Below are 115,343 nucleotides of genomic sequence, written 5' to 3'. Positions count from 1 at the left end.
GCTGGGTACGGCCTTACGATGGGACACATGACTGCAACGCCTGCCCGTCGTGTCCTGCTCGCCGCACCCCGTGGCTACTGCGCGGGCGTGGACCGCGCCGTGATCGCCGTCGAGAAGGCCCTGGAGCAGTACGGGGCCCCGATCTACGTCCGCCACGAGATCGTGCACAACAAGTACGTCGTGCAGACCCTGGAGAAGAAGGGTGCGATCTTCGTGGACGTCACCGCGGAGGTCCCCGAGGGCTCCATCGTGATGTTCTCCGCGCACGGAGTCGCGCCCACCGTCCACGCGGAGGCCGCCGAGCGCAAGCTCGCGACCATCGACGCGACCTGCCCGCTGGTCACCAAGGTCCACAAGGAAGCCGTCCGGTACGCCAAGGACGACTACGACATCCTCCTGATCGGCCACGAGGGCCACGAGGAGGTCATCGGCACCTCCGGCGAGGCCCCCGACCACATCCAGTTGGTCGACGGCCCCGAGGACGTGGCGAACATCGAGGTCCGCGACGAGTCGAAGGTCGTCTGGCTCTCCCAGACCACCCTCTCCGTCGACGAGACGATGGAGACGGTGGGCGCGCTCAAGTCGAAGTTCCCGAACCTCCTCTCGCCGCCCAGCGACGACATCTGCTACGCCACGCAGAACCGCCAGGTCGCGGTGAAGAAGCTGGCCGAGGACGCCGAGCTGGTCATCGTGGTCGGCTCCAAGAACTCCTCGAACTCCATCCGCATGGTCGAGGTCGCCCTCGACGCCGGAGCCGACGCCGCGTACCTGGTCGACTTCGCGAGCGAGATCGACGAGGCGTGGCTGGAGGGCGTGTCCACGGTCGGCCTGACCTCCGGCGCCTCGGTCCCGGACGTCCTGGTCGACGGCGTCCTGGAGTGGCTCGCGGAGCGGGGTTACGAGGACGTGGAGACGGTCAAGACGGCCGACGAGTCGATCACCTTCTCCCTCCCGAAGGAGCTCCGCCGGGACCTGCGCGCCGAGGCGGCGGCCCTTTCCGCCGAGTAGCGGGGCACGGGGCCCGGCCTGCCCGTACGGTGTTGCCATGGAGATCTTCGGCGTGGACATCGGCGGTTCAGGGATCAAGGGCGCTCCCGTGGACCTGGACCGGGGCGACCTGGCGCAGGAGCGTCACAAAGTGCTGACACCGCATCCGGCCACGCCCGACCGCGTGGCCGACTGCGTGGCCGAGGTCGTCGGCCACTTCGACTGGTCGGGCCCCATCGGGGTCACGTTCCCGGGCGTGGTCACGGACGGGGTCACGCGCACGGCGGCCAATGTCGACAAGGGCTGGATCGACACGGACGCCGCCGCTCTGCTCGGCGAGCGGGTGGGCCAGCCGGTGACGATCCTGAACGACGCGGACGCGGCCGGGGTCGCGGAGATGACGTTCGGCGCGGGCCGGGGCCGTAAGGGCACGGTCATCATGCTGACCCTGGGCACGGGCATCGGCAGCGCGCTCTTCGTCGACGGCCGCCTGGTCCCCAACACCGAGCTGGGCCACCTGGAGCTGCACGGTCACGACGCGGAGAAGCGCGCCTCCACGAAGGCCAAGGAGGACGAGGACCTGAGCTGGCAGCACTGGGCGCACCGGGTGCAGAAGTACCTGCTGCACGTGGAGATGCTGTTCTCGCCCGAGCTGTTCATCATCGGCGGCGGGGTGAGCCGCAAGGCGGAGAAGTTCCTGCCGCTGATCGAGAAGGTCCGCGCGGAGATGGTCCCGGCGGAGCTGCAGAACAACGCGGGGATCGTGGGCGCGGCGATGGCGGCGGCGGGAAAGTAGAAGGAGAGACGGGAGGCTACCGGCCGGGGCGGCGCGTCCGGCCGGGACCTGCCACCTGCCGGACGCGCCACAGGCCGGGGGCGTTACCGGCTGCCGCGGCGCTACCGGCTGGCGCGGGGGCGCTCGGCCCGCCCGGCCGGTGCGCCCGCCCCGGCGACCTTCTTCTTCGGCGCCCGGGGAGCGGGCCGCGGGGCCTTCTCCGCTCCCCCCGTACGCCCCTGGGCCAGCAGATACCGCTGCCGGGCCCGCATGTGCAGAACCTTCCGTACGGAGGCGATGAGCCCGGCGACCAGCGTCCCGCCGTACAGCCACCCGGCGTGCACGGCGAGGGCGGTGACCAGGCCCATGACCTGCCCGCCGAAGCCTTCGGACCCCCCGGAGATGGGGAACACCCCCACGGCGAAGGCGATCGGCACACTGATCGGCGCGGTGACGAGGTCGGCGGGCCGGACCCAGAGCGCGGTGAGCGCGCTGACCGGCAGGAACAGCAGCCCGTAGACGAGTTCGGAACTGTCGAACAGCAGCCGGTCCAGACAGGCGAGCACGAACATGGTCAGCGCGGCGAACAGCCCGGCCCCGATCCCGGTGAGCCGGGGATTGGGGAACCGCCGCAGGGCGAGCAGCACGGGCGGCACGGCGCGCACCCGCCCACCGGCGCGTCCCGCCGCCCGGTAGACGGTGGCGGACTCACCGAAGACACCCGGCACGGGCGCGACGGGAGGGACGGGCGCGGCCTGCGGGGCCGGCCTGCGCTGCGGGGGACGTGTCCTGGGCTGCTCCACGGGGACAACGTAGGTCGCGGGGCGGGAGGAATCAGGCGTTGGACACGCGCTTTGGCCGACCTTGGCGTTGCGTTCGATGGAGTCCGGCCGAAACGAACCTGTTCGGCGGTGTACATACGGCTGCGCGTACGGCTGCGCGTACGGCCTGCGGCGGACCCGTGCGGGCCCGCGCGCCCCCGCCCGTAAACTGGAGAATCGGTCCACTCCGTGACCCGGCCCGAACAGCTGAGCCGGCCCCGGACGCCCCTGACCCCCTCCTCACTCCAGGAAGTCGCCAAAGTGTCGCTCACGATCGGAATCGTCGGTCTGCCGAATGTCGGCAAGTCGACCCTGTTCAACGCCCTGACCAAGAACGACGTGCTGGCGGCCAACTACCCGTTCGCCACGATCGAGCCGAACGTCGGCGTGGTCGGTGTCCCGGACCCGCGCCTGGACAAGCTCGCGGAGATCTTCAACTCGCAGAAGCTCCTGCCGGCCACGGTGGACTTCGTCGACATCGCCGGCATCGTCCGGGGCGCGTCGGAGGGTGAGGGCCTGGGCAACAAGTTCCTCGCGAACATCCGGGAGTCCGACGCGATCTGCCAGGTCATCCGCGCCTTCAAGGACGAGAACGTCGTCCACGTCGACGGCAAGGTCTCGCCGAAGGACGACATCGAGACGATCAACACCGAGCTGATCCTCGCCGACCTCCAGTCCGTCGAGAAGGCCGTCCCGCGCCTGACGAAGGAGTCCCGCCTCCAGAAGGACAAGATCGCGGTGCTCGCCGCGGTCGAGGACGCGCAGAAGATCCTGGAGTCCGGCCAGACCCTCTTCTCGGCCGGCATCACGGCCGCCACGGAGAAGGGCAAGCTCCTCCACGAACTGCACCTCCTGACGGTCAAGCCCTTCCTCTACGTCTTCAACGTCGACGAGGACGAACTGGTCGACGAGGACTTCAAGAACGAGCAGCGCGCCCTGGTCGCCCCCGCCGAGGCGATCTTCCTCAACGCCAAGATCGAGTCCGAGCTCATCGAACTCGACGACGACGAGGCCCTGGAGCTCCTCCAGTCCATGGGCCAGGAAGAGCCCGGCCTCGCCACCCTCGGCCGCGTCGGCTTCGACACCCTGGGCCTCCAGACCTACCTCACGGCCGGCCCGAAGGAAGCCCGTGCCTGGACCATCAAGAAGGGCGCCACGGCCCCGGAGGCGGCCGGTGTGATCCACACCGACTTCCAGAAGGGCTTCATCAAGGCGGAGATCATCTCCTTCGACGACCTGGTCGAAACAGGCTCGGTCGCCGAGGCCCGCGCCAAGGGCAAGGCGCGCATGGAGGGCAAGGAGTACGTGATGCAGGACGGGGACGTCGTGGAATTCCGCTTCAACGTGTAGCCGTGTGCATACCAAGCGTTAACTGCTGAGTTGAACGCGCAGGACAGAAGGGGTCGGACTCCGTTGAGTCCGACCCCTTCGTCGTCACCGTGCTGGATGGGTGCTGGATGTTCTGGCGCAAGGTCAGCGGCAAACGCAAGGTCAGCGGCAATCAGCTCTCGTAAACCGTGGACCGGTGTCCCACGTGAACAACCCAGACCACCAGTTCTCCGTTGTCGATCGTGTAGACGACGCGGTAGTCGCCGACGCGCAAGCGGCGACGTTCGGGCTGGGACACGAGCGCAGTGGTGTTGAAGCCGAGAGGGTCGGTCTCCAACTCGGTCAGCCTGGCCAGGACGCGCAGCGCCATGTCGCGAGGGATCTTCCGCAGTTCGGCCTGCGCCTCGGGGCGGAAGACGGTTCGGTACTCACTCACTGCGCGCCAGAGTCTCCCTCATGATGTCCTCGATCGGGATTCCGGGCGCCGGGCTGGCCATGCGCTCGTCGATGATGCGATTGATCTCGCGCTCTTCCCACTCCTGGTACTTGCGCAGCACCTCGATGGAGACGACAGCGGCGACTTCCTTGCCGCGGCGCGTGATCACAGTGGGCACGTCATCGCGGTCGGCGCGCTCCACGACCTCGGCGAGGTGTGCGCGCACGTCTCGGATGGACTCTATGGGCAGAGGCTGCGTCATGCGCTCAAGGGTACCGAGTGTCGCAAGTGTACACAATGTGTCGCGGGCCACGGGCGTTCCTCGCGCTCGTACGCCCTGGATGTGCTGGATGAGCTCGTGCCGTGCTGGATTCCTTGCTCTGCGCGTGACCGCGGGGTTTATGCTGCGGTCGAAGCGGATGTGCGGGGGGAGGGGCTCCGAGGGGCCATCCGCCTGTCGGATCGGCTCCCCTCCTCCTCGTCATCGTCGTGTGGGCGGGATGCGGCGGGCCGGCATGGGGTTGGTGGGGTGCCCCAGAGGTGCGGGGGCGCCGAGTCGTCCTGGCTCGTCTCGTACCAGGCCGACTTCCGTGCGCTCGCGCCGCTCTCCGCCGCCACCGGCGCGGCGACCAAGGCGCTGTGGTGTCCCCCTTGTCCGAAAGGCCATCGTTCGGCTCCTCGTCCCCGGCCTCCGCGTCGAAGTGGCGAACCTGGGGGATGCCTGGGAGAAGTGACCGGCCGTCGGAACCTCTTGTCCGTGTGGCCCTGACGCGGGCGCTGTCCCGACTCCCGGTGGTTCGCCGACCGCTCGGCCGCTGCGGGTGGCGGATCGCCGACGCCGTCCTGAGTCATCTCGTATCTCCACCGTGAATCCCGGTGTCGGGGAGGTGCTGATATTGCCGCACATTTCGGTCACGCGAGGGGCCGCGGAGAACTCCGCCGACTTTGTGAACTCCGCCACACCGACAGGCTCTTGACTGTCCGGCAAGGGTGCTCCAGTTCCGTCGTGCCGTACGCTGCCGGGCCGAGATCACGGCTCTGTGTCGGCCGCGTTTTGCGTGTCGGTGTCGTTACTTTCTGCCACCATCTACCTGGTGTGGTCCTCGCCATTCATCGCGTCTCGTCCTGAAGTGGGAAAAGCCTGGATGTCACATGTGCGTAACCGAGGTGTGAACTCGCCGACGGCGTCGTTCGGGCAGGTCGGGGGCGGAGATGAGAGGGTTCTGCGGGGGTCCCGATGGGCGTGCTCGACCGCGGTCCTGGGGGACTCCGGCCCCTGCCCTCGGTTTGGGGCGCGCGTGACCCCGTACGCTATGCTCCGATAACCGTCTCACCTGGCGCTGGCAGGCCTCGAAGCCGTCGCGCACGCCTCGTTACGAAGGCACGACGGATCACGAATGGAAGGACGACGATGGCGCGTTGCTCAATTGCGGCCATATCCTGGGAGCGCGTGCATCTCACTCTCAATGTGGCGGTCTCCGACTTCACTGGAGATCCTAGTGCTCTGCGCTTCCTGATAGTTGACAACGGGCGCGAATTCCCGGTGAACTCTCAGCAAATCGACGCCGAACACCACCGCTTGGACATCAACGTCACCAACTTCCGGGAACGGCGCCAGGTGCCCAACGGTACGTGGCGGATCGTCCCGGTGATCGACGACGAGCGACTGCCTGAGGCGACCTTCGACCTCAAGACCGCGGACCGGCTCGACTCCGACTCCCGTACCTTCCTCTACGACCAGAACCGGTCCGTGTACGTGATCGCGTTCGGGATCTCGGACAACGAGGACCACCCCGCGTTCCTCATGCGGACGTACCAGCTGTTCCGCGGTGGCGGGGCGAAGAAGCCGGCGAAGAAGAAGCCGATCGGCAAGCGAATAGCGCTCAAGGTGGTCCCTCGGGCCCGGCGCCGGAAGCTGGCCAACAAGTTCTACCGGACGGCCCGTCGGCTGAACCCGCCGAAGGGGAACCGGATCCTGTTCGCCTCGGAGATGCGCACCGGTCTCGGTGGCAACCTGGCACGTGTCCACGACCGGATGATCGAGCGCGGCCTCGACAAGAAGCACACGTTCAACTACTCGTTCCGCGTGCCGGCGACGGCGAACAAGTGGAGCACGCTCCGCCTGATCTACCGGCTGGCGACGTCGGACACCGTCCTGATGGACGACTACTTCGGCCTTCTCGCGAACCTCAGCATTTCGCCGGACACCAAGATCATTCAGCTCTGGCACGCCGGCAGTGGCTTCAAGGCCGTCGGGTACAGCCGGTTCGGCAAGTACGGTTCGCCGAAGCTGTCCAACGCCCACCGCAAGTACACCTACGTCATCACCGGGTCCAAGCACCTGGTGCCGGTGTACGCCGAGGCGTTCGGTATCGAGGAGTCGGCGGTCGTCCCGACGGGTCTGCCCCGTATCGACACCTTCCTGAACGAGGACCACTCGCGGAAGGTCAAGGACGACTTCTTCGCCTCCTACCCGCACCTCAAGGGCAAGAAGATCGTGCTGTTCGCGCCGACCTTCCGCGGGAAGAGCATCGGGGACGCGCACTACGACTACGACCGCATCGACTTCGAGAAGCTCCACGAGGTCTGCGGCGACAAGTACGTCGTCCTCTTCCGGATGCACCACTTCATCTCGGAGGAGCCGCCGATCCCGGCCGAGTACGCGGACCGGCTGATCAACTTCGCGCAGTTCCCCGACACGAACGACCTGCTGCACGTCACCGACGTACTGGTCACGGACTACTCGTCGGTCATCTACGAGTACACGCTGCTCGACAAGCCGATCCTGTTCTACGCGTACGACAAGGACACGTATTCGGTGGTCCGCGGATTCCACCGCGATTACGACTCCGTCGCCCCCGGCAAGGTGTGCGTGACCTTCGATGAACTGCTGAAGTCCCTGCAGGACGAGGACTTCGACCTTTCCAAGGTCGAGGAATTCCGGCGGGACAACTTCGACTACGTCGACACCAATTCGGCGGACCGCGTGATCGACTGGCTGGTCGTCGGAGATCACGGTAATGAGACCGGCGGATTCCAGCCGTGGCTCGCACCCGTCCCGGACGATACCGCGGTGGGAGACCAGCCGCTCAGTGACCAGTCGGAGGAGTAAAACATGAACGTCGCCCTGCTTTTCGCCGGAGGCATCGGCTCCCGGATGAACAGCCGTGCCCTTCCCAAGCAGTTCCTGGAAGTCCACGGCAAGCCCGTCATCATCCACACCCTTCAGCACTTCGAAGCGCACCCCGAGATAGACGCGATAGCCATCGCGATCCTCCCGGAGTACCGCGAGCACATGATGAAGCTGCTCACGCGCTACGAGATCCAGAAGGTCAAGTGGGTCATCGACGGCGGCAAGACCGGTCAGGAGTCGCGGCACAACGCGCTGCGGACCGTCGCCGCCGAGTGCCCCGAGGACACCGTCGTGCTCGTCCACGACGGCGTGCGGCCGCTGATCGACGCCAAGCTGATCAGCTCCAACATCGCGACGGTGCTGGAGCACGGCTCGGCCATCACCTGCACCAAGTTCAACGAGACCGTGGTGTCGAGTGAGCACGACCACATCGACGACGTGATCCCGCGCGACCACATCTACGCCGCCCAGGCCCCGCAGAGCTTCAAGCTCGGCGAGATCCTCTCGCTGTACGACCGGGCGGTCGAGGAGGGCGAGCACGACAGCATCGACTCGTGCTCCCTGATGCACCGGTACGGCCGCAAGATCTACCGCGTCGTCGGCCCCCGCTCGAACATCAAGATCACGACGGCCGAGGACTTCTACCTCTGCCGGACGTACTTCGAGATCCTCGAGAACCAGCAGATCGTAGGGCTGTGAGCTCCATGACCACCGTTTCCAGCCCGGTCGTGGCGCGCGACCTCGAAGAGATCCTCGACCGGGACCTGCCGTGGGGTGAGCTGTCCGGCTCCACCGTGCTCGTCACCGGTGCGAGCGGCATGCTGCCGTCGTACGTCGTCTACACCCTGCTCGCACTGAACGACCGGCACGGCGCGGGCATCACCGTGCACGGCCTGGTGCGGAACGAGGAGAAGGCCCGGCGGCTGCTCGCGGACGTGCTCGACCGCCCGGACTTCCACCTGGTGGTCCAGGACGTGTCGGCTCCGCTGGAGCTGCCCGGCCCCGTCGACTACGTGATCCACGGGGCGAGCGCCGCACGGCCCGCCCTGCACGGCAGCCAGCCGGTCCTGACGATCAAGGCGAACCTGCTCGGCACGTTCAACCTGCTCGACCTCTGTGTGGAGAAGGCCAGCCGCGGCTTCCTGCTGATGTCCTCGGCCGAGGTCTACGGTGCCCAGGCGCCGGAGACCGAGCTCATCGACGAGCAGAGCTACGGCGGGTTCGACATCCTCAACCCGCGGGCCTGCTACGCCGAGGGGAAGCGTGCCGCGGAGACGATCGGCGCGACCTACCAGGCGCAGTACGGCATCCGCAGCCATGTCGTCCGGTTCGGCCACGTCTACGGGCCGGGCATGGCGCTCGACGACGGCCGGGTGCAGGCCGACTTCGCGGCGAACGTGGTGGCCGGCAAGGACATCGTCCTCAACAGCGACGGTTCCGGCGTCCGGACCTACACCTACGTGGCCGACGCCATCGCCGGACTGTTCTACGCGCTGCTCCGCGGTGACGAGACGGCCTACAACGTCGCGGACCCGGCCGGTCTGGTCTCGATCCGCCGGCTGGCCGAGCTCTTCACCGAGGTGCGCCCGGAGCGCGGGCAGCAGCTCCGGTTCACCAACGAGGCCGACGCGCGCGCGTACAGCATGAGCAAGAAGCAGGGCCTGGACAGCGCCCGGCTCGCGGCGCTCGGCTGGAGCGCGGTGGTCGACCTGCCGACCGGTCTGGACCGGATGGTGACCCACCTGGAGTCGACGGTCGCCGGCGACGCCTAGAGCGTGTCCCAGCACTGAACATGGCCTCGGGCCCGGACGGAAGTCCGGGCCCGAGGCCATGTTCATGGGTGCTGCCGATGAGCCGCCGGAGGTGGGCGGTTCAGGAGGAGCGGAGCTTCCTCGCCAGTCGCCTCACCGGAGCCGGAGCGTACGAGGCGAGCCGCCGCTTCTTCGACTGCGGCCGCACGACCACCTTCTCCTGGACACCACTGCCACCGTCGTCGTCGGTGAGGTTCCAGTACTGCTCGGACTTCTCACCCTTGCGCGGGAACTCCTCGCCGGGCAGGCGGGTGACCACCTCGGGACGCTCCCAGGCGATGTGCCGCTTGACCACCTTCGCCGGTGCTCCCACCGCGACGCAGTTGTTGGGGATGGCCTTGGTGACGATGGAACGGAAGCCGATCACCGAGCCGTTGCCGATGGTGGCGCCGCCCATCACGACCGCGTGCTTCGCGATCCAGACGTGCTCGCCCACGACGATCGACTGGGACACGTTCGCGCGCTTCCCGCTGCGTACGTCGAAGATCGGGTGGGTGTCGTCGCCGCGCACCTCGATGTTCTTGGCGAACATCACGTCGGCGCCGATCGTCACCGAGACGCCCTCGACGGCGGATATGAAGGTACGTCCGGCACAACCGACGTTCTCACCGATCCGGATCGTGGACTCGTGCCCGCAGCGCAGTTCGAAGCGCAGACCCGCACGCCGCTTGGTGGTGCGCCCGATATCGATCTGCCCGTTGTTCCCGGTGAAGATGACGAGCAGGTCCTTGATGTCCGCTTCAGGGCTGATGACGAGCTTGTTGTTCGCCCCCTTGAACCGGATATCGATCTTTTCCTCGCGGACCTCGCCGTCGTAGACGATCTCGTTTCCTTGATCGTCCTTGTAGCGCTCCAGCTTGCGCACTTGCAGCATCGCGATCTGAGGGGTGGTCTCGACCTCGACCTTGACCGGTCAGGGGTCGGGCCTGCCCCTCGTACCTCCGTTCCGGCATGGGATTCCGGCTCAATTTATCAGACGAGACTATTGCCGAATTGGCGTGATCGAACGAGGGCAGACGGTTCCCGTCGGCGTCTGAAGGGTAGATTTGATGGAAGAAGTCCCCTTAGGGAGGCTGATCCGATGCCGTGGCTCGCCTGGTTGCTCGCCGCCGCGGCGCTTGGCGTCGCGGAGTTCTTCACCCTGACGCTGGTCTTCGGGCTGCTGGCCGGCGCCGCGCTGGTCGCCGCCGTGGTGGCCGGTGTGGGGATCGGCCTGCTCGGTCAGCTCGTGGCGCTCGCCCTGACGGCGGTTGCCGGACTCGTTCTCGTACGCCCGGTCGCCCTGCGGGCCATGGACCGCTCACCCATCACCCTTGAGGGCAGCGACGCGCTGATCGGCAAGCGGGCCGAGGTCATGCAGGAGGTGACCGCCACCCACGGCCTGGTCAAGGTCTCCGGTGAGGAATGGTCCGCCCGGGCTCTCGACGAGACCCATGTGATCCCGGTGGGAGCGCTGGTGGACGTCATGGAGATCGAGGGCGCCACAGCCGTCGTGTACCCGCGCGAGCTTCTTCCATGAACGTGAACGGCTGAACACGCAGCGCATCCAGCGAGGGAGGACGCGTGGATCCGGTGGTCATCCCGATTCTTGTGGCGGCGATCGTCGCCGTCTTTCTCATGGCCGCCACCGTGCGGATCGTTCCGCAGGCGCGCCGCTACAACATCGAGCGGTTCGGCCGGTACCGCCGGACCCTTCAGCCAGGCCTGAACTTCGTCCTGCCGGTGGCGGACCGGGTCAACACCAAACTCGACGTACGTGAGCAGGTGTACTCCTCCGATCCCAAGCCGGTGATCACCGAGGACAACCTCGTGGTCAACATCGACACCGTGCTCTACTACCAGATCACCGACCCGCGGGCGGCGGCCTACGAGGTCGCCGACTACCTGCAGGCGATCGATCAGCTCACCGTGACCACGCTGCGTAACGTCATCGGCTCCATGGACCTGGAGGGGACGCTCACCTCGCGTGAGGAGATCAACGCCCGGCTCCGGGCCGTCCTCGACGACGCGACCGGCAAGTGGGGTATCCGCGTCAACCGGGTCGAGATCAAGGCCATCGATCCGCCGAACACCATCAAAGAGGCAATGGAGAAGCAGATGCGCGCCGAGCGCGACAAGCGCGCGGCCATCCTGCACGCCGAAGGGGAGCGGCAGGCCAAGATCCTCACCGCGGAGGGTACGAAGCAGAAGGACATCCTGGAGGCGCAGGGCACGCAGCAGGCCATGATCCTGCGGGCGGACGGCGAGTCCAAGGCGGTGGAGCTGGTCTTCCAGTCCGTCCACCGCAACAACGCCGACGCGAAGGTCCTGGCCTACAAGTACCTGGAGACCCTCCCGCATCTGGCGCAGAGCGAGAACAACACGTTCTGGGTGATCCCGGGCGAGCTGACCGAGGCGGTCCGCGCCGTCACCAGCGCGTTCGGCGACCGGTCGGCGATGGGGGCTCCCGTGACCGCCGAGCGTGAGGAAGCGGCCGATGACGACGGTACGCGGGATGACGGCGGGGCCCCGGAGATCGAGAGGGACCCGACGCTCGCGCTGGACGCCGCCGCGGCCGCCGACGAGGCCGCGAAGCAGGCCGCCGTCGCGGTGAGCGACGCGAAGGCCGAGGCGGAAGCGGCGGGGGAGGTCCAGCGGCCGGGGCGGGGGCAGGTGTAGGCGCACGCGCGTCCACGGGCGGGCTGCGGTCGAGGGTGGGGGCGGACCGTTGTCCTACCGCCCCGCCTCCACCCTCAGCTCCGCCACGCCCGCCGGCTTCTCCGGGTCCTCGGACCGCACCGTCACCCGCACCTTCCGGGCTGTGTCGCCCGCCAGGTACGGGCGCCAGAAGTGGCCGTCGACGGAGGTCTCCAACGTGTGGGACGCCGGTGGTACGTCGCTCCAGCGCGGGGTCACCGAGGTGACGCGCAGGGGGTGCGGCCCCAGGTCCACCGTCAGGGCCCCCGTCGCCCCGTCCGGGGACCAGGACGTCGTCGGGGAGCCGTCCACCGCCGCCTCCGCGTAGAGACCGGGGGCTTCCGAGGTCGCCGTCACCGGGCGGCAGCGCGCCGCGTCGGCCGTCGGGGTCAGGTCGGGGCGGCGGGTGGGGAGGGTCAGGGCAGCGGTGAGGCGGAGCGGGCCGGACGCCGTGTGGACCGTGAACGGCGTGCCCGACGTCAGGCGGACCGTGCTCGTCCGGGCGCCGATCTCGACCTCGTACGTCGCATCCCGGTACCGCAGCCCCGTCAGCCGCACGCCCGCACTCAGCTGGGGCGGCAGCAGCGGGTCCAGGCGCACGCCGTCCTCGCGCAGGCGCAGGCCCGTCAGACCGTGCGTGAACACCTGGAGGAAGCCGCCCTTCCCGGTCAGGAAGTCCTCGGCCGGGAAGCCGGAGAGTGGGTCCTCGGCGCCGGACTTCTCGCCCTTCGCCTCGGAGAACAGGTCGTAGGGTCCGCGCAGATACGGCCGCACCGCGCGCTGGAGATACGTGTACGTCGAGCAGCCCGGCTCCCCGATCGCCGCGGCGTCGATCGCGTGCACCGAGTCGGTCATCGCCGGGCCGTCCGGGTCGGTGCGGGCCGCGTAGTAGTCGAGGGTGGCGGCCGCGGCACCCGGTTCCATCGGCCACTCCAGCGGGTACATCAGCAGGACCGTGTCGGCCTGCTTGATCGTGGAGCCGTGGTAACCCGCGTACTGGAGGAAGACCTTCCGCGCGGAGTCGTACGGGATGCGGAGGCCGTCCGCCACGCGGTTCCAGCCGGTCGGCGGGCGGTGGCCGAGGAGTCCGGCCGCGCGGGTCGCGTTGCGCAGGGCGGTGGCCGCGACCGCGTTGGTGAAGACGCCGTCGTCGACGCCGTTGCTGTACTCGTCGGGCCCGGCCACGTTCTTGATGGAGTAGCTGCCGTCCGGGTTCGCCGTGGCGCGGGACTGCCAGAAGTCCGCGATCCCGCGAAGGAGCGGCCAGCCCCGCGCCGCCAGCCAGTCGCGGTCTCCGGTGGAGAGGTAGTACTGCCAGACGGCGAGCGACACATCGCCCTGGAGGTGGTTCTGGGTCAGGCAGTGCGGCGGGTCCCAGCTCTGGCACTCGGAGTCGATACGGCCCCGGCTCGCGCTGGTCCACGGGTAGAACAGGCCCCGGTGGCCGTACTTCTCGGCGTTCGCGCGGGCCGCGTCCCGGGTGCGGTAGCGGTACTCGACCACCGAGCGGGCCAGTTCCGGGCGGGTCGCGAGCAGCCCGGGGAACATCCACGTCTCCGCGTCCCAGAAGATCATGCCCGCGTAGTTGTCGCTGGTCAGGCCCGCTGGGGCGATGCTGTCGGAGGAGCCGCGCCGGGTGTTGGCGAGCAGCCCGTACTGGGTCGAGCGCAGCCACCCCTGGAGCCGGCGGTCGCCCGGGACCAGCACATCCGCCGACCACGCCTCGCGCCAGGCCGCCTCGTTCGCCGCGAAGACCCGGTCCCAGCCGCGCCGGGCCGCCCGGTGCGCCGCCTCGCGGGCGTCCTCGGCGGGGGCGGGCGAGGTGAGGGCGGTGTCGACGCCGACGTACTTCTCGAAGGTGTACGTCCGCCCCTCGCGGACCGGCGTCGGCCTCGGGGCCGTACGCGACTCGGGGCTCAGCGTCTCCACGACGCCCGAGCCCCGGCGCATCGTCTGCGCCACCGCGCCTTCCACGCCGGTGCCGAGCGTCCTGAACGTGCCGTCCTCGCGCAGCGTGATCCGGCGTGCGCCCCGGTCGTCCAGCCGGCCGGTGACCGTCGCCGTACCACTCCAGCGCGGGGTCATCCGCAGGCGTACGGCGCCGGTGTGCACGTCGGACCGGTCGGCCAGGACGTCGTACGTCAGGTCCGTGGCGCGGCCGTCCGCCGTCGTCCACCGCAGCGAGGTGCGGACGAGGCCGCAGCTGAGGAAGACCGTCTGCCGGTAGTGCGAGATCCGGCCGGCCGGGGTGTCCGTGCCGAACTTCTCGGTGCCGACCCCCACCTCGATCGTCGTCCAGCTCGGCAGCGCGGCGATCACCTCGCGGCCTTCGGAGACCGCCTTGTCCCGGGCGTACAGGCCGGAGACGAACGCGCCGTCGTAGCGGGGGGTGTAGAGCGGCCACCCCGTCTTCTGGCCGGTGGCCGCGTAGCCGGTGCCGGTGGCGGGGATCCGGTGGCCCAGGTAGCCGTTGCCCACGTACGGGTCGTAGCCCTCCGACTCCCCGAAGCGGGTGGAGGACAGGGCCCAGGTGGGGTCCTGACCCTCCGTCCGGCCGCAGGCGGGGACGGCCGGGGACGGCGGCGGCGCCGGGGTGGCGGCGGCTGCGGGGGTGGTTGCGGCCGGCGGGGTGGCTGCGGCTGCCGGGGAGAGGGGTGGCAGCGGCGCGATCAGGGCGGCCGCGACCAGGGGTGCGAGGACGGAGATACGCGAGAGGCTCACGGTACGAAGGTAGGGAGGCGGCGGCGGGGGCGCGCGGAACGGCACGCCCGGCCCCCGGAACGTGGCGTGAGCACGCCCGCCGGATGGCCCTGCCCCGGCCCTGCCCGGCCCTGCCCCGGTGCTTGTCTCCCCTCCCGGCTTCAGCTCTGCGTGAGGTCCTTGACGAAGACCAGGCCGTCCGTCTCCGCGAGGTGCGCAGGGTCGAGGCCGAAGTAGCCGAACCAGGGGGAGACGCGGGGCGCGGGGAGCGCGTCGCCCAGCGCGGCGGCCAACGCGCGGGGGTCGACCAGGAAGCGGTCCTCCGGGAGTGCGTACAGCAGGCCCTCCACGGTGTCCGGCGGCGGCGCTTCCACGCCCTGGTGCCGGATCGTGCCGAGGGCCGTGGCGAGGAAGCCGTACTCCGCTCCCAGCCGCGCGCTCACGATCGAGCCTGCGCCCCACCACTCCAGCCGCTCACCGCCCATCCGCATCGAACTCCTCTCCCGCTGGAGATGGCTGTTGTGGGCGAAGGCCAGGACCGGGCCGCGTGCGGCGAGGGCGAGCAGGTTCTCGGCCATCATCCGGTCCCGCACACCGAGCAGCCGGGTCAGCCGGGCGGGCGAGGAGTCGGCCATCCAGAAGTGGTAGCGCAGCAGGCCGGTGGCGGCCCGCCCGTGGAGGCGGGCGCGGTCCCACGCCTCCCGCCCGGCCGCCGCGATCAGGTGCGGGGCCCGCTCGTCGAGCAGGGAGACCAAGTCGGCGGCGAGGAGGTGGAGTTCGGCCGCCTCGGGGGAGCGGCCGAAGGACCGGGAGGGGTCCGTCATCGCGGCCGGTTCGGTCCACCGGTCGTCGGGGCCGAGGAGGTGGTCGAGCGTGGCGGCGGTGCAGGGGAGCAGGCCGTCCGCGTCCAGCCATGCGGTGAGGAAGGTGTGCAGCGCGGTGAGGGCCTGTCGGGGGCTCGCGGCGCCGGTGATCTCCAGCGGGCCGTCGAAGCCGGTGAGGTGGAGCCGGTCGGAGGTCGGGCGGTTCACGTTGAACTCCCTTGCCCAGCGCACCAGTTCACGGTTGGCGGCGGAAGCTCCGAGACCGTGGCTGAATCCGTGTGCCATGGCCTCGTCGAGCGTGCCGGTGCCGGAGGTCACGTACGCGTCCACGCGCAGGCCCGCCAGGCAGTCGCTCTCGATCGCGATCGTCCGGTAACCCTCCTGCTCGACGAGGTGCCGGAAGAGTTCGTTGCGTACGTCGAGCAACGTGTCCTCGCCGTGGGTGGGCTCGCCCAGCGCGAGGAGGCGAGGGCGGGACGGGAACAGTTCCAGGACGGCGGAGGCGTCGAGGGCATGCGTGAGGTGCGCGATACGCGCGGTGTCAGGGGCCATGCGTTCAACGGTATCGTTGAACCCTCGGTGGAGACTTTTGCGTGCCAGAGCTTGGAGAAGGGGGTTCTTGTGGAGAGAGACCCTCAAAGCCGGGTACGCCTCCGGCCGGTCGACCTGGCCCGTCCGCACGGTCTCTCCACCCAGGCCGTACGGAACTACGAGGAGGCGGGCGCCCTCCCGGCCGCCGAGCGCACGGAGAGCGGCTACCGCACCTACACCCCGCTCCACGCACGCGCTCTGGCCGCCTTCCTCGCCCTCCTGCCCGGCCACGGTCACCGGACGGCGACCGGCATCATGCGGGCCGTGAACCGGGGCGCGGCCGACGAGGCGTGCCTGCTCATCGACGAGAGCCACGCCCAGCTCCTGGAGGACCGGCGGACGCTGCGCGCGGTGGAGAGCGCGCTGCGTGATCTGGGGTCCGAGGCGGGGGAGCCCGGGCAGCCCGAGCCGCCCGGAAGTTCCCCCGCCACCTTCATCGGGCCGCTGGCGGACCAGCTCGGCCTCCGGCCCGCCACCCTGCGCGCGTGGGAGGCGGCCGGGCTGGTCCGCCCGCGCCGCGACCCGCTGACCGGGTACCGCGTGTACGGCGAGGCCGATGTGCGGGACGCCCGGCTCGTCCACCAGCTCCGGCGCGGCGGCTACCTGCTGGAGCAGATCGCCCCGCTGCTCGACCAGGTCCGGGCGGCCGGCGGCCTCGCCCCTCTGGAAGCCGCCCTCACCGACTGGCACTCCCGGCTCGCCGCCCGAGGCCGCGCGCTGCTGACGGGGGCCGCGGAGCTGGACGCGTACCTGCGCGGCCGGGAAGAGGAAGAGCAGCAGGCCTCCTAACCCGCCATCCCCGTCTTCACCCCCGCGCCGCACAAGGGCACCACCACGCTCCCCGGCGGCCGGTGCGCCGCGTCGCCCCGTACCGCCGCCCAGCACGCCACCCCCGTCGTCTCGACGTAGAACCCGCGCGCCGCCAGGTCCCTCTGGGCGTCCCGGATCTCGTCCTCCGCCACCGTCAGGAACATGCCGCCCGACGCCCGTACCGCCGCCAGGATCTGCCGGGCGCGCGGCGGCCGCGGGATCGCGATGCCCTCCGCGAGCGTCGGTGCCACCGGGACCACCGGCCCCGCCGACCCCAGACCCGCCGCCACCAGATCCTCCGCCACCAGGTCATCCGCCCCCGGCCCCGCCGACCCCAGACCCGCCGCCCCCGGGCCCGCCGCCACCGGGCCCACCGACCCCAGACCCGCCGCCACCAGGTCATCCGCCCCCGCCCGGAACGCCTCCGCCAGTGGCGACACCGCCTCCGCCTGTACGGCCACCAGCCGCGGCCGGTCCGCGATCAGGCCCAGGGCGTGCAGCTCGGCGGTGGCGAGGGCCGCGCCGAGGAGCAGCGTGCCGTTGCCGACCGGGACCACCAGGGTGTCCGGGAGGCGGCCGCCCAGGTCCTCCCAGAGCTCGTACACGTACGTCTTCGTGCCGTGCAGGAAGTACGGGTTGAAGACATGCGACGCGTAGAAGACGCCCGGCTCGTCCGCCGCGGCGCGGGCCGCAAGCGCCGTCGCCTCCCGGCCGCCGGGTACGGTCACCAGCACCGCCCCGTGGGCCCGGATCTGTTCGGTCTTCTTGGGCGATGTGCCCTCGGGGACGTACACCGTGCAGGGCAGTGCCGCCCGTGCGCAGTACGCGGCGATCGACGTGCCCGCGTTGCCGCTGCTGTCGGCCACCACCCGGTCCGGGTTCAGCCGCCGGGCCAGCTCCGCGAGCATCACCGCGCCCCGGTCCTTGAAGGAGAGCGTCGGCATCAGGTAGTCGAGCTTGGCCGAGACGGTCTCCGTGAGCGGGACCAGCGGGGTGCGGCCCTCGCCGAGGGAGGTCGCGGGAGTGGCGAGCGGCAAGATCTCTTCGTAACGCCAGAGTGAATTGGCACGTCCGGGAAGCACATGCGGGGCGAGCCCGGCGGTCGGTCGGAAGTCCAGGTCCCACGGGCCTCGGCAGACCGGACAGCACCAGGTCAGGGCGGAAGTGGGGGAGCGGGTTCCGTCCTGGGGGCAGTGATAGGTGGTCATGGTCGCCAGGATGTCAGGCATATGGCAGGTGAATGGCGTGCGTATGGCGTGGCTCAAGGCACCCTTGTGGGTTTGCCATGGATCGGTCAATCTTTCGCTGGCAGCAGGGCATGCCGGTCACGGACGACGCAGAAAACGGGGCGTTCGGACGGCTGATTTGTCATGCCCCTGTCGGGAGTCTCGCGCGGCTCCGGAACCACCCCCCACCAGCGCACCGCCTATGAGGAGGACCCCTCACATGTCAGTGATGCGTCACACCCCCCACGCACGTCGAAGACTCGCCGCGGCGACCGTCATAGCCACCGCAGCCGCCGTCGCCCTCGCCACCGCCGGCACCCTCCCGGCGACCGCGGCCGAGAGCGCACCCGAAGGCGTGATCCTGAACGCGGGCGCCCAGGGCACCATCAGCGACAGCTACATCGTCACGCTGAAGGACTCGGCCGCCCGGTCGGACTCCGCCCAGGGCAAGGCCCTCGCGAAGAAGTACGGCGCGTCCATCGAACGGACCTACCGCTCGGCCCTCAACGGCTACGCGGTCGAGGCCACCGCCGCGGAGGCGAAGAAGTTCGCCGCGGACCCGGCCGTCGCGTCCGTCTCGCAGAACCGCACCTTCACGGTCTCCGCCACCCAGAACAACCCGCCCTCCTGGGGTCTCGACCGCATCGACCAGCGGGCCCTCCCGCTGGACCAGCGCTACACCTACCCCGACAAGGCCGGTGAGGGCGTCACCGCCTACGTCATCGACACCGGGGTACGGATCAGCCACAGCGACTTCGGCGGCCGGGCCGTCAACGGCTACGACGCCATCGACAACGACAACGTCGCGCAGGACGGCCACGGCCACGGCACGCACGTGGCGGGCACCGTCGGCGGCACCGCCTACGGCGTAGCCAAGAAGGCGAAGATCGTCGGCGTCCGGGTGCTCAACAACCAGGGCTCCGGCACCACCGCGCAGGTCGTCGCGGGCATCGACTGGGTGACGGCCAACGCCGTCAAGCCCGCCGTCGCCAACATGAGCCTCGGCGGCGGCGCGGACGCGGTCCTCGACGCGGCCGTGCAGCGGTCCATCGCCTCCGGCATCACCTACGCCGTCGCGGCGGGCAACGAGTCGACCAACGCGAACACCAAGTCCCCGGCGCGCGTCGCCGAGGCCATCACGGTCGGCTCGACGACCAACACCGACGCCCGCTCCAGCTTCTCCAACTTCGGCGCGGTCGTGGACATCTTCGCGCCCGGTTCCTCCATCGCCTCGGCGTGGAACACCAGCGACACCGCCACGAACACCATCTCCGGTACGTCGATGGCCAGCCCGCACGTCGCCGGCGCGGCCGCCATCTACCTCGCCGACAACCCGGGCTCGACCCCCGCCCAGGTCTCCGCCGGTCTCGTCGCGGCCTCCACGCCGAACGTCGTCGGCAACCCGGGCACCGGCTCGCCGAACCGCCTCCTCTACGTGGGCGCGGGCAGCACCAACCCGCCGGAGCCGGGCAAGAAGTTCGAGAACACCACCGGCTACCCGATCAACGACAACTCCACCGTGGAGTCGCCGGTCACCGTCACCGGGATCACCGGCAACGCCCCGGCCGCACTCCAGGTCCCGGTCAACATCTCGCACACCTACATCGGTGACCTGAAGATCGACCTGGTCGCGCCCAACGGCACGGTCTTCAACCTGAAGGCGTTCGGCTCCGGCGGCAGCAGCGACAACGTGGTCACCACGTACACGGTCAACGCCTCCTCCGTCGTGGCCAACGGCACCTGGAAGCTCCGGGTCGCCGACAACTACGCGGCCGACACCGGCCGGATCAACAGCTGGGCCCTGCAGTTCTGAGCCTGGTGAAGCGGCAGTGAACCGATGACATGACGTTGGGGCGGTCGCATCACGCGACCGCCCCAACCCTTTGTCTCGCTAGCGGCGGTTGAGGCCGCGGTCCACGGTGGTCACCAGCTCACCGTCGTCCGTGTCCCCGTCCAGCGACCAGAACATCGCGCCACCCAGGCCCTTGTCCCGGATGTACGAGGTCTTGGCGCGCAGCACCTGCGGGTCGTCGTACGTCCACAGCGTGGTCCCGTCGAAGAGCCAGGCGTGGCCGTTCTTCGTGTCCCGGTGGACCTTGAACGTGCCCGAGGCGGCCAGCTTCTTCAGGACCTTGTAGTCCTCGTAACCGTTCGCCCAGGTCGCCGGAGCCGGGCCGGTGGCCGGCTGGCCGAGGCCCTTGCCGCCGCCGCTCACGCCGGTCCAGCCCTGCCCGTACGTCGGCATGCCGACCACGAGCTTGTGCTTGGGGGCGCCGCGCCTGACCCAGTCCCGTACGGTCTGGTCGACGCTGAAGTCGTTCTTCGCGTACAGCGCCGACTGCTGCGCCGTCTTCTTCTCGCCCGACACGTGGTAGTCGTAGCCCTGAAGGTTGACGAAGTCGAAGTCCTTCATGAGGCGCTTCACGTCGAAGCCCGCGTCGATCGCCTTCGGGTTGGCCGGGACGTACGCCGACAGGTCGTAGTGCTTGGGCTTCGGCTTGTGGTGCCCGTGGCCCTTGCCGTTCGCGGACTTCGCCCGGCTCTTCGCGTACGCGTCGAGCTGGGTGCGGAACTCGCTGATCAGGGCGGTGAAGTTCTTCTTGTCCTCCGGGCGGAAGACCGTGCCCTCGTTGGCCGCCGAGCCGGGCCACTCCCAGTCGACGTCGATGCCGTCGAAGACGCCGGCCGCCGCGCCCTGGCCGCCGCGCACCCCGTCCTGGGGCAGGTTGCCCTTGATGTACAGGTCGATGCAGGAGGCGACGAGCGCCTTGCGGGAGGCCGCCGTGCGCACCGAGTCGGAGAAGTGGGTGGACCAGCTCCAGCCGCCGAGCGAGATCATGACCTTGAGGCCGGGGTTCTTGGCCTTCAGCTTGCGGAGCTGGTTGAAGTTGCCCGCGAGCGGCTGGGTGTCGGTGTCGGCGACGCCGTCCACCGAGTTCGCCGCGTCGAGCGGGCGGGCGTAGTCCGCCCAGGCGTCGGCCTGGCCGGCGATGTTGCCGGTGAAGCACTTGCCCTCGGCGCTGACGTTGCCGAAGGCGTAGTTGATGTGGGTCAGCTTGGCCGCGGAGCCGCTGGTCTGCAGGTCGGCGACCTGGAAGTCGCGTCCGTAGACGCCCCACTGGGTGAAGTAGCCGATGTTCTTGTACGCGGGCCGGTGGTGGCCCTTGGAGCGGTCACCGCTGCTCTGGCCGCGGTCCGGGCCGGCCACGGCGGCCGGCGCGGCACTCGCCAGCAGGGCGAGGGTGACGCCCGCGATGGTCAGTCGGGACAGGTTTCTTCGGGGCATGAGGCTCGTTCCTGTGCGTGATCCGGTGGGGAGGGACATGCGGAGCCGTGCTGTGCACAGGAAGGTATTGGTCTGGACCAAAAACGGTCAAGGGGCGGGGAGTTGCGGGTCCCGGTCGTTGTGTCGATCGGTGGGATTCGGGGCAGATCCGGGGCGGGTGCGAGGCGGCTCCGGTCCGGGGAAATGTCCGGGAAGCGCTCTGGCGCCCGCGGCCGATCCATGCATGATCCGTCGCACTGTCATCACATTGAGTGAAACTCTGGCCCATGCTTGCGGTGTACAACCCACGGTTGTCAGGCTGTTGCAGACTGTCAACCTGTTGGGAGTGGCCTGTGACTTTCGGTGAGCAGCCCGCCTATCTGCGCGTGGCGAGCGATCTGCGGGAGAAGATCGTGAACGGCGCGCTGCCGCCCCATACCCGCCTGCCGTCGCAGGCCCGCATCCGGGAGGAGTACGGGGTCTCGGACACCGTCGCCCTGGAGGCGCGCAAGGTCCTGATGGCCGAGGGGCTGGTCGAGGGCCGCTCGGGCTCCGGCACGTACGTGCGCGAGCGCCCCGTCCCCCGCATGATCGCCCGCTCCGGGTACCGGCCGGAGAAGGGTGCCAGCCCCTTCCGCCAGGAGCAGACCGCCGACGGGGTGCGCGGCACCTGGGAGTCCCGCAGCGAGCAGGAGGGGGCGAGCGCCGAGGTCGCCGAGCGGCTCGGCATCGAGCCGGGCGACCGGGTCATGCGGACGCATTACGTGTTCCGCGAGGCCGGCGAACCGATCATGCTCTCCACGTCGTGGGAGCCCCTCTCTGTCACCGGGCGTACGCCGGTGATGCTCCCCGAGGAGGGTCCGCTGGGCGGCTGCGGCGTGGTCGACCGGATGGCGGCGATCGACATCGTCGTGGACAACGTGGCCGAGGAGGTCGGCGCGCGCCCGGGGCTCGCGGAGGAGCTGCTGGCGCTCGGCGGGGTGCCGGGCCATGTGGTCATCGTGATCGGGCGTACGTACTACGCCTCGGGGCGTGCGGTGGAGACCGCCGACGTGGTGGTGCCCGCCGACCGGTATCGGATCGCTTATCACTTGCCGGTCAGATGAGTTGACGCCCCGTCGGGCCCCGCCGCTCCTTCGCGAGCAGGGACGACAGGGCAGCGAAGGGGGCGCATCCGGCGGATGCGCCCCCTTCGTCATGGCCGGATGTGTATCTCTTTGTGCAAAGGCGCCTGCGCTGAGTGAAGGTCAGGCGTACGCTCGGGCATATGCGCACTGCGGTTTCCTGGGGATCCTTAGAGACGTGCACGCCGGTGGGGAGAACGCCGGTGGAGAGAGAGGCGACATGCGGGGGAGCGACACGATGAGCGACAGCGGTGCCGTGCTCCCGTGGCTGGTGATACGGCAGGACGACGGCGGCAACCGCTACCGGATCGGCAGATACGCCACACAGGCCGAGGCGCAGAAGGTCGCCGACGGCCTCGACGACCGCAAGCACCGCCAGGTGTACCGGGTGGAGCGGGCCGGTCAGGGCGGCGGCAGGCCCTGAGGTGCTGAAGTGCCCCGGCAGGCGCGCCCCGGGGGTCCGAAGCGCCCTCGTCGCCTTCCGGGGGTATTGAAGCGCCCTCGTGGCGTTCCGGCGGCCCGCTGCCGGGTTCCGGGACCCTACTGCGCACGCGGTAGGGTCCCGCCCGTCCGGTATGAGCGTCCCGGACGCGGCGAGCGAGGGCGGAGCGGTGATGTCGGTGCTGATCGACACGGTGGCTTGGGTGCGGATCGAGGACGGCAGGATTCTCTGCGCCCGCCCCAAGGGCAAGGACGTCTTCTACATCCCGGGCGGCAAGCGCGAGGGCGCCGAGACCGATCTGGAGACCCTCCTCCGGGAGATCGAGGAGGAGCTGACGGTCGGCCTGCTCCCGGAGACCGTCGTCCACGCCGGTACGTACGAGGCGCACGCCCATGACGGGCCGGGCGCCCCCCTCGTCACGATGAGCTGCTACTACGCCGACTATCGCGGGACTCTGGCCGCGAGCAGCGAGATCGAGGAGGTGGCGTGGTTCTCCTACGCCGACCGTCCCCTCGTGCCCCCGGTCGACCAGCTCCTCTTCGACGACCTCGCGGCGGCGGGCGAACTGCGCTGATCCGCGGTGCCGGGGACGGGCGGGGCCGGTACGGCCGTCTGCACCAAACCCGAGGGTGTGCGGTAGTAAGCGATAAATGGTGGGTATGGGCTGTTTAGTCCCCATTTCTCTGTGGGGTGAGCCCGTGGCCGGCCCTGGGAAGTGATCGGCGTGATCGATACCGAAGGCGACTGTGCCGAGTGGAGCTTCCCGGCCGAACCGGGTTCCGTGCGCAGCGCCCGGCACGCCGTCCGCGACGCACTGGACTGCTGGGGCCTGGACGTTGCGGTCGGTGACCTGACCGTTCTGCTGGTCAGCGAGCTGGTCACCAACTCCCTCCGGTACGCCTCCGGCCCCATCGGCGTACGCCTGGAACGCTCGCAGCCGGACACCGGGAGCAACGGGTCCGGCGAGCTGACCGGAGACTTCTCCACCGCCCTCCGGCTGGACGCCGACCGCCCTCCCGCCACCCCGGGACTGCTGGTGGAAGTCTCCGATCCGCTTCCGGATCCCCCCACCGAACGCCGTGCGGGACCCGACGACGAGGGCGGCCGCGGACTGCAGCTCGTGGCTTGTTCCGCACGCCGCTGGGGGACTCGTCGCGGAAAAAGCGGCAAGACGGTGTGGTTCGAGCTCGCTCTCCCTGGTTAGGAGTGGAGAGGGACGCACAGCGATCACCAGAGGTCGGGCAGGACCTGGCTGAAAGGGACTGAGACCTTGCTGTGATCGTGAACGCCGTGTCGGTCGGGGCCGTAGTGCTGAATACTGCGGGCAGGACCGGTCCGGTGTGTGAGCTGGAGGGGACGGTCGCGTGAGCGAAATACCTGGGACAACGGGCGACGTCGTGTGGCAGAGCAGTCCGCCCGGCTCGATCTACGACTACATCAGGGTCGCCTCCTTCTCGATCGGCCCCGACGGCCTGATCGAGCAGTGGAGCCGCCGGGCCGCCGGCCTCTTCGGCATGGCCGCCGACGAGGCGATAGGCCGTGACCCGGTCGACGCCTTCATGCCCGCCGAGCTGCGCTCGGACGGCCACCGGCGGGTCGGCGAGATCCTGGACGGCAAGGAGTGGACGGGCCTCGTCCCGTTCCGGATGCCGGGCGAGGGCGGAGCGCACGGGCTCGCCGAGGTCTATGTGATGCCCAGTGAGACGGCGGACGGTGAGCGGGCCGCGCTCTGCATCGTCGTGGACGTCCGGGCGTTGCGGAGGATCGAGACGGACCTCGCCGCCTCGCAGGCCATATTCGGCCAATCTCCCTTCGGCTTCGTGCTGTTTGGTACGGACTTCACCGTCGTCCGCGCCAACCAGCGCTTCGCCACGGTCTTCGGCGGGGCCGCCGACGACCACCGGGGCCGCACGGTCGACGACTACCTCCCGGGCCCGGAGGCGGAGCGGCTGGGCGCCACGCTGAAACGCGTCATGGAGACCGGCGAGTCCGTCACCGACCTCCAACTGGTCGGCCCCACACCCGGCGGCACCGGCCGCCGCCACTGGTCCATGAACCTCTACCGGGTGCACAGCGGAGCCGGCCGCCCCGTCGGCGTCGCGGGCCTCGCCACCGATGTCACCCGCCGCCACATCGCCGCCCGCGAGGCCGCCAGCGCCCGCCGCAACCTGGCCCTCCTCAACGAGGCCAGCGCCCGCATCGGCAACTCCCTCGACCTGGAGACCACCGCCCGCGAACTCCTCGACGTGGCCGTCCCGGGCTTCTGCGACCTGGCCACCGTCGACCTCTACCAGGGCCTCCTCACCGGCGAGGAGGCCGCGCCCGGCTCCTGGGCGCCCGCCCACCGCGAGTCCGCCGGCGGATCGGCGGAGCTGCGCCGGGTCGCCCACGCCAGCGCCGTCGCCGACGCCCTGCCCACCGCTGTGGCGGGCAGCGGCGCACCGGGCCCCGGCGACCTGCCGCCCGCGCTCGGCTCCGTCCACCGCTTCCCGTTCGGCTCGCCCTGCGCGACCGCCCTGCGCTCGGGCCAGGTCGAGGCGGTGCCCGGCGACGACATGGGGTTCGTGCAGTCGACGCTCGCCGTGCCGATGGTCGCCCACGACACCGTCGTCGGCCTCGTCCAGTTCTCCCGTACGAAGGGGAGCGAGCCCTTCGGGGAGCGGGACCGGGTGCTCGCCACCGAGCTGGCCGCCCGCGCCGCCGTCTGCATCGACAACGCCCGCCTCTACCGCCGCGAGCACGAACGCGCCCTGATCCTCCAGCGCAGCCTGCTGCCCCCGGGCGACCCCGAGGCCGCCGGGCTCGACATCGCCTGCCGCTACCTCCCCGGCAACACCGCCACCGAGGTCGGCGGCGACTGGTTCGACGTCATCGAACTGCCCGGACACCGCACCGCCCTGGTCGTCGGCGACGTCATGGGCCGGGGCCTGCGGGCCGCCGTCGCCATGGGCGAACTCCGCACCGCAGTCCGGACGCTGGCCCTCCTCGACCTGGAGCCCGCCGAGGTGCTCTCCGCCCTGGACGAGGTCGCGCGCGGCCTCGGCTCCCCGGGCGGCGGTGAGCGCAGCGAGGGGCTCGGCGGCAGCGGCGGCGCCCAGTGGCCCTCCCGCGCCGCCCAGAAGTCGCGGGAGGCGGACCTCTCCGAGGTGTACCTCGCCACCTGTGTGTACGCGGTCTACGACGCGGTCACCCGGCGCTGTACGTTCGCCAACGCCGGGCACCTCCCCCCGGCCGTGGTCGAGCCCGGCCGGCCCGCCCGGCTCATCGACGTACCGCCGGGGATGCCGCTGGGCGTCGGCGGTGAGCCGTTCGAGGAGGTGGAGGTGGAGCTGGCCGAGAACGCCCTGCTCACCCTCTACACCGACGGGCTCGTGGAATCCCGCGACCAGCCGCTGGACGAGGGCCTGGACGCGCTGCGCTCGGTGCTGACCGGGCCGCAGATGGCGCTGGAGGACGCCTGCGACTTCGTCCTCTCCACGCTCGACACCCGGCACGGCGAGGACGACATCGCCCTGCTGATGGCCCGCATCCGGGGCCTGCCGGAGGAGGCCGTCGGCGACTGGCGGCTGCCGCGCGAGCCCCGCTCGGTGGGCCGCGCCCGCGAACTGGCCCGCTCCCAGCTCATGGCCTGGGACCTGGACGACCTGGTCGACACCGCCGAACTCCTCGTCAGCGAGCTGGTCACCAACGCCCTGCGCTACGGCGAGGGCGAGATCCGGCTGCGGCTGCTGCGCGACCGCACCCTGGTCTGCGAGGTGTGGGACGCCGGACTCGTCCAGCCCCGCCGCCGCCGGGCCCGCGACACCGACGAGGGCGGGCGCGGGCTCCAGCTCGTCGGCCTGCTCAGCGCGGCGTGGGGCTCGCGCCGCACCCCGCGCGGCAAGACCGTCTGGTTCGAACTGGCCCTGCCGACCGGGGCGCCGGCCGCCGAACTCTCCGTGGAGCAACTGCTGAGCATGTACTGAACCGGCTACGAGGCGGCTGCCCGGTCCGGGATGCCACGGCGGTCTACGCCCCCGCCTTCAGGGCCGCCAGCCGGGCCTCCACCTCCGCGCTGGCGCCCAGGCTGTCCAGTTGCTCGAACTGCGCGTCCAGCGAGGAGGCGGCCAGCTCCTGCTTGCCCAGCGCCCGGGCCTCCTCGCGCCGCACCTTGTCCTCGAAGCGGCTCAGCTCGCTCGTCGGGTCCAGGACGTCGATGTTCTTCACGGCGTCCATCATCTGGTTCTGCGCCTGCGCCGACTTGGCGCGCGCCACCAGCTCGTCGCGCTTGGCCTTCAGCTCGGAGAGCTTGGCCTTCATCTGGTCCAGCCCCGTCCTGAGCTTGTCCACCACCTCGCTCTGCGAGGCGATCGTCGGCATGGCCGTCTTCGCCTCCTGCTCGGACTGGAGCTGACGGCCCAGCGCCACCTTGGCCAGGTTGTCGAACGTGTCGGCCTCCGCGCCCGACCCGGCCCCACGCAGCTCGTCGGCCTTCCGGCTGGCCGCCAGCGCCTTGGAGCCCCACTCGGCGGCCGCCTCCACGTCCTCCTTGTGGTCCTGCTCCATCAGCCGCAGGTTGCCGATGGTCGCGGCCACCGCCTGCTCGGCCTCGGCGATGTTGCTGGTGTAGTCGCGGATCAGTTGGTCCAGCATCTTCTGCGGGTCCTCCGCCTGGTCCAGCAGGGCGTTGATGTTGGCCTTCGCCAGTTGGGTGACGCGGCCGAGGATGGTCTGCTTGGTCATGGCACGGCTCCTTGGGTATCGAGGTCGTTCGTACGGGTGAGGGGACAAGGACCAGGTCGTTCAGAAGCGGCCGCCACCGCCCCGGCGCCCCCGTGTGCCGCCCCCGCCGAAACTGCCGGGGCCGCCGCCGAACCCTCCGGAGTGCCCGCCTCCGCCCCCGAACCCCCCGCCGAAGCCGCCGCCCGGTCCGCCCCGGCCGCCCCCGCCCCCGAACAGCCCGCCGAGGATGATCCCGCCGAGGACCGCCCCGCCCATGCCCCCGCCGCCCCGCGTTCCGCCGCCCCCGCCGAAGCCTCCCGGGCCGCCCGGCCCCTGGAAGCCCCGTACGTCCTGCTCGGCCAGGCTCCGTGCCTGCCGGGCCAGTGCGTCCGCCTGCTGGGCCTCGGCCAGGGCGGCCTGCGGATCGCGTTCGGCCGACTGCCCGGCCTGCTCCCACCGCCGCTGGGCCTCCGCCAGGCGGGTGCGGGCCGGGGCGCCGACCGCTCCCCGGTGGGTGGTGATGTAGTCGGCCGCCGCCGCGATCGCGGAGCGGGCGGTGAGCACCGCCTGGTCGAGGAGCGAGCGGGCCCGCCGGCCGCCCGCCTCCTGCTCCCGGGCCCCGGCGAGCGCCTCGTCCAGGGCCGCGTCGGCCTCCTCCACCCGGCGCAGCGCGTCGACCGGGTCGTACGGGCCTGCCGCCATCGCCTCCCGTACGTCGGTGAGTACGGCCTCCGCGCGGGCGATCCGGCCCCGGAGGTCGGCGGTGGAGGTGGCGGGCGCGGTGCCTTCGAGGAGGCCGCGCGCGTCGGCGAGGTCGGTGTCCGTCTCGGTGAGGGCCGTGGGCAGCTTCCCGGCCGCCTCGGCCACCTCGGCCGCGCGCCGGTCCACCGCGTCGATCAGCGTGCCCGCCTGGCCGACCGCGCCCTCGGCGGCCCGGATGTGGACGGCGGCCCGCGCGTGGTCGGCGGTCTCCACCGCCTGCCGGGCCTGGTCCAGGGCGGAGCCGGCGAAGGCGAGCCGGTCCTTCGCCTGGTCGAGGTCGCCCGCGACGGGGGCGGCGGCCCCGTCCCCGTACCGCTCGCGCATCCCCGCGACCGTCGCCTCCGCCCCCGAGACGCGTCCGGTGAGCGTGGCGAACGTGGGCTCCAGGGTGGCCAGGGCCTCCGGAGCGTCGCGTTCCAGGGCGCGCAGCCGGTCGAAGTCCTCCGCCACCGCGTCGAGCCCCTCGTCGGCGGCCGTGCACCGGGTGAGAATCTCCTCCAGCATCCGGCGGCGGGTCGCGTCGTCCTCGGGGAAGGCGTCGTCGAGCTGCTGGCGCAATCGGAACGACCGGGTCAGCTCGTCCTTGGCCCGTGCGAGCGCCTTGGTGAATGGTTTCGCCGCCTCCTCGCCGAACTGGGCCGTCGCGAAGCCGAGTTCCTCCTCGCTGGTGCGGACCGCGTCGTCGGTGTCCACCAGCACCTGCTTCGTCCGCGCGTCCAGTTCCTCCAGCGGCACCGGCGCACTTCCCGCCTCCGCCGGCCGCCCCCAGCCGGTCGCGGCCGGGGTGAAGCGGGTCGTGGAGCGCCGCTTGCGCCGGGTGAACGCGAACACGGCGAGCGCCCCCGCGCCCCCGACGACCACCACCGGCAGGAGGAAGTCACCCGCACCGGAGGAGGGGCCCGAGGCGCCGGAGCCGGGGTCGGCCGGGCCCGGGGTGATGGCCGGAGCGGTCACCGGGCGCCCGTCCAGGACGGAGACGTACCCGTCCGCCGCCCCGATCGCCGCCCCCGCCCAGTCGTGTCCCCGCAGCGCGGGCTCGATGGCGGTGGACGCCACCTCGCGCAGTTGCTGGTCGGTGAGCTCGGAGCCGGCGTCCACGGAGTAGGCGTACTGCCGGTCGTGGGTGGCGACGGAGAGCAGCACGTCGTCCTGGCCGAGGCCGTTGCGGTCGGCGGTCTCGTCGCTCCAGGTCTGCCCGGAGCGCCCGGAGAAATCGCGTACGTACACCACGAAGAGCTGGAGGCGCCGCTCCGCGTAGAGCCGGTCGAGGGCGTCCTCCACCGCGTCCGCCCGGTCCTGGAGCGCGCCGACCCGGTCGGTGATCTGGCCGTCCCGGGAGAGCTCCACCGGGTCCTCCGCGCGGGCGTCCACCGCCGCGGGCCCGGCGAGCCAGCCCACGGCGACGAGCGTGGCGAACAGGCCGTTGAGTAGGCCGTTGAGCAGGCCGGTGAGCTGGGCCCTGCCGGGTGCGGAGCTCCGGATACGGTCCACGGATGGCGTCACGTTCGTGAGGCTATGTCCGGCTTCCGGGCCACGCGACCGGAGCTTCGACGGCCCCGGCGGCGGCCTCGGCGACGGCCTCAGCGGCGGTCCCGGCGACGGCCCCGGCGGCGGCCTCAGCGGCGGTCCCGGCGGCGGCCCTCGGGCGGTCTGCGCTGTTCGGATGAAAGGGCGGGGCGGCCCGCGCGTCCGGACCGGGAAGGCCTGGTCTCCCTCGCCGTATGGGCAAATCTAGAGAAAAGCGTACAAAAAGCGCCCATGTATTGCAGGTGGCCGGCCGCCGAAGCGAAGTCCGGAGGATCCCCATGAACGGCCTTCAGCTCTCCGTCGTCGTGCCGTGCTTCAACGAGGCCGAGGTGCTCGACACCTTCCACGCCGCCCTGCTCGCCGTCCTCGAATCCACCGGCACCCCCTTCGAGATCTGCTACGTGGACGACGGCAGCGGCGACGCCACCCGCCGGCTCCTCGCCGCCCTCGCCCTGCGCGACGAGCGCGTCCACTACACCGCCTTCAGCCGCAACTTCGGCAAGGAGGCCGCGATGCTCGCCGGTCTGCGCATGTCGCGCGGCGCGGCGGTGGTCATCATGGACGCCGACCTCCAGCACCCGCCCGAGCTGATCCCCCGCATGCTGGAGCTGCACCGGCACGGCTACGACCAGGTCATCCCGCGCCGCGACCGGGCGGGCGAGGGCGTGGTGCGCTCGACGCTCAGCCACACGTACTACGCCCTGGTGCGGCGGTGCATGGACGTCGAGCTGATCGACGGCTCGGGCGACTTCCGGCTGCTGTCGCGGCGGGCGGTGGAGAGCGTCCTGTCGCTACCCGAGAGCAACCGCTTCTCCAAGGGGATCTTCTCCTGGATCGGCTTCGACACCGTCAGCTTCCGCTACCGCAACAGCGAGCGGGTGGCCGGCCGGTCGAAGTGGGGGAGCAGGCGGCTGCTGAACTACGGCATCGACGGGCTCCTCTCCTTCAACAACCGTCCCCTCCGCCTCGCCATCTACACCGGCTTCTGGGTCTTCGTCTCCGCCCTGGCGTACGCGCTGTGGACGGTGGTCACCGTCGTCCTGCACGGTGCGGACACCCCGGGGTACGCGACCCTCCTCACCGCCGTCGTCGCGCTCAGCGGCATCCAGCTCGTCACCCTCGGCGTCATCGGTGAGTACGTGGGCCGCATCTACCACGAGGCGAAACACCGCCCGCCCTATGTGGTGCGGGAGACCGACGCGACCTGCCGGACCCGGCCGCCGACCGAGCCGCCGGCCCTCGGGGAACCGCTCACCGGTCCGCGGGCCATCGGGCAACCGGCCCTCGGGGACCCGGACGGCCCTGCCGCTCAGGGGAGGCCCGGCACCCGGTCCCGTACGGCACGCCAGTTCGGCAGCTTCGTCCTCATCGGCTGCGTCAACACCGCCGTCTACCTGGGCGTCTACGCGTCGCTGAACCGCTGGATCCCCTACCTCGTGGCCCATGTCCTCGGCTACGCGGTCAGCATCGTCTGCTCGTTCCTGCTCAACTCGTACGTCACCTGCCGGACGCGGCCGACCTGGCGCGGGTTCGTCCGCTATCCCGTCTCCAGCCTGGCCAATCTGGTGGCCTCCGGAGCACTGCTCTACGGTGCGGTCACCGTTCTCGGCATGGACAAGAACCTCGCCGCGCTGGCGGCCGGGATCATCGTCACGCCGCTCTCGTTCCTGCTGGCGCGCTGGGCGATCATGTCGGGCCGCCGCACGGAGATCGCGGAGGTCCCCGGGACCGCCGTCACGGGCCGCGCGGAGCCACAACATCCGCTGGCCGCCCGCCCGATGACGGACCGGCCGCTCGCACCGAGGACAGGCGAGAAGCGATGACGGAGGAGGCCGGCGGCACGACGACACCGAACACCGACCCGCACCCCGAGCCACCCCCACCCCGCACCCGCCCGAAAACCCCTCTCTGGCTCACCGCCCTCGCGCTCCCGCTCCTGGCCCTGCTCGCCGCCGCGTCCTGGTTCGGCCGCTGGGTGCGGCCCGGCGCCGACGACTGGTGCTTCCTCCCGGTCGTCCGGGACGACGGCATCACGGGCCTGGTCGGAAAGTTCTACTTCGACGACAACGGGCGCGTCGCCAACGCGCTGCTGGTCGGCGCCTACGCGAAGTTCCAGGTCGCCGGACACCAGTGGTTCCCGGCAGTGAGCGGGGCTCTGATCCTGGCGGTCCTGTGGACGGTCACCGTCCTCGCGCTGCGCCGGGGCGGCGTCACCGTGCCGCGCGGCCTGCCCCTGCTGCTGGCGGCGATGGTGGCCGCGCTGTTCCTGTTCGTCACGCCGAACACGTACAAGACGTTCTACTGGCCCGCCGCCTCCGTCTCGCACACCCTGCCCCCGGTCCTGGCCTGCGCCGCCCTGATCCCGCTGCTCCTCGCTCGTACGCGCCGGGGCAGGGCGGCCGCCCTCGTCGTCGCGCTGCTCGCGGGCGCCTTCGTCGCCACCCTCTCGGAGGAGACGGCGATCGTGCTGGTGCTGGTGCTGCTGGCCGCACTGCTCCTGAGCGGCCGTCTCATCCCGGCCTCCACGAGGGCGTTCGCCCGCCGTTGGTGCGTTGCGGGGCTGGCCGGAACGTCGGCGGGTGGACTCGTCCTGATCACCTCACCCGGCTCGGTCCGCCGCCGCGAACGGTTCGGGGCGGAGACCACGTCGCTGCTCGCCCCCGACTCGCTCGCCGCCTCCCTGCGGAACTTCGCGGAGATCACCGTCCAGACGGTGACGACCTGGCAGTACGTCGGCGCGCTCGCGGTCGGCGTCCTGCTGGGCCTGCTCGCCGACCGCCGGGACGGCCGTACGCCCCGCCCTCCCGCCCACTGGCCGCTGCTCGCCTGGACCGGCCTGCTGACCCTGCTGCTCTCCGGCTACCTGTGCACGGTGATCGCCTATCCGGTGTTCCAGGACCGGGTGAGCGACCCGAGCGCCAACCGGCTCTGGAACGACTACCTCCTGCTGTACGTGCTCCTCCTCGTCGCGGCCGGGGCGCTCCTGGGCCTCGCGGTGCGGCAGCGCGTACGGCGTACGGCCCCGGCGAAGGCCGTGTGCGCCGTGCTCTGCGTCCTGGTCTGCGCCGGCCCGGCCGTATCCCTGCTCAACCTGGACACCACCATGCGGGTGCGGGCGGAGAAGTGGGACGCGCAGGACCGGCGGCTGCGGGAGGGGGCGGCGGACGGCGAGCGGGTGATGCCGTACGAACGGCTCGTCGTCAGCGGCATGCTGGAGCCGTTCGGCAAGGCGGGCACCAGCTACTGGCCGGGCGGATGCGTGGCGGACTTCTACGGGCTGGAGCGGGTGACGGACGGGGCGCGGACGCCCTGATCGCTTACGTGTCACGGGAGTTGAGCCGGGCCGCCCGGCGGGTCAGGTGGTCGCGTTCGGCGAGGTTCGGGGCTGTGCGGGCGGCCTCGGCGTAGAGCCGCGCCGCCCGCTCCAGGTCGCCGTCGCGCTCGTGGAGGTACGCCGCCACCGCCGCGTACCGGGGCAGCGCGCCGTCCAGCTCGGCGAGGGCGGCGAGCCCGGCGCGCGGCCCGTCCGCCTCACCGACGGCCACCGCGCGGTTGAGCCGGACGACCGGGCTGTCGGTCAGCCGGGCGAGCTCGTCGTACCACTCGACGATCTGCACCCAGTCGGTCTCCGAGGCGGTCGGCGCGTCGGCGTGGAGCGCGGCGACGGCGGCCTGGGCCTGGTACTCGCCGAGCCGGTCCCGGGCGAGGGCCGCCTGGAGGATCCGGACCCCCTCGGCGATCGCGGTGGTGTCCCACCGCCCCCGGTCCTGCTCGGCGAGCGGTACGAGGCTGCCGTCGGGCGCGGTACGGGCGGCGCGCCGGGCGTGGTGGAGCAGCATGAGGGCGAGGAGCCCCGCCACCTCGGGGTGGTCGATGGCGGCCGCGAGCTGCCGGGTGAGCCGGATGGCCTCGGCGGCGAGGTCGAGATCGCCGGAGTAGCCCTCGTTGAAGACCAGGTAGAGGACCCGCAGCACGGTGGAGACATCGCCGGGCCGGTCGAACGGCACGCCGGAGACCGTGCGCTTGGCCCGGCTGATCCGCTGCGCCATGGTCGCCTCGGGCACCAGGTAGGCCTGCGCGATCTGGCGGGTGGTGAGCCCGCCGATCGCGCGCAGGGTGAGCGCGACGGCGGACGAGGGCGTCAGGGAGGGGTGGGCGCAGAGGAAGTAGAGCTGGAGGGTGTCGTCGCTGCCGGGCGCGGGCCCGGGCCCCGGCTCCTCCCCGACGAGCTCCTCACGCCGGCGGCGGGCGGCATCGGCCCGGGTCGCGTCGAGGAACCGCCGCCACGCCACGGTGACCAGCCACGCCTTCGGGTCGCGCGGCGGACCGTCGGGCCACACCCGGACCGCCTCGATCAGTGCCTCCTGCACGGCGTCCTCGGCCGCCGCGAAGTCGGCTCCGCGGCGGACGAGGACCCCGAGCACGCCCGGGACGATGCTCCGGAGCAGCAGCTCGTCCATCGGCTCCATCGGCTGCATCGGCCCCTCCGACTCCACCGGCATGGGCATCGGCATCGGTGACGTCACTCCGCGATGGTGGGCGGCGCGGTGAGGAACGGGCGGAGCTCCAGCCACTCGTGGATCGGCCTGCCGCCCGCGCCCGGGGCGGCCGACAGCTCACCGGCCAGCTCGACGGCGCGCTCGTACGAGTCCACGTCGATGATCATCCACCCGGCGATCAGGTCCTTGGTCTCGGCGAACGGCCCGTCGGTGACCGGCGGCCGCCCCTCCCCGTCGTACCGGACCCACGCCCCCTCGGGCGCGAGCGCCTGCCCCTCGACGAACTCCCCGCTCTGCTCCAGCCGGGCGGCGAAGTCGTTCATGTACTGGATGTGCGCCGAGACCTCTTCCGGCGTCCAGCGGTCCATGGGGACGTCGTTGACGGCCTCGGGGGCGCCGCGGTAGTGCTTGAGCATCAGGTACTTGGCCATGGGATTCTCCTCGTGCGGGGCGACCCATTGTGGTCGCGTTCACGGGGGAGACGGAGCGGGACGCGGGTTCTCGACATGGTCGCCGGAAGTTTTTTCCGCGTCCCGCACGGGCGCTCAGTACCCGAAGATCATCTTGTACGCCACCTCCGGCAGGAACTGCCCGGCCGCCGACCCGCCGCCGACCCCGCAGTTGCCGTCGGACTCCCCGGGCGTCTTCAGCCACAGCAGCATCTCGGCGCCGCCACCGCCGCCCGTCTGGCTTGCGGCTCCGATCCGGCGCCCGCCCGGGTTGCACCACTGGCCGTTGGACCCGTTGCCGTTGCGGCTGGTGTCGACGACGTACGGCTTCGTGTAGCCGTAGGAGGCGGAGAGGGCCGACCTGATGGCGTTGCCGTACGAGGTGTTCTCGCCGGTGGTGAAGTAGTTCGAGATGTTCAGCGAGAAGCCGTGCGCCTCGCGGGCCCCGGCGCCGTCGAGGTGCTTGGCCATGGTGGCCGCGCCGATCCAGGCCGGGTTCCCGGCGTCCAGGTAGGTCCAGGTGTTGGGCGCGCGGTCGCGGAACTGGGCCAGGGCACCCCGGAGCATCCCGTTCCGCTCGTTGATCTGGGCCTGGCTGAGGCAACTGAAGTCGCCGAGCGAATCGGGCTCGATCACCACGAGCGCGGGGCGTGAGCCGATGGCCGAGGCGAAGGCGGAGATCCAGGACTGGTACGCGGCCGGGGTGCCCGCGCCGCCGCCGGAGTGCCCGCCGCAGGCGTCGCGGCCGGGGATGTTGTACGCGATGAGCACGGGGAGCTTGTCGGCGGCGTCGGCGGCGCCCACGTACGAGCCGACGGCGGCCCCGATGTCCCCGCTCCAGGCGCCGAACCAGCGGGCCATGGGCCGCGATGCGATGTTGTCCCGGATGGCGGCGGCCCGCCCGTCACCGGGGTTGGCGGCGGCCCAGGCGGCGGGGCCGGAGGAGGGGTCGGTGTAGAAGCCGCTGGTCATGCCGATGGGGTCGGCCTGGACGGCGGTGGCGGTGGTGGTGGCGTTGCCCGGGCTGGCGCTGAGCGGCAGGAGCAGACAGGCGAAGGCGGAGGCGGCGAGCGTACGAAGAAGTCGTCTCACGAGTGCGGCCCTTCTCTGGGAGCGCTCCCATAGTGCGGCGGCCGAGCGGTGGGGGAGGGAGGCGCGGGGTGGGGTGGGTGGGGATGCGCGCGGTGGGCCCTGGGGCCCCTTGGGGGGTCCGGGTCCGGGAACTGCCGCCGTCAGTCGAGACGGTGGCAGGGGGACACCTCGCTGTCAATGAGTCGGGCACGCCGCGTGCGTGAGCCGTTGCCCTCGTTCCCCGGTCCTCGTCATGACATCTGTCATCGACGCCGGTGACAGCTCGCACCGCGCCGCTGCGCCCCGCCGTGGATAGCGTGGCCGAAAGGCCCCGGCCCCTATCCGACGGTGGGAAGAGACATGCCGAGCGAGACGCTGATCGTCGAAGACCTGACCCTGCTGCTGATGGACGACGCCTCCGGCGCGATCCCGACGGCGGGCACGCTCTACTACACGCAGGGCGGCGCGGTCCTGGTGGAGCTGGGGCTCGCCGGTCATGTCCGGGTCGATGAGGGGGACCAGGGGCTGGCCGGCATCCGGGTGCACGCCGTCGTCGGCCGGCCGCCGGAGGACCCGCTGCTGCGCGACGCGTACAAGAAGGTCTCCGAGAAGGTACGAGGCGTCCAGACGCTCCTGATCGAGATCGGCACCGGGCTGCGCGAGCCCGTGTTCGACCGGCTCGTGGAGCGGGGCACGCTGCGCCGGGAGACGAAGAAGACGCTGGGCCTCTTCCGTACGACGTCGCACACGATCGCGGACACCGCGCACAAGAAGGCGCTCCTGGAGCAGGTCCGGGCCGTCCTGATCGACGGTGCGGAGCCCGATGCCCGTACGGCTTCGCTGATCGGCCTGCTGTCCGCGAGCGGGTCCCTGCCGAACCTGCACCGCACCGTTCCGTGGTCCGGCAAGGTCTACCACCGGGCGAAGGAGCTGGAGCGGGCGAGCTGGGGCGCGGAGGCGGTCAACTCCGCCGTGCTGCGGACCGTGGCGGCGGTCTCGGCGGGGACCACGGCCGCCGTGACCGGCTAGGCCACGGGAGCTCGCCGCACCACTGGTTGCCCTTGCTGCTGCGCGCGGGGTGACGGACCCGGGCCGTGGAGCACAAGGTGGGCCGTACGGCTGGTCCGTACGGCCCACCAGGGCCCGATGTGGCGTGCCCGTGTCAGGTGAGGTTCGTCTGGCGCCGCTTCAGGTGCGAGCGGACCACCAACGTGACCGCTGCAACGGTGAGGATGAACCAGACGGAAAGCTCAAGCAGGGCGAATCGTGACCCGAATGCCATGAGAACGGCTACGGAACATACGAGAACCAAAGCCAACTTCCACACCAAAGACGCCATTTCATGCTCCCGATTCAGCTGTCGCGGTCATCCATCACCCTGACACACCGCTGCTGAAACCGGTCTTGCCGTTGCCGTGCACTTTGGTCTTGACCCAGGGGTAGGTCGTGGTGTAGCAGCCGAAGTTGATGATGCAGTGGTCGAGTCCTCGTTTCATGTAGGAAGTGGCCGAGGAGGCGGGGACGCCGCTCTTCTGGTTGACGATGCGGCCGCCGACTTTGATTCCGGCGGAAATGTTGGTCACGTCGTCCCAGCGATTTCCCCATGCACGCACCTTTCCGCCCGAATAGTTGAACCGGGCGTAGTGGTGGTACTTGTAGATGATTCCGCCGGTGTAGCTCCGGTGGGTGTGCGTGACGTGGGTGTCCTTCCACTTGCCGCTCGCCCGCGTCGTGAGGCCCCCCGTCTCGTCCTCGGCCGGGGTTGTGACGGCGTCGTGCAGGGAGGCGTCGGCCGAAGGTGACGGAGCGAACTGGTCGAGGATGTCCTGCGGGACCTCCTCGCCGTTCGGCATGACCGGCTTCCCCAGGGGGTTGATCTCGAATTCGAGCTCTTGCGTCACGACTTCGGGGGCGACCCGCGGGTCCTCCGTGACGGCTGCGATTGCAGGGATCGAGCCGATGAGTTCGGCGTCCGCGTTGCTCCAGGTGCCGTTGGCGATGCGCTTGAGAGCGGCGAGCACTTCTGCGTCACCGGGCTCGCTCGCCATTGCGGTCCCGGCCGGGAGAAGTGTCAGACAAAGTGCCCCGGAAGCTATGATTCCGAAGAGTTTCCCGTTGATTCTCATTTTACCCCCCTGCCACATGCAGATTTTGCACGTGGGATTCGGGCAAACTTATGAGTGATCGTCAGGGGAATCAATCGAGTTCCAGCCGAAGTCACGGCGGGAATATGCCACGGGGCTGTGCTGCTCCACCGGGTCCTGCATCCGGGGGTGCATCCGCGGACCGGGTGGGGCGTCAGATGCCGCAACTGGGCGCGGACCAGAAGCGGCCGCTGCCGCCGGCGACGTGGGTGTGGTCGTTGTGGCCCGGGTAGCCCGGGCCGAGGATCTCGGTGAAGCCGTGGTTGCGCGCCGCCTGGGCGAGGGCGCAGAAGCCCTGCGGCCCGGCGCCGAGGTCGGCCGCGTGCCCGTACAGGTGGCGGCTGTTGGCGGCGCCGCCGACCGCGCTGTTGCAGGAGACGCTGCGGAAACCGCCGTTGACGGTGATGGGCCGGTCGCCCATGGCGTGCCGCATGGCCTGGAGCTTCCACATGGTCACCAGGGCGTTGGCGCGCGCGGTGGCGGCGCTGACCTTGCCGCCGGACCAGTCGGAGTTGCAGCGGTTCAGCTCGGCGTAGGTGAAGTTGACCGGGGTGCAGTCGTCGTCCTGGAGCTGGTAGATCTTGTTGAAGGTCGCGGGGCCCGCGATGCCGTCGGCGGCCAGCCCGTACGCCGCCTGGAAGCGCGACACGGCCGCCTTGGTCGCCGGGCCGAACGCCCCGTCGATGCCGATCTGGTTTCCGGTGCCCGGGTAGCCCGAGACGCGGATCTGGAGCTGGCGTACGGCCTCGCCGCTGGAGCCCTCGCGGAGCGTGCCGCTCCAGGTGTAGCAGGCGTCGGCCGTTCCGAAGTCGCCGGAGGCGGTGGCTGCGCGAGCCGTGGTGGCGGTGTGGGGGGCGGCGTCGGGGGACGCGGAGGCGGGGGAGAGGCCGCCGAGTGCGAGCGTCGCGCCCGCGAGCGTCGCGAGCAGGAATCCGATGGGGCGTGATCGCATGAGAGTGCACCTCTTCGTCGTCAGGCTGTCCATGGGAGCGGGGGGTTCCGAGCCTGTTGTGCGACCCGCCCATTCGTCAAGTGCATGACAACTTTGTGCACGACGGCGGGATGCGCGGGGGTACGGAGGCGGCGCGGCGTCAGCGAACTGTCAGGAACCTGCCACGTCGTTCGCTGAGGGGCCGTCGCCCCCTCCGAACGTCAGCCGGGAGAAGTCACGTCCCTGGACCACGGTGTTCTGCCGCCCGCCCGAGACCTCGTTGTGCACCAGGCCACGCCGGTCCCCCCTCCGGGGCTGGTCCAACTCGACGAGCAGGGAGCGTAGTTCGGCCGCCGCGTCCGGGTTCTCCGCCAGCAGACGCCGTAGCCGGACCCGCCAGTGCGCCTCCACGTCCCCGACCAGCCCGTCGTCCCCGTCCGCCCGGGCCGCGGCCAGCTCGGCGCTGGAGGCATCCAGGTCACGGAGTGCCGTCGCACTCGCGTCGTCGTCCCCGGAGCCTCGGCTGAGCAATCGGGACAGCCTTCCCCGTGCCTCGGTCCAGGCATCCGACACCATCAGCCCCACCAGTGCCGTGGCCCCTGAGGAAGCCAGCCCCACCAGTTCCGCTTCCACTCCGCCTACCCCTCTGCGTTTTTCCCGACGTGTGTCCCCGGTCAGCGTTCGGCGGCCGCCCCGGGCCTCCTCGTCCAGGTCGTCAGCACCGGGCGATAGCCCACGCGCGCCCACAGGGGTGCGGCGAGCGGGTTGTGCAAGCTGTGGTGCAGCAGCACGGACCGCGCACCACGAGCCCGCAGCGCCTCGTGCGCGGCGGCGATCAGCGCGCGGCCCACCGACCTCCCCCGCGCCTCCGGTACGACGAACAGCCGGGACAGATACCCTGTGGGCCCCGTGGTGACCTGCCTCTCGATCCACGCCCCGTGAGGGAACTGCCCCTGCAGGAACCCGACGGGCACCCCGTCGGCCACCGAGACCAGGACGAACGAGTGCTCACCCGTCAGGGCGGAGGCCAGCTCCTCCGCCAGGAGGGCACGCAGAGCGGGCCGCCGGGGCAGCACCCCCAGACTTCTCTCGAAGAGGTGCAGCGCTTCCGCCTGTCCGTTGAGCCACTCCAGGTCGCCCGGCAGAGCGACGCGTACGGAGGCGTCGCTCACCGCCGCTGGTCGCCCCTCCAGCGGTCGGTGGACCAGGGAGGTCAAGGGGGCGAATCCATGCCGGACCAGGGGAGCCGCGCAGGCCGTGTCGAGGCTGGGCCACGTGAGGACGGCGGCCTGGTCGGACCCCGGCTGCGTGCCGGGCCCGTCGCCGGGGGTGGCAGGGGCGCCGAGGCGCCCGAGCAGCCCGGTCAGCACTTCGTCGAGGGCGGCCGCGGGATCCTGCCCGGTGACGCGTACCTGAAGTACGTGGCGGAGCAGCGGGCCCCACAGGGCCTCGTAGGTGTTCTCGCCGAACCGGTACTCCGCGATCCGTCCGGCCGCCATCGCGTCCTTCCCGCGTGCGATGACGAGCTCCCTGTCGTCCGCCGGCGGGGGCAGGGGAGCCACCCGGGAGTCGATCCGGGCCCATCTCCGGTTGTGCCGTTCCGTCAGCAGGCCGGTCGGGTCGGACACGGGTCCGGCCAGGAGGCGCTCATTCACCGGACCAGCCCCTCGATCCGCCGGCGCTGGGCCGTGGCGCGTGCGTCGTCGAAGCCGCTGAGCGCTGCCGAGGCCTCGGCAGCGTGCGCGGCGGCCTGCTCCGCGTCGCCCGCGTCGGCCAGTGCCAGGGCCAGGTTGACCAGCGCATGCGCGAGTGCCCACCGGTCGCCGCCGGCGCGGTAGGTGGTGACAGCCATGCGGTGGAACTCGGCCGCCTCGCCGAAGCGGCCGAGGTCGCGGTAGGTCTCGCCCGTGCAGTCGTACGCCGCGGCCTCGCGGTTGCGGTCACCTATCTGCCGTTGGGCCAGGGCGGATTCCTGACAGGACACGAGGGCCTGACCCGGCTCTCCCAGCGCGCGCTGGATGCGCGCGAGCTCCAGGAGCCAGAAGGCTCCCCAGGCGGTGAGCCGATCGGTCCGGCTGATGTCGAGTGCTTGCCGGAGGGTGGACAGCGCGGTATCCGGATCGCCCTGCTCGCGTTGCGTCATCGACAGGTAGAACAGCGCGTTCCCCTCGTAGGCCCGGTCTCCTGCCTCCTGGCAGAGCCGGACCGCCGCGGTGAGGTCCTCCGTCGCGGCATCGAGCCGCAGACCGTCGAACCGGGTCATTCCCAGGTTCGACAGGAGCAGCGCCTCCCAGCGGGTGTCCGCCAGGCCGCGGAAGATCTCCCGTCCTTCCTCGAACCGCTCTTCGGCTCCACCGAGATTCCGGCGCCGCCACTCGATCAGGCCGAGGGCGTTCACAGCGATGCCCTCGCCGTAGCGGTCGGCTGATTCCCGGCGTAGCCGCAGCGCTTCACGGTGGTGCGGCTCCGCCTCCGACAGCCGCTGCGACTGGAGGTACGCCTTGCCGAGGCTGTCGCGCATCTCCGCCTGCCCCCGCTGGTCGCCGATGGCGCCGGCCGAGGCGAGCCCGGTCGTGGAGACGCTGATCCATTCCTGGAAAGGGTTGCGGCTCACGTAGACGCTGCGCAACAGGGCGGCGATCCGCCACGCCACCTCGTGCCGCCCCTCGGCCGCCGCCGTTCGGACCGCCGCCACCAGATTGGCCTGCTCCTCCTCGAACCACTTCAGGGCGTCGGCGCGTTCGGTGAACTCCCGCACCACCACGTGAGGGAGCGGTTCGGGCAGCGGAACAGGCCGGTCGAGCGGGGTGATGCGGGCGATCGCGCCGGCCAGGGTGAGGAGGTAGTGATGCAGCACCCGGTCCAGGGCGCTGCCCCTGGTCGCCTCGTCCTCGTACTGCGAGGCCTGGTGAGCGGCGTAGATCCGCAGGAGATCATGGAACTGGAACCTGCCGTACGCCGCCTGCTCGAGAACGTGCGCTCCCGTGAGGACGTCGAGCTGCCGACGTGCCACGAGCGTGGTGGTGCCGGCGAGTGAGGCGGCGGCGGACAGGCCGAACTCGGGTCCCGGATGGAGGCCCAGCAGCCGGAACAGCCGTGCGGCCTCCTCCGGCAGAGCCCGGTACGACCAGGCGAAGACGGTACGCACCGCGTCGGATTCGTCGTCCTCCTCGGCCGTCAGAGCGCCCCACAGCGCCGATTCGTCGCGCAGGTCGGCGATCAGCTCGTCCAGGGGCATCAGCGGCCGGCTCGACGCCCGCTCGGCGGCGATCCGCAGGGCGAGGGGCAACCGGGCGCACAGCCGGGCCAGTTCGGCCAGGTCCGCGTCGGAGTCGGAGAGCACCCGGTACTGCGACGTCACCGTGTGCAGCAGCCGCACGGCATCCTGCTCGGAGAACACGTCGAGTACGAGCCGGTGGGCGCCGTCCCTGGCGACCAGGCCGGAGAAGCGGTGTCTGCTGGTCACCAGCACCAGGCAGTCCGGGTTCCCCGGCAGGAGTGGCCGGACCTGACTGACGGTCGCCGCGTTGTCCAGGACCACGAGTGTGCGCTGATCGGCCAGGAGCGACCGGAACAGGGCCGAACGGTCCTCCAGCCGCGCCGGTACGGCCGAGGGGGCGACGCCCAGCGCACGCAGGAAGTGCTCCAGCGCCTGCTCGGCGGTGACCGGTTCCCCCGGGTCGTAGCCGCGGAGATTGATGTAGAGCTGGCCGCCGGGAAAACGCTCACGCACCCCGTGCGCCCAGTGCAGGGCGAGAGAGGTCTTCCCCACACCGGCGGTTCCGGTGATGAGGTAGACCCCGGTGGCCCTCGAAGCGCCGCCCGTCCGACGGCTCAGGATCGCGTCGAGAGCGCCGACCTCGTGGAGGCGGTTGACGAAACCCCCTATTTCCCCCGGTAGCTGCCGGGGTGCCGTGGAACGTTCCGGGGCCGTCTCCTGGTGGAAGTGGACCCCGCCGAACACGTTCCCGGCCTGCACCACGTCATGGGCGGAGCCGGACAGATCGGAGTGGGACTCCACGGGGGGAGGCTCGTCGGGCGGGCGTGCCATTCACTGCTCTCCTCCGGATGGAAGCAACCCCGCACGGGCGCAGAATCCGCCGATGCTCTCGCCGTCCTGGTACAACGCCCGCACGAACTCCCGGCACCGGGCGACCAGACCGCTCCCGGTGTAGCGGACGCCGCCCTCTTGCAGCCCGTTCTCGTCGTAGAGCAGGCGGTACACCACATCGTCGCCGAGGGTGATCAACTCAGGCAGAGGCCCGGCCTGCTCATGCGCGCGGACCTTCCCGGCGTCGATCACCCGGGTGTGACCGCCGAGTTCGTCCCGCAGGAGGAGCAGGCGCAACTCCCAGCGCATGTAGTCGGTGAGGGGCTGCTCCACGACCCGGATTCGCCAGGTCTCGAAGCCGTGGGCCCTGAGTTTGGCGTAGTGCCCGGTAAGCGCCCCGCGGCGGCTTTCCAGCAGGCGCATGGCCTCCGGCCAGTCCCCCTTCGAGAAGGCGACCCAACTGTCGTCGGTGGGCTCCTGGAATTCCTGGAGGCGCTCCAGCTTCCAGAACCCCGGCTCACCGATCTGCCAGAAGTACCGGTCGAAGTCCGCCGCGTAGGCGTCGCCGAGCAGCCGCTCACCCGGTGTGTCCGCCAACTCCTCAACCATGCGGGGCATCCATCCGTACGGCCCTCGCCATTCCCCGGGGGATCACCACGAGCCGCTCGCCCGCGCCGACACTGACCCCGGGAGGCAGGGCACCTGCGTAGTTCTCGGTCAGGTCGCGTCCGATCACGACGACGTCCCCGTTGTCCAGCTCCCAGACATCCGGGCAGCCGCTCTCACCGCCGCTGCCGGTTTCGCGACCGCTTCCGGGGTCGGTGGGCGCGATGCCGAGCCGTCGGAGAAAGGATGCTTGTGGGTCGGGGCTCCAGACGCCTTCCACCATGATCACACTCCGTGTGCAGTTGTATCCCTGGAGTGCCACGTTAGCGTAAGCCGATGGACACGCCCAGGCGTTGGTCCGGTGGGCGAGTACGTGCTCCGGAGAAGCGCTCAGGGCGCCCACCACGGTGGGCGCCCTGAGCGCTTGGTGTGCCTGGCCGAACTGCTGGCCGGTCAGAAGCCTTCGAGATGACCGGCCTTGACGCCCGTGACGAAGGACGAGAACGCCTCGGCGCTCACGTGCAGGCGCGGGCCGGTCGTGTTCTTCGAGTCGCGTACGGGGACGGTGCCGGTGGTGGTCGCGGTGCCCGGGGCCCACTCGACGCAGGTGCCGCCGTTGCCGCTGTAGGAGGACTTGACCCACTGCTGGGTCGTCGTTTCGGTCGTCACGGGGTGCCCTTCCGGTGCTGGTGGATCATGTCCACGGAATCTGTCTGCGACAGAGACACGTTCTGGGACTGATGGTAGGCCCTCACCAGCGGAACGACGGAGCTGATTTCGCGGTCCAGATACCCCTGCGTCTCGGACTCGACATAGGAGACGACGGACCGGTCCTGGAGGGTCAGCAGGTTCACCGACCGGTTGAAGGGACGGCGCTCGCCGACGCTGTACGGGGAGATCTGGAGTGTGGTGTGGGGCTGCGCGGCGAAGTCGATCAGATACTGCAACTGCGCCTCCATGACCTCCGGTCCGCCGACCGGCCGACGGATGCAGCTCTCGTCCAGCACGGCGATCAGCACGGGCGGTACGTCCCGTAGCAGCGCGGCCTGACGCGCCATGAGGAACGCGACGCGCTCGTCGGCCTGTTCACGCGTGACGATTCCTCGCTCGACCGCTCCGTCATCCAGCGCCTGCGCGTACTCCCGCGTCTGCAGCAGACCGGGAATGACGCCCACCTCGAACAGCCTGATCTCCGCCGCCCGGCCCTCCAGGTCCACGTACTCGGGGAAGCCCTGCAACAGCACCCCGTGCTCGATCATCCGCCACTCGCGCTCGAACGACTCCGCCGCCCCTACGAACCCCAGTGCGACATCAACGGCCATCGAGAACTTGCGAGTTGGGGACTTGTGACAAGTTTCCACCCCGGAGACATGGCGCCCGGTGTACCCGATCCGCCCGGCGAGGTCGTCCTGCCGCCAGCCCCGCGCCTCGCGCTCACTGCGCAGACGCGCTCCGAAGGCCGCTTCCGGGCTTGCGTCCGGGTTCAACTTCTTGACGTTGACCAACGTTCTCTCCACCCCTGCAACGTTGAAGGTGATTCCACGCTAGGTCACGCTGAGCCGCCCCGGTAGTCGTTCAGCTACGGAGAGGAACTATCGGTGTACGGCGAGGACACGCGTCCGAATATCCAGGAGCCTCCTGAGCTCCCCGCGCCTCCTGAACTTCCGGTGCCTCCTGAACTTCCGGTGTCCGGCGCGCTCTTGGCCGATATGAGCCGCGGTGACCGCGTGGGCGAGTTCCGAGGGGTCGCCGGCCCGCGCTGGTCCCTCCGCCCGGTGGGCGGCGGGATCGAGTGGGAGGCCGAGCCCCGCCATGTACGCCCCGCGCTCGTCATGGAACAGCTCCGCGCCCGAATCGCACGCCTCAACGCCCGCAGCCGGGGGGAGGTGCTGTGAACGCCCCGGCGAGAGCAACCTCCTGGCAGCGCCTACGCCGCCGGGTCGCCCGCCTGACGCGGGCGCTCACGCTCACCGACCGCCGGGCCGCCGAGCCCGACGCGCCCTGCGCCGAGCTGCGACGTATCGCCTCCGACCCCGACTACCGGGCCCTGTTCCTCGCGGAGTTGGACGCGGCGATCACCGACCGGGACGCGGAGCGAAAGGCGGTGCTGCACGCGATCGAGGCGGCGGCCGACCGCCTGCGGTGCCTGGTGGTCGGCCCGGGTGACGGCTCCGGCGCCGGCGAGCGTGCCGCATGAGGGACCTGGATTACGTGGCCGCCGTCACCGCGACGGCCGGCGGGAGGGTCCTGTCGCTCGGCGGAATCGCCGTACCGAACCGCAGGCTCGTCCTCCGGTGGCTGCGCAGGCAGGCGCTGCGCCTGGCGGACGGCCACGGGCGGGACCTGCCGCCCGCCCCTTTGTGGCTCAGGGCGAGGGACGTCCGGCAGATCACCTTCCACGGCTCGGACGCCCCGGAAGGGCTTCGGGCGTGGGCGGGCGACGCGGACCGCCAGGACGAGGCCATGAGAGCCCTCGCGTCCGGGCGCCCCGCCCTGCTCACGGTGGTCGACCCCGCCATCGGGCTGCACGTCACCCTCGCCGGATGGCCGGTCGGCCCGGCCCGGCCGCTCGCCACCCCCGTACCGCCCGAAGAACCGTCATCGCAGGGAGGAGATCTGACGCCGTGCTCCAGTGCACCGCCGTGACCGACGTTCCGTACCACGAGGCGCTTCTTGCGCTCGCCACCATGGAGGGCGGCCCCGAGCGCCCCGCCGACGTACTCGCCCCGGACGAGTTCCTGCTCTGCGAGCTGGGCGAGCACGACGAGTCCGTCGAGCACGCCGCGTACCTCTGGGCGGCCCAGACCCCGGACGTGGACCAGGACCTGTGGCTGCTGTGGACCGGCGCGGGCGCCCACCGCGTCTACCGGCTGGCCACCCTGCCCGTGTGCCCCGCCCGTCTCCGCGAGCTGGCCACCCGCACCATCACCCCGTGCGCGTACTTCGACCATCACCCCGACCCGCACTCCTTCCACGTGACCGACCCCCTCGGCGACCTGATCGGGTCGCCCGACGGCAACGACGAGGCCTGACGGCCGACCGGAGGTCTTCCGCCGTATGAAGCGCCCCGTGAAGCAGTGCACCGCCGTGGCCCTGCTGCCACCGCCGGACCACGTGGTGCGCCTGGCCGCGCCCGGGAACCCGCCGCAGGCCGGGTACGTCCTGTGCGAACTCGGCGAGGCTCACGACGACGACCACGCGTGCCTGCTGTGGGACGACGACGCGAACCGCGAGGCGGTCTGGGTGCGGTGGAAGGGGGACAAGGCGCGGCTCGCGGGGCTGGCCTGGTGCCCGGCGACCGACGCGCGGAGCGGGGACGCGTGCGGGCTGTTCGCCGGGCACCCCTCCGTACACGACTGGGACGTCGTGGACCCCACGATGGAGGCGCTGGACGCGTACGTCGGCGGGTGGCCGGACCCCGCCGCGCCCCGGCCCGACCCGCCGGACGGGGCGTAGGGGGACCACTCGCGCTGGTGAGCGTACGGCGGTGTCAGGCGGGCATCCCCGGATCCGGCCCGGCCGCGTGCTAGGGATAGCGGCAAGGTTTCCTAAATGGGAGGTATGCCACGATGCGCACGACCCTTATCCGCGTGACGACCGCGCTCGGTGCCGCCGCCGCTCTGGCCCTCTGCGGCGCCGGTACGGCGAGCGCCGACAGCGTGGGCAGCTCCGGCATCGGCAACACGGGCGTCGGCAGCGCGGGCCTCTACAACGGCGGCGCGGGCAACGCGGGCATCGCCAACTGGGGCCTGGGCAACGCCGGGATCGAGAACTCCGGCATCGGCAACGCGGGCATCGCCAACTCGGGTCTGGGCAACGCCGGGATCGCCAACTGGGGTCTGGGCAACGCGGGCATCGAGAACGGCGGCATCGGCAACGCCGGTCTCGGCAACACGGGCCTCGGCAGCCACGGCATCGGCAACACGGGCGTGGGCAGCTCCGGCATCGGCAACTGAACCACGCGCCGCGATGTGACGAGGGCCGGGAGCTCAGGCTCCCGGCCCTTCCGGCCGTTCAGCTCACCGCTGTGCCGACCCGCAGCGCCTGCCGCGCACCCGCGTACTGAGCACTGTCGCCCAACTGCTCTTCGATTCGCATAAGTTGGTTGTACTTGGCGGTGCGGTCGGAGCGGGACAGCGAGCCGGTCTTGATCTGGCCGCAGCCGGTGGCCACCGCCAGGTCCGCGATGGTCGTGTCCTCGGTCTCTCCCGACCGGTGCGACATGACGACGGTGTAGCCGGCCCGGTGGGCGGTGTCCACGGTGGCCAGGGCCTCCGTCAGGGTGCCGATCTGATTGACCTTCACCAGAACGGAGTTGGCGACGCCGGAGGCGATCCCCTCGCGCAGGATGGTCTCGTCGGTGCAGAAGACGTCGTCGCCGGTGAGCTGGCAGCGCGCACCGACGCGGGCGGTCAGGTCCCGCCAGCCCGGGAGGTCGTCCTCGGCCATGGGGTCCTCGATCGACACGATGGGGTAGGAGTCGATCAACGTGACCAGGTGGTCGGCCTGTTCGGCGGGGGTGCGGCGCACGCCCGCCCCGGTGTAGTCGTAGACGCCGTCGCGGAAGAACTCCGAGGCTGCCGGGTCCATGACCAGGCCGATGTCGGTGCCCGGCCGGTAGCCGGCGCGTTCGACGGCTGCCACGACGAAGTCGAGGGCCTCCTCGGCGGTGCGCAGGGAGGGGGCGAAGCCGCCCTCGTCGCCCACGCCGGTGGAGTGCCCGGCGGCGAGGAGGTCGCGGCGCAGGGTGTGGAAGACCTCCGAGCCCATGCGTACCGCCTCGGCGAAGGTGGCCGCGCCGATCGGGGCGATCATGAACTCCTGGAAGTCCAGCGGATTGTCGGCGTGCGCGCCCCCGTTGACGATGTTCATCATCGGCACGGGCAGGAGCCGGGCGTCGGAGCCGCCGAGGTAGCGGTAGAGGGGCAGGCGGTGGGCGGCGGCCGCGGCCTTCGCGGCGGCCAGGGAGACCCCGAGGACCGCGTTGGCGCCGAGCCGGGACTTGGCGGGGGTGCCGTCGACGGCGACGAGGACGGCGTCGAGCCCGGCCTGGTCCTCGGCCTCGCGCCCGGTGACGGCAGCGGCCAGCTCCGTGTTCACGTTGCGTACGGCCTGGTCGACGCCCTTGCCGTGCCAGCGGGCGGGGTCGCCGTCGCGGAGCTCCACGGCCTCACGGGCGCCGGTGGAGGCGCCGGAGGGGACTGCGGCCCGGCCGATGGACCCGTCGGCCAGTTCGACGTCCACTTCGACGGTGGGGTTGCCCCGGCTGTCGAGGACGGTGCGGCCGGTGACGGAGGTGATGGCAGTCATGGGGATGCCCTCCCGTTGTCGCATGTCGCATGCCGCGCGTTGCATGTCGCGTATCGCATGCGTTCTGCCGGGTTCGGCTGCGGCGACGGTGGCGCGGTACCCGGCTCGACAGACTCTACAGCAATGCTGCGCAGTTGTGCTGTTGAGCTTAGCTGTGCAGATGGGCTGCACAGTTCTGCTGCGGGAGAGGCATGCTGGTGCGGCAGGCCCGCGTTAACATTCGGTATGTCCCTTCCGGAATCCACCGCCGTCGCGGCCGAACTGCGCACCGCGATGGGCAAGCTCACGCGCCGCGTGAAGCTGGAGGACCAGATGCCGCTCGGCCAGGTGGCCGTCCTCGGTGCCCTGGACCGCAGCGGTGCGATGACCACCAGCGAACTCGCCGCCGACCAGCGCGTCCGCCCCCAGTCCATGGCCCGCGCCGTCGGCCTGCTCATGGACCAGGGCCTGATCACCCGCCGCGCCCACCCGACCGACGGCCGCAAGAGCCTGGTCGAACTCTCCACCGCCGGGCAGGCGCTGCTGGAGGAGGAGCGGGGGCGCAGGACGGACTGGCTCGCGCGAGCGATCGAGTCGGAACTGACGGTCGAGGAGCGGGAGCTGCTGGCACGGGGGATCGGGCTGGTGGAGAGGCTCGCGGCGCACTAGGCGTGCCCGTGTGAAGATCCGGACCGTCGAGGATAGCTAAAAGGCCACTTAGTGCGAGACGTTCCCTGATCTTGATCACAAAATAATCACGGAATCTTCGCTTCCTGGCTGAGGATCGAAGCGTGCCCCTGAAATGCGACGGATCTTGTTCAGATTTTGTCCAGGGTGGGGGACGGGTATGGCGCGGATATACAGAGGCGACGGTTCAAGCGGCAGACGTAGAGCACTTCTGAGTTCTTGTGTCGCGGCGGCCGTGATGCTGTCCATGGCTCCGGCTGTGGGCTCCGTCGCGGCTGCAGCGGCGGCTGCCGCCGGGGAATCTGCGCCATTGACGGAGGCTCAGCAGGCTCTGGCGAGCGCGAAGGACTCCGGCGCGCAGATAGAGGTCGTCGGTGAGCGGTCGGAGCGCACGACCGTCTATGCCAACCCGGACGGCTTCACCTTCACTCTGGAGGAGTCCGCGATTCCGGTCCGTGTTGCCAAGTCCGGCGGAGGGTGGCAGGCGCCCGACCCCACGCTGAAGCGGAATCCCGACGGCACGGTTGTGCCAGAGGCGGCGTCCGTGCAGATGGAGTTCTCCGCAGGTGGGGCCGACAGCCCTCTGGTCAGGATCGAGGAGCGCGGGCGGTCGCTCGAACTGGGCTGGCTTGGCAGTCTGCCCGCTCCGGAACTGGACGGGGCGAGCGCGCTCTACCGGGACGTCAAGGATGGTGTCGACCTCAAGGTGACCGCCTCGGCCGAGGGCTTCCGGCACGTCCTGATCGTCAAGACTCCCCAGGCTGCGGCGCGGTCGGACCTCAAACAGATCGACTACTCCCTGAAGGCCGACGGGCTGAAGATCGTCAAAGGGGAGGCCGGCAACCTCACCGCAGTCGATGCGGATGGTAAGCGGGTCTTCCGCGCTCCGCCGGCGCAGATGTGGGACTCGGCGGGAGCCGCGCAAGCGCCGCGGACGACGATGCGCGCCGGTGAGGCAGCGGCTGCGGCTCCGCGCGTCGCCGAAACCGGCGCGGGAGCGGCCGCGGGAGTCGAGCCGCTGGCCGGCGACACGGTGAAGACCATGGATGTGAAGATCACCTCGGGCTCACTCGGTGTAGTGCCGGACCTCGGCATGCTGACCGGCACGGACCCCGCGGACTTCCCCCTCTACATCGACCCGACGGTCACCTGGGGCGAGGCGGAGCGGACCCTGCTGCGGTCGGACGGCTACGAGTCCTACGGGTGGGGCAATGGCGACGACGAGCTCGGCAAGGGCGCCGGAAAGTGCGGTTCCTGGTCGGGCTACTACTGCGGTCCCGGCTATGTGCAGCGTCTCTACTTCGAGTTCTCACCCGCCAATCTGAAGGGCAAGAACGTTCTGGACGCCACCTTCCGGGTGACGGAGCCCTGGGCCTTCCAGTGCAGTCCGCGCTGGGTGGACCTGGTTCGCACGGACAACATCTCTTCCTCGACCACCTGGTCCTCCCGTCCCAAGGAATTGGACCTCATGGGCGACAGGAACGTATCCGCGGGACGCGGGTCCCTGTGTGACCCGGACTCACCCGACGCGCCGATCGAATTCAGGGACAACCCGGAGGAGACCAACGAGAACCTCACCCCGACGGTCCGTGACTTCGCGGCGGGCAAGTTCTCCAGGCTGACCCTGCAGCTCAGGGCGCACGACGAGGGAGACACCTCGGCGTGGAAGCGGTTCCGCAACGACGCCGTGCTCGCGGTCAAGTACGTCGCCCTTCCCTCGCTGCCCTCCGAGGTGGGCCTGGCCACGGGTTCGGGCCACGTCTGCTCGACCAACTCCGCCTCCCCGAGCATGGTGAGCGACCCTATGCCTCTGGCCACCGGCAAGCCGCGGATCGCGGCGGGCGGCGAGTCCGGCGCCAACCTTCGGATCCGGTGGCGTACGGACAAGTGGGACGGCTCGGCGTGGGTGACGGCCCACACCGATCTCGACGGGCCCAGCTCCGGCTATGTGGGCAACCTGGTGAAACAGTCCAGGAGCCTGCCCGCCCTGCAAGAAGGTGTGCAGTACCGGTTGAAGGCGCTCACGATGTCGTATTACGAGGGCGGTACAAATCGGCTCAACACTGGCTACACCGCACCGTGTTACTTCAAGGTGGATCCGACGGTACCCAAGGCTCCCAAGATCACTTTCGGGGCTCCGTACAAGGAGTGCCTGCCCAATGACTGCAGCACGGCCGGAGGCCCGGGTGTAGCCGGAAAGTTCACCTTCGCTCCGGCTGCTGGCGACACCAACAACGTCGCCTACCAGTACCGGCTGAGTCTCACGAACGACTGGCTCGCCGCCGGCTCCGGCTCGACCGTGACGCGTGACATCGTCCCCGCGAGGTCGGGAACGCATCGGCTCTACGTCCAGGCCAAGGACAATGTGGGCCGATGGGGCGCCGAGAGCGTGGTCGACTTCCTCGTTGCCGCGGGTGAGGGACCGGTGAGCCGCTGGCATTTCGGCGAGGCGAGTGGCGTGGCAGTGGATTCGGCGACCGCGGGAGGATCTCCTCGTCGCGACGCGACATTGGCCGCTGGTGCCCTACGCGACGACCGCGGGCGACGCGGAGTGATCACCCATGACGCGGCAGGGGCCCCGCTGGCGCAGCCGCTGACCGACCGAGGGCTCCTGCTGAACGGGACCGGCGCGCACGCGGCCACGAGCGGCCCGGTTCTGGAGACCCGATCCGGCTACTCCTTCTCGACGTGGGTGCGTTTGGACAGCAAGGACACCACCAGTGTGGTCCTGTCACAGGACGGGGCACAGTACAGCCCCTTCGTCCTGAGCTACGAGAAGCCCTATGACACCTGGTACTTCGGAGTGAAGGAGAAGGACCAGAACACGGGAGAGGCCTACTGGGGACGAAAGGCGGTCACGCCTGCCCGGGTTGGGGTCTGGACCCATGTGGCGGGCACCTACGATCCGGATCTGAGTACCTTGAAGCTGTACGTGAACGGCCGCCTGGAGGGCACCAACACCACCGTCGTGGGGTCGTGGTCGTCCACCGGGAACATGCAGTTCGGCCGCTACAAGTCGGCGGGGCAGTACGGTCTCCCGTTCAAGGGCAGCATTGACGAGGTCGCTGTCTGGCAGCGGGTGCTCTCGGCGGCGGAAATCGCCTCAGAGGCCCGTCTGCTGACCTCGGAGACCTTCGCGGGTGCGGAGTTGGTGGCTGGGTGGTCCCCGGGCGGCGCCTCGGGCAGCACGATCGCCGACACGACGTCCGGCTACGGCAGGTCATTGACGCTGTCCGGAGGAGCGGTGGTCGAGGGCGAAGAGATCGTCCTGGACGGTGTGGACGACGCGGCGGCGGTCGCGGGTCCCCTCGTCGACGACACGGGCTCCTTCACCGTCACCGCCCTGGCGGCTCTGGACGCGGGGAAGCTCGCGTCCAAGAGCGTGGGATATATCGGCCAAGTCGTCGGGCAGCGAACGGCGGACGGCTCGGCGTGGGGCTTCTGGTACCAGCTGACCGGGCACGACACCGTTCTGGATGAGGAGACCTTCGAGGAACGCACTGTGCCGGTCGGCGTGTGGCACTTCGGTCGCCTGAACGCCGACGGGACGTTCTCCTCGGTCGTGTCCGACGAGGTGGCCGCGTTGGACGGGATGGTCCGTCTGACCGGAACACACGATGCCCAGTCGGGAACGATCAGCCTCTATCTGGGCCACAACCAGAACGGTGAGGATCAGGAGTTCTCGGCCAAGCTCGGCTCGGGTGACTTCGCCATCGGCAAGGGTTTCACGGCGGGCGGCTGGAAGCACCACCTGCCGGCCCGGATCGCGGAAGTCCGGCTCTGGGCAGGGGCGATGGCCAGTGCCGAGCAGGTCGGGACCAGCGTGGGCGACTGACGGGGCAGAGCGCTCGGGCAGTGGCGGTATACGGCCGCTGCCCGGGCCGGGCCGGGATCGGCCGGAGCTGTATCTCCAGTGGATCAACCATTTTCCCGACGGGGTGGGGCGGAACTGATGGCTTTTGGCATAGGCACAACAAACAACTGGGTGGCTGGTGCGCGCCGGAGACGCAGGCGAATCCTGGTCCACGCGCTGGCTCTGGCGCTCATCGCCCCGGTCGGCACGGTGTCGGTGGCGCAGGCGGCGGATACCGCAGGGGGTCTGGGGCGTACGGCCCTTCCCGATCAGCGGGTGAGCAAGGTCAAGGCAGTCGACTCCCTGGGCGCGAAGCGGGCCCGGGACCGGGTGGCCAAGGACAAGAAGGCCAACGCCGAGCAGGCCCGGCGTGCGGTGACCGAGCAGCGGAGCGCCTGGCCCGGGCGGGGCACGGCAACGGTGAAGTACAGCGGCGGCAAGGCAGGCAGAGCCGCGCCGGGCGGTCTCCCGGTCACCGTCGGCGCGAAGCCCGAAACGAGGCTGAAGCCCGGGACGCTCGCGCAGCCCACGGGGGCAGAACCCTCAGCGGCCCGGATCACGGTCCTGGACCGGGACGCCGCGAAGAGGGCGGGTCTCACCGGCGTAATGCTGACCGCCGAGACGGACACTCCCGGGCCGACCGACATCACTGTCGACTACTCGGCCTTCGCCTCGACGGTGGGCGGCGGCTGGGCACAACGCCTGCGCCTGGTGGCGCTGCCGTCGTGTGTCCTGACGACACCGGAGAAGGACGCCTGTCGCAAGCAGATCCCTCTGAAGTCTGCCAACAACGTCCGTGAGCAGTCCGTCTCGGCCCAGGTGGCACTGACCGGGAACATGGATGGTCTCTCGGCGCGGCTGGGCACCGGTACCCCGGGCACCACCGTCCTGGCGGTCACCGCCGCCGGAGCGGGTTCCGGCGCTTCGCCGTCAGGCACCGGGAACTATTCGGCGACGCAGCTGTCGGAGTCCTCGTCGTGGCAGGCCGGCGGCAGTTCCGGTTCGTTCGCATGGTCCTACGGCTTCACGCTTCCCTCCCCTGCCGCAGGCCCGGTCCCGGCACTCTCCCTCTCGTACGACTCGGGAAGTATCGACGGCCGCACAGCGACCACGAACAACCAGGGCAGCGCGGTCGGCGAGGGCTTCTCCCTCACGGAGTCGTACGTCGAGCGGGCTTACGGATCGTGCGACGACGACGGACACGACGATGTCTTCGACCAGTGCTGGAAGTACGACAACGCAAGGCTGGTCCTGAACGGCAAGTCCTCCCGCCTGGTGAAGGGCACCGGCACGGAAACGTGGCGGTTGGAGGGCGACGACGCCTCGAAGGTCGTCCGCTCCACCGGTGCGGACAACAAGGACGACGACGGTGAGTACTGGACCGTCGTCACCGGGGACGGCACACGGTACGTCTTCGGGCTGGACAAACTCGACGGCGCCACCGACCAGCGCACCAACTCCACCTGGACCGCACCGGTCTTCGGCGACGACTCCGGAGAACCGGGCTACGAGAAGGGCAGCACCTTCGCGGCCCGGTCGCTCACGCAGGCGTGGCGCTGGAATCTCGACTACGTCGAGGACGTCCACGGCAACGCCTCCACCTACTGGTATGCGAAGGAGTCGAACTACTACAAGAAGAACAAGTCGGAGACCGCCAACGCCTCCTACGTGCGCGGCGGTTACCTCCAGGAGATCAAGTACGGCCTGCGCAAGGGCGCCCTGTTCACCGACGACGCCGATGGCAAGGTCACGTTCAGCCACGCCGAGCGGTGCACCGTGTCGAGCTGCGCGTCGCTGACGGAAGCGACCTCCGACAACTGGCCCGACGTGCCCTTCGACGCGATCTGCTCCAGCGGGGACGACGAATGCCTGTCATCGTCCCCGTCGTTCTTCTCCCGCAAGCGTGTCACCGGGGTGGACACCTTCTCCTGGGCGGCTGCTACGCGCACGTATCAGCCCGTGGACTCCTGGGTCCTGACCCAGAAGTATCTGGACGGCGGCGACATCGATGACACCAGCGACCATGTCCTGGCGCTCCAGTCCCTCAAGCGGACCGGCAAGGCCGGCACAGCGATCGGACTGAACCCGATCTCGTTCACGTACCAGATGCGCCCCAACCGGGTCGACGCGACGGAGGACGTCCTCCCGCTCACCAGGCCACGTGTCTCCACGGTCACCTCGGAGACCGGTGCGATCACCACGGTCACTCTCTCCGCCCCCGAGTGCGTGCGCAGCCAGGTCATCGATGCGGCTCAGGACACCAACACCCGCAACTGCTACCCGCAGTACTGGAACATCAACGGAGCCGAGAACGCGTCGGTGGACTGGTTCCACAAGTACCGGGTCCTCGCCGTGACGGTGTCCGACCCCGCCGGGCAGAACGACACGGTCGAGCACGCCTACCAGTACGCCGGTGCGGCCTGGCACCACAGTGACGATCCGTTCACACCGACGGCGGAGCGGACCTGGTCCGGATGGCGTGGATACCGCCAGGTGACGGTGTACTCCGGAGCCACGGGCACGACCCGTTCGAGAACCGTCTCGCTGTACATGCAGGGCATGGACGGGGACAAGCAGAAGGACGGGCCCACCCGCAGCGTCAGCGTCGCCCCGCTGGCCTCTCCCGCGCTCGGCCTGGCGTCGATCCGGGACAGTGACGAGTACGCCGGCTTCCTTCGTCAGCAGGTTACCTACGACGGTGCGACCGCTGTCAGCGCGACCAGCGAAGAGCCGTGGTCGAAGGAGACCGCCCGCCAGTCGGACGTGCCCGGGGCCGGGGACCACGTGGCACGGTTCATGCGGACGAAGGCCTCCACCACGCACACCTATCTGACGGTCCCCAAGACCTGGCGGGCCCGTACCGTCTCGACCACCTATGACGACTACGGTATGCCGTCGAAGGTGGAGGACCGCGGTGACAACGCGAAGAGCGGCGACGAGACCTGCAAGGTCACCTGGTACGCCCGGGACGACGACGCCGGACTGACGGCCTTCGCCTCCCGGACCCGGGCGGTCGGCAGGGCCTGCGGCGTTGCCGACAGCGGCCTCGACCTTCCGACGGCCTCCACGCGGCGCGGCGATGTGCTCTCCGACACCGCTGTCGCCTACGACGGCGCGACCACCTGGTCGGCTGCGATGAAACCGACCAAGGGCCTGGTGAGGTGGACCGGACGGGCCCAGAGCTACGGGGCCGCAGGAGCGGTGACCTGGCAGAAGACATCCACCGCCACCTATGACACCCTCGGCAAGTCCACCAGCACCGCCTACACCCCCACCGCTGCGGGCCCGCTGACCAAGATCGTCGTGACCGACCCCAAGGGACACAGCACGGTCGCCTTTCTGGACGCGCGACGAGGACAGCGGGAACGTGTCTACGACGAGAACCTGAAGAAGACCGAACTCGCCTACGACGCCCTTGGCCGGGTGACCGACGTATGGATGCCCAACCGCGTCCGCGGCACCCAGAGCCCCAACAGCACGTTCGGTTACCACGTCAGCAGCACCGAGGAGTCCTGGGTCTCGACCTCCACGCTGAAGAAGGACGGCACCACCTACAGCACCAGCTATACGATCGTCGATTCGCTGATGCGTCCGCTGCAGACCCAGACACCGACCCCGCACGGCGGACGGCTGCTGACCGACACCCGCTACGACTCCCACGGTCTGGCCTACGAGACGTACGCCGACATATTCGACAACACCGAGACGCCGAACGGTGACTACGCCCGGGCCGAATATGGTGAGGCACCCACCCAGACCGAGACGGTTTTCGACGGCGCGGGACGCTCCTCGAAGAGCACGCTGTACGTGTTCGGCGCCGAAAGGTGGTCCACGACCACCGACTACACGGGCGACTCCACCGCGACAACCGCCGTCCAAGGGGGTGCCGCGACCCGGAGCATCACCGACGCACTCGGGGCAGTCACCGAGACACGTGAGTACGCGGGCCCGGACCCGGCCGATGCCGGATTCGGCTCCGGACTCGGCACCTCCTACGCCTCCACGAAGTTCACCCACACCCTGGACGGCAAGCCGACATCGCTGACGGGGCCGGACAATGTCCGATGGATCTACGGCTACGACCTTTTCGGCCGCCAGACCTTCGTGGACGACCCGGACAAGGGCGAGGCGACGACCGGCTACAACGCTCTCGACCAGGTCGTCAAGAGCACGGACCAGCGTGGAAAGTCCGTTCTGACGGAGTACGACGAACTCCGCCGACCGACTGGGACCTGGTCCGGCACGAAGACCGACGCCACCCAACTCACCGCGTACACCTACGACAGTCTGCTCAAGGGCAAGCCCGATTCCTCCATCCGCTACACGGGTGGCAAGAACGGGCCGGCGTACACGAAGAGCGTCACCGAGTACGACGTCCTCGGGCGGCCGGTCACATCCACGCTCCAGCTCCCGGCCAACGACCCGTTCGTGCAGGCCGGAGCGCCGGGCACACTGACGTACACCAGCTACTTCAACATTGACGGTTCCTTGCAGAACAGCAAGGAACCGGCCCTGGGCGGCCTGCCGGCGGAGACCGTCGGATACGGCTACGACAGCGTCGGCAACGTCACCTCGATCGGTGGCTCGACCGGATACTTGCTGGACGTCGACTACTCCGCGCTCAGCCAGGCGCAGCAGCTGGTTCTCGGCACCACCAACAGTGAGGACAGCAAGAAGAGTTACGTCACCAACACGTACGAGCAGGGCACCGGCAGGCTTACCCGCAGCCACGTGACGACCCAGTCCCATCCGTACATGCTGCAGGACTTCAACTACGCCTTCGACCCCGCCGGGAACGTCACCTCCATCACCGACCCGACCACCGTGGGTGGCGCGTCGTCGGCCGAGACGCAGTGCTTCACCTACGACGGCAACCGCCGCCTGGCCGAAGCCTGGACACCCGACTCCCAGAACTGCTCGACCCCCCGCAGCGCCACGAGCCTGTCCGGGCCGGCCCCGTACTGGAACAGCTACACCTACAACCTCGCCGGTCAACGCACGAAGGAATCGGTTCACCGGAACAGCGGTACCACCTCGACCACCTACTGCTATGAGGGCGACCAGCCCCACACCCTCACCGGCACCAGCACCACGGCCAACTGCTCCGTGCCCGAACGCGGCTACGTCTACGACGTCACGGGCAACACCACCGAGCGCCCCGGCCGTACCGGAAAGCAGGACCTCCTCTGGTCCGATGAAGGCAGGCTCACCAAGCTCACCGAATCCGGCAAGTCCACCGACTACGTCTACGCTGCCGACGGCACCCTCCTCATCCGCGCCACCCAGGGCGGCGAGAGGGTCCTCTACGCCGGAGCCACAGAGCTCCACCTCAGGGCCAACGGCACCACCTGGGCACAGCGCACCTACGCGGCGGGGGAGCTGACCGTCGCTGTCCGCTCCAACGAGAGCGGCGCCAACAAGCTCACCTATCTCGCCGGCGACCGCCACGGCACCCAGAGCCTGGCCATCTCCGCCGACAGCAACCAGTCCTTCAGCAAGCGGTACACGAGCCCCTTCGGTGCCGAACGAGGCACCCCCACCGGGACCCCCTGGCCGAACGACAAGGGCTTCCTCGGCAAGACCGACGACAGGACCACCGGCCTCACCCACATCGGAGCCAGGCAGTACGACCCGGCCATCGGGCAGTTCATCAGCGTCGATCCGGTACTCAGTCCCGGCCAGCCCCAGTCCCTCAACGGTTACGCCTACGCCAACAACACCCCCGTCACCGCCAGCGACGCCTCCGGCCTGTGGTGTGACAGCTGCAACGACGGTGCTGGGTGGACCCGCCCCGACGGCGGAACCAAGGGCGACCCCGATGGCGGCAAGAACTCCGACGGCACCGTACGCGGCACCCCGCACGGGGGCGGCGGCAGTTCCGGTGGCCGCGGTTCCGGCGGCGGCGGTGGCGGTGGCGGCGGTGGCAAGTCCGGGGGCTACACGCCGTCATCCGGCACGGGACAGCCTGCCGTCCACGGCGTCATACTGCCCACCGAGCAGGAAATGCGGGCGATGCCGTACGCCTGGCCGGGCGACTCGTACGAAGAGCTCACCCAGAAGTGGGCGAAGAGCAAGTGCTTCGGCAGCGGTTGGCAGGGAGACACCAAGGCCTTCTGCAACGCCGCCGACGCGGTGGGTCTGCTGGAAGTCGGCAAAGACCCCTGGGGTGTGCAGGCGAACATCAACTGCATCACCGGAAAGGGCGACTGCGTAGAAGCGCTGGTGTCCGATGCCATCGCACTGATCACGTGGGGGCTCGGCCGCGCAGTCGCAGGGGTTGGCGCGAGAGCAGCCGCTTCGGGCACCGCCGCCGGCGCGGCGGACGGGGCACTGGCGAAGCTCCTCTCCAGTTGCAAGTGCTTCCTCGCCGGCGTCGAGGTCCTGATGGCCGACGGATCCACCAAAGCGATCGAGGACGTCGAAGTCGGGGACGAAGTGCTTGCCACGGACCCCGAAACCGGAGAGGCGGGCCCTCGGACAGTCACCCGCCTGATTCGGACCGAGGACGACAAGCACTTCAACACCCTCTCCATCGCCACCGAAGACGGCATCGAAGAACTCACCGCGACGCACGAGCATCCCTTCTGGTCCCCTTCCGAAAACGACTGGGTCCCAGCACGTGACCTCGCGCCGGGGATGACCTTGCTGACCGACGCCGGCGACACGGTCGTCGTCACCGGCAACAAGGACTTCAGCAAGCGGGCACGTACGTACAACCTCACCGTGGATGATCTCCACACGTATTATGTGCTGGCGGGGGAAACGCCGGTCCTGGTGCATAATTCTGGTGGATGCCCGACGGACGTGGCATTGGGGCTTCGTAAGAATGGCCTGAGAGGATTCGCCGAAGGCAAGGGGTACACTCACTATCTGGATAGTGATATTTGGGAGGCTGAGGTTCGCGCGGCCGCCCATAACCCGAACGTCAGGCTTCATGTATCACTCGACGGGTTCCGTGGAGCTAATCCCGGCGAGCAGTTCTCTAACGCTTATCGCAACGGTAGTGGGAGTAACTGGTTTGCGACGGAACGGGAGATGTACCACGTGGGGAAGGCCGTACGAGTTGGTGATCGCTCATGGGATAGCATCACATTCTATCGAGGTGGGTCCGTAGTGCAGGTTCCCAAGCCTGGTTTTATTTCCGGAGGGTGACATGGCGAAGATCGCAGAGTGGGAACGCGAGTTCCAGGTTTGGCAGTACTCCGTCAGCCACTCCATGCTGCTCCTGCGCAGCGTGAACGTGGAAGGCTTTGAGACGCGGATCGATGTTCTCTTCACGGCTGTTGAGCTGATGCACCTGCAGCCCTACTGCGCTCGCCTGGAAATCAGCGAGGCAACCAGTGTGGAGAGGGGGCAAATTTTGGGTGACCAACTGGCGGCAGAGCTCCCCGGGACGCTGTACCTCCTTAACGGCGGAGAAGGGTATGTTCTGGCGCGACGATGCTCGTGGCACGAGGATCTTGGTGATCACCACACCCCCTCGAAATTTGGCCCTCTCAGGGGGACGGAGTAGTTTCGATTAGTCGCATCTGAGGTTCTTTTCGTCGCCTCTTGCGAGTGAACGCGAGGGCTCCCTTTCGGGTGTTATCGTGAAATTCGACGAACCCTTCGCGAGTATTTCTCTCAAGTTTTTGGTGAGAAATAACAGATGCCCCACCAGTAAGCACTGGTGGGGCATCTGTGTCGTTTGACGGCAACGCTGATGGCAACTTCAGCGGATGGGCGTCACGGTGGGCGGTAGGTCGCCAGGGTCGACGCCATCGCGAAGGGCGTTGCCGAGGGTGTCGATGGCCTGGCGTTGGAGGCGGAGTCGGACGTGGGCGTAGACGCCGGCGGTGACGCCGTCAAGGTCGAGGTCTTCCCAGTGGAGGCCGAGGAGTTCGCCCTTACGAAGTCCGGTGCGCAGAGCGAGTTCGTACGGGGCGTAAAGCCGATCACCGTGGGCCGCGTGGAGGAATCGTCGGGCTTCGGCGGCGGTGAAGGGCTGAAATCGGCGGGGGCGGGGCGTGGGCGTCTTGATGTTCCGGGCGACGCTGCGCGGAAGTTCGTCCTCGCGGACGGCGTGTTCCAGGGCGGACTTGAGGACCGCGTGGACGTACGTAACGGTCAGCGGGGAGAGCCGCTTGTTGCAGCACTGGCCGATGGCGCAGCGGGACCGCCGGACGGAGTCCCGGTTCTGGGCGCAGCACTGGCAGGTGGTGCGGAGTCCGTCGAGGAAAGTGCGGACGTCGCGGGTGGTGAGCCGGGCGAGCTTCTTGGCGCCGAGCCTGGAGAGGAGGTGGAGGCGGATGGCGGCGGCATAGCGGGTGTGGGTGTTCTCCCGCAGGTGGTGCACGGCGACGCCGTCCAGCCAGTACGTGAGGTAGGCGCTCACGTTGTTGTCGGCCGTCGCGACGAGCAGGCCGCGGTTGCTGTCGGCGATCTTCTCGGCGAGTTTGTCGGCGGCTTCCCTCCGCGTGCTGCCGTAGACGTGGACGCGCAATTCGCTGAGCAAGTGGGCGCTCGTGTGCTGACCAGAGATCGCGGGCGGCAGATGGACGGTGGGTTCGGATCTCGCGCCGTCCAAATTGACCGGCGCATCACTTCGATCGACGGAATCCTGCGAGTGTTGGGTGGTGGCTAGCAATGGGTGAGGGTCACGTGACACGTCGGCCTGGTGAACTCGACGAGATCCATTCCCGATGGGTCCAGAAAAGGAATCGCCGCACGGACGATCCTGAGTATAAGGAATCCTGGTACGACGAACAGTGCGGCGGGTGCCGCTTCTGGATCCCGCTCTCAGGGGAACTCGGGTCGGACTACGGTGCATGTGCGAATTCGGCGTCGCCTTTCGATGGGACTATTCGATTCGAGCATGATGGCTGTAAGGAATTCGAGGATTCCGGAAGCTGGGCTGTGCCTGACAATGTGTGAGCAGGTCTGATGCCCCACCAGTTTGAGGCTGGTGGGGCATCAGCGCCTCAGATCGAGAACCGTTCCCTCTCCAGCAACGGCCGCACCCGGGACCGGAAACCGCCCGTGCGGAACGGGCGTTGCAGCAGGCCCGGTCGCAGCTCCTGGGCCAGGGCCGCGATGACCATGCCCTGGTCGAGCGCGAGCATGAAACCGCTGACCCGGCCCGTGGACACGTTCACCGAGTCCCGGAAGCCGAGCCCCTCCTCGTACGCGCCGAAGTCCCTTTCCAGGGCGCGCAGGTTGGCCACCGCCTCGCGGCCCGCGTACGGCAGGGCCAGGAACGAGGCGTGCGGGGTGACCACTCCGTTGGTGAAGGCCGAGGGCGGGGGGAGCGGGGCGCCGTCCGTCGTGTGGGTGCGGTCCGTGTTGGAGGCGTAGCCGTCGACCGCCAGGCCCAGGGCATCGACCCCGTACTCCTGATAGCCGCCCTCCGGAACGTTGGAGGGTGAGAAGCCCCAGTAGCCGTACTCCGCCTCCCGCAGGCCGTGGTCGATCTGGCCGCGTACGTAGCGGTGGTTGGTCAGGCCCCACGCGCGCGGCGACCACTGCGGCTCCGGCACGAACAGCGGCACCATCAGCGCCTCGAACATGGAGCCGCCCCAGGAGGGGATCAGCTTCCGGCCGCGGTGGGTGTAGTGGCCGTTCCATACGCGGATGCCGTCGACCGTCGCGTAGCCGCCGCCGGGGCTCTGCTCCTGGTCGTGCTCCGGCAGCATCGTCCGCAGCAGGTGCCAGTAGTGGTCGGTGGGGAGTGAGCCGTCCGCGATGCCCAGGTAACTCGCCATTCGTGGCTCGGTGTTGAGGGCGCCGTAGTGGTGGGGGGTCGGCTCGTCCGTGTCCGTCCAGACGCCGCCGCGCAGTTGGCCGGGGCCCGCTACCGGGTCCGCCGGGTCGTACGGCGTGTAGAAGTACGACCAATTCGCCGTCGACAGGATGCGGTTGATGCGGGGGCGTAGCGTCGGTGCCGCTTCGGCGGCTATCCGCAGACCCGTCACCAGCCACGCGTTGTCCACCGAGGAGAGGAACGGGCGCACCGGGTCGCCCGTGCCCGGCCACTCGGTGAGCACCGAACCGTCGTGCGCGTCATACCAGTTGAGCCAGAAGCCGTGGTGGCGTTCCAGTTTCTCCACAGCCGCGACCGTACGGGTCAGGGACCGGAGCATCGCGCTCTCGCCGATCACCCCGAGGCCCGCCGCGGCCACCGTCGACCAGAGGCCGCAGCCGATGTTGGTGGGTGAGGTCTGGACCGACTGGACGGGGGCTCCGGGGGCGCTCAGGTCGATCTTGTCGGTGACCAGGCCGAACTCCGTCGTCATGGCCTCCAGCGAGCGGTACGTGTCGCGGAACCAGTGGTGCAGGAGGCGTGGGTCGGGCGGGGCGGCCGCCCCGGCGGACGGGGCGGTGACGGCTCCGAGCGACAGGGCCGCGGCTCCGGTCCCTGCGGCGGTGAGAAACGTGCGACGGTCCATCGGTCCGGCTCCTGGTGGCAGAAGAGGGAAGAGGAGAACTGTGCTCGTACGGGCGGTTCGGGAGCCGGCGGTCGTCAGGTTCCGCCGGCTCCCGCGCCGGAGGGAGCCGTCAGGTGGCTCCCCGTATCGGGGGCGTCCCCTGTGACAACGGGGACGCCCAAATTACGCTGCTGTGCGCGGGAGTTCGCGTGTGCGGCCCAGCGAGCCCAGCCACTTCACCGAGTCGCGCGGCGTGCGCTCGAAGGTCTGCCAGTCCACCGCGATCAGGCCGAACGTCGGCGTGAACGAGCCCCACTCGTAGTTGTCCAGCGCGCTCCACGCCAGGTAGCCCTGGATGTCGATGCCGTCCGCCAGCGCGGCGGCCACCTCGTTCAGCGCGCCCGCGTAGTAGTCCGCGCGGCGGGTGTCGTCGGCCGTGGCGATGCCGTTCTCCGTGACGATCAGCGGGACGTCGCCGACCACCTCGGCCGTGTGCCGCAGCGCCTCGCCGACCGCGCTCGGGTAGAACTCCCACTGGGTGAGGGTGCGTTCGACGTCGTCGGGCGCCGGGATCGGGCCGTCCGGGCCGATCCGCGTACGGGTGTAGGACTGCACGCCGATCCAGTCGTCGCCGCGCGCCGCCTCGATGAACACGTCCTCGCGCGGGTGGCGGTAGGCGGCCGTGACGTCCTCCGCGCCGGGGAGCGCCTGGTAGACCTGGTTGGCGATGGTCCAGCCGACCTGGATGCCCGCGTCCAGCGCCCGGACCTCCTTGACGGCCGCGTGGTGGGCGGCGATGACCGCCTGGGTCGTCTCGTCGTCGGGGGTGGGCAGGCCGGCGGGCGGGAAGCCGATGTCGCCGCGCTTGGCCTGGCCCGCCATCACGGCGATCATGTTCGGCTCGTTGATCGTGCAGACGTGGCGTACGCCTTCGGAGATCACCGGTGCGCAGGCTGCCACGTACCGCGCGAACAGTTCCGTCGCACCCTCGGCCGTCCAGCCGCCGCGCGCCTCGAACCACTGCGGCACCGTGAAGTGGTGCAGCGTCACCATCGGGCGCAGGCCGCGGGCGATCGCGCCCTCCACCATCCGCCGGTAGTGGGCGAGTTCGGCGCGCGAGAAGGTGCCCTCGACGGGCTCGATGCGGGCCCACTCGATGGAGAACCGGTAGTCGGTGAAGCCCAGCGAGGCCAGCAGGTCCATGTCCTCGGGCCAGCGGTGGTAGCTGTCGCAGGCGTCCAGGCTCGGCTCCTGGATGTGCGTACCGGCGGTGTGCTCCTTGATCCACCAGTCGCTGTTGGTGTTGTTGCCCTCGATCTGGTGCGCGGCCGTCGAGGCGCCCCAGAGGAAGCCCTCGGGGAACGGGACGGGAGCAGGGGTGTTCGTCATCGCGACATGTCTTTCTGGTGGGGTGGTGAGGGGTGTGGCCGCCGCCGGCTGTTACGGGGTGGGGTGCGGCGGCCTCGTTACGTGAAGTTCCTCGGCGGAAGCTTTGGGTGAAGTTCCGCCGCGTGCGCGCTACTTCATGCCCGCCGTGGCGATGCCCTGCGTGAAGTGCCGTTGCAGGGCGATGAAGAGGACCAGCACCGGGAGCACGACCAGGAACGCCCCGGCCATCAGCATCCCGTTGGATCCGCCGGCCTTGTTGGGGTCCGTGGCGAAGGTCGCCAGCGCGACCGGGAGCGTGTACTTGTCGGGGTCGTTGGTCGCGATCAGCGGCCAGACGAAGTTGTTCCAGGAGCCCAGGAACGTGAAGATCGAGAGCGTCGCGAGGGCCGGCTTCACCAGCGGCATCACGATCCGCCAGAAGATGTACCACTCGCTCGCCCCGTCCATCCGGGCCGCCTCCAGCAGCTCGTCCGGGATCGACTGCATGAACTGCCGCATCAGGAAGACCCCGAAGGCCCCGGCGGCGAACGGCAGCACCAGGCCCGCGTACGTGTCGATCAGCCGGAGCTTGCTCATCAGCACGAACAGCGGCAGCAGCATCAGGTTGCCGGGCACCATCAGCGCGCCGAGCACCAGGCCGAAGAGCTTGTTGCGGCCGGCGAAGTTCAGCTTGGCCAGGGCGTAGCCGAGCATCGAGCAGAAGACCAGGTTCGAGACGGTCACCAGGACCGCCACGATCACCGAGTTCATGAAGTACAGCGGCAGGTCCAGCTTGTCGAGCAACTGCCGGAAGTTGGCCAGGGTCCACTCGGTCGGGATCCATACCGGCGGGCTGGCCGACAGCTCGCTCTGCGTCTTGAAGGCGGAGAGTCCCATCCAGAGGAAGGGCGCCGACATGACCAGCAGGCCGAGCGAGAGCAGGACGTAGACCAGGGGGCGGGAGGTGCCGCGCCTCTTCTTCTCCGGTGTGCGGGCGGCGGGTGCGTGGCTGCTGCTGGTGGCGCTCATTTCGTGTTGTCCTTCAGCAGTCGGAGCTGGAGCACCGTGATGCCCATGATCACCACGAACAGGACGTACGCCATGGCGCTCGCGTAGCCCATGTGGAAGAAGTTGAACCCTTCGCGGTACATGTTCAGCGAGACGGTCAGCGTCGAGTCGGACGGGCCGCCCTGCGTCATCACGAACGGCTCCTCGAAGACGTTGAGGTAGCCGATCGTCGTGATCACCGTGGCGTAGAGCAGCGTCGGGCGCAGGAGCGGGACCGTGATCCGGCGGAACTCCTGCCAGGCGCCCGCCCCGTCGAGCTTCGCCGCCTCCCGTACCTCCGTCGGCACCGCCTGGAGGCCCGCGATGAAGAGCACCATCACCGTTCCGACGTTCCGCCACACCGCCATCACGATCAGCGACGGCATCGCCAGCGTCTCGGAACCGAGGAAGTCCGGTGCGCTCCAGCCCACTTCGGAGAAGAGGCCCGCGATCAGACCGTCGCTGGGATCGAGGACGAACCGCCAGACGACGGCGACCGCGACGATCGTGGTGACCACCGGGGCGTAGAAGCCGACCCGGAAGAAGGTCCGTGCCCGGTCGATGCCGTTGTTCAGCAGGACGGCGGTGACCAGCCCGATCCCGATGGTCAGCGGGACGCCGACGACCACGAAGTACCCGGTGTTGAAGAGGGACTTGAGGAACTTCTCGTCGCCGAAGAGCTTCACGTAGTTCTCGAACCCGATGAACTCCGCTTCCCACGGGCGCGTCACATTGCGCAGCCCGAAGTCCGTGAAGCTCATCACCAGGGTGGCGAGGATCGGAAACGCCATGAAGACGGTGAACAGGACGAGGAACGGGGTGGAGAACAGCCAGCCCGCCGCGTTCTGCACACCCATGGACGGCTTGCGGACCCGCCGGCCCGCAGGGGCCGGAGGCGGTGCGATCCGCGGCGCGGCTGCCTTCTCGGTCGTGGTGCTCATGGCTACTGCTTCACGAGGCCTTCGATCTCGGACTGCGCCTGCTTCAGCGCGTCCTCGGCGGACGCCTTGCCCTGCGTCACCTTGGCGATGGCCTGGTCGACCTTGTCGGTGATCTCGGTCCACTGCGCCATGGACGGCGAGGACTTGGCGGTGTCCATCTGCTTCTTGAAGACCTGGAGACCGGCGTCGTCGGCGAGCTTGCCGGACTCCCAGGCGGAGGTGTTGGCGGGCAGGTCCTTCGTCCGCTCGTACCAGTCGGCCTGGCCCTCGGTGTCGGTGAGGTACTCGATGAACTCCGTTGCCGCCGCCTTGTGCTGGCTGTCCTTGGAGACGACGAGCGAGGAGCCGCCGGCCATGGAGGTGGAGGAGGCGTCCGCCGGAACGTTCGCTATCGCCCACTTGCCCTTGATCTGCGGCTGGCCCTCGTTGAGCAGCGTCACGTGCCAGGGGCCGCCGAAGAACATCGGAACCCTGCCGTTGCCGAAGTCCTTCACCACGTCGTAGCCGGGCGGTACGGACTTGTTGGCGAGGCCCTTGTCGAAGTAACTCCCGTACTCCTTCAGTGCCTTGACGGCCGCCGGGCTGTCGATGACCGCCTCGCCGTCGGCGTTGACGATCTCGCCGCCGGCCGAGTAGAGGAAGGAGGAGAAGTTCTGCACGGTGTCCAGGCCGCTGGGCTGGATGGAGAGCCCCCACTTCGTACCGGCCTTCTTCTGGTACGCGGTGGCCAGGCCCTGGAGCTCCTTCCAGTCGGTCGGAGCCTTGGTGACGCCTGCCTTCTCGGCCAGGTCCGTGCGGTAGTAGAGGACGCGGGTGTCGACGTACCACGGCACGCCGTACGCGGTGCCGTCCACCTCGCCCTGCTCCCAGCCCGCCGGGAAGAAGTCCTGCTTGTCGAACACCTTGGTGTCGACCGGCTCCAGCACGCCCAGCTCGGCGAACTCGCCCATGTAGCTCCCGCCCATCTGCGCCACGTCGGGCAGCGTGCCCGCCGCGGCGGCCGAGACGAGCTTCTGGTGGGCCACGTCCCAGCCGACCGGAGTCACCTTGACGGTGATGTTCGGGTTGGCCTTCTCGTACACCTTCGCCACCTCCGCGAGCTTCTCGCCCTCGGCGCCCATGGCCCAGACGGTGAGCGTCTGCTTCTCGTCCGCGGCGACATCTCCGCCGGAGGAGCCGCAGGCGGAGAGGGTGACGGCGAGCGCGAGCGCGAGGCCGGCGGGAGCGGTTCTGGCGATGCGGGACATGGAGGGCTCCTCCTTGAGCGATCCGGGCGATGCGGGCAATCCGAGTAATCCGAGTAATCCTGACGCGGTGTGATGTATGCGCTGCCTGTAAGCGCATACATCACTCTGCTCCAGACGTTCCGGAATCCGCAAGAGGGTGCTGGGTCACACTCGTGCAACGTCACCGACACCTGGCCGCCTTCGTGACCGGCACCCGGCCGCCCTGTCGTCGAACCGTAAACGCGGCGTTTGTGGAACAACAGGCGATGTGACCCATTCGTCGCCCCGCCCCGCCCCGCCCCGCCCCCGCACCTGTCCGGCCCGGACGGTGACGCGGCGTCTACCCTCGCCGCATGGCCTCACCCGTCGCCTTCGCCCACGGCTTCCCGTTCGACCCGGCCCACGGCTACACCGCCCCCGACCGGCTGCTCCAGGTCCCGGCCCCGCCCGCCCCGGACGACTTCGCGGCGTTCTGGCGCGACCGGTACGCCCGCGCCCGCGCGGTCGACACCCGGCCCGTCCTCGGCCCGGTGGAGGAGGAGCGCGACGGCGTACGGATCCACGGCATCACGTACACCTCCGTGGGCGGCCTCCGGCTCGGCGGCTGGCTCGCCCTGCCCGCCGAGGGGCCGGTCCGGTACGGCTTCGTCGTCGGCCACGGGTACGGCGGCCGCCAGGACCCGGGCCGGGACCTCCCGCCGCCGCTGTCCGGGGCCGCCGCGATCCTGCCGTGCGTACGGGGGATGGGGGAGCGGGGCCGGGCCGACGGCATCCCGGACCTGGCCGAGACGCATGTCCTGTACGGGATCGGCTCCCGCGACTCGTACGTCATCGGGGAGTGCGTGGCCGACCTCTGGTGCGCCGCCTCGGCCCTCACGGAGGCCGTCCCGGAACTGGCGGGCGCCGGGCACCCCGGCGGGCCGCGCCTCGGCTACCTCGGCGAGAGCTTCGGCGGCGGGCTCGGGGCCCTCGCGCTCCCCTGGGAGAGCCGCTTCGGCGCCGCCCAGCTCACCGTCCCCACCTTCGGCAACCACCCGCTGCGGCTGACGCTGCCCTGCACCGGCAGCGGCGAGGCGGTGCGGGCGTACCACCGCGAGCACCCCGAAGTCACCGGCGTACTGCGCTACTTCGACGCGGCGACGGCGGCCGGCCGGCTGGAGCTGCCGACGCTGGTGGCGGCGGCCCTGTTCGACCCGGCGGTGCCGCCGCCGGGCCAGTTCGCCGTGTACAACGCGCTGGCCGGGGAGCGGGAGCTCCAGGTGCTGAGCGCGGGGCACTTCCCGTACCGGGGGATGACGGCCGAGGCGGCGGAGCTGGACGCCCGCCGGACGCGCTTCTTCGGGGAGCGGCTGGTCCCGGCCGGCTGAGGGTCCCGGGCGCGCGGGCTCAGGCGCGCGGGCTCAGGCGGGCGGGCGGCCGTTCTCGCTCCGGGGGCCGTGCCAGTCCAGGCACAGGACGGTGGCGTCGTCCTTGGGCGGGTTGCCGCCGTAGGCGTCGGCGACGGCGTTGACCATCGCGCGGACGGCCTCACGCGGGTGCTCGGCGGCGGTCCGGAGCAGGAGTCCGGGCAGGTCGACCGTCTCCGCCTCGCGTTCCTGCACACCGTCGGTGAAGATCACGAGACGGTCGCCGGGGCGCAGGTCGAGGTCCTGCACCCGGTAGGCACCCTGCGGGGGGAAGCCGAAGGGCATGTCGATCTGGAGAGCGATCTCCTCGACCTCGCCGTCGCGCAGTCGGAGCGGCGCGGGGTGGCCGGCGTTGACGAGCTGGGCGCGGCTGCCGTCCAGGGCGATGCGGAGCACCTGGCCGGTGGCGAAGGTGTTCCTCCCGTGGTCGAGCAGTGCCTGATGCATCTGGCGGGCCTGCTCGGCGAGGTCCGCTCCGGCCCGGCGGGCGCCGCGCGAGGCGTTCACGACGAGGGTGGCGATCAGCGAGGCGTTGACGTCGTGGCCCATGGCGTCGGTGACGGACAGGTGCAGGGCGCTGCTGTCGAGGCTGTAGTCAAAGGTGTCCCCGGCGATGTCGGAGGCCGGTACCAGGGCCCCGGCGAGGGCGAACTCGGCCGCGTCGCAGGAGGGGGCGGAGGGCAGGAGCTGGCGCTGGATCTCCGCCGCCAGGCTGACCGGCGTGGTGCGGTTGCCCCAGTGGTAGAGGTCGGTGAAGCGGCGGTCGGTGACGATGATGTACGCCAGCGCGTGCGCGGCCTCCTCGATCTGTGCCAGCACGTCCTCGGTGACGGTGTCGAGGAACAGCTCCAGCACGCCGATGGCGTCGCCGCGGTTGGTCACGGGGGCGAGGACGCGCTCACCCTGCCCGTCCTCCTCCGCCTGCACCACCTTCTGGGACCGCAGCACCTTGTCGTAGATGCCGCTGCCGGCCAGCGGAACGCGCTCGGTCCGGTTGTCCTGGGAGGCGTTGGCCATGTCGCTGACCCGGAGCAGGTGGCCGCCGACCACGTCCACGAAGAGGAACGACACGTACCGCGCCCCGAACCGGGCGCGCAGGTCGCGCGCCACGACATCGAGCGAATTCACCGGTGCGGCATCCCTCGCGGCCGTCAGTACGGCGGCCAGCCCCGTCCTGTCACTCGTCACCACAGCCTCCTCGGGTAGGAAGTGCTTATGCCCTCCCAGCCCCGGATCAGCGCCCCGTACGAGTGATCCGGCTCAGCCGCAGCCGCAACTGGCCCGCCGGGTCACCGAGACCGGCAGCTCCAGCGAGACCGGCGGGCGGGCCGGGTCGGCCAGCCGCTGGACCAGCAACTCCACCGCCTGCTCGCCGAGTTCGCGGATCGGCTGGCGGACCGTGGTCAGGGGCGGGCGGACGATCCGGCTGAGCGGGATGCCGTCGAAGCCGGTCACCGCGATGTCCTCGGGCACCCGCACCCCGCGCTGCTCCAGCGCCTGGAGGGCGCCCATCGCCATCTGGTCGTTGACGAAGAGCATCGCCTCCGGCCGCTCGACCCCAGCGCCCTCCGCGCGGTCCAGCAGGGCGGCCGCCGCCCGGGCGCCCTCGGCCTGCGTCAGGGTGCCGGTGCTCAGTTCGGGGCGGGAGGGGACGGGGAGCCCGGTCTCCTGGCACGCCTGCCGGAAGCCGTGGAAGCGGGCGACGGCGTCGGGTGAGTCGTCCTCGCCGCCGATGAACGCGAGGCGGCGCAGCCCGTGGTCCTCGATGAGGTGGCGGGTCAGGGCGCGCTGGCCGTCGGCGTTGGCGACCACGATGTGGTCCAGGTGGTCGATCTCGCGGGGCCCGGCGAGCATCACCACGGGCAGCCGGCGCGAGATGACCTCCAGGTCCTCGGTCGGCACGGTCCGCGCCAGTACGGCGAACCCGTCGACCCTCCCCGCGACCTTGGCGACCAGGCTCTCCGGCCCGCCGTCCAGCGAGGCGGCGATGAGCAGGGCGTAACCGTGGCGCCGCGCCGCCCGCTCCATGCCCCGGATGATCTGGTCGGAGTACAGCATGACGGCTTGGTCGTCGTCCGCGTCGTTGAGCGCGGCGGCGCTCTCGGCGTCCGGGTCGGCGTAGTCGGGGAAGCAGAGGCCGAGCACGCCGGTGGTGCGGCTGGCCAGGCCCCGGGCGCTGCCGCTGGGTACGTAACCGAGCTCGCGGGCCGCCTCCAGGACCCGCTCGCGGGTCTGGGCGCGTACGGAGTCGGGGTTGCGGTAGACCCGCGAGACCGTGGCAATGGAGACGCCCGACCGCTCGGCGACGTCGTACACCGTGGGGGCGCTCACTCGACCGACCGTCCGTCCGCTGCTGCTGGCTCCTGGGCGGCTGGTGCCGGCCCCTCTGGCTCGTGAAAGCGCATTCACCCTAGATCCTGGGCCGCCGGGGGAGCAAGGCGGCGCGATCCGGCGCGGGGGAGCAGGGGTGCGGGGGTGTCGGGGGGCGCGGGGGCGCGGGGGTGCGGGGGTGCCGAATCGTTCCTCCGGGCGGGTGAGCTTGCGGTTCCGGTCCGTCGTGTCGGCGTCCCCTCCCGCGCGGAGGCGCTTTCAGTGGGTGGCAGGAATCAGTGTGATCAACTGCAAATGCCACCAAACAAGCACTATCCGGTCCATTCCGGTACGGGGTGGTCCGGGCCGGCCCCGGAGGTATCAGCCATGTCCCACGTCGGCGTCCCGCGCGGGACGGTACGAAAGCGCCGCTCGCTCGCGCTCCTCACGGCGGGGGTGCTCACGATCCCCGCGCTGGCGGGGTGCAGCTCCGACTCCGAGCAGACCTCCCGGGGGGTCCCGCAGGACATCGCCCCCGCCGCCCGCGACCGGGTCGCCGACGGATCTACGGTGAACTGGGCCGTCGACGCGATGCCCACCACCCTCAACGCCTTCCAGGCGGACGCCGACGGCGCCACCACCAGGATCACCGGGGCCCTGCTGCCCACGCTCTTCCCGATGGACGCGGCCGGGCAGCCGAAGCTCAACCCGGACTACCTGGAGTCCGCCAAGATCATCGAGCGGGAGCCGAAGCAGGTCGTGCTCTACAAGCTCAACCAGCAGGCGGTCTGGAGCGACGGCCGCGAGATCGGCGCCCCCGACTTCGTCGCCCAGTGGCGGGCGCTCAGCGGCAAGGACTCGGCCTTCTGGACGGCCCGGAACTCCGGCTACGAGCGGATCGAGAAGATCGAGCGCGGCGCCGACGACCTCCAGGTCCGGGTCACGTTCGCGAAGCCGTACGCCGACTGGCGCTCGCTCTTCTCGCCGCTCTACCCGAAGGAGGTCACCGGCTCCCCGGACACCTTCAACGACGGCGCGCGCACCGCCCTGAAGAACACCGCGGGCCCCTTCCAGCTCAAGAGCGTGAGCAAGGCCGAGGGGACCGTCACCCTCACCCGCAGCCCCCGCTGGTGGGGCGAGAAGGCCAAGCTGGACAGCATCGTCTTCCGGGCCGTCGCCCCCAAGGACCGCACCAAGGCCCTCGCCGACGGCACCGTGCACATCACCGACGTCGACGCCACCACCGCCGACCGCATCACACTCGCCCTCCGCGACGGCGGCAACGGCGGCAACGGCCAGCCGCTCACCCACGGCCCCGGCGCCGACCTCACGCCGGCCGCCGCCCTGCGCTCCTGGGCCCTGGCCAACGGCTCCGACGAGGAGCAGGCGGAGATCGCCCAGGCGGCCCGGGAGAAGAACCGCAAGGCCGTCGTCGCGTACGGGGCGGAACAGAAGGCCCTGCGCGGATACGCCGTACGCAAGTCCCTGGAGCCCGCCTACACCCAGCTCGCGCTGAACGGCGAGTCCGGCCCGCTCGCGGACGACCGGGTCCGCCGGGCGGTGGCCCGCGCCCTGGACCGCCAGGAGCTCGCCGAGACCGTACTGAAGCCGCTCGGCCTCCCGGCGAAGCCGCTCGGCAGCCACCTGGCCCTGGCCGGACAGCCCGGGTACAAGGACGGCAGCGGGGCGCTCGGCGACCAGAACACCAAGGAGGCCCAGGCCCTGCTGGCCGACGCGGGGTGGACCCAGGGCGGTGCGGCCGAGAAGCCGAAGGACACCAAGGCGGGCAGCGAGGCGGAGAAGAAGGACAAGGACGCCGAGGACAAGAAGAAGGACGCGGACAAGGAGGACGCGGAGAAGACCGAGGCGGAGGAGAAGAAGACCGACAAGGACGAGGAGCAGGCGGAGAAGAAGACCGACAAGACCGACAAGGACGAGGAGAAGGCCGACCAGGCCGCCGTCGGCTCCGACGAGAGCGCCGCCTCCCGCGCCGAGGGCCTCTACATCGTCGGCCAGGACGACAAGCCGGGCGCCGGCCCCGTCCAGGCCCCCGACGCCTCCACCGCCACCCAGGTTCTCGCCCCGTCCCGGGCCGCCGCCGCCCAGAGCCTCGCCCTGCTCCGCCAGGCGAGCGCCGTGAGCGAGGACAGCACCTCCACCACCACCGCCGCCGCCGAAGCCGCCTCGAAGGCCACCGCCCAGAACCAGGCCTCCGCCCAGGACAAGCAGCCCGGCGGCGCGGCCGGCGCGTACGCCCCCCTGGGCACCGCCGCCCCCGCACCCGCCTCGGTCAAGGGGCCGCTCGGCAAGGACGGCAAGACGCTGACCCTGCGCTTCGTGCTCCCCTCCGGCCCCGGCTCGCAGTCGCTGCGCGGGGTGGGCGACCGGATCGCGGCGATGCTGGAGAAGATCGGGATCGGTACGGAGATCACCAAGGTCCCCGACGAGAGCTACTTCAAGGACCACATCGCCTCCGGCGACTACGACCTGGCGCTCTACTCCTGGCCCGCCACGGCCTACCCGGCCACCGACGGACGCCCGATCTACGCCAAGCCGGAGCCGGCCACCGACGGGTCCCTCCTCGTCGAGCAGAACTACACCCGGGTCGGCACCGACCACATCGACCAGCTCTTCGACCAGGCGGTCGCCGAGCTCGACGAGAAGGCCGCAAGGGAGCTGATGAAGCAGGCGGACGCCCGGATCTGGGCGGCTGCCGGATCGATTCCGCTCTTCCAGCGCCCGCAGCTCGTCGCCGTGGACAAGAAGCTCGCGAACGTCGGTGCCTTCGGCTTCGCGGCCCCCCGTTACCAGGACATCGGGTTCACGGACCGGCAAGCGGCAGGTTCCGCCGCAGACCGCAAGAAGTAGCAGGTCACCGGAGCTACCGGCAGGTCACCGGAAGAACCGGCAGGTCAGCGGAGAAAACAGCAGGTCAACGCTTTGCGCAAGCTCAGATGCTGCTCAAAACCCTTGCCCGTCGGCGACCCCGGCGGGCAAGGTGGTATCTGCCCTGACCCGGGCCGTTCGACCTCCTCACACCCTCCCCGCACTCTCCCCCCACGCGGCTCCCACGCGGCTCCCGTGCGGCCTCCCACCGGCCGCCCCCGCTCCTTGACACCCGCTGAATATCGCCTGAATCACAGGGGAAGACCGCGTTCGCGGATCGGCCCGGGAAGCCCGGCGGGCGCAAGGCCCGTACCATGGGACGAGCCGTGGCGTGCCGCCCGGCGGGCGTACGAGGACTCGAAGACCGACTGAGACGCCTGATCCCACGATCCGAGAGAAGCGCAAGCCACCCATGCCCACGCGCCACGACATCCGTAACGTAGCCATCGTCGCCCACGTCGACCACGGCAAGACCACGCTGGTCGACGCCATGCTCAAGCAGGCCGGAGCGTTCGCCGCCCACGCCGCCGAGCACCTCGACGATCGCATGATGGACTCGAACGACCTGGAGCGTGAGAAGGGCATCACGATCCTCGCCAAGAACACGGCGGTGAAGTACCACCCCAAGGACGGCGGGGACCCGATCACGATCAACATCATCGACACCCCCGGCCACGCCGACTTCGGCGGCGAGGTCGAGCGCGGTCTGTCGATGGTGGACGCGGTCGTGCTGCTCGTCGACGCCTCCGAGGGCCCGCTGCCCCAGACCCGCTTCGTGCTGCGCAAGGCGCTGGCCGCGAAGATGCCGGTCATCCTCTGCATCAACAAGACGGACCGTCCCGACTCCCGGATCGCCGAGGTCGTCGACGAGACGTACGACCTGTTCCTGGACCTGGACGCGGACGAGGACCAGATCGAGTTCCCGATCGTCTACGCCTGCGCCCGTGACGGCGTCGCCTCGCTGACCAAGCCCGAGGACGGCACCGTTCCGCAGGACAGCGAGAACCTGGAGCCGTTCTTCTCCACGATCCTCAGCCACGTCCCGGCCCCGAAGTTCGACGAGGCCGCCCCGCTCCAGGCCCACGTCACCAACCTGGACGCCGACAACTTCCTCGGCCGTATCGCGCTCTGCCGCGTCGAGCAGGGTGAGCTGCGCAAGGGCCAGACCGTCACCTGGATCAAGCGTGACGGCACCATGTCCAACGTCCGCATCACCGAGCTGATGATGACCGAGGCGCTCACCCGCAAGCCGGCCGAGGTGGCGGGCCCGGGTGACATCTGCGCGGTCGCCGGCTTCCCGGACATCATGATCGGCGAGACCCTGGCCGACCCCGAGAACCCGATCGCGCTCCCGCTGATCACGGTCGACGAGCCGGCCATCTCGATGACCATCGGCACCAACACCTCGCCGCTCGTCGGCAAGGGCGGCAAGGGCCACAAGGTCACCGCCCGCCAGGTGAAGGACCGCCTGGACCGCGAGCTGATCGGTAACGTCTCCCTCCGCGTCCTGGACACCGAGCGCCCCGACGCCTGGGAGGTCCAGGGCCGTGGTGAGCTCGCGCTCGCCATCCTGGTCGAGCAGATGCGCCGCGAGGGCTTCGAGCTGACCGTCGGCAAGCCCGAGGTCGTCACCAAGCAGATCGACGGCAAGACGCACGAGCCGATCGAGCGCATGACGATCGACTCCCCCGAGGAGCACCTCGGCGCCATCACGCAGCTCATGGCGACCCGCAAGGGCCGTATGGAGACCATGACGAACCACGGCTCCGGCTGGGTCCGCATGGAGTGGATCGTTCCTTCGCGCGGCCTCATCGGCTTCCGTACGGAGTTCCTGACGCAGACCCGCGGTACGGGCATCGCGCACTCCATCTTCGAGGGCCACGAGCCGTGGTTCGGCGAGCTGCGCACCCGTCACAACGGCTCGCTGGTGGCGGACCGTTCGGGTTCGGTGACGCCGTTCGCGATGGTCAACCTCCAGGAGCGCGGTGTCATCTTCACCGAGGCCGGCACCGAGGTGTACGAGGGCATGATCATCGGCGAGAACTCGCGCGCCGACGACATGGACGTGAACATCACCAAGGAGAAGAAGCTCACCAACATGCGTGCGGCCTCCGCGGACACCACGGAGAACGTGGTCCCGGCCCGCAAGCTCTCGCTGGAGCAGTCCCTGGAGTTCTGCCGCGAGGACGAGTGCATCGAGGTGACCCCGGAGACCGTGCGTATCCGCAAGGTCGTCCTGGACGCCAAGGAGCGCGGCCGCACCGCCTCCCGCGCCAAGCGCTGACGTCAGCCCCGCAGCGGCGGGTACGTAACCCCGCAGCGGCGGGCATGTGCCCCCGCAGCAGCAGCGGGCACGTAACCCCGTAGCGGGCGCCGAGGCGGTTCTGGGCGCCCGGCGGAACGGCTGAGCTGTTCGACGCGACCGGTCCGGCCTCCACGACCCGTGGAGGCCGGACCTTTCGCGTTCCTCGCGGTCGTGCGTGGCCGTGCACGGCGGGCACAGCGGGCACGAAGAAGGCCGGCGGCTGGTACACCCAGTGGCGCCGTGGCGGCGGCACGAAGTGGATCAAGACCGGCCGCTACGGCAAGGCGCCGAGCCGGCCCCCCAGGACCGAGGGCGGCGTGCGCTGCGGTGCCCAGCCGCCGAAGAAGTCCCCGGCCGCCGCGGTGAAGAAGAAGTACTGCTCTTCGAGGCCGGCCTGATGGGGCCGCACCTCCGCCGACGTGCTATTGCCGATCCGGTTCGATTGGGTCGGCAATACGTCTGTCAGGGGCCTGGTTCCGATGGGAGAATGCGGTTCGGGACAGGTCGCCACGCAATCCATTTTCCTGATGCATGTGTCCGGTTATCGGGCGTCGCCCTCCGGAAGTTGCGTTAACAGTCCGTTTCGCGGGCGTCTGTCTAGGATCACTTTGTCCGGATTTCGGGCATCCGGGGGCCGGTGATGTTGTCAAACCGAGACCCTTTAAGTGTGGTTTACGGCCCGGCCGTACCCAATAGTTGGCTGCATTGAGCTCGGGTCAATGGGTCACGCGCTGTGGGGAGCGCCGACTCACGAGCACACTTCGGGGTTACTGCTCATCGCCGTCAGGGGTGTCGGCGACGTACCAGTGCCCCTCTCGTAGTGATCAAAAGTGGACTCTTGAGGAGGAGAACCCATGCGTGGTTCCAAGATGGTCGGGTGCGCGATAGTCGTCGCCCTGGCCGCGACCGCTTGTGGCGGCGGCGGTGGCGACAGCGAGAGCAAGGGCAGCTCCGGCAACGGCTTCAGCATGAACATCGCCGAGCCCAAGCGGCTCGTCCCGCAGTCGACCACCGAGTCCGGTGGCTCGCAGGTCCTGTCGGGCCTGTTCACCCCGCTGGTCGACTTCGACGCGAAGAGCCAGCCGGTCCTGGCCGCCGCGGAGTCCATCGAGAGCCCGGACAACAAGGTCTGGACGATCAAGCTCAAGGACGCCACCTGGCACGACGGCAAGCCCGTCACCGCCAAGGACTACGTCGGTGCCTGGAACTGGGGCGCCTACGGCCCGAACGCGGCCGACGGCAACTACTTCTTCGGCACCATCGCCGGCTACGACGAGATGAACCCCGTCGACCCGGACGGCGAGGAAGGCCCGAAGAAGGCCGCCGAGCCGAAGGCCAAGGAACTCTCCGGCCTCAAGGCGATCGACGACAAGACCATCCAGGTCACCCTCAAGGCCCCGTTCGCCGGCTACAAGTCGGTCCTGGGCTACACGGTCTTCTACCCGATGCCGGAGGCGGCCCTCGCCGACCTCAAGGCGTACGAGGAAGCCCCGATCGGCCAGGGTCCGTTCCAGATGGACGGCAAGTGGAACCACGACAAGTTCGTGAAGGTCAAGGCCTACAAGGACTACAAGCTCGGTGACAAGCCGAAGGTCGACTCGGTCGAGTTCCGGATCTTCCAGGACCAGAACACCGCGTACAACGACCTGCTCGCCAACAACCTCGACATCGTGGACCAGATCCCGACCGAGGTCATGGGCACCGCTCCGAACGAGCTCGGCGACCGCTTCAAGACGTCGCTGGCCTCCACCTTCCAGTTCGTCGCCTTCCCGACGTACGACAAGAAGTACAGCGACCCGCGCGTCCGCAAGGCCATCTCGATGGCCATCGACCGCGACGAGATCATCAAGGTCGTCTTCCAGGACTCGCAGTCCTCCGCGCGTTCCTTCGTCTCCCCGGTCGTGGGCGGCTACCGCGAGGACACCTGTGGCGAGGCCTGCAAGTTCGACCCGGCCGCCGCCAAGAAGCTGCTCGCCGAGGCCGGTGGCATCGACGGCAACAAGATCAACATCGGTCACAACGCCGATGGCGGTCACGAGCAGTGGGTCAACGCCACGTGTGACCAGCTCAAGAAGAACATCGGTCTGGAGTGCGTGAGCCAGGCCGTGCCGAAGTTCGCCGAGCTGCTGACGCAGGTCGAGAACAAGAAGTTCTCCGGCATGTTCCGCATGGGCTGGATCATGGACTACCCGTCCATGGAGAACTACCTGGGCCCGCTGTACAGCACCGGTGGTTCCTCGAACTACTACGGCTACAGCAACAAGGACTTCGACCGCCTCCTCGACGAGGGCCGTCAGGCGAAGACCGAGGCCGACGCCATCAAGAAGTGGCAGGAGGCCGAGGACATCCTGGCGAAGGACATGCCGGTGATCCCGCTCCGCTTCGGCAAGAACGTCTTCGGTCACTCGACCAACGTGAAGAACGTCGAGATGAACCTGTTCAACCAGGTCGAGCTCACCAAGGTTGAGAAGTCCTGACCTGCGTCTCGTTTGACGCAGCAGTCAAAAATTAGGGCCTGACGACGGGGGGCGGACCCACATCCGCCCCCCGTCGTTCCCACGAGGAGGAACCATGGGCCGCTACGTCGCAAGACGGCTGCTCCAGATGCTCCCGGTCATCATCGGGACCACCTTTCTGGTCTTCGCTCTCGTCACCGCCATGGGTGGTGACCCGGTACAGAACCTGTACGGAGAGCGTCCTGTTCCGGAAAGCATCAGAGTTGCGCTGACCGCGCAGTACCACCTGGACGACCCCCTGCCGATCCGCTACGGCTACTACCTCGCGGGTCTGGTCCAGGGTGATTTCGGGACAAGCCTCAGTGGCGGCCGTCCCATCAGCCAAATGATTGCCGACGCGTGGCCGGAGACCCTCCGCATCGCCGGTATCGCCTTCGTCTTCGAAACGATCATCGGCGTCGCCGCCGGTGTGATGGCGGGCATGCGGCGCGGAAAGTTCCTGGACAACCTCGTCCTGCTCTCCACGCTGACCGTCATCGCCATCCCGATCTTCGTCCTCGGGCAGGTCAGCCAGATCTTCCTGGGCGTCAAGGCCGGCATCTTCCCCGTCTCGGGGACCAACGAGGGTTTCATCAGTTACCTTCTGCCCGGACTTGTCCTCGGTTCCGTCTCACTCGCCTACATCGCACGCCTCGCCAGAGCCTCCGTCGCGGAGAACCTGCGGATGGACTACGTACGTACGGCCAAGGCGAAGGGCCTCACCCCGTCCCGCATCACCGGCGTCCACGTCCTGAGGAACTCGCTGATCCCCGTGGTCACGTACCTCGGCGCGGACCTCGGCACGCTCATGGGCGGGGCCATCGTCACCGAGCGGATCTTCAACATCCCCGGTGTCGGCTACAACCTCTTCAAGGCGATCCAGATCGAGGACGGACCGGCACTGGTCGGTTTCGTGACCCTCCTCGTCATCGTCTACGTGGTGATGGCGCTCGTCGTGGACCTCCTCTATGCCGTGCTTGACCCGAGGATTCGCTATGCCTGACGCAACCAAGACCTCCGCAGCCCCGGAGTCCGCCGAGACGGCCGCGGCCGCATCGGCACAGGGCACCAAGGCCCCGGTGAGGGAGCAGGCCAAGCCGCGCAGCCTCCTCCAGGACGCGGTGCGCGACCTCGTGCGCCGACCGCTCTTCCTGATCCCGTCCGGCATCATCCTGGTGCTGGTCGCGATGGCCGCGTTCCCGTCGCTGTTCGCCAGCGCGGACCCGCAACTGTGCGAGCTGGGCCGCTCGTTGCAGAAGCCCAGCGCCGACGCCTGGTTCGGCTACGACGCCCGTGGCTGCGACGTCTACGCCCGGACGATCTACGGCACCCGCACCTCGATCACCGTCGGCGTCCTCGCCACCCTGGGCTCGGCTCTCATCGCGCTGATCTTCGGCCTCGTCGCCGGGTTCTACGGCCGCTGGGTCGACGCGATCATCTCGCGCGGCATCGACATCGTGATGGGCATCCCGTTCCTCGTCGGCGCCATCGTCATCCTCAACAGCTTCCGCGACGACGACGGTTTCCGCATCGGCGGCATCTGGGGCGTGCTCACCGCGCTCACCGTGCTCGGCTGGATGAGCATGGCCCGCATCATGCGGTCCACCGCCATGCAGACCAAGCAGTCGGACTACGTGACCGCCGCTCGCTCACTCGGCGCTTCCACCAGCCGGCTGATGTTCCGCCACGTGCTGCCGAACGCCCTGACCCCGCTGATCGTGCTGGCGACCATCTCGCTCGGCGTGATCATCTCGGCCGAGGCGACGCTGAGCTTCCTCGGTGTCGGTATCCAGGAGCCGACCATCTCCTGGGGCGTCATGATCAACCAGTCGCTGGGGCGGATCCGTGAGTCGCTCCACCCGCTGCTCTTCCCGGCCGGCTTCGTCAGCATCACCGTGCTGGCGTTCATCATGCTCGGCGACGCGGTGCGCGACGCCCTCGACCCCAAGCTGCGCTGAGGGAGGCGTACGTGACTACGATCGAAAAAACCGCGAACGTCCCCGCTCCCCGCAGCGACGACGACCACCAGGGCCCGCTGCTCGAAGTGCGCGACCTGCACGTCGAGTTCCACACCCGCGAAGGTGTCGCCAAGGCGGTCAACGGTGTCAACTACACCGTCGACGCCGGTGAGACGCTGGCCGTGCTCGGGGAGTCCGGCTCCGGCAAGTCCGTGACCGCCCAGGCGATCATGGGCATCCTGGACATGCCCCCGGGCCGCATCCCGAAGGGCGAGATCCTCTTCCGCGGCCAGGACATGCTGACCATGACCGACGAGGAGCGCCGCAAGATCCGCGGCCGCCGCGTCGCGATGATCTTCCAGGACGCGCTGTCCTCGCTGAACCCGGTCCTGACCGTCGGCTACCAGCTCGGCGAGATGTTCCGCGTCCACCTGGGCATGTCCAAGAAGGACGCCAAGCTCAAGGCCATCGAGTTGATGGACCGGGTGCGCATCCCGGCGGCGAAGGAGCGGGTCAACGACTACCCGCACCAGTTCTCCGGCGGTATGCGCCAGCGCATCATGATCGCCATGGCGCTGGCCCTGGAGCCCGACCTGATCATCGCGGACGAGCCCACCACCGCTCTGGACGTCACCGTCCAGGCCCAGGTCATGGACCTGCTCGCCGAGCTCCAGCGCGAGTACAACATGGGGCTCATCCTGATCACCCACGACCTCGGCGTGGTCGCCGACGTCGCGGACAAGATCGCGGTGATGTACGCGGGCCGGATCGTGGAGACCGCTCCGGTGCACGAGCTCTACAGCCGCCCGTCGCACCCCTACACGCGCGGTCTGCTCGACTCGATCCCGCGGCTGGACCAGAAGGGCCAGGAGCTGTACGCGATCAAGGGCCTGCCGCCCAACCTGACGCGTATCCCGACGGGTTGCGCGTTCAACCCGCGCTGCCCCAAGGCCGAGGACATCTGCCGTACGGACGTCCCGCCGCTGCACCCGGTGACCGAGCGCGACGGCACCGACCTGCCGGGCCGCGGAAGCGCGTGCCACTTCTGGAAGGAGACGATCCATGGCTGAGCTCGACAAGGAGTCCGTGGACGCCACCCCCAACGTCACCGAGGTGGAGACGGTCGACGCCGCCACCGAAGCGGAGGCCGTAGCCGCTCTCGAGGCGCCGGTCGAGCGGGGCGAGCCGATCCTCCAGGTGCGCAACCTGGTCAAGCACTTCCCGCTGACCCAGGGCATCCTCTTCAAGAAGCAGATCGGTGCGGTCAAGGCCGTGGACGGGATCTCCTTCGATCTCTTCCAGGGGGAGACGCTCGGCATCGTGGGTGAGTCCGGCTGTGGCAAGTCCACCGTCGCCAAGCTGCTCATGATGCTGGAGAAGGCGACCGCCGGCGAGGTCTTCTACAAGGGCCAGGACATCACCAAGCTGTCCGGGCGCGCGCTGAAGGCCGTGCGACGCAACATCCAGATGGTGTTCCAGGACCCGTACACCTCGCTGAACCCGCGCATGACGGTCGGCGACATCATCGGGGAGCCGTTCGAGATCCACCCCGAGGTGGCTCCGAAGGGCGACCGGCGGCGGAAGGTCCAGGAGCTCCTGGACGTCGTCGGCCTGAACCCGGAGTACATCAACCGGTACCCGCACCAGTTCTCCGGCGGCCAGCGGCAGCGCATCGGCATCGCCCGCGGCCTGGCGCTCAACCCGGAGATCATCATCTGCGACGAGCCGGTCTCCGCGCTCGACGTGTCGGTGCAGGCGCAGGTCATCAACCTGATGGAGAAGCTCCAGGACGAGTTCAACCTCTCCTACCTCTTCATCGCGCACGACCTCTCCATCGTCCGGCACATCTCGGACCGGGTCGGCGTCATGTACCTCGGCAAGATGGCCGAGATCGGTACGGACACGCAGATCTACGACCACCCGACGCACCCGTACACCCAGGCGCTGCTCTCCGCGGTGCCGGTGCCGGACCCCTCCGCGCGTGAGGGCCGCGAGCGGATCATCCTCACCGGTGACGTACCGTCACCGGCGAACCCGCCGTCGGGCTGCCGCTTCCGCACCCGGTGCTGGAAGGCGGAGGAGCGCTGCGCCACGGAGGCGCCGCTGCTGGCGATCCCCGAGCGCTTCGTCACCGCGGGCGGCCCGGCCGCGCACGAGTCGGCGTGCCACTTCGCGGAGGAGAAGGACGTAGTTCACGCTGCGTAACGTCTCCTGACAGCTGTACGTCGGATGCCCGGCCCCTCCCGAGGGGCCGGGCATCCGTGCGTCCGGCCGCGCCCGCGCCCGTACGGGGTAAGCCCGCATGCGATGCAGGGCGGTATGGGGTGATATGAGGCATTGAGCTACTCGATGACTCTAGGAGGCACTTCATGCGCGGAGCCACACGGACCCGGTGGGCCGCATGTGCGGTGGCCGTCGCCCTGGCAGCGACGGCCTGCGGCGGTGGAGGCGACGACAGCGGCGGCAGCGGCGCCGACGGGATCGTCAGCTCCTCCTGGGGCGACCCGCAGAACCCGCTGGAGCCCGCCAACACCAACGAGGTGCAGGGCGGCAAGGTCCTCGACATGGTCTTCCGGGGGCTCATCCGGTACGACCCCAAGACCGGCGAGGCCCAGAACATGCTCGCCGAGTCCATCGACTCCAGCGACGCCCAGAACTTCACGATCAAGCTCAAGGGCGGCTGGACCTTCTCCAACGGCGAGAAGGTCACCGCCAAGTCCTTCGTGGACGCCTGGAACTACGGCGCGGCGCTGAAGAACAACCAGAAGAACGCCTACTTCTTCCAGTACATCGAGGGGTACGACAAGGTCCACCCCGAGTCCGGCTCGGCCTCCGCCGAAACCCTCTCGGGCCTCAAGGTCGTCGACGACCTGACCTTCACCGCCAAGCTCAGCCAGAAGTTCTCCCTGTGGCCCGACACCCTCGGCTACGCCGCCTTCGTACCGCTGCCCAAGGCGTTCTACGACGACCACGACGCCTGGCTCTCCAAGCCCATCGGCAACGGCCCGTACACCATCGAGTCGTACGCCAAGGGCTCCGCGATGAACCTGCGGAAGTGGGACGACTACCCGGGCGACGACAAGGCGAAGAACGGCGGCGTCGACCTCAAGGTCTTCACCGACAACAACACCGCCTACACCTCGCTGACCTCGGGCAACCTCGACCTGGTCGACGACGTGCCCGCCTCCCAGCTCCGTAACGTCGAACAGGACCTCGGCGACCGGTACATCAACACCCCCGCCGGCATCATCCAGACCATCTCCTTCCCCTTCTACGACAAGGAGTGGGACACGGAAAACGCCCGGAAGGTGCGCCAGGGCCTCTCCATGGCGATCAACCGGAAGCAGATCACCGACCAGATCTTCCAGAAGACCCGCACCCCCGCGACCGACTGGACCTCCCCGGTCCTCGGCGAGGACGGCGGCTTCAAGGAAGGGCTCTGCGGCAAGGAGTGCGAGTACGACAAGGCCGCGGCCAAGAAGCTGATCGACGAGGGCGGCGGCATCCCCGGTGGCCAGCTGAAGCTCTCGTACAACGCGGACACCGGCTCCCACAAGGAGTGGGTCGACGCCGTCTGCAACAGCATCAACAACGTCATGGGCAACAACAAGGCCTGCGTCGGTGGCCCGATCGGCACGTTCGCCGACTTCCGCAGCCAGGTCTCCACCCAGAAGATGACGGGCCCCTGGCGCGCGGGCTGGCAGATGGACTACCCGCTGATCCAGAACTTCCTGCAGCCGCTCTACTACACCAACGCCCCGTCCAACGACGGCAAGTGGACCAACAAGGAGTTCGACGACCTGGTCGACCAGGCCAACGCCGAGACCGACAAGGCGAAGGCCATCACCACCTTCCAGGACGCGGAGAAGGTGCTCGTCGAGCAGATGCCGTCCATCCCGCTCTGGTACCAGAACGGCAGCGCGGGCTACTCGGAGCGCGTCAGCAACGTGGAGCTGAACCCGTTCAGCGTGCCGGTCTACACGGAGATCACGGTCAACTGACCCGCTGAGGCAGGGGGCCGGGGCGCCTGACGCGTGCCCCGGCCCCCAAGCCCATCCGCCTGTCCGCCCCGACCCCCGGAGCCCCTCATGGGACGTTATGTGATCCGGCGGCTGCTGCAGATGATCCCCGTCTTCTTCGGCACCACGCTGCTGATCTTCCTCATGGTGAACGTGATGGGCGACCCCATCGCGGGCCTCTGCGGCGACCGCCAGTGCGATCCGGCCACCGCCGCCCAGTTGCGCTCCGAGTTCGGCCTCGACAAGCCGGTCTGGCAGCAATACCTGACCTACATGGGGAACCTCTTCACCGGCGACTTCGGCACCGCGTTCAACGGGCAGAAGGTCACCGAGCTGATGGCCACCGCCTTCCCCATCACCATCCGGCTCACCATCGTCGCGATCGTCTTCGAGATCGTCATCGGCATCAGCCTCGGCGTCGTCACCGGCCTGCGGCGCGGCCGCCCCATCGACACCACGGTCCTCATCCTCACCCTGGTCGTCATCGCCGTCCCGACCTTCGTCACCGGCCTGCTGCTCCAGCTCCTGCTCGGCGTCAAGTGGGGCGTCATCAAGCCCTCGGTCTCCCCGGACCCCACCTTCGACGAGCTGCTCATCCCCGGCCTCGTCCTCGCCTCGGTCTCCCTCGCCTACGTCACCCGGCTCACCCGGACCTCGATCGCCGAGAACGCCCGCGCCGACTACGTACGCACCGCCGTCGCCAAGGGCCTGCCCCGGCGCCGGGTCGTCGTCCGGCACCTGCTGCGCAACTCCCTGATCCCCGTCGTCACCTTCATCGGCACCGACGTGGGCGCCCTGATGGGCGGGGCCATCGTCACCGAGCGGATCTTCAACATCCACGGGGTCGGCTACCAGCTCTACCAGGGCATCCTGCGCCAGAACTCCCAGACCGTCGTCGGGTTCGTCACCATCCTGGTCCTCGTCTTCCTGGCCGCCAACCTGATCGTCGACCTCCTGTACGCCGTACTCGACCCGAGGATCCGCTATGCCTGAGCCGCAGACCCCGGACGAAGCGATCTCCCAGGCGGGCGCCGGCGGCGCGACGGACCTCGCCATGGAGGAGGGCACCAGCCTGGAGAAGGCCCCGGGCGGCCCCGACGGCACCGGACCGGCCGGCAAGCCGCGCAGCCTCTGGTCGGACGCCTGGCGCGACCTGCGGCGCAACCCGGTCTTCATCATCTCCTCGCTGGTCATCCTCTTCCTGGTGATCATCTCGATCTGGCCCTCGCTCATCGCGAGCGGCGACCCGCTCCAGGCCAACCTGGACGACGCGCAGAAGGGCTCCGAGCCCGGCCACCCCTTCGGCTTCGACCCGCAGGGCCGCGACGTCTACACCCGGGTCGTGTACGGGACGCGTACGTCGGTCACCGTCGGCGTCTGCGCCACCCTCGGCGTCGCCCTCCTCGGCTCCGTGCTCGGCGGGCTCGCGGGCTTCTTCGGCGGCTGGTGGGACTCGATCCTCTCCCGCCTCACCGACGTCTTCTTCGGCATCCCCGTCATCCTCGGCGGCCTGGTCTTCCTCTCCGTCGTCACCAGCTCCACCGTCTGGCCCGTCGTCGGCTTCATCATCCTGCTCGGCTGGCCGCAGATCGCCCGTATCGCCCGCGGCTCGGTGATCACCGCCAAGCAGAACGACTACGTCCAGGCGGCCCGCGCGCTCGGCGCCTCCAACTCCCGGATGCTGCTGCGCCACATCACCCCGAACGCCATCGCGCCCGTCATCGTCGTGGCGACCATCGCGCTGGGCACGTACATCTCGCTGGAGGCGACCCTGTCCTTCCTCGGCGTCGGCCTGAAGGACCCGGCCGTCTCCTGGGGCATCGACATCTCCGCCGCCGCCAACTACATCCGCAACGCCCCGCACATGCTGCTCTGGCCCGCCGGGGCGCTGGCGATCACCGTGCTCGCCTTCATCATGCTCGGCGACGCGGTGCGCGACGCCCTCGACCCCAAGCTGCGCTGAGGAGCCGGTTGCCATGTTGCTCGAAGTGCGCGATCTGCACGTGGAGTTCCACACCCGCGAAGGCGTCGCCAAGGCCGTCAACGGGGTCGACTACTCGGTGGCCGAGGGCGAGACGCTCGCCGTCCTCGGGGAGTCCGGCTCCGGCAAGTCCGTCACCGCCCAGGCCGTCATGGGCATCCTCGACATGCCGCCCGGGAAGATCACCGGCGGCGAGATCCTCTTCAAGGACCAGGACCTGCTGAAGCTCAAGGGGGAGGAGCGGCGCAGGATCCGCGGCCAGGAGATGGCCATGATCTTCCAGGACGCCCTCTCCTCGCTGAACCCGGTCCTCACCGTCGGCGAACAGCTCGGCGAGATGTACGTCGTCCACCGCGGGATGTCCCGGAAGGACGCGCGGGCCAAGGCCGTCGAGCTGATGGACCGGGTGCGCATCCCGGCGGCGAAGGAGCGGGTCGGCCAGTATCCGCACCAGTTCTCCGGCGGGATGCGCCAGCGCATCATGATCGCCATGGCGCTGGCCCTGGAGCCGTCCCTGATCATCGCGGACGAGCCCACCACCGCCCTCGACGTCACCGTCCAGGCCCAGGTCATGGACCTCCTCGCCGAGCTCCAGCGCGAGCTGAACATGGGCCTCATCCTCATCACCCACGACCTCGGCGTCGTCGCGGACGTGGCCGACAAGATCGCGGTGATGTACGCGGGGAGGATCGTCGAGACGGCCCCCGTCCACGAGATCTACAAGGCGCCCGCCCACCCGTACACCAAGGGCCTCCTCCGGTCGATCCCGCGCCTGGACCAGAAGGGCCAGGAGCTGTACGCGATCAAGGGCCTGCCGCCCAACCTGCTGCACATCCCGCCCGGCTGCGCGTTCAACCCCCGCTGCCCGATGGCGCAGGACGTGTGCCGCAGCGATGTGCCGCCGCTCTACGAGGTGGACGAAGAGCGCCGGAGCGCCTGCCACTTCTGGAAGGAGACGCTCGATGCACGCTGACCACGAGGGGAGAGCGGCCGGTTCGACGCTGCTCTCCAAGGCACGGGAAGGCAGCAGGCCGTACGTCGAGGGCGAGCCGATCCTCGAAGTGCGGGACCTCGCCAAGCACTACCCGCTGACCCAGGGCATCCTCTTCAAGCGGCAGGTCGGCGCGGTCCGGGCCGTCGACGGCGTCGACTTCGACCTCCACGCGGGCGAGACGCTCGGCATCGTGGGGGAGTCCGGCTGCGGCAAGTCGACGGTGGCGCGGATGCTGGTCCACCTGGAGAAGCCCACCGCCGGGGCCATCCGCTACAAGGGCGAGGACATCTCCCAGCTCTCCGGCCGCGCCCTGAAAGCCGTACGCCGCAACATCCAGATGGTGTTCCAGGACCCGTACACCTCGCTGAACCCGCGCATGACGGTCGGCGACATCATCGGGGAGCCGTACGAGATCCACCCCGAGGTCGCCCCCAAGGGCAGCCGCCGGCAGCGGGTGCAGGACCTGCTGGACGTCGTCGGGCTCAACCCGGAGTACATCAACCGCTACCCGCACCAGTTCTCCGGCGGCCAGCGCCAGCGCATCGGCATCGCGCGCGGCCTCGCGCTCAACCCGGAGATCATCGTCGCCGACGAACCGGTCTCGGCGCTCGACGTCTCCGTACAGGCGCAGGTCGTCAACCTGCTGGACCGGCTCCAGGCGGAGTTCAGCCTCAGCTTCGTCTTCATCGCGCACGACCTCTCCATCGTGCGGCACATCTCCGACCGGGTCGGGGTGATGTACCTCGGCCGGATCGTGGAGATCGGCTCCGACGCGGAGATCTACGACCACCCGACCCACCCGTACACGCAGGCGCTGCTCTCCGCCGTCCCGGTCCCGGACCCGGAGGCCCGCGTCCACCGGGAGCGGATCATCCTCCACGGCGACGTGCCCTCACCCGCCAACGTTCCGTCGGGGTGCCGCTTCCGGACCCGCTGCTGGAAGGCGCGGGAGCGGTGCGAGCTGGAGGTGCCGCTGCTGGCGGTCCCGGCGGAGTTCCGGCTGGTGGACACCCCGGCCCGGCACGACTCGGCGTGCCACTTCGCGGAGGAGAAGCAGGTGGTGCCGCCGGAGGGGGAGCTGGGGGCGCCGGGGCGTGCGCAGGAGGGGGAGCTGGGGGCGCCGGGGCGTGTGCAGGGGCCGGATGTGGGCGGGCCGGGGAAGCCGGCGCCGGAAGAGGGCGGGCCGGGGAAGCCAGCGCCGGAAGAGGGCGGGCCGGGGAAGCCTCCGTCGGGCTGAGCGCCGGGCCGCCCGCGTCCGGCCCACGCCACCGGATCAGCTCTCGGCGGCGGCGCAGGACTCGCGGGACTCGATGGACTTCACGGCCGGGCCGAGCGCCGAGAGCACGGCCGATGCGTCGGTGGTCTCGTTGCGCAGCCGGACCTGGACGCCGGGGTCGCGGCCCCGGGTGGAGAACATCTTGACGGTCCGGTCGTCCGTCGGCGGCTGGGCGACCCAGTCGACGCCGCCCTCGTCGAAGCAGTCCCCACCGGCCTCGGACTCGGGCATCCCGCAGTAGACGATGACGTCGCCGTCCCCCCAGGCGGCGGCGCCGGTCACGTCCGATCTCTCCAGGGCGAACCCGCCCAGCCGGTCGGGGAGTTGGCCGGTGAGCGTGGAGCAGGCCGGGCTGCCCGCGAAGGGAGGCGTGGTGAGGGTGTAGCCGCCTCCGCCGCAGCCGGCGAGCAGGGCCGTACCGGCGGCCAGGGCGGCGGCGAGGCGCAGCGGCCCATGGATGTTCCTGGTCAAGGTGTTCCCCCGTGCGGGTGATGTGGTGATCAGTGTGACGATCAGTGCAGAAACCTATCGCCCGTCACCTCCCGGACCACCCCCGGATCCGTTAACAGGCAGGCAACTTGACCGTCGTCACACCGATATACGGACGCCGCATGCTGGACGACGTACGGCCGTGCGGGTGCCGTGGACCGGCCGGGGCGTCGTCTTGTCGCCCCGGCCGGTTGGGGTCTCAGGGGCGGGGCCCGGGGGTCAGGCGCCGGACAGTCCCAGCGACCGCTTGAGGAAGTCCACCTGGAGCAGCAGCAGGTTCTCCGCCACCTGCTCCTGGGGCGTCATGTGCGTCACCCCGCTCAGCGGCAGCACCTCGTGCGGCCGCCCGGCCGCCAGCAGCGCCGAGGAGAGCCGCAGCGCGTGCGCGACCACCACGTTGTCGTCCGCGAGCCCGTGCACGATCATCATGGGCCGCACCTGCTCGGCCGCGTGGGAGAGCCCGTCCTCGGTCATCAGGGCGTTGTACGCGTACACCTCGGGCTGCGCGCCCGGGTCGCCGAGATAGCGCTCGGTGTAGTGCGTGTCGTAGAGCCGCCAGTCCGTCACCGGGGCGCCCACCACCGCCGCGTGGAACACGTCGGGGCGGCGCAGCACCGCGAGGCCGGAGAGGTAACCCCCGTACGACCAGCCCCGGATGGCGACCCGGTCCAGATCCAGCGGGAACCGCCCGGCCAGCGCGTGCAGGGCCTCGATCTGGTCGTCCAGGGTGAGGACGAAGTCGTCCCGTACGGCCTTCTCCCAGGCGGGCGAACGGCCCGGCGCACCGCGCCCGTCCGCCACGACCACCGCGAAGCCCTGGTCCGCGAACCACTGCGAGGTGAGGTACGCGTTATGGGCGGCGACCACCCGGCGGCCGTGCGGTCCACCGTACGGATCCATCAGGACCGGAAGCGGACCATCCGATTCCTGGTAGTCCGACGGAAGCAGCACGGCGCACGGAATCCGCCGTGCGCCCCCCTCGGTGAGCGTCACCCGTGCCGCGATCACCGGCTCCTGCGCGTGGCTCGCGATCCGGACCAGCCGCTTGCCGTCCCGGACGACCCAGGCGGCCGATCCGGGCTCGTCCGGGGTGGCCGAGACCAGTACGGTCAGACCGCCCGAGCGGACGGCGGAGTGCACACCCACCCCTTCGGAAATCCGCTCGATTCCCAGCTCGTTGACCCGGTACACATGGCTCTCGCCGGTCTCCGGCACCACCGCCTCCTCGCCCGCCACGGCGGAGACGAGGATGTCGGACTCCCCGATGTCCAGCACCGCCTGGAGGTGCAACTGCGCCCCGGTCAGCGGCCGGTCGCCGACCGCCAGCACCCGCGCGCCGCCCTCGTCCGCGATCCGCACGAGCCGCCCGTCCGGCGCCCACGCGGGCACCCCGCCGAACAGATCCAGCCATACCGGGTCCTCGTCGACATGGACGATCCGGGTCTCACCGGACTCCGGATCCACCGCCAGATACCGCTGGCTGCGCTGGTCACGGGCCTGCACGAGGAGCAGCGGGGCACCGGCGGAGGACCAGTGGACCTGGGCCAGGTACGGGAACGCCGCCCGGTCCCAGACCACCTCCGTACGGGCGCCCTCCAGGTCCGTCACGAAGAGCCGCACCTCGGCGTTGGCCGTCCCCGCCGCCGGATAGGCCACCTCGGCCGGCTTGCGCTCCGGGTGCGCGGGGTCGGCGATGAACCACCGCTGTACGGCGCTGTCGTCGGCCCGCGCCACCAGCAACCGGTCCGAATCCGGCGACCACCAGAAGCCCCGGAAGCGGTGCATCTCCTCGGCCGCGATGAACTCCGCCAGACCGTAGGTGACATGGGCGTCCTCGGGCTCCGCCAGCGCCCGGTCGCCGTCGCCCTCCGCGCCGACGACCCGCAGCGCGCCCTTGGACACGTACGCGATCAGGCGCCCGTCGGGGGAGGGGCGCGGGTCGATCACCGGGCCCGGAACCGGCAGCGCCCGGGCCGTACCGGCCCGCAGCTCGGCCACGTACACCTTTCCGGACAAGGCGAACGCGGCCAGCTCGGCCGCCGCGTCCACCGCGTACGACACGATTCCGGCCGACCCCTCACGGGTCCGCTCGCGCCGGGCCCGCTCCTGCGGCGACAGCCGCTCCGCCGAACCCCCCAGCAGCGCCTCCGGATCGGCGACCAGCCGCTCCTCGCCGGAGGCCGGGTCGAGCACCCAGAGCCGGTTGGTCCGGTCGGTGCCCGAGGTGGAGCGCAGGAAGATCACCCGCGTCTCATCCGGTGAGACGGTGAAGGCGCGCGGTGCGCCGAGAGTGAACCGCTGGGTCCGTGCGTGCTGGCGGGGAAAGGACAGCTTCGGTGAGGTCATGGCCCCGAACTTAGCCTCGCGCAGCGGTCCGTGCGCCCCTCGTGCTGCTGTGCCCCGATCAATGCGTTGGCACGGATAGTTATGATCCGTAGCGCTCGGTGGGTAAGAACCCGTCGGCTCCGTGTATCCCCGTTTCCCCGTCCCAACCGTCCTGATGGAGGTGAACCGCCGTGGCGCTCTCGATTTCGGCGGTGGTGCTGCTGGCGATCATCGTCTTCCTGCTGATCCGGAAATCCGGACTGAAGGGCGGACATGCGGTGGTCTGCGTGCTGCTGGGCTTCTACATCGCGAGTTCGTCCGTGGCGCCGACCATCTCGGATCTCACGTCCAACGTGGCGGGGATGATCGGGAGCATCAAGTTCTGACCATCCGTATGCGCCTTCCGACCGCCTGTACCCGCTTTCCGTCGTCGTGTGCCCGCTTTCCGGCCCGGTACGCCCGCCGTTGACGCGGTCGGCGGGGAGCGGGGGACACCGGGGGCCGCCGGGCTCGTAGGGTGGTCCCCATGAAGGACCTCCCCGCCCGCCGTCTGCTGCTGGTGCACGCGCACCCGGACGACGAGTCGATCAACAACGGCGCCACCATGGCCAGGTACGCGGCCGAGGGTGCCCACGTCACGCTGGTGACGTGCACGCTGGGCGAGGAGGGCGAGGTCATCCCGCCCGCCCTCGCCCGCCTCGCCGCCGACCGGGACGACGTGCTCGGCCCCCACCGCGTGGGCGAACTGGCCGCGGCCATGAAGGAGCTCGGCGTCACCGACCACCGCTTCCTCGGCGGCGCGGGCCGGTTCCGCGACTCCGGGATGATGGGCACCGAGCAGAACGAGCGCCCCGGAGCCTTCTGGTCCACCCCGGTGGACGAGGCCGCCGCCCCCCTCGTGGAGGTCATCCGGGAGGTCCGCCCCCAGGTCCTCATCACCTACGACCCCGACGGCGGCTACGGCCACCCCGACCACATCCAGGCCCACCGGGTCGCGATGCGCGCCGCCGACCTGGCCGCCGACCCGGCGTACGGCACCGGCGCCCCGCACACCATCGCCAAGATCTACTGGAACCGGGTGGAGCGGACCGTCCTGGAGGCCGCCTTCGACCACCTGCGCACGACGGCCCCCGACACCTTCCCCGGCATCGCGGCCGTGGACGACGTCCCGGGTGTCGTGGACGGCGACGCGATCACGGCGGAGATCGACGGATCGGCGTACGCCGGGGCGAAGGCGGCGGCGATGCGCGCCCATGCGACGCAGATCGCGGTGGACGGCGAGGGTTCCTTCTTCGCCCTCTCCAACGACCTGGGCCAGCCGCTGCTGACGACGGAGTGCTACGAGCTGGTGCGGGGCGTTCCGGGGTCCGCCGGGGGAGCGCGGGAGGACGACCTGTTCGCGGGGGTGGCGGAGGCTGGAACGGATGCCGTACGGGAGGCCGGGGCGGGTGCCGTACGGGACCGGGCAGCCGGTTCTGCTCCGGCTTCTGCTCGGGGTTCTGCTCCGGGTTCCGCTTCGGGGGCCGGGCCGGATTCCGCATCGGGGGCGGGCGCATGAGCACGAACCACGGCAAGGGCCGTGACCGCGCCCAAGGGCCGCGCACCGACCGGCCACGCGCCGGCGCACGCGGTAAGGCCCCCAGCAGCAACGCACCACGTACGAACGCCCCGCCCCGGGTGCCCGAGGGCGCCGGCTTCACCGCCCGGCCGAACCCCGCCCGGATCGCGGCCTACTTCGGGCTCGCGGTGCTCGGCGCCCTCGTGGCGCTCGCCGGGACGCTCGTCCAAGGGGCCTGGTTCCCGGGCGGGTTGATCATCGCCCTGGCCGGCTCGGCGGGCCTCTTCTACGGCGGCCGGGTCCTGACCGGCACCCAGATCGGCGCACTCGCGCCCGCGGTCGGCTGGTTCATCACCGTGTTCCTCCTGCTGTCCGGCCGGCCGGAAGGCGACTACGTCTTCGGCGACGAACTCGGCCTGGTGCTCTTCATGCTCGGCGGAACCGCCGTCGCTGTGATGTGCGCCACCACCTCCAAAGTGCCGCAATCAGCCACGCGTAACGGCCGGTCCGGTATCTGAAGTGCTAAGTCCGCGCCCGGAATGCCCCCCACAGGTGTGATGCCGAGGTGGAGGTTTCCCCCGGTCGCGGAGTGTCCTACGGCGGCGGCCAGTATGGTGGTGCGCGCGCCGAGCCGTCCCCTGGCCTGCGGCATGGGGGAAGTACGGGCGGCGGAGCCAATCGGGAGAACCTGCTTTGAGTCGTGAAACTGACAGTTCGTCCTCCGGGCCCCAGGGGCGCGGCGGAGCCGCGTACCCGTCGGGTACGCCGCCGTACGGATCCCGCCAGTATGCGTCGCCGGCCGGCTCGGACGAGACCCCGGAATCCGTCGATCCGCCCCGGCCCGACGAGCCGAAGACCGAGACGACGCTGACGACGCGCATCCGGATCAACATCCCCGGGTCGCGTCCCATCCCGCCGGTCGTGATGCGTACGCCGATGGCCGAGAGCGACATCGCCACCGGCCGCCCCGACGCGGAGCGCACCGGCAGCACCGCGCGCCCCGGCACGCCACCGTCCGCGCCCTCGGGCCTGACGGGCGGCGCGTCGTCCGGCGCGTCGGCCGGCGCATCGGCCGGAACCGGAGCGTCCGGTGGCCCGGCCTCCCCGTCGCCCGCCCAGTCGCGGGACGGCGGCGGCTCCACCGAGCCGTCCGCCGCCTCCTCCGGCGACGAGCCGGCGAAGGGGAAGAGCGGCAGCGACTGGTTCGCCCCGCGCAAGAACCCGGCACCGGCGCCCGCACCGGCTTCCGGTACCGGTGGTGCGCCGGGTTCCGGTGGGGCGCCCGGTACGGGTCCGGCCGGTCCGGGCCCGCTGGGTGCCGGCAGCCAAGGTCCGCTGGGTTCCGGTGCCCCAGGCCCGGGTGGCCCCGGTCCCGGTGGCCCGGGTGCTCCCGGCGTTCCCGGCGGGACGGGCCTCGGTGGCGGGCCCGACGGCGCCGGCCGGCCGCGTCCCGATCTGCCGTACTTCTCGGACGCCGCGCCGCGCCCCGGTGACGGCCCCGGCCCCTCCGGTTCCGGCTTCCCCGGCCCTGGCGGCCCTGGCGGCCCCGGCGGCTCCGGCGGCTCCGGCAGCGCCCTGGACGGCTACAGCACGGAACCCCCCGGCGGGGGCCCGCGCTCCATGCCCGACCCCGGGATGCGCACGCCCGGTTCGCCCGGTACGCCCGGCCCGTCCGGCCCCACGACGGGCCCGGTCACCGGTACCTCGGCGCTGACCCCCAATCTCGACGGCGTCCCCGGACTCGGCGGCCCCGGCCCGATGGTCCCGGGCGCCCCCGGCGGCGTACCGCCCCGGCTCTCCGACGACACCGCGATCCTGACGCCGCAGTCCCCGGCGCCCGACCCCGGCCCCGGTGGCCATGTCTCGGGCGACACGCTGACCAGCGGCATCCCCGTGGTGCCCAGCGAGCCCCGCTCGACGTTCCCGGGCAGGCCGGGCGGTCCGGGCGGCCCCGGCGGCCCGTTCCCGGGTGGCCCCTTCCCAGGCGGTCCCGGTGCCACCGGCGGCTCCGGCGACCCGTTCGCCGACGGACCCGCTGGCCCGGGTGGCCCCGGCGGCCCGGGTGCGCCCGCGCCCGGCCGCTCCGCCGCCCGCCCGGCACCGACGCCTCCCGCACCCGCCCCCGCACCCGCGAAGAAGGGCCGCTCCAAGCTGGTCCTCCTCGGCGTGGCCGCGATCGTGCTGCTCGGCATCGCCTACGGCGCCGGGCTCCTGCTGAACCACTCCGAGGTCCCCAAGGGCACTACGGTGCTCGGCGTCGACATCGGCGGCGGCACGAAGGAGGAGGCGGTCACCAAGCTGGAGGCCGCACTCGGCGAGCGTTCCCAGGCGCCGCTGGCGCTGTCCGTGGACGGCAAGGAGCAGAAGCTGGACCCGGCGAAAGCCGGTCTCGTCCTGGACAGCCAGGAGACCGTGCGCGGCGCGGCGGGCAGCGACTACAACCCGGTCTCCGTGATCGGCTCGCTGTTCGGCGGCGCGCGCACCGCCGACCCGGTGATCCCGGTCGACGAGGAGAAGCTCGGCGTCGCCCTGACCGACCTGGCGGGCGTCGCCGGTTCGTCCCAGGACGGCACGATCCGGTTCGAGCCGAACAAGGCAGTCGCGGTGCCGGGCAAGCCCGGCAAGACCCTGGACGTCGGCCAGTCGCTGATCTCCGTCCGCGACGCCTACCGCGCCCAGGTGCAGACCGGCCAGGCCCGGTTGGTCGAACTGCCCGTCGCCACCCGGGAGCCCACCATCACCCAGGCCGAACTGACCCGGGCGATGAAGGAGTTCGCGGAGCCCGCGATGTCCGACCTGATCACCATCAAGGCGGGCCCGAAGCAGATCCAGTTCGGCCCGGCGCGTTCGCTGCCGCAGATCCTCTCCATGAAGGCCGTCGACGGCCGGCTGGTCGACGTCTACGACAAGGAAGCGATCACCACCCTCCTGGACGGCGTCTTCGACGGCATCGAGGCGGTCAAGGCCGACGGCACGAAGCACCCGGTCGGCGCCGACGACGTGGCCCAGGCGATGAAGACGGCCCTGGCCGGCAAGACCCCGGCAGAGCGCACGGTCACCATCAACCTGACCGGCGAGGGCTGAGCCTCCCGGCCATGAGCACCCTCGACGGCCCCCGCCCGGACACCCCGGGCGGGGGCCGCGGCCGTCTGATCCCCTTGCGGACGGACCTGGGGGGACGGGAGAACGCAGTGAAGCGGGGCCCGGCGCTCATCAGCAGCCGGACCCCGCTCCCGTACAACTCCCGTAGGGGGTAAAAGGACTACGGGAAGTTCACCACCTGCGAGGGGATGGTCTCCGTGCCGGACGTCGGGGATCCGGTCTCGTTGATCACGTGCTCGTACTGTCCGTTGCCGCCCAGCGAGACCACGATCAGGCTGTGGAACTTCACGCCGGGCTTCACCGGTGCCTTGAAGCCGTGGCCCTGCACGATGGTCGGGTCGACGTTGTAGTAGCAGTAGCTGCCCATGCCCCAGCCCTCGTGGACGTCGACCGAGTCGTCGACCCGGTAGGCCGCGTAGCCCTTCGTGTCGCCGTTCTGGATCGCCTCCTGGTTGGGGGCGTCGTACGCCTTCTCGTTCTGGAAGAAGATCGTCCGGCCGCGTTCGCCGTACCACTCGACGTCGTACTTGTTGAAGTGTTCAACGAACAGCCCGGTGGCGAGGACGTCGTCGCCGTTGACGCGGACGCCGTAGTCGGCCCGGTTGGTCTCCCAGCCCCAGCCTTCACCGTGGTCGGCCCGCCACACCCAGGTGTGGTCGATGATCACGTCGTCGCTGTTGACGACGATGCTCGTGGTCGCCTTGCCGGGGCCCGCGCCACCGATCCGTACGAACACGTCCTGGAGCGAGGTGGGGTCGGCCGCGTGGTCGGCCGAGGCGTTCTCCGGGCCGACCTCGATCAGCGTCTTCGAGTTCACCGGGCCCGCGTCGACCAGGAGGCCCGCGAGCTTCACACCGGACACGTCACCGACCTTGATCGCCGTCACCCCGTTGTCCGGGATGATCGTCGCGAGGCCGAGGCCGAGGGCCACCGTGTCGGGGCGGTTGATGGTGATCGTCTCGTCGATGTGGTAGACGCCGGGCGTGAAGAGCAGGTGCAGGCCCTGCTCCACGGCCGCGTTGATGGTCGCCGCGTCCGCACCCTCCTTCACCACGTAGAACTGGTCCAGCGGGATCGACTCGCCGGCCGGCGTGCCGTTCGCCCACGACGTGCCGCGCGCGTTCTCCCGCTTCTCCGGGACGAAGACCTTGTAGTCGTCCCCGTCGAGGTGGAGGAACGGCTTCTCGCGCGAGATGGGGGTGGTGTCGAGCGTCGTGTACGGCGGCTCCGGGAAGTTGTTGGCCGGGGCGCCCTCGACGCCCGAGAACGTCATGTTCCAGACGCCGTTGCCCCAGCCGCCCACCGTGCTGTCGCGGGTGTACCACTGCTGCTGGGAGTAGGGCCCGACCTGGCCGTCGATCTTGCTGTCGGCGATGTAGCCGCCGCTGGCCCAGCCGTACCCGTCGGGCGCCAGGTTCAGCCCGCCCTTGACGTGCATCCGGCGGAAGGGCGCGGCCTGGGAGACCGCCCAGCGGTTGGTGCCGGAGACCGGGTTGAGGGTCAGGTTCTCCGCCGAACGCCAGAAGTTCTGCGTGGCGTTCCCGTCGAACCAGCCCGCGTCGACCGTCACATCGCCGTTGAACGTGGTGTCGTTCGGGTGGAGCCCGAGGCCCGCGATCTGCGTGTAGAACCCGATCTGCGCGTTGATGTCGTCGTACGTGCCCGGCTTGAACATCAGCGCGTAGCGGTCCAGGCCGAACTGCGCGGACTCCTGCTTCTTGAAGATCTCGTCGACCTTGCCCTGGATGTCGGGCGTGGACGGGTCGAAGACATGCACGTTGGGTCCGAGGTCACCGCCGCCGGGGATGGCGGCCTGGACCTTCTTCTCCTTCTGGGACTCTTCGCCGAACGCTGTCTGGGCGGTGGGGACGGCCATGAGCAGCGATACGGCGAGCGCGGCGAACCCGAGGGCCTTGGACCGGCGGTGCCTGCGCGGTGAGGAGCGTGGTGCGGTGGGGGGTGCGGAGCGCGGTGCGGTGTTTGGTGCGGTGGGGGGAACATGCATGGAGGTACGTCTCCTGGGTCGTGGTACGCGTGCACGACGGACGGGCGGGAGAGCGCCTGTGGGGAGAAAGCGAGAGAGCGCTCTCTCGTTACGGTGATGTTTCCCCGGTGGGCCTGTACGCGTCAAGAGGTGTGCGTGAGGCGTCTCGTGCGAGCGGCCGGATTCGTAACAACTGACGCCAGTGGTACGGCGATTGACCGGTTTCGCGGTCAGTTGGGGCGCTCGTTGACTTCATGAACTGATGTCCCGCGTGGGTGGAGTGGCCTCCGGCGGCGCGATGCCGGACGAGCGGGCGTCCGGCGCAGGGGGGACCATGGGGCCATGAGCTCGTCCGCCGCCGGTCCGCCGCGTCCGCCCCGCGGCGAGAGCCCGCCCCCTGTCGAGCGCCCGCCCCAGGACGCCGGGCGGCGGATCAAGGTCTGGTTCCGGTCCGTCCCGCGCGAGGACGGGCTGCCGTACGACACCGAGGGGCTGTGGGCGACCCGGCTGAGCGCCGACACCGCCCGGGTCGACAACGTCCCCTTCCTCCAGGACGGGGTCGCCGAGGGCGAGACCGTACGGTTCGCGACCGACGCGGACGGGGTGCACTGGGCCACCGGGCGGGTGGCCGACTCGGGCAACTGCACCGTACGCGTGCTGCCCGTGCTGGACGGCCCGCTCGGCCGGGACGCCCACGCCGTGCACGAGCGGCTCGCCCCGTTCGGGCTGGGCGGCGAGGTCTTCAGCGCGGATTTCCCGCTGGTCGCGTTCACCGTGCCGGGCGGCGCGGACCTCCGGGCGATCAAGGAGCTGCTCGTCCGGGGCGAGGAGGAGGGGTGGTGGCACTTCGAGGTCTCGTGCGCCACGGAGGCGTGGGGGGCGGCGTAAGGAGGCCTGGGAGGCGCCGGGGTCGTGGAGCCGGCTCGGTCCACGACCCCAGGTCTACGGTTACGGGGTCGCCGGTCCCGTCTCCTCGCCCTCACCCTCGCCCTCGCCGATCTTCCGGATCACCCGGGCCGGATTGCCCACCGCGACCACGTTCGCCGGCAGGTCCTTCGTGACCACCGCTCCCGCGCCGACCACCGTGTTCTCCCCGATGCTCACCCCCGGGCAGACGATCACCCCGCCGCCCAGCCACACGTTGTCCCCGATCGTGATCGGCTGCGCGGCCTCCCACTTGGCGCGGCGCGGTTCCGGGTCGATGGGGTGGGTCGGGGTGAGGAGCTGGACGTTCGGGCCCATCTGGACGTCGGCGCCGATCGTGATCCGGGCGACGTCCAGGAACACCGCCCCGAAGTTCACGAACGTACGCGGGCCCACCGTGATCTGGTGGCCGTAGTCCACCCGCAGCGGCGGGCGGATCTCGGCGCCCTCGCCCAGCTCGCCCAGCAGCTCGGCCAGCGCGGCGCGGCGGGCCTCGGGGGCACCGGCCGACGTGGCGTTGAAGCGCTCGTTCAGCAGGGCCGAGCGCAGGGCGTCCGCCGCGATCTCCGGGTCGTCGGCGAGGTAGAGCTCGCCCGCGAGCATGGCCTCGCGCTGGCTGCCCGGCGCCTTCTTCGCTTCGTTCTCGGGGGAGTTGGGGGAGTCGGGGTAGTTGGTGGTGTCCTGGCTGGTCACGAGGTCGTCGTCTCCTTCGTTTCCTTCGTACGGGGTGATCCGTCGGGCGATCCGTCGGGTGGTCCGGGGGGTGATCCGGCGGGTGGTCCGTCCGTTGATCCGTCCCCCTGCAGTCTGCCTGCCGGTCCTCGCCCGCGTCCCGCCCGCAGCCCCGGCGCCAGGGCCACCGTCACCGCCAGCGAGAGCGCCGCGACCGCCGCCATCCCGGTCCCGGGCGAGGTCACCTGAGCGATCGACCCCGCGAGGGCCGCGCCCACGCCCTGCATCGCGAGCATTCCCGAGGAGCTCAGCCCCAGGGCGTGCCCGCTCAGCTCCGCGGGCGTCAGGGCCATCAGCCGTTCCTGGAGCAGCAGGCTCGCGCTGAACCCGACGCTCGCCAGCACCACCGCGACCACCGCCACCGGCACCCCGGGGTCGAGGGCGAACAGCAGGTACGGGGCGGCCAGCAGCAGCCGCAGCGGAGCGCCGAGCCGGGCCCGCCACCGCCCCGGCACGAACCGGCCGACCAGCGTGTCCCCGGCCAGCATCCCCAGGGCCCCGCAGGCGAAGAGGAGCCCCGCGTACCCGGGCGCGTAGGCGATGTACAGGGACTCGCACCCCACCACGAGCCCGTTGGGCACCCACAGGGCGAGGTAGACGGAGCGGCGGGGTGGGGACGACCAGAGGAGCGCGTTGGTCCGCCAGGTCTCCCGGACCGAGGCCCGGCCGGTGGCGCGGGGCGGCAGGGCGGTGAGCCCGAACCGGGCGAGGGCGGCCGCGACGACGTACAGACCTGCCCCCACCAGCAGCGTGCCGCGCGCCGAGAGGGCGGTCACCAGCACCCCGCCCACCGCGAACCCGACGATCTGCATGGTGCCCACCGTCATGTTGAGCACCGACCGGCCGAGCAGGAAGCCCCGCTGCGGAAGGATCTCGTTGAGCAGCCCGTACCGCACCCCGCCGCCCAGCGAGGAGGCCACCCCGAGGGCCAGGAGGAGGGCGAAGGCGGCCCACAGCGGCAGGCCCGGGATCGCCTGGACGCCGGTGCCGAGCGCGAACAGCAGCGCCAGGCCGGTCAGGGTGGCGCGCGGCGGCAGCCGGTCCGCCGCCGACAGCAGGGTGAGCGCCCCGGCGACCTGCGCCAGCGACGGGCCGAACATGGCCAGCGCCGACAGCAGCGGTGAGCCGGTCGCGGTGTACACGAGGGTGCCGAGGGCGAGGCCGGTCGCGGTCTGTGCCGCCACCTGCACGGAGACGGTCGTGAAGAAGGGGAGGAACTCCGGGGTCTGGAAGAGCTCGCGGTAGGTGCGCATCAGCGGAGTGTGCGGGGGCGCTCCCCGGGCTCGTTACTCTTTCGCGGTCAGGCGAAACTCTTTCGCGGTCAGGCGAAGCATCGAGGATCCGGGGGCGGGCCGTGGGCTGGTGGCAGATCAGTACGGACACCCTCGCCACCAGCCGCTTCGTCGTCTCCCCGCTGGCCGAGACCGTCGCGAGCCTGCGCACCCTGGAGCGGGCCGTCGCCGCGCATCCGCGCGAGCGCGCCTGGCTGGAGCGGTGGCTGCCCGCCTACCGGCGCCGGCAGTCGGGGGAGCCGCTCTCCGCCCGGATCGTCCGCGCCGCCTTCACCCCCCGCTGGAGCGCCGACTTCCTCACCCCCGCCCCTGTGCCCCCGCCCCCAGGACAGGAGCCGGACACCTTCGCCCAGGAGCTGGCGCGGGTCCGGGCGACGCCGCCGGAGCGGGCCCGCGCCGATCTCGCCGTGGCAATGCGCCGACCGCTGCCCGCCGCGCTGGACCGGGACGACCTGGCGGAGCGGAGCGCCGATGTCCTGGAGTGGGTGTGGACGCGTGCCGTGGAGCCGGAGTGGCCCGCCCGGCGCAGGGTCCTGGAGGCCGATGTGATCGCCCGGGCCGCCCAGTTGAGCCGGGGCGGCTGGGCGCAGGCGCTCGACGGGATGCGGCCGGGGATGCGGTGGCTGGGGGAGAGCCGGCTCCAGATCAACACGTACGACAACCCGCCGCGCGAACTGGGCGGCGCCCAGCTCGTGTTCACCCCCGTCACCGCCGACGTGGGCTGGGTCTGCTGGGACATCCCGCACCGCTACGGCGTCGTCTACCCGTGCGCGGGCGCGCTCGCCGACACCGGGCGGGCTCCCGTACCGCAGGCACTCGGGGCGCTGATCGGCCCGGCGCGGGCGGGAGTTCTCGTCCTGCTGGCCTCGCCGCTGTCCACGACCCAGCTCACCTCGCTGACCGGGCAGGGGCTGGGGTCCGTCGGCCGCCACCTGCGGGTTCTGCTGGACGCGGGACTGGTGCGCCGCCGCAGGGACGGACGGTCCGTGCTCTATTTCCGTACGGCCGCGGGGGACGGTCTGGTGCGCGCGGCAGGCTGATTCCATACGTGGGCGGGCCGGGCTGGTGCGCGCGGCAGGCTGATTCCGTACCTGGGCGGGACGGGCTGTTGTGCGGCGCGGGCTGAACGCGCCCCGCGCGCGCCCCTGTCCGCACCAGGGAAATCACCGATCCGCGGTGCGGTCCGCATGGATCGCGCGCATGTATGAGTGATGACATCGGTGACTATTGGCGCTGCTCATCGTTATGACAATTTCTCTCTCGCCAGCAACGACCGAGCGGGGGGAATGTCGTGAATCCGGAGTACGCCGCATATTGTCAGGCGGACCGCCGCTTCTACGACGCACCCCACCGTTCCCTCGAATCCCTCGAATCCCTCGAAGAGGGCGCCGAGGACGGCTCGTTCTACGCTCCGGTCCGAGGCGCCGCCCCCCAGGGGTGGACCCGCTCCCGGCGCGGCGACTGGCTCTCCTTCAGCCCGGACGGGCTCCGGGTGCCGGCCCAGGGCTGGAAGATCCACATATCGGCCGCCGCCGACAACGCCGCCTCCGTGCTGGAGCGGGTCGCCGGACACTGTCTGGCCCACCGGCTGCCCTTCAAGTGCGTACCGTCGCCCGGCCTGTTGAACCTGCGGAACTCCAAGTACGCGGACCGGGCCGGAAGCGGCAAGTTCATCACCGTCTACCCGCACTCCGAGGACACGTTCCCCGAGGTGTGCGCCGCGCTGATGAAGCTGCTGGAGGGCGAGCACGGCCCGTACATCCTCAGCGATCTGCGCTGCGGGGACGGTCCGGTGCACACCCGGTACGGGGCGTTCGCCGCCCGCTTCTGCACGGGCCCCGACGGGCGGCCCGTGCCCGCCGTCGCCGACCCGCAGGGCCGCCTGGTCCCCGACGACCGGGGCCCCGCCTTCCGGATACCCGCCTGGGTGACGCCGCCCGACTTCCTGCGCCCGCACCTCGAAGCCCGCGCCGCCGTCGGCCTCGGCGACGTGCCGTACACCGTCGAGAAGGCGCTCCACTTCTCCAACGGCGGCGGGGTCTACCTCGGCCGCGACAGCCGTACCGGCGAGCAGGTCGTCCTCAAGGAGGCCCGCCCGTACGCCGGGCTCGCCGCCGACGGGGCCGACGCCGTCGCCCGGCTTGAGCGGGAGCGGGTCGCGCTGGAACACCTGGCCGGACTGGACTGCGTACCGGCCGTGCACGACGCGTTCGAGGTCGGCGGCCACCACTTCCTGGTCCTCCAGTACCTGCCGGGCATCACGCTCAACACCGTCTTCGCCCGCCGCTTCCCGCTCGCCCGGCAGAACCCGACTCCTGAACTGCTCGCCGAACACGCCGCATGGGCCGAGGAGTTGTACGGGAAGGTCGAGCGTGCCGTCGAGGCCGTCCACGCCCGTGGCATCGTCATCAGCGACCTGCACATGAGCAACGTCATGGTCGACGAGGAGTCCGGCCGGATCGCCCTGCTCGACTTCGAGGCCGCCTCCCCGGCAGCCGACCGCCGCCGCCAGATCGTCGCCAATCCGGCCTTCGTGGCCCCGGCCGACCGGCGCGGCATCGAGATCGACCGGTACGCGCTGGCCTGTCTGCGGCTCGCCCTGTATCTGCCGCTCACCACGCTCTTCGGCATCGACCGCACGAAGGCCGCTGGTCTCGCCCGCGAGATCGCGCACATCTTCCCGGTGGCGGAGGAGAGCCTGCGGCCGGCGGTGGCGGAGATCCAGCGGGGTACGGAACCGGTGTCGGACGCGCAGGCGAGTACGGAGACGCCGGGGACTTCCGGTTCGCTGCCGCCCGCCCCCGGTGACTGGCCGGAGAGCCGCGCCGCGATGGCCCGCGCCATCGCCGCCTCCTGTACGCCCGACCGCGAGGACCGATGTTTCCCGGGCGACATCGCCCAGTTCGCCACAGCGACCGGCGGCCAGTCCTTCGCCTACGGGGCGGCCGGCGTCCTCTACGCCCTGCACGAGACCGGCGCCCCGCGCATCGAGCCGGCCGAGGAATGGCTGCTGAGGCAGGCCAAGGACCCGGCCTCAGGCTCACCCCTCGGCTTCTACGACGGCCTGTCCGGCATCGCCTGGACGCTGCACCGGATCGGTCGCACCGCCGAGGCCGCCGACCTCACCCGGATCGTCTTGGACCAGCCGCTCGAAGGCCTGGCGCCCGGACTGCACAGCGGGTACGCCGGTATCGGCCTCGCCCTCGACGATCTGGCCCGCACCGCCTCCGCCACCGAAGCCCCGGCGCTCGCCGCAGCCGCCGGCCGGGCCACCGCCCTCGCCGTACGCGCCCTGGTCGACGGCCCGCCGTCACCCCGCACCGGCCTCCTGCACGGCGCGACCGGCGTCGCCCTGCTGCTGGTCCGCCGGTACGAGACCACCGGCGACACCGCCCTTCTCGACCTGGCGGCCGCCGCCCTCCGGCGCGACCTGGACCGGTGCCGGGCGGGCGACGACGGCGAACTCCTCGTCGTCGAGGGCAAGCGGCTGATGCCCTACCTCGGAGCGGGCAGCGCCGGCATCGCGGCCGTCATCGACGCCTACCTGGCCCACCGCCCCGACCCGGAGCTGGAGGCCAAGGGCCGCGCCCTGCTCCCGGCCGCGCTCTCCGCCTTCTACATCCAGCCCGGACTGCTGCGCGGCTCGGCCGGACTCCTCATGCACCTGGCGGCCACGCCGCTGTGCGACGAGGAGACCCGGCAGCGGGCGGTCCGCCTCCACACCCGCCTCCTGGCCGGCCACGCACTCGCGTACGAGGGCGGACTCGTCTTCGCCGGTGAGCAGTTGATGCGGATGTCGATGGACCTGGCCACCGGGACCGCCGGCTGCCTGCTCGCCCTGGGCAGCGCGCTGGACACCGCGCCGGGCCCGCCCACCACGCTTCCCTTCCTCGCCGCCGCCGCTCCACGGGCGGCGCACCCCGGCCGCGCCAGCGGCTCCACGGACCGGCTCCTTCAGGAGTCGTAGCACCACCACCGCTCAACACCCAGCCGGAGCAACGGGTTCCGGTTACCGTCCCAGAAAGGAACACCATCATGGCGCTTCTTGACCTTCAGGCGATGGAGACCCCGGCCGAGGAGGCCTTCGGCGAGCTCGCCACGGGCAGCCAGGTCTCGCTGCTGGTCTGTGAGTTCAGCTCCCTCAGCGTGACCCTCTGCACCCCGTGATGCAGCGCCGCCCGGCCCGCCGGTGACCTCACCGGCGGGCCGGGCGGCCCGTCCGCCGGTCCCGCGCGGTTCGTCCGCCCGGGACCGGCGGCGTCCGTACGTACCTACGTCAGTACGTACCTACGTCCGTACGTACGCGATCGACGCGGGTCCGCAACGGGAGACCACGTGCGGACCGACCACCGCGAGCCGGGAAGGAAGACCACGTGCGGCTGAAGCCCCGCCCGCCGACGCCCTCCGGCACCCGGCGGCTCGCCCGCCGCCACCCCGCCGCCCTCCTGGCCCTCTTCCTCTGCTCCACCGGCGGCGCGCTCGCCGCCCTCGCGCTGCCCGCCGCCCTCGGCCACACGGTCGACGGGCTCATCGACGGCGGGCCCGTGCCCTGGTCCGGGCTGCTGCTCTGCGCCGTACTCACCCTCGCCGAGACCGGGTTCGACGCGGGCGCGGCCGTGCTCACGACCAGCACCGGCGCCAAGCTCACCGCCCATCTCCGCACCCGCACCACCGCCCGGGTCCTGGCCTCCGAACCGCGTCGCGCCCTGGCCGTACCGACCGGCGACCTCACCGCCCGGCTCACCGCCCGCACCGCCGACGCGGCGACCGCGCCCACCACCGCCGCCGGGGCCGTCGCGGGTGTCCTGCTGCCGCTCGGCGCGGTCGCCGGCCTCTTCCTCATCGACCCGTGGACAGCCGCCGCCTTCCTCCTCGGCGCGCCCCTCCTCGTCGCCCTCCTGCACACCTTCACCCGCCGCACCGCCGACGCCGGGGCCGACTACCAGCGTGCCCAGTCCGTCATCGCCCACCGCCTCACCGAGGCCCTCGACGGCGCCGAGACCATCCGCGCCGCCCGCACCGGCGCCCGCGAGTACCGCCGCATCCTCGAACCCCTCGGCGCCCTGGCCGACCACGGCCGCCGCACCTGGACCGTGTACGGCCGGGCCGCCGGCCAGAGCGCCCTGCTCCTGCCCCTCCTCATGCTGCTGGTCCTCGCGGTCGGCGGACTCCGCCTCCACGCGGGCGCGATCGGCGTCGGCGACCTCGTCGCCGCCTCCCGGTACGCGGCCCTCGCCGTCGGCATCGGCGCCCTCACCGGAGCCCTCGGCGCCCTCGCCCGCAGCCGCGCCGCCGCCCGCACCCTGGACCCGCTGCTCACCCTGGACCCGCTGCCGCACGAGGGGCTGGGGCCGGTCCCCGGCGGCCCGGGCCACCTCGAACTCCGGGACGTCGGCGTCGTCCAGGACGGAAAGCCGGACGCTGGCCAGGACGGAAAGCCGGACGCTGGCCAGGACGGAGGGCAGGGCGGAAAGCCGGACGCCGGAGGGCAGGACGGCAAGCCGGACGGAAGACAGGACGGAAAACCGCTGCTCACCGGCGTACGCCTGTCCATCCCCGGCGGTACCTCCCTCGCCGTCGTCGGCCGCTCCGGCTCCGGCAAGTCGGTCTTCGCGGCGGTCGTCGGCCGGCTCCTCGACCCGGACACCGGAACCGTGCTCCTGGACGGCGTCCCGCTCACCGCCATGGATCCCGCCCTCCTGCGCCCCGAGATCGCCTACGCCTTCGCCCGCCCCGCCCTGCCCGGCACCACGGTCGAGGACACGATCGCCTTCGGGCCGTGGACCGCGGGCCCCGAGGCGGTACGGGCCGCCGCCCGGGCCGCCCGCGCCGACGGATTCATCGGGCTGCTCCCGTACGGCTACGCCACCCCGCTCACCGACGCCCCGCTCTCCGGCGGTGAACGCCAACGCCTGGGCCTGGCCCGCGCGTTCGCCCACCCCGGCCGTCTGCTGATCCTGGACGACGCCCTCTCCGGCCTCGACACCGTCACCGAGCACCACGTCCGCCGCGCCCTCGACGAGCGGGCCGGGCACTGCACCCGCGTGATCGTGGCCCACCGGCTCTCCTCGGCCGCCCGCGCGGACCGGGTCCTCTGGCTGGAAAACGGCCGCGTCCGGGCGACGGGCCCGCACGAGGAGCTCTGGGCGGACCCGGAGTACCGGGCGGTGTTCCGTACGGAGGAGGCGGAGGCGGAGGCGGAGGCGGAGGCGGTTCCACCGGCCCGTACGGAAGTGGATGCCCGATGAAAGCACCCCGACCGGCACCAGGAACCGCACCCCGACCGGCCCGCCGCCACGGCGCCCTCACCCGCGTCACGCGCGACGCCCGCCCCTTCCTCCGCGCCCGCACCGCGGTGGTCCTGCGGCTGGCCGGCTGGTCCCTGCTGGAGTTCGTCCAGACCTTCCTGGGCGGATTCGGCGTCGCCAGGGCGCTGGACCACGGCTTCCTCGCCGGACGCCCGCTCACCGGCCTCCTCTGGCTGGCCGTCGCCGCCGTCGCCGTGCTTCCCGCCCAGCTCGCCACCCGCGGGGTCTTCGGACGCCTGGCGGACCTGGTGGAGCCGCTGCGCGACGGGCTCGTGCGGCGTGCGGTCTCCCGGGCGCTGTCCGGCGCCCTCGCGCACCCCGCCGGCACCACCGCCCGCTCCCTCTCCCAGGTCACCCATCAGAGTGAGATCGCCCGGGACGGCTGGGCCGGACTCGTCCTGACGCTGCGGTCGTTCGTGTTCACGGTGGCCGGGGCGGTGGCGGGCCTGCTGGCCCTGGAGCCGAGGCTCCTGCTGATCGCGCTGCCGCCGCTGATCCTGGGCGCCGCCCTCTTCCTCGCCACCCTGCTGCCGATGGCCGCCCGCCAGCGCGACTACCTCAGCGCCGACGAGGCGTACGCCGCCCACGCGGGCCGCACCGCCGCCGACCTGCGGGACATCGCCGCCGCCGGGGCCGCCGACCGTACGGTGGCGGAGTCCGAGGCCCTGGCCGACGACCAGGTCCGCGCGGCCCGTTCGCTGGCCCGCTGGTCCGGCGTACGGGTGGTGGCCCTGGCGGTCTGCGGTCGCTTCCCGCCCCTGCTGCTGCTCCTCGGCGCCCCCTGGCTGCTCCGCAACGGCCTCACACCCGGCGCCCTGGTGGGCGCGCTGACGTACCTCACCCAGGCCCTGGCACCGGCGGTCCAGGCACTGATGACCATGCTCTCCACGGTCGGCGGCCGCCTGCTGGTGGTCCTGGACCGCTTCACGGACGCGCCGCCGCCACCCGCTGAGGACAAGGACGGCGATCGGCAGCCACCCGCCCGGGCCAGCGCCCCCGTGGCCGAACTCCGCGCCGTCACCTTCGCGTACGGGCCCGCCGCGCACCCCGTCCTGGACCGGCTCTCCCTCTCCGTCGCCCCCGGCGAGCACCTGGCCGTCGTCGGGCCGAGCGGCAGCGGCAAATCGACGCTCGCCGCCGTCCTCGCCGGGGTGGAGGCGCCCACGGCAGGCGCTGTGCTGTGGCACGGGCGGCCGGTGCGGGGGGCCGATGCCACCTCCGTACGCGTCCTGCTGCCCCAGCACGCCTACGTGTTCACCGGCTCGCTGCGCGACAACCTCCGCTATCTCCGCCCGGGCGCGAGTGACCGTTCCATCGCCGCCATGGTCGACGCGCTCGGCCTGGACCCCCTGCTCTCCCGGCTCGGATCGCTCGACGCGGACCTGGAACCGGACCGGCTCTCCCAGGGCGAACGCCAGCTCGTCGCCCTCGGCCGCGCCTACCTGGCGGCCCCGCCGCTCATCGTCCTCGACGAGGCGACCAGCCGCCTCGATCCGGCCGCCGAGACCCGCGCCGAGTACGCCTTCGCCGCGCTGCCGGGTGCCCTGGTGGTCGTCGCCCACCGCCTCAGCTCGGCCCGCCGCGCCGACCGGATCCTGGTGATGGACGGCCCCCGCACCCGCTGCGGCACCTCCACCGAACTGCTGCGCACCTCGGCCCTCTACCGGGACCTGGCAGGGCTCTGGGAACCGGACGAGGAGCCCCGCCGCAAGAACGGACAACCGGACGAGGAGCCCGGCAGCAAGACCGGGGAGCCCGACGCCGAGCCCGGCAGCAAGAACGGCGAACCGGACAGCCGGTCCCGCAGGGGCGGGGTCATATCCACCCTGCCTCCTTCGCCCGTCTGATCGCGTCGACCCGATTGCGCGCCCCGGACTTCCGAATGGCGGCGGCGAGGTAATTGCGCACCGTCCCCGGCGTCAGATGCAGTCGCTGCGCGATTCCGGAGACGGTTTCCCCGCCCTCGGCAAGGGCGAGCACACCCAATTCCCGGGGAGATAAGGGCATGTCGGCCACCTGCAACAGGCTGAAGGCAAGCGACTCGTCGATATGCCGCCCGCCGTCGGCCAGTTTGTGCATGACTTCGGAGAGGTCGTCCACCGGCCGGTACTTGTCGATATAGCCGCGGGCGCCCGCCTCGTAGGCCCGGCGCAGCCCCCGCGGTCGGTCGCTGCGGGTGAGAACCGCCAGCGGACAGCCCCTGCCGTGCGGCTCGGCCAGCGATCTCACCTCCTCCAGGACGTCCAGCGCGTCCGGACAGTCGAGGTCGGTGAGCAGCACGTCCGGTACCGGTACCGGTCTCGCTTCCGGTCCCGCTTCCGGTCCGATGCCGGCGAGCGCCGAGCGTATCGTGCCCCGGTCGGCGGTCGTCACGTCTATTCCCTGCCCCGCACCGAGCAGGGAGGCCAGCGAAGCGCGCCACAGCGGCACGGTGTGGACCAGCAGAACGGTTGTCATCAGGCTGCCCTCGGCATTTCTCTCCGGGCGCGCGCACTACAGGCGTATCGCAGAATGCGATGGTGTGTGCGCGTCGGGTGACGAGTCTCCAGTGGAGCGCATGAGCATTCGGCTACGCCGACGAATTGGCGGATTCCTGTGCCTGATGGGCGCGGATGGGGGCGTTCGGATGTACAGCGGGAGCGCACGGCGTGGCGGACTGGCCGGAACCGGCTCCACGGAACGCGGCCAGGGCGGGGAGGGAGGTGTATTTCCAGCCAAAATCCTTCTACTTCCGGCCGAGTTCAGCAAGGCCCGGCCGCTGCGGCCTCAGTTCAGCAGCGCCCGCCCCGGACCGCCTCAGCCTCAGTTCAGCAGGGCCCGGGCCGCCTGGGCCCTGTGCCGGATCGCCTCGGCCGTGGTCGGCTCGATGGCGTCGAGCACCTCCGCGTACTCCTCCATCTCCGCCGCCCCGCGCTGGAACTCCCCGCGCTGGACCAGGAGCTGGGCCCGCTCGTAGCGCAGCCGCGCCGGGTGCGCGGGCAGCAGCAGCGAGAGCTCCACCGCCCAGAGGGCCACATCCGTGCGCTCGGGGCGGGCGGCGGCCCAGGCTCTGATGTTGTTCAGGATCCGCAGCACGATCTCCAGCGGCCGCGCGGGCGTCAGCATGGACGGCTCCAGCGGCGCCCCGGTCGCCGCGGTGACCAGAAGGTCCGCGTCCTGGCCGGTCAGCGGCGCGCCCCCGGTGAACGGATCGACGAGCACCGGCTGTGCCGGGTCCCCGAAGCCGACCACGAAGTGGCCGGGCAGCGCCACCCCGAACACCGGGGCGCCGGCCCGCCGGGCCACCTCGATCCAGACCACCGAGAGCAGGATCGGCAGCCCCCGGCGGCGCCGCAGCACCTGCTGGAGGAGCGAGGAATCCAGCCGCTGGTAGTCCGCCGAGGACCCGCAGAACTCGTGCTGCTCGCCGAGCAGTCCGGCCAGCGCCGAGGCCCAGGCGACGGGGGAGCGGGCGCCGTAGGGCAACAGCCCGGCCAGCCGGTCCAGTTCGATCTGCGCCGCGTCGATCCCGTACGGGTCGGGGGAGGTCTCCGCCGGATCGACCGGGCGCGGTTCCTCGGGGCCGACCGGGCCCGCCTCCGCGCCCACCAGCAGACAGAGCAGCGCCAGATCCGGCCGCTCGGACCGGGCCTCGTCGGCGAACTGCCGCCGGCGGTCGGCCGTACCGGAATCCTGCGTGCTCATATGCGATCCATGCCCCTGCTCGTACCTGCTGCTGGCTGCCCCCGCCCTGCCAGGCGGTCCGGACTCCGCTACGCCGGCCGGAAGTGGTGGTAGCGGTGGTGCGCCGCGAACCCCATGCCGTCGTACAGCGCCCGCGCCCCTGCATTGTCCTCCTCCACCTGGAGCCAGGCCGCCGAAGCACCCTCCTCCAGGGCCTGCCGGGCCAGGGCCGCCATCACCGAGGTGGCCAGCCCGCGCCGCCGGTGCTCGGGGCCGACCTCCACGGCCATGAACCCGGCCCACCGCCCGTCCACGACACACCGGCCGATCGCCGCGGGCGCCTCGCCACCGCTCTCCCCGCCCGTCTCCCCAACGCTCTCCCCGCCGCTCTCTCCGTCGCCCGCGCCCGCCACCGTGGCGAACCAGACCGACGGGCCGCCGCCCAGCACCCGCAGCACATGCGGGCCGGGGGTGGAGAAGCGCTGGTAGCGCGAGAGCCACGCCGCGTCCGGCTCCCGGCTCAGCCGCACCGCCGACACCTCCGCGTCCAGGTCACCGACCGGCGCCAGCGCGGCGATCCGCACCTCGGCGGTGACCTCGCTCCGCCAGCCGTGCCGCTCCAGCTCCGCGCAGAGCGCCTCCTGCGCCCCCTCGGCACCGGTCGCCGTCTGGATGTACGGGGGCAGGCCCCGCTCCTCGTACCACCGCTCGACCCGCCCGAACGCCTCGCCGAGCGGCAGACCCGGATCGCCGAGCGGCAGCGCGGAGTTGGCACGCCGGGTGAACCCCCCGGCGGCGCGCAGCCGCCACTCGCCCAGGGCCTCGCTCTCCACCGGCGGCCAGGCGCGTGCGGTGACGGCTGCCAGCTCGGCGAAGGAGGCCGCCGGGCCCCTCCGGCGGGCCGGGGCGGCGGGGATGACCTTGCCCGCCACCAGGGAGGATTCCATGATGTGGACGGACTCCCCGCTCTTTGGTGTGATCGCGACCACACCGCCGTCCCATGATGTGAGAACGCCGACCGTGTCAGTGAACCCCACGCCCGCGTCGCCCCCCTCGGAGCGCCGCCGTACGGATACGCGTTTGCCCACGTCAGCCGGTGTGATCCGGACTTCCAGCCGTCCGCCCATGGTGAATTCCACAGCTCAGTCCGCCCCTCCTGTTCGGTTCGTGCCCGAGAACGGAGATACTAGGGGCGGGCATCGACGACGCCGCGCTCCCGCGCGAGAGCCAACGCCCTACCGAGGAGGAACGACAGCGTGACCTACGTCATCGCGCAGCCTTGTGTCGACGTGAAGGACAAGGCCTGCATCGAAGAGTGCCCCGTCGACTGCATCTACGAGGGCCAGCGGTCCTTGTACATCCACCCGGACGAGTGCGTCGACTGCGGAGCCTGTGAGCCGGTCTGCCCGGTCGAGGCCATCTTCTACGAGGACGACACTCCGGAGGAGTGGAAGGACTACTACAAGGCGAACGTCGAGTTCTTCGACGACCTCGGCTCCCCGGGTGGTGCTTCCAAGCTCGGTCTCATCGAGCGCGACCACGCGTTCGTCGCCGGACTGCCGCCGCAGAACCAGTAGGCGGCAGCGGCACCCTGTGCGCAGCCCGGTCCCGTACGGCTTGTCACCGTGCGGGACCGAGGCGTTTCCTGTACGGCCGGGAACGGCCTGAGCAACCCGAGAAAGCAGAGCCCCGTGTCCGCAGTCTCCTCCCGCCTCCCGGTCTTCCCCTGGGACAGGCTCACGCCGTACAAGACCACGGCCCAGGCCCACCCGGACGGCATCGTGGACCTCTCCGTCGGTACGCCGGTCGACCCGGTGCCCGAGGTGATCCGGCGGGCGCTCGTCGCCGCCGCCGACAGCCCCGGCTATCCGACGGTGTGGGGCACCGAGGCCCTGCGCGACGCGCTCACCGGCTGGGTGGAGGGCCGCCTCGGCGCGGTCGGGGTGACCCACGCCAACGTCCTGCCGGTCGTCGGCTCCAAGGAGCTGGTGGCCTGGCTGCCGACGCAGCTCGGGCTCGGCGCGGGCGACAAGGTCGCCTACCCGCGGCTCGCCTACCCGACGTACGAGGTCGGCGCCCGGCTCTGCGGCGCGGAGCCCGTCGTCTACGACGACCCGACCGAGCTGGACCCGGCCGGGCTGAAGCTGCTCTGGCTCAACTCCCCCTCCAACCCGACCGGGAAGGTGCTGGCGAAGGACGAGCTGGTCCGGATCGTCGCCTGGGCCCGCGAGCACGGAGTGCTGGTCTTCAGCGACGAGTGCTATCTGGAGCTGGGCTGGGACGCCGAGCCGGTCTCGGTGCTCCACCCGGAGGTCTGCGGCGGCCACTACGACGGCATCGTGGCCGTCCACTCGCTCTCCAAGCGCTCCAACCTGGCCGGCTACCGCGCCGCCTTCATCGCGGGCGACGCGGCCGTCCTCGGTGAGCTGCTGCTGATCCGCAAGCACGGCGGGATGATGACGGCCGCGCCCGTCCAGGCCGCCACCGTCGCCGCCCTCGGCGACGACGTGCACGTGGCCGAGCAGCGCGCCCGGTACGCGGACCGCCGCCTGGCCCTGCGCGCGGCCCTGGAGGCGCACGGCTTCCGGATCGAGCACAGCGAGGCGAGCCTCTACCTCTGGGCGACCCGCGACGAGCCCTGCTGGGAGACCGTGGCGTACCTCGCCGGGCTGGGCATCCTGGTGGCGCCCGGCGACTTCTACGGCCCGGCGGGCGAGCGCTTCGTCCGCGTGGCGTTCACCGCGACCGACGAGCGGGTGGCGGCGGCGGTCAAGCGCCTGTCCTGACGTACGCGTACGAGAGGGGCCCGGGGAGTGCGCACTCCCCGGGCC

Annotated in this window: 93 protein-coding genes and 2 pseudogenes; 54 read left to right on the top strand and 41 right to left on the bottom strand. The window is 70.6% G+C overall.

Annotation, left to right across the window (positions count from 1 at the left end):
* The first annotated feature begins 18 nt into the window (after nucleotides 1-18).
* Nucleotides 19-1,008, top strand: a complete 990-nt coding sequence (locus ACFWRT_RS06825; protein WP_380950398.1) for a 4-hydroxy-3-methylbut-2-enyl diphosphate reductase — start codon at nucleotides 19-21, stop codon at nucleotides 1,006-1,008.
* Between the two features lie 37 nt (nucleotides 1,009-1,045).
* The gene (gene ppgK, locus ACFWRT_RS06820) at nucleotides 1,046-1,783 is read left to right on the top strand and encodes a polyphosphate--glucose phosphotransferase (protein ID WP_380950397.1); all 738 of its coding nucleotides are present in this window, start codon (nucleotides 1,046-1,048) and stop codon (nucleotides 1,781-1,783) included.
* A gap of 101 nt (nucleotides 1,784-1,884) precedes the next feature.
* On the opposite strand, the gene ACFWRT_RS06815 is transcribed toward ppgK, so the two are convergent.
* Nucleotides 1,885-2,490, bottom strand: a complete 606-nt coding sequence (locus ACFWRT_RS06815) for a DUF6542 domain-containing protein (RefSeq protein ID WP_380950529.1) — start codon at nucleotides 2,488-2,490, stop codon at nucleotides 1,885-1,887.
* Between the two features lie 354 nt (nucleotides 2,491-2,844).
* On the opposite strand from ACFWRT_RS06815, the gene ychF reads away from it, so the two are divergent.
* Entirely contained in the window at nucleotides 2,845-3,933 is a 1,089-nt protein-coding gene (gene ychF, locus ACFWRT_RS06810) for a redox-regulated ATPase YchF (protein ID WP_237327711.1), read from the top strand.
* 151 nt (nucleotides 3,934-4,084) lie between these two features.
* Here ychF and ACFWRT_RS06805 read toward each other — a convergent pair whose 3' ends face one another.
* Together ACFWRT_RS06805 and ACFWRT_RS06800 are read right to left on the bottom strand one after the other, a co-directional pair.
* Nucleotides 4,085-4,348 (bottom strand): type II toxin-antitoxin system RelE family toxin, encoded by a 264-nt coding sequence (locus tag ACFWRT_RS06805; protein ID WP_380950396.1) that lies wholly within the window; start codon nucleotides 4,346-4,348, stop codon nucleotides 4,085-4,087.
* Nucleotides 4,341-4,610, bottom strand: a complete 270-nt coding sequence (locus tag ACFWRT_RS06800; RefSeq protein WP_380950395.1) for a type II toxin-antitoxin system Phd/YefM family antitoxin — start codon at nucleotides 4,608-4,610, stop codon at nucleotides 4,341-4,343. Before ACFWRT_RS06800 ends, ACFWRT_RS06805 begins: the two co-directional genes overlap by 8 nt.
* Nucleotides 4,611-5,891: 1,281 nt before the next feature.
* On the opposite strand from ACFWRT_RS06800, the gene ACFWRT_RS06795 reads away from it, so the two are divergent.
* The 3 genes from ACFWRT_RS06795 to ACFWRT_RS06785 are packed head-to-tail and all read left to right on the top strand — an operon-like array spanning nucleotide 5,892 to nucleotide 9,253.
* The gene (locus tag ACFWRT_RS06795) at nucleotides 5,892-7,460 is read left to right on the top strand and encodes a CDP-glycerol glycerophosphotransferase family protein (protein ID WP_380950394.1); all 1,569 of its coding nucleotides are present in this window, start codon (nucleotides 5,892-5,894) and stop codon (nucleotides 7,458-7,460) included.
* Nucleotides 7,461-7,463: 3 nt separating this feature from the next.
* Nucleotides 7,464-8,180 carry an IspD/TarI family cytidylyltransferase gene (locus tag ACFWRT_RS06790; protein WP_326703744.1) on the top strand — a complete coding sequence of 239 codons (717 nt, stop codon included), beginning with the start codon at nucleotides 7,464-7,466 and terminating at the stop codon, nucleotides 8,178-8,180.
* A 5-nt stretch (nucleotides 8,181-8,185) separates the two neighbouring features.
* Nucleotides 8,186-9,253 carry an NAD-dependent epimerase/dehydratase family protein gene (locus ACFWRT_RS06785; protein ID WP_380950393.1) on the top strand — a complete coding sequence of 356 codons (1,068 nt, stop codon included), beginning with the start codon at nucleotides 8,186-8,188 and terminating at the stop codon, nucleotides 9,251-9,253.
* Nucleotides 9,254-9,353: 100 nt separating this feature from the next.
* Here ACFWRT_RS06785 and ACFWRT_RS06780 read toward each other — a convergent pair whose 3' ends face one another.
* Nucleotides 9,354-10,166: an acyltransferase gene (locus ACFWRT_RS06780; protein ID WP_380953086.1), complete on the bottom strand. Its 813-nt coding sequence runs from the start codon at nucleotides 10,164-10,166 to the stop codon at nucleotides 9,354-9,356.
* Between the two features lie 207 nt (nucleotides 10,167-10,373).
* Between ACFWRT_RS06780 and ACFWRT_RS06775 the strand changes: the two genes are divergently transcribed.
* Both ACFWRT_RS06775 and ACFWRT_RS06770 read left to right on the top strand, forming a co-directional pair.
* On the top strand, nucleotides 10,374-10,811 hold the full coding sequence (locus ACFWRT_RS06775; protein ID WP_380953085.1) for an NfeD family protein: 438 nt from the start codon (nucleotides 10,374-10,376) through the stop codon (nucleotides 10,809-10,811).
* Between the two features lie 44 nt (nucleotides 10,812-10,855).
* The gene (locus ACFWRT_RS06770) at nucleotides 10,856-11,950 is read left to right on the top strand and encodes an SPFH domain-containing protein (RefSeq protein WP_380953084.1); all 1,095 of its coding nucleotides are present in this window, start codon (nucleotides 10,856-10,858) and stop codon (nucleotides 11,948-11,950) included.
* Between the two features lie 54 nt (nucleotides 11,951-12,004).
* Here the strand turns inward: ACFWRT_RS06770 and ACFWRT_RS06765 are convergent, their stop codons facing one another.
* Together ACFWRT_RS06765 and ACFWRT_RS06760 are read right to left on the bottom strand one after the other, a co-directional pair.
* Nucleotides 12,005-14,689 carry a glycosyl hydrolase family 65 domain-containing protein gene (locus tag ACFWRT_RS06765; RefSeq protein WP_380953083.1) on the bottom strand — a complete coding sequence of 895 codons (2,685 nt, stop codon included), beginning with the start codon at nucleotides 14,687-14,689 and terminating at the stop codon, nucleotides 12,005-12,007.
* 140 nt (nucleotides 14,690-14,829) lie between these two features.
* The gene (locus ACFWRT_RS06760; protein ID WP_380953082.1) at nucleotides 14,830-16,044 is read right to left on the bottom strand and encodes an erythromycin esterase family protein; all 1,215 of its coding nucleotides are present in this window, start codon (nucleotides 16,042-16,044) and stop codon (nucleotides 14,830-14,832) included.
* A gap of 69 nt (nucleotides 16,045-16,113) precedes the next feature.
* Here ACFWRT_RS06760 and ACFWRT_RS06755 point away from each other — a divergent pair, with 69 nt between their 5' ends.
* The gene (locus ACFWRT_RS06755) at nucleotides 16,114-16,872 is read left to right on the top strand and encodes a TioE family transcriptional regulator (protein ID WP_380953081.1); all 759 of its coding nucleotides are present in this window, start codon (nucleotides 16,114-16,116) and stop codon (nucleotides 16,870-16,872) included.
* Here ACFWRT_RS06755 and ACFWRT_RS06750 read toward each other — a convergent pair.
* Nucleotides 16,869-18,101, bottom strand: a complete 1,233-nt coding sequence (locus tag ACFWRT_RS06750) for a threonine synthase (RefSeq protein WP_380953080.1) — start codon at nucleotides 18,099-18,101, stop codon at nucleotides 16,869-16,871. The genes ACFWRT_RS06755 and ACFWRT_RS06750 overlap by 4 nt on opposite strands.
* A 238-nt stretch (nucleotides 18,102-18,339) precedes the next feature.
* Between ACFWRT_RS06750 and ACFWRT_RS06745 the strand changes: the two genes are divergently transcribed.
* Entirely contained in the window at nucleotides 18,340-19,932 is a 1,593-nt protein-coding gene (locus ACFWRT_RS06745) for a S8 family peptidase (RefSeq protein WP_380953079.1), read from the top strand.
* A 78-nt stretch (nucleotides 19,933-20,010) separates the two neighbouring features.
* Here ACFWRT_RS06745 and ACFWRT_RS06740 read toward each other — a convergent pair whose 3' ends face one another.
* Nucleotides 20,011-21,405, bottom strand: a complete 1,395-nt coding sequence (locus ACFWRT_RS06740; protein WP_380953078.1) for a glycoside hydrolase family 18 protein — start codon at nucleotides 21,403-21,405, stop codon at nucleotides 20,011-20,013.
* A 332-nt stretch (nucleotides 21,406-21,737) separates the two neighbouring features.
* On the opposite strand from ACFWRT_RS06740, the gene ACFWRT_RS06735 reads away from it, so the two are divergent.
* From ACFWRT_RS06735 to ACFWRT_RS06715, 5 genes are all read left to right on the top strand, one after another.
* A complete protein-coding gene (locus ACFWRT_RS06735; protein ID WP_018510236.1) occupies nucleotides 21,738-22,490 on the top strand; it encodes a GntR family transcriptional regulator in 753 nt (250 codons plus the stop codon).
* Nucleotides 22,491-22,728: 238 nt separating this feature from the next.
* A complete protein-coding gene (locus tag ACFWRT_RS06730; RefSeq protein WP_380953077.1) occupies nucleotides 22,729-22,932 on the top strand; it encodes an SPOR domain-containing protein in 204 nt (67 codons plus the stop codon).
* 187 nt (nucleotides 22,933-23,119) lie between these two features.
* Nucleotides 23,120-23,524 carry an NUDIX hydrolase gene (locus ACFWRT_RS06725; RefSeq protein ID WP_380953093.1) on the top strand — a complete coding sequence of 135 codons (405 nt, stop codon included), beginning with the start codon at nucleotides 23,120-23,122 and terminating at the stop codon, nucleotides 23,522-23,524.
* 141 nt (nucleotides 23,525-23,665) lie between these two features.
* Nucleotides 23,666-24,154: an ATP-binding protein gene (locus tag ACFWRT_RS06720; RefSeq protein WP_380953076.1), complete on the top strand. Its 489-nt coding sequence runs from the start codon at nucleotides 23,666-23,668 to the stop codon at nucleotides 24,152-24,154.
* 193 nt (nucleotides 24,155-24,347) lie between these two features.
* A complete protein-coding gene (locus ACFWRT_RS06715) occupies nucleotides 24,348-26,915 on the top strand; it encodes a SpoIIE family protein phosphatase (protein WP_380953092.1) in 2,568 nt (855 codons plus the stop codon).
* A gap of 43 nt (nucleotides 26,916-26,958) precedes the next feature.
* On the opposite strand, the gene ACFWRT_RS06710 is transcribed toward ACFWRT_RS06715, so the two are convergent.
* Both ACFWRT_RS06710 and ACFWRT_RS06705 read right to left on the bottom strand, forming a co-directional pair.
* Complete coding sequence (locus ACFWRT_RS06710; RefSeq protein ID WP_380953075.1) at nucleotides 26,959-27,672, bottom strand: PspA/IM30 family protein; 714 nt, start codon at nucleotides 27,670-27,672, stop codon at nucleotides 26,959-26,961.
* 60 nt (nucleotides 27,673-27,732) lie between these two features.
* The gene (locus ACFWRT_RS06705; protein ID WP_380953091.1) at nucleotides 27,733-29,904 is read right to left on the bottom strand and encodes a TPM domain-containing protein; all 2,172 of its coding nucleotides are present in this window, start codon (nucleotides 29,902-29,904) and stop codon (nucleotides 27,733-27,735) included.
* A gap of 314 nt (nucleotides 29,905-30,218) precedes the next feature.
* On the opposite strand from ACFWRT_RS06705, the gene ACFWRT_RS06700 reads away from it, so the two are divergent.
* Both ACFWRT_RS06700 and ACFWRT_RS06695 read left to right on the top strand, forming a co-directional pair.
* Complete coding sequence (locus tag ACFWRT_RS06700; protein WP_380953074.1) at nucleotides 30,219-31,763, top strand: glycosyltransferase; 1,545 nt, start codon at nucleotides 30,219-30,221, stop codon at nucleotides 31,761-31,763.
* Complete coding sequence (locus tag ACFWRT_RS06695; protein ID WP_380953073.1) at nucleotides 31,760-33,253, top strand: DUF6056 family protein; 1,494 nt, start codon at nucleotides 31,760-31,762, stop codon at nucleotides 33,251-33,253. The genes ACFWRT_RS06700 and ACFWRT_RS06695 overlap by 4 nt, the downstream gene beginning before the upstream one ends.
* A gap of 4 nt (nucleotides 33,254-33,257) precedes the next feature.
* Here the strand turns inward: ACFWRT_RS06695 and ACFWRT_RS06690 are convergent, their stop codons facing one another.
* The 3 genes from ACFWRT_RS06690 to ACFWRT_RS06680 all read right to left on the bottom strand — a co-directional run bounded on the left by ACFWRT_RS06690 (nucleotide 33,258) and on the right by ACFWRT_RS06680 (nucleotide 35,980).
* On the bottom strand, nucleotides 33,258-34,400 hold the full coding sequence (locus ACFWRT_RS06690) for an RNA polymerase sigma factor (protein WP_380953090.1): 1,143 nt from the start codon (nucleotides 34,398-34,400) through the stop codon (nucleotides 33,258-33,260).
* 62 nt (nucleotides 34,401-34,462) lie between these two features.
* On the bottom strand, nucleotides 34,463-34,870 hold the full coding sequence (locus tag ACFWRT_RS06685; protein WP_380953072.1) for a YciI family protein: 408 nt from the start codon (nucleotides 34,868-34,870) through the stop codon (nucleotides 34,463-34,465).
* Between the two features lie 114 nt (nucleotides 34,871-34,984).
* Complete coding sequence (locus ACFWRT_RS06680; protein WP_380953071.1) at nucleotides 34,985-35,980, bottom strand: glycoside hydrolase family 6 protein; 996 nt, start codon at nucleotides 35,978-35,980, stop codon at nucleotides 34,985-34,987.
* Between the two features lie 339 nt (nucleotides 35,981-36,319).
* On the opposite strand from ACFWRT_RS06680, the gene ACFWRT_RS06675 reads away from it, so the two are divergent.
* Nucleotides 36,320-36,988 (top strand): GOLPH3/VPS74 family protein, encoded by a 669-nt coding sequence (locus tag ACFWRT_RS06675; RefSeq protein WP_380953070.1) that lies wholly within the window; start codon nucleotides 36,320-36,322, stop codon nucleotides 36,986-36,988.
* Nucleotides 36,989-37,332: 344 nt separating this feature from the next.
* On the opposite strand, the gene ACFWRT_RS06670 is transcribed toward ACFWRT_RS06675, so the two are convergent.
* From ACFWRT_RS06670 to ACFWRT_RS06630, 9 genes are all read right to left on the bottom strand, one after another.
* A complete protein-coding gene (locus ACFWRT_RS06670; protein WP_380953069.1) occupies nucleotides 37,333-38,007 on the bottom strand; it encodes a hypothetical protein in 675 nt (224 codons plus the stop codon).
* A 250-nt stretch (nucleotides 38,008-38,257) separates the two neighbouring features.
* Nucleotides 38,258-39,055, bottom strand: a complete 798-nt coding sequence (locus ACFWRT_RS06665) for a D-Ala-D-Ala carboxypeptidase family metallohydrolase (RefSeq protein WP_380953068.1) — start codon at nucleotides 39,053-39,055, stop codon at nucleotides 38,258-38,260.
* A gap of 150 nt (nucleotides 39,056-39,205) precedes the next feature.
* Nucleotides 39,206-39,565: a hypothetical protein gene (locus ACFWRT_RS06660; RefSeq protein WP_380953067.1), complete on the bottom strand. Its 360-nt coding sequence runs from the start codon at nucleotides 39,563-39,565 to the stop codon at nucleotides 39,206-39,208.
* A 143-nt stretch (nucleotides 39,566-39,708) separates the two neighbouring features.
* Nucleotides 39,709-40,689: a GNAT family N-acetyltransferase gene (locus tag ACFWRT_RS06655; protein ID WP_380953066.1), complete on the bottom strand. Its 981-nt coding sequence runs from the start codon at nucleotides 40,687-40,689 to the stop codon at nucleotides 39,709-39,711.
* The gene (locus ACFWRT_RS06650) at nucleotides 40,686-43,085 is read right to left on the bottom strand and encodes an ATP-binding protein (protein ID WP_380953065.1); all 2,400 of its coding nucleotides are present in this window, start codon (nucleotides 43,083-43,085) and stop codon (nucleotides 40,686-40,688) included. Before ACFWRT_RS06650 ends, ACFWRT_RS06655 begins: the two co-directional genes overlap by 4 nt.
* The gene (locus ACFWRT_RS06645) at nucleotides 43,086-43,694 is read right to left on the bottom strand and encodes a DUF6879 family protein (protein WP_380953064.1); all 609 of its coding nucleotides are present in this window, start codon (nucleotides 43,692-43,694) and stop codon (nucleotides 43,086-43,088) included.
* The gene (locus ACFWRT_RS06640) at nucleotides 43,687-43,974 is read right to left on the bottom strand and encodes a hypothetical protein (RefSeq protein ID WP_380953063.1); all 288 of its coding nucleotides are present in this window, start codon (nucleotides 43,972-43,974) and stop codon (nucleotides 43,687-43,689) included. The genes ACFWRT_RS06645 and ACFWRT_RS06640 overlap by 8 nt, the downstream gene beginning before the upstream one ends.
* A gap of 170 nt (nucleotides 43,975-44,144) precedes the next feature.
* Nucleotides 44,145-44,360: a DUF397 domain-containing protein gene (locus ACFWRT_RS06635; protein WP_380953062.1), complete on the bottom strand. Its 216-nt coding sequence runs from the start codon at nucleotides 44,358-44,360 to the stop codon at nucleotides 44,145-44,147.
* Nucleotides 44,357-45,196 carry a helix-turn-helix domain-containing protein gene (locus ACFWRT_RS06630; RefSeq protein ID WP_380953089.1) on the bottom strand — a complete coding sequence of 280 codons (840 nt, stop codon included), beginning with the start codon at nucleotides 45,194-45,196 and terminating at the stop codon, nucleotides 44,357-44,359. The genes ACFWRT_RS06635 and ACFWRT_RS06630 overlap by 4 nt, the downstream gene beginning before the upstream one ends.
* A 93-nt stretch (nucleotides 45,197-45,289) precedes the next feature.
* Between ACFWRT_RS06630 and ACFWRT_RS06625 the strand changes: the two genes are divergently transcribed.
* The 6 genes from ACFWRT_RS06625 (at nucleotide 45,290) to ACFWRT_RS06600 (ending at nucleotide 47,647) form a co-directional block, all read left to right on the top strand.
* Nucleotides 45,290-45,586 (top strand): hypothetical protein, encoded by a 297-nt coding sequence (locus ACFWRT_RS06625; RefSeq protein WP_380953061.1) that lies wholly within the window; start codon nucleotides 45,290-45,292, stop codon nucleotides 45,584-45,586.
* Entirely contained in the window at nucleotides 45,583-45,888 is a 306-nt protein-coding gene (locus ACFWRT_RS06620; protein WP_380953060.1) for a hypothetical protein, read from the top strand. Before ACFWRT_RS06625 ends, ACFWRT_RS06620 begins: the two co-directional genes overlap by 4 nt.
* Entirely contained in the window at nucleotides 45,885-46,337 is a 453-nt protein-coding gene (locus ACFWRT_RS06615; RefSeq protein ID WP_380953059.1) for a hypothetical protein, read from the top strand. Before ACFWRT_RS06620 ends, ACFWRT_RS06615 begins: the two co-directional genes overlap by 4 nt.
* Nucleotides 46,316-46,723, top strand: coding sequence for a hypothetical protein (locus ACFWRT_RS06610; RefSeq protein WP_380953058.1), 408 nt, complete (start codon nucleotides 46,316-46,318; stop codon nucleotides 46,721-46,723). Before ACFWRT_RS06615 ends, ACFWRT_RS06610 begins: the two co-directional genes overlap by 22 nt.
* A gap of 37 nt (nucleotides 46,724-46,760) precedes the next feature.
* Nucleotides 46,761-47,147 (top strand): hypothetical protein, encoded by a 387-nt coding sequence (locus tag ACFWRT_RS06605; protein WP_380953088.1) that lies wholly within the window; start codon nucleotides 46,761-46,763, stop codon nucleotides 47,145-47,147.
* A 113-nt stretch (nucleotides 47,148-47,260) separates the two neighbouring features.
* On the top strand, nucleotides 47,261-47,647 hold the full coding sequence (locus tag ACFWRT_RS06600; protein WP_380953057.1) for a hypothetical protein: 387 nt from the start codon (nucleotides 47,261-47,263) through the stop codon (nucleotides 47,645-47,647).
* 58 nt (nucleotides 47,648-47,705) lie between these two features.
* On the opposite strand, the gene eno is transcribed toward ACFWRT_RS06600, so the two are convergent.
* Nucleotides 47,706-49,001, bottom strand: a complete 1,296-nt coding sequence (gene eno, locus ACFWRT_RS06595; RefSeq protein WP_380953056.1) for a phosphopyruvate hydratase — start codon at nucleotides 48,999-49,001, stop codon at nucleotides 47,706-47,708.
* Nucleotides 49,002-49,226: 225 nt separating this feature from the next.
* Between eno and ACFWRT_RS06590 the strand changes: the two genes are divergently transcribed.
* The gene (locus tag ACFWRT_RS06590) at nucleotides 49,227-49,649 is read left to right on the top strand and encodes a MarR family winged helix-turn-helix transcriptional regulator (RefSeq protein WP_380953055.1); all 423 of its coding nucleotides are present in this window, start codon (nucleotides 49,227-49,229) and stop codon (nucleotides 49,647-49,649) included.
* Nucleotides 49,650-49,724: 75 nt separating this feature from the next.
* Here the strand turns inward: ACFWRT_RS06590 and ACFWRT_RS06585 are convergent, their stop codons facing one another.
* Entirely contained in the window at nucleotides 49,725-49,916 is a 192-nt protein-coding gene (locus tag ACFWRT_RS06585) for a KH domain-containing protein (RefSeq protein ID WP_380953054.1), read from the bottom strand.
* Here ACFWRT_RS06585 and ACFWRT_RS06580 point away from each other — a divergent pair.
* From ACFWRT_RS06580 to ACFWRT_RS06570, 3 genes are all read left to right on the top strand, one after another.
* Nucleotides 49,915-53,502 (top strand): laminin G domain-containing protein, encoded by a 3,588-nt coding sequence (locus ACFWRT_RS06580; protein WP_380953053.1) that lies wholly within the window; start codon nucleotides 49,915-49,917, stop codon nucleotides 53,500-53,502. The two genes, ACFWRT_RS06585 and ACFWRT_RS06580, sit on opposite strands and share 2 nt — an antisense overlap.
* Nucleotides 53,503-53,619: 117 nt before the next feature.
* Nucleotides 53,620-60,672 carry a polymorphic toxin-type HINT domain-containing protein gene (locus ACFWRT_RS06575; RefSeq protein WP_380953052.1) on the top strand — a complete coding sequence of 2,351 codons (7,053 nt, stop codon included), beginning with the start codon at nucleotides 53,620-53,622 and terminating at the stop codon, nucleotides 60,670-60,672.
* Between the two features lies 1 nt (nucleotide 60,673).
* A complete protein-coding gene (locus ACFWRT_RS06570; RefSeq protein WP_380953051.1) occupies nucleotides 60,674-61,033 on the top strand; it encodes a hypothetical protein in 360 nt (119 codons plus the stop codon).
* A gap of 282 nt (nucleotides 61,034-61,315) precedes the next feature.
* Here the strand turns inward: ACFWRT_RS06570 and ACFWRT_RS06565 are convergent.
* Nucleotides 61,316-61,999, bottom strand: a pseudogene (locus ACFWRT_RS06565) (tyrosine-type recombinase/integrase); the annotation flags it as partial.
* Between the two features lie 140 nt (nucleotides 62,000-62,139).
* On the opposite strand from ACFWRT_RS06565, the pseudogene ACFWRT_RS06560 reads away from it, so the two are divergent.
* Nucleotides 62,140-62,433 (top strand): annotated as a pseudogene (locus ACFWRT_RS06560) (DUF3027 domain-containing protein); the annotation flags it as partial.
* A gap of 47 nt (nucleotides 62,434-62,480) precedes the next feature.
* Here the strand turns inward: ACFWRT_RS06560 and ACFWRT_RS06555 are convergent.
* The 5 genes from ACFWRT_RS06555 to ACFWRT_RS06535 all read right to left on the bottom strand — a co-directional run bounded on the left by ACFWRT_RS06555 (nucleotide 62,481) and on the right by ACFWRT_RS06535 (nucleotide 68,526).
* Nucleotides 62,481-63,944, bottom strand: coding sequence for a glucoamylase family protein (locus tag ACFWRT_RS06555; protein ID WP_380953050.1), 1,464 nt, complete (start codon nucleotides 63,942-63,944; stop codon nucleotides 62,481-62,483).
* Nucleotides 63,945-64,106: 162 nt separating this feature from the next.
* Complete coding sequence (locus ACFWRT_RS06550) at nucleotides 64,107-65,312, bottom strand: glycoside hydrolase family 1 protein (protein WP_380953049.1); 1,206 nt, start codon at nucleotides 65,310-65,312, stop codon at nucleotides 64,107-64,109.
* Nucleotides 65,313-65,441: 129 nt separating this feature from the next.
* Nucleotides 65,442-66,320: a carbohydrate ABC transporter permease gene (locus tag ACFWRT_RS06545; RefSeq protein WP_380953048.1), complete on the bottom strand. Its 879-nt coding sequence runs from the start codon at nucleotides 66,318-66,320 to the stop codon at nucleotides 65,442-65,444.
* A complete protein-coding gene (locus ACFWRT_RS06540; protein WP_380953047.1) occupies nucleotides 66,317-67,279 on the bottom strand; it encodes a carbohydrate ABC transporter permease in 963 nt (320 codons plus the stop codon). The genes ACFWRT_RS06545 and ACFWRT_RS06540 overlap by 4 nt, the downstream gene beginning before the upstream one ends.
* Nucleotides 67,280-67,281: 2 nt before the next feature.
* Entirely contained in the window at nucleotides 67,282-68,526 is a 1,245-nt protein-coding gene (locus ACFWRT_RS06535; protein WP_380953046.1) for a sugar ABC transporter substrate-binding protein, read from the bottom strand.
* A 332-nt stretch (nucleotides 68,527-68,858) separates the two neighbouring features.
* Here ACFWRT_RS06535 and ACFWRT_RS06530 point away from each other — a divergent pair, with 332 nt between their 5' ends.
* Nucleotides 68,859-69,872: an acetylxylan esterase gene (locus ACFWRT_RS06530; protein ID WP_380953045.1), complete on the top strand. Its 1,014-nt coding sequence runs from the start codon at nucleotides 68,859-68,861 to the stop codon at nucleotides 69,870-69,872.
* 33 nt (nucleotides 69,873-69,905) lie between these two features.
* On the opposite strand, the gene ACFWRT_RS06525 is transcribed toward ACFWRT_RS06530, so the two are convergent.
* On the bottom strand, nucleotides 69,906-71,099 hold the full coding sequence (locus ACFWRT_RS06525) for a PP2C family protein-serine/threonine phosphatase (RefSeq protein ID WP_380953044.1): 1,194 nt from the start codon (nucleotides 71,097-71,099) through the stop codon (nucleotides 69,906-69,908).
* 72 nt (nucleotides 71,100-71,171) lie between these two features.
* Nucleotides 71,172-72,242: a LacI family DNA-binding transcriptional regulator gene (locus ACFWRT_RS06520; protein ID WP_380953043.1), complete on the bottom strand. Its 1,071-nt coding sequence runs from the start codon at nucleotides 72,240-72,242 to the stop codon at nucleotides 71,172-71,174.
* A 366-nt stretch (nucleotides 72,243-72,608) separates the two neighbouring features.
* Between ACFWRT_RS06520 and ACFWRT_RS06515 the strand changes: the two genes are divergently transcribed.
* Together ACFWRT_RS06515 and typA are read left to right on the top strand one after the other, a co-directional pair.
* Nucleotides 72,609-75,089: an ABC transporter family substrate-binding protein gene (locus ACFWRT_RS06515; RefSeq protein WP_380953042.1), complete on the top strand. Its 2,481-nt coding sequence runs from the start codon at nucleotides 72,609-72,611 to the stop codon at nucleotides 75,087-75,089.
* A 430-nt stretch (nucleotides 75,090-75,519) separates the two neighbouring features.
* Nucleotides 75,520-77,391, top strand: coding sequence for a translational GTPase TypA (typA, locus tag ACFWRT_RS06510; protein WP_380953041.1), 1,872 nt, complete (start codon nucleotides 75,520-75,522; stop codon nucleotides 77,389-77,391).
* Nucleotides 77,392-77,686: 295 nt separating this feature from the next.
* On the opposite strand, the gene ACFWRT_RS06505 is transcribed toward typA, so the two are convergent.
* Entirely contained in the window at nucleotides 77,687-77,821 is a 135-nt protein-coding gene (locus ACFWRT_RS06505) for a hypothetical protein (protein ID WP_380953040.1), read from the bottom strand.
* 445 nt (nucleotides 77,822-78,266) lie between these two features.
* Between ACFWRT_RS06505 and ACFWRT_RS06500 the strand changes: the two genes are divergently transcribed.
* The 10 genes from ACFWRT_RS06500 (at nucleotide 78,267) to ACFWRT_RS06455 (ending at nucleotide 90,096) form a co-directional block, all read left to right on the top strand.
* Complete coding sequence (locus ACFWRT_RS06500; protein ID WP_380953039.1) at nucleotides 78,267-79,889, top strand: peptide ABC transporter substrate-binding protein; 1,623 nt, start codon at nucleotides 78,267-78,269, stop codon at nucleotides 79,887-79,889.
* Between the two features lie 94 nt (nucleotides 79,890-79,983).
* Entirely contained in the window at nucleotides 79,984-80,910 is a 927-nt protein-coding gene (locus tag ACFWRT_RS06495; protein WP_380953038.1) for an ABC transporter permease, read from the top strand.
* Nucleotides 80,903-81,865, top strand: a complete 963-nt coding sequence (locus ACFWRT_RS06490; RefSeq protein ID WP_380953037.1) for an ABC transporter permease — start codon at nucleotides 80,903-80,905, stop codon at nucleotides 81,863-81,865. The genes ACFWRT_RS06495 and ACFWRT_RS06490 overlap by 8 nt, the downstream gene beginning before the upstream one ends.
* 11 nt (nucleotides 81,866-81,876) lie before the next feature.
* Nucleotides 81,877-82,935 (top strand): ABC transporter ATP-binding protein, encoded by a 1,059-nt coding sequence (locus ACFWRT_RS06485; protein WP_380953036.1) that lies wholly within the window; start codon nucleotides 81,877-81,879, stop codon nucleotides 82,933-82,935.
* Nucleotides 82,928-84,070: an ABC transporter ATP-binding protein gene (locus ACFWRT_RS06480; protein WP_380953035.1), complete on the top strand. Its 1,143-nt coding sequence runs from the start codon at nucleotides 82,928-82,930 to the stop codon at nucleotides 84,068-84,070. The genes ACFWRT_RS06485 and ACFWRT_RS06480 overlap by 8 nt, the downstream gene beginning before the upstream one ends.
* Nucleotides 84,071-84,234: 164 nt before the next feature.
* Nucleotides 84,235-85,866: a peptide ABC transporter substrate-binding protein gene (locus ACFWRT_RS06475; RefSeq protein WP_380953034.1), complete on the top strand. Its 1,632-nt coding sequence runs from the start codon at nucleotides 84,235-84,237 to the stop codon at nucleotides 85,864-85,866.
* An 87-nt stretch (nucleotides 85,867-85,953) separates the two neighbouring features.
* Nucleotides 85,954-86,877, top strand: a complete 924-nt coding sequence (locus ACFWRT_RS06470) for an ABC transporter permease (RefSeq protein WP_380953033.1) — start codon at nucleotides 85,954-85,956, stop codon at nucleotides 86,875-86,877.
* A complete protein-coding gene (locus ACFWRT_RS06465; RefSeq protein WP_380953032.1) occupies nucleotides 86,870-87,847 on the top strand; it encodes an ABC transporter permease in 978 nt (325 codons plus the stop codon). The genes ACFWRT_RS06470 and ACFWRT_RS06465 overlap by 8 nt, the downstream gene beginning before the upstream one ends.
* A 13-nt stretch (nucleotides 87,848-87,860) precedes the next feature.
* Nucleotides 87,861-88,838, top strand: a complete 978-nt coding sequence (locus tag ACFWRT_RS06460) for an ABC transporter ATP-binding protein (RefSeq protein WP_380953031.1) — start codon at nucleotides 87,861-87,863, stop codon at nucleotides 88,836-88,838.
* Complete coding sequence (locus tag ACFWRT_RS06455; protein WP_380953030.1) at nucleotides 88,828-90,096, top strand: ABC transporter ATP-binding protein; 1,269 nt, start codon at nucleotides 88,828-88,830, stop codon at nucleotides 90,094-90,096. Before ACFWRT_RS06460 ends, ACFWRT_RS06455 begins: the two co-directional genes overlap by 11 nt.
* A 36-nt stretch (nucleotides 90,097-90,132) precedes the next feature.
* Here ACFWRT_RS06455 and ACFWRT_RS06450 read toward each other — a convergent pair whose 3' ends face one another.
* The gene (locus ACFWRT_RS06450; protein WP_380953029.1) at nucleotides 90,133-90,606 is read right to left on the bottom strand and encodes a DUF3515 family protein; all 474 of its coding nucleotides are present in this window, start codon (nucleotides 90,604-90,606) and stop codon (nucleotides 90,133-90,135) included.
* Nucleotides 90,607-90,843: 237 nt separating this feature from the next.
* A complete protein-coding gene (locus ACFWRT_RS06445) occupies nucleotides 90,844-92,970 on the bottom strand; it encodes a S9 family peptidase (protein ID WP_380953028.1) in 2,127 nt (708 codons plus the stop codon).
* A 170-nt stretch (nucleotides 92,971-93,140) separates the two neighbouring features.
* On the opposite strand from ACFWRT_RS06445, the gene ACFWRT_RS06440 reads away from it, so the two are divergent.
* The 4 genes from ACFWRT_RS06440 (at nucleotide 93,141) to ACFWRT_RS06425 (ending at nucleotide 97,591) form a co-directional block, all read left to right on the top strand.
* A complete protein-coding gene (locus ACFWRT_RS06440) occupies nucleotides 93,141-93,335 on the top strand; it encodes a hypothetical protein (RefSeq protein ID WP_109163769.1) in 195 nt (64 codons plus the stop codon).
* Nucleotides 93,336-93,475: 140 nt separating this feature from the next.
* Nucleotides 93,476-94,507, top strand: coding sequence for an N-acetyl-1-D-myo-inositol-2-amino-2-deoxy-alpha-D-glucopyranoside deacetylase (mshB, locus tag ACFWRT_RS06435; protein WP_380953027.1), 1,032 nt, complete (start codon nucleotides 93,476-93,478; stop codon nucleotides 94,505-94,507).
* A complete protein-coding gene (locus ACFWRT_RS06430; RefSeq protein WP_380953026.1) occupies nucleotides 94,504-95,025 on the top strand; it encodes a DUF6113 family protein in 522 nt (173 codons plus the stop codon). The genes mshB and ACFWRT_RS06430 overlap by 4 nt, the downstream gene beginning before the upstream one ends.
* Nucleotides 95,026-95,200: 175 nt before the next feature.
* Nucleotides 95,201-97,591 carry a hypothetical protein gene (locus ACFWRT_RS06425; RefSeq protein WP_380953025.1) on the top strand — a complete coding sequence of 797 codons (2,391 nt, stop codon included), beginning with the start codon at nucleotides 95,201-95,203 and terminating at the stop codon, nucleotides 97,589-97,591.
* A gap of 178 nt (nucleotides 97,592-97,769) precedes the next feature.
* Here the strand turns inward: ACFWRT_RS06425 and ACFWRT_RS06420 are convergent, their stop codons facing one another.
* Nucleotides 97,770-99,614, bottom strand: a complete 1,845-nt coding sequence (locus ACFWRT_RS06420) for a coagulation factor 5/8 type domain-containing protein (RefSeq protein WP_380953024.1) — start codon at nucleotides 99,612-99,614, stop codon at nucleotides 97,770-97,772.
* Nucleotides 99,615-99,935: 321 nt separating this feature from the next.
* Between ACFWRT_RS06420 and ACFWRT_RS06415 the strand changes: the two genes are divergently transcribed.
* On the top strand, nucleotides 99,936-100,481 hold the full coding sequence (locus tag ACFWRT_RS06415; protein WP_380953023.1) for a DUF4265 domain-containing protein: 546 nt from the start codon (nucleotides 99,936-99,938) through the stop codon (nucleotides 100,479-100,481).
* A gap of 60 nt (nucleotides 100,482-100,541) precedes the next feature.
* On the opposite strand, the gene ACFWRT_RS06410 is transcribed toward ACFWRT_RS06415, so the two are convergent.
* Both ACFWRT_RS06410 and ACFWRT_RS06405 read right to left on the bottom strand, forming a co-directional pair.
* A complete protein-coding gene (locus ACFWRT_RS06410; RefSeq protein ID WP_380953087.1) occupies nucleotides 100,542-101,120 on the bottom strand; it encodes a sugar O-acetyltransferase in 579 nt (192 codons plus the stop codon).
* 86 nt (nucleotides 101,121-101,206) lie between these two features.
* Nucleotides 101,207-102,502, bottom strand: coding sequence for an MFS transporter (locus tag ACFWRT_RS06405; protein WP_380953022.1), 1,296 nt, complete (start codon nucleotides 102,500-102,502; stop codon nucleotides 101,207-101,209).
* Nucleotides 102,503-102,603: 101 nt separating this feature from the next.
* On the opposite strand from ACFWRT_RS06405, the gene ACFWRT_RS06400 reads away from it, so the two are divergent.
* From ACFWRT_RS06400 to ACFWRT_RS06380, 5 genes are all read left to right on the top strand, one after another.
* Nucleotides 102,604-103,581, top strand: coding sequence for an ArsR/SmtB family transcription factor (locus tag ACFWRT_RS06400; RefSeq protein WP_380953021.1), 978 nt, complete (start codon nucleotides 102,604-102,606; stop codon nucleotides 103,579-103,581).
* A gap of 251 nt (nucleotides 103,582-103,832) precedes the next feature.
* Nucleotides 103,833-106,508: a class III lanthionine synthetase LanKC gene (gene lanKC / locus ACFWRT_RS06395; protein ID WP_380953020.1), complete on the top strand. Its 2,676-nt coding sequence runs from the start codon at nucleotides 103,833-103,835 to the stop codon at nucleotides 106,506-106,508.
* A gap of 68 nt (nucleotides 106,509-106,576) precedes the next feature.
* Entirely contained in the window at nucleotides 106,577-106,708 is a 132-nt protein-coding gene (locus tag ACFWRT_RS06390) for a SapB/AmfS family lanthipeptide (protein WP_327220400.1), read from the top strand.
* A gap of 206 nt (nucleotides 106,709-106,914) precedes the next feature.
* Nucleotides 106,915-108,789: an ATP-binding cassette domain-containing protein gene (locus ACFWRT_RS06385; protein WP_380956042.1), complete on the top strand. Its 1,875-nt coding sequence runs from the start codon at nucleotides 106,915-106,917 to the stop codon at nucleotides 108,787-108,789.
* Nucleotides 108,786-110,696 carry an ATP-binding cassette domain-containing protein gene (locus tag ACFWRT_RS06380; RefSeq protein ID WP_380956043.1) on the top strand — a complete coding sequence of 637 codons (1,911 nt, stop codon included), beginning with the start codon at nucleotides 108,786-108,788 and terminating at the stop codon, nucleotides 110,694-110,696. Before ACFWRT_RS06385 ends, ACFWRT_RS06380 begins: the two co-directional genes overlap by 4 nt.
* Here the strand turns inward: ACFWRT_RS06380 and ACFWRT_RS06375 are convergent.
* The 3 genes from ACFWRT_RS06375 to ACFWRT_RS06365 form a co-directional block, all read right to left on the bottom strand.
* Nucleotides 110,665-111,306: a response regulator transcription factor gene (locus ACFWRT_RS06375; protein ID WP_380956045.1), complete on the bottom strand. Its 642-nt coding sequence runs from the start codon at nucleotides 111,304-111,306 to the stop codon at nucleotides 110,665-110,667. The genes ACFWRT_RS06380 and ACFWRT_RS06375 overlap by 32 nt on opposite strands.
* 345 nt (nucleotides 111,307-111,651) lie before the next feature.
* Nucleotides 111,652-112,533: a transglutaminase family protein gene (locus ACFWRT_RS06370; protein ID WP_380956046.1), complete on the bottom strand. Its 882-nt coding sequence runs from the start codon at nucleotides 112,531-112,533 to the stop codon at nucleotides 111,652-111,654.
* A 68-nt stretch (nucleotides 112,534-112,601) separates the two neighbouring features.
* Nucleotides 112,602-113,651: a GNAT family N-acetyltransferase gene (locus ACFWRT_RS06365; protein ID WP_380956047.1), complete on the bottom strand. Its 1,050-nt coding sequence runs from the start codon at nucleotides 113,649-113,651 to the stop codon at nucleotides 112,602-112,604.
* A gap of 117 nt (nucleotides 113,652-113,768) precedes the next feature.
* On the opposite strand from ACFWRT_RS06365, the gene fdxA reads away from it, so the two are divergent.
* Together fdxA and dapC are read left to right on the top strand one after the other, a co-directional pair.
* Complete coding sequence (gene fdxA / locus ACFWRT_RS06360; protein WP_003966501.1) at nucleotides 113,769-114,089, top strand: ferredoxin; 321 nt, start codon at nucleotides 113,769-113,771, stop codon at nucleotides 114,087-114,089.
* Between the two features lie 114 nt (nucleotides 114,090-114,203).
* Nucleotides 114,204-115,298 carry a succinyldiaminopimelate transaminase gene (dapC, locus tag ACFWRT_RS06355; RefSeq protein ID WP_380956049.1) on the top strand — a complete coding sequence of 365 codons (1,095 nt, stop codon included), beginning with the start codon at nucleotides 114,204-114,206 and terminating at the stop codon, nucleotides 115,296-115,298.
* Nucleotides 115,299-115,343 lie beyond the last annotated feature (45 nt).

Source organism: Streptomyces cyaneofuscatus (assembly GCF_042718795.1).
Taxonomy (GTDB): domain Bacteria; phylum Actinomycetota; class Actinomycetes; order Streptomycetales; family Streptomycetaceae; genus Streptomyces; species Streptomyces cyaneofuscatus_A.
This window is presented reverse-complemented; position numbering and strand designations above follow the sequence as displayed.

Excerpts from the sequence above, each read along its gene's own strand:
- ACFWRT_RS06825 (WP_380950398.1), top strand. The coding sequence starts at position 19 with ATGGGACACATGACTGCAACGCCTGCCCGTCGTGTCCTGCTCGCCGCA.
- ppgK (WP_380950397.1), top strand. The coding sequence starts at position 1,046 with ATGGAGATCTTCGGCGTGGACATCGGCGGTTCAGGGATCAAGGGCGCT.
- ACFWRT_RS06800 (WP_380950395.1), bottom strand. The coding sequence starts at position 4,610 with ATGACGCAGCCTCTGCCCATAGAGTCCATCCGAGACGTGCGCGCACAC.
- ACFWRT_RS06790 (WP_326703744.1), top strand. The coding sequence starts at position 7,464 with ATGAACGTCGCCCTGCTTTTCGCCGGAGGCATCGGCTCCCGGATGAAC.
- ACFWRT_RS06785 (WP_380950393.1), top strand. The coding sequence starts at position 8,186 with ATGACCACCGTTTCCAGCCCGGTCGTGGCGCGCGACCTCGAAGAGATC.
- ACFWRT_RS06780 (WP_380953086.1), bottom strand. The coding sequence starts at position 10,166 with ATGCTGCAAGTGCGCAAGCTGGAGCGCTACAAGGACGATCAAGGAAAC.
- ACFWRT_RS06775 (WP_380953085.1), top strand. The coding sequence starts at position 10,374 with ATGCCGTGGCTCGCCTGGTTGCTCGCCGCCGCGGCGCTTGGCGTCGCG.
- ACFWRT_RS06760 (WP_380953082.1), bottom strand. The coding sequence starts at position 16,044 with ATGGCCCCTGACACCGCGCGTATCGCGCACCTCACGCATGCCCTCGAC.
- ACFWRT_RS06750 (WP_380953080.1), bottom strand. The coding sequence starts at position 18,101 with ATGACCACCTATCACTGCCCCCAGGACGGAACCCGCTCCCCCACTTCC.
- ACFWRT_RS06745 (WP_380953079.1), top strand. The coding sequence starts at position 18,340 with ATGTCAGTGATGCGTCACACCCCCCACGCACGTCGAAGACTCGCCGCG.
- ACFWRT_RS06740 (WP_380953078.1), bottom strand. The coding sequence starts at position 21,405 with ATGCCCCGAAGAAACCTGTCCCGACTGACCATCGCGGGCGTCACCCTC.
- ACFWRT_RS06730 (WP_380953077.1), top strand. The coding sequence starts at position 22,729 with ATGCGGGGGAGCGACACGATGAGCGACAGCGGTGCCGTGCTCCCGTGG.
- ACFWRT_RS06710 (WP_380953075.1), bottom strand. The coding sequence starts at position 27,672 with ATGACCAAGCAGACCATCCTCGGCCGCGTCACCCAACTGGCGAAGGCC.
- ACFWRT_RS06700 (WP_380953074.1), top strand. The coding sequence starts at position 30,219 with ATGAACGGCCTTCAGCTCTCCGTCGTCGTGCCGTGCTTCAACGAGGCC.
- ACFWRT_RS06695 (WP_380953073.1), top strand. The coding sequence starts at position 31,760 with ATGACGGAGGAGGCCGGCGGCACGACGACACCGAACACCGACCCGCAC.
- ACFWRT_RS06690 (WP_380953090.1), bottom strand. The coding sequence starts at position 34,400 with ATGGACGAGCTGCTGCTCCGGAGCATCGTCCCGGGCGTGCTCGGGGTC.
- ACFWRT_RS06685 (WP_380953072.1), bottom strand. The coding sequence starts at position 34,870 with ATGGCCAAGTACCTGATGCTCAAGCACTACCGCGGCGCCCCCGAGGCC.
- ACFWRT_RS06675 (WP_380953070.1), top strand. The coding sequence starts at position 36,320 with ATGCCGAGCGAGACGCTGATCGTCGAAGACCTGACCCTGCTGCTGATG.
- ACFWRT_RS06670 (WP_380953069.1), bottom strand. The coding sequence starts at position 38,007 with ATGGCGAGCGAGCCCGGTGACGCAGAAGTGCTCGCCGCTCTCAAGCGC.
- ACFWRT_RS06665 (WP_380953068.1), bottom strand. The coding sequence starts at position 39,055 with ATGCGATCACGCCCCATCGGATTCCTGCTCGCGACGCTCGCGGGCGCG.
- ACFWRT_RS06650 (WP_380953065.1), bottom strand. The coding sequence starts at position 43,085 with ATGGCACGCCCGCCCGACGAGCCTCCCCCCGTGGAGTCCCACTCCGAT.
- ACFWRT_RS06645 (WP_380953064.1), bottom strand. The coding sequence starts at position 43,694 with ATGGTTGAGGAGTTGGCGGACACACCGGGTGAGCGGCTGCTCGGCGAC.
- ACFWRT_RS06640 (WP_380953063.1), bottom strand. The coding sequence starts at position 43,974 with ATGGTGGAAGGCGTCTGGAGCCCCGACCCACAAGCATCCTTTCTCCGA.
- ACFWRT_RS06615 (WP_380953059.1), top strand. The coding sequence starts at position 45,885 with ATGAGGGACCTGGATTACGTGGCCGCCGTCACCGCGACGGCCGGCGGG.
- ACFWRT_RS06600 (WP_380953057.1), top strand. The coding sequence starts at position 47,261 with ATGCGCACGACCCTTATCCGCGTGACGACCGCGCTCGGTGCCGCCGCC.
- eno (WP_380953056.1), bottom strand. The coding sequence starts at position 49,001 with ATGACTGCCATCACCTCCGTCACCGGCCGCACCGTCCTCGACAGCCGG.
- ACFWRT_RS06590 (WP_380953055.1), top strand. The coding sequence starts at position 49,227 with ATGTCCCTTCCGGAATCCACCGCCGTCGCGGCCGAACTGCGCACCGCG.
- ACFWRT_RS06580 (WP_380953053.1), top strand. The coding sequence starts at position 49,915 with ATGGCTCCGGCTGTGGGCTCCGTCGCGGCTGCAGCGGCGGCTGCCGCC.
- ACFWRT_RS06585 (WP_380953054.1), bottom strand. The coding sequence starts at position 49,916 with ATGGACAGCATCACGGCCGCCGCGACACAAGAACTCAGAAGTGCTCTA.
- ACFWRT_RS06575 (WP_380953052.1), top strand. The coding sequence starts at position 53,620 with ATGGCTTTTGGCATAGGCACAACAAACAACTGGGTGGCTGGTGCGCGC.
- ACFWRT_RS06570 (WP_380953051.1), top strand. The coding sequence starts at position 60,674 with ATGGCGAAGATCGCAGAGTGGGAACGCGAGTTCCAGGTTTGGCAGTAC.
- ACFWRT_RS06555 (WP_380953050.1), bottom strand. The coding sequence starts at position 63,944 with ATGGACCGTCGCACGTTTCTCACCGCCGCAGGGACCGGAGCCGCGGCC.
- ACFWRT_RS06550 (WP_380953049.1), bottom strand. The coding sequence starts at position 65,312 with ATGACGAACACCCCTGCTCCCGTCCCGTTCCCCGAGGGCTTCCTCTGG.
- ACFWRT_RS06545 (WP_380953048.1), bottom strand. The coding sequence starts at position 66,320 with ATGAGCGCCACCAGCAGCAGCCACGCACCCGCCGCCCGCACACCGGAG.
- ACFWRT_RS06540 (WP_380953047.1), bottom strand. The coding sequence starts at position 67,279 with ATGAGCACCACGACCGAGAAGGCAGCCGCGCCGCGGATCGCACCGCCT.
- ACFWRT_RS06535 (WP_380953046.1), bottom strand. The coding sequence starts at position 68,526 with ATGTCCCGCATCGCCAGAACCGCTCCCGCCGGCCTCGCGCTCGCGCTC.
- ACFWRT_RS06530 (WP_380953045.1), top strand. The coding sequence starts at position 68,859 with ATGGCCTCACCCGTCGCCTTCGCCCACGGCTTCCCGTTCGACCCGGCC.
- ACFWRT_RS06515 (WP_380953042.1), top strand. The coding sequence starts at position 72,609 with ATGTCCCACGTCGGCGTCCCGCGCGGGACGGTACGAAAGCGCCGCTCG.
- typA (WP_380953041.1), top strand. The coding sequence starts at position 75,520 with ATGCCCACGCGCCACGACATCCGTAACGTAGCCATCGTCGCCCACGTC.
- ACFWRT_RS06500 (WP_380953039.1), top strand. The coding sequence starts at position 78,267 with ATGCGTGGTTCCAAGATGGTCGGGTGCGCGATAGTCGTCGCCCTGGCC.
- ACFWRT_RS06495 (WP_380953038.1), top strand. The coding sequence starts at position 79,984 with ATGGGCCGCTACGTCGCAAGACGGCTGCTCCAGATGCTCCCGGTCATC.
- ACFWRT_RS06490 (WP_380953037.1), top strand. The coding sequence starts at position 80,903 with ATGCCTGACGCAACCAAGACCTCCGCAGCCCCGGAGTCCGCCGAGACG.
- ACFWRT_RS06480 (WP_380953035.1), top strand. The coding sequence starts at position 82,928 with ATGGCTGAGCTCGACAAGGAGTCCGTGGACGCCACCCCCAACGTCACC.
- ACFWRT_RS06475 (WP_380953034.1), top strand. The coding sequence starts at position 84,235 with ATGCGCGGAGCCACACGGACCCGGTGGGCCGCATGTGCGGTGGCCGTC.
- ACFWRT_RS06470 (WP_380953033.1), top strand. The coding sequence starts at position 85,954 with ATGGGACGTTATGTGATCCGGCGGCTGCTGCAGATGATCCCCGTCTTC.
- ACFWRT_RS06465 (WP_380953032.1), top strand. The coding sequence starts at position 86,870 with ATGCCTGAGCCGCAGACCCCGGACGAAGCGATCTCCCAGGCGGGCGCC.
- ACFWRT_RS06460 (WP_380953031.1), top strand. The coding sequence starts at position 87,861 with ATGTTGCTCGAAGTGCGCGATCTGCACGTGGAGTTCCACACCCGCGAA.
- ACFWRT_RS06455 (WP_380953030.1), top strand. The coding sequence starts at position 88,828 with ATGCACGCTGACCACGAGGGGAGAGCGGCCGGTTCGACGCTGCTCTCC.
- ACFWRT_RS06445 (WP_380953028.1), bottom strand. The coding sequence starts at position 92,970 with ATGACCTCACCGAAGCTGTCCTTTCCCCGCCAGCACGCACGGACCCAG.
- mshB (WP_380953027.1), top strand. The coding sequence starts at position 93,476 with ATGAAGGACCTCCCCGCCCGCCGTCTGCTGCTGGTGCACGCGCACCCG.
- ACFWRT_RS06430 (WP_380953026.1), top strand. The coding sequence starts at position 94,504 with ATGAGCACGAACCACGGCAAGGGCCGTGACCGCGCCCAAGGGCCGCGC.
- ACFWRT_RS06420 (WP_380953024.1), bottom strand. The coding sequence starts at position 99,614 with ATGCATGTTCCCCCCACCGCACCAAACACCGCACCGCGCTCCGCACCC.
- ACFWRT_RS06415 (WP_380953023.1), top strand. The coding sequence starts at position 99,936 with ATGAGCTCGTCCGCCGCCGGTCCGCCGCGTCCGCCCCGCGGCGAGAGC.
- ACFWRT_RS06410 (WP_380953087.1), bottom strand. The coding sequence starts at position 101,120 with ATGCTCGCGGGCGAGCTCTACCTCGCCGACGACCCGGAGATCGCGGCG.
- ACFWRT_RS06405 (WP_380953022.1), bottom strand. The coding sequence starts at position 102,502 with ATGCGCACCTACCGCGAGCTCTTCCAGACCCCGGAGTTCCTCCCCTTC.
- ACFWRT_RS06390 (WP_327220400.1), top strand. The coding sequence starts at position 106,577 with ATGGCGCTTCTTGACCTTCAGGCGATGGAGACCCCGGCCGAGGAGGCC.
- ACFWRT_RS06380 (WP_380956043.1), top strand. The coding sequence starts at position 108,786 with ATGAAAGCACCCCGACCGGCACCAGGAACCGCACCCCGACCGGCCCGC.
- ACFWRT_RS06375 (WP_380956045.1), bottom strand. The coding sequence starts at position 111,306 with ATGACAACCGTTCTGCTGGTCCACACCGTGCCGCTGTGGCGCGCTTCG.
- ACFWRT_RS06370 (WP_380956046.1), bottom strand. The coding sequence starts at position 112,533 with ATGAGCACGCAGGATTCCGGTACGGCCGACCGCCGGCGGCAGTTCGCC.